This is a genomic window from Streptococcus gallinaceus (assembly GCF_040545695.1).
Taxonomy (GTDB): domain Bacteria; phylum Bacillota; class Bacilli; order Lactobacillales; family Streptococcaceae; genus Streptococcus; species Streptococcus gallinaceus.
Genome location: NZ_JBEPMK010000006.1, coordinates 57672 through 169210, shown reverse-complemented (window position 1 = coordinate 169210; position 111539 = coordinate 57672). Strand labels below are relative to the sequence as shown.

The following is a 111539-nucleotide window of genomic DNA, read 5'->3' as shown; positions in this document are numbered from 1 at the left end:
TTAGAAACTTTTTTCATGACCGCCGCCCCTCACGAGACAACTTAATTAGTATATCAGACTACCTCACTACTGTCAACACTGTTTTTGACTTTTTTCATTATTTTTTCATCTTTTTTTCTACAACTCTCGAAAATCCTCTAAATACTGTGATAAACGCCGCTCCATCTCCTTCCGTCCCTTAAACCGTTCCCCGCTTAATAGCTTTTGATAAAGCTCTTCTCCTTCTCTGCCTAAACTAGCTTTAAATTGTCTTAATTGACCACGTAGTGCAACTAAATCATCATTCATTAGCCCCTTACTGCTAATACGGTGGCTAATCTCACTCACTTCTTCATAGGGCATCCGGTCAAACTGACGCTTTTGGCTTTCTTGTTTACGAAGTTTATCTTTGATGTAATTTCCGAACCGTACTTTAAAGTAGACCAATAGACGTTCTTGGTGAGATGCTTTGCTTAGCTCTGGGTGGCGATGAAGAAGCTCATATAAGTTTAGCATCCCCTCTTGTTCCCAATCCGATAACTCCCAACCACGTAACACATATTGTTTCCGATATTTTAACACGATTCCTCTGACCTTCTTGTATAAAGCTTCAAATTCCATATCCTACGACTCCTTTATGTTCCTTGTTTACATAAAGTATATAATACATATGGAATAACGTACATGTCATACTTGTCATCCTGCTACAAAAAAGAACAGCAATAAGCTGTTCTTCTTAATCTAGTTTCGATTTGACTTCATCATAGGATAAAGGATGTGGTTCCTCGTTATCTGACTTTTCAGCAGGCATATGACCTGTTTCGTACAAGGACTTAATTTGCACGCTATCCAGCGTTTCATGCTCTAACAACGCCTCTGCTATCAATTTATGCACCTCGCGATGCTCTTGGATGATCGAGGATGCTTTGTTGCGAGCTTCATTGAGTAACTCACGTACTTCAACATCTAGTTCATATGCGGTCTGTTCAGAAATATGCTTTTGAGTAGTGTATTGTCCAAACATTGCATGACTTCCTTCATACTGCATCGGACCCATTTTTTCACTCATACCATATTCGGCAACCATAGCACGAGCCATTTGTGTAGCTTGTTCGAAGTCGTTAGATGCGCCTGTTGTCTGGGCATTGAAAATAATTTCCTCAGCAACACGGCCACCCATGAGGCCTGCCAATTGCTCTTTCATATCTTCTTTTGAAAGTAGCATTTGATCTTCTTTGGGTAAGGCAATCATGTAACCACCTGCACGACCACGTGGGACAATTGTAACCTTATGAACTTCACGTGCGTTTGAAAGAACAAGTCCAACAATTGTATGTCCTGCTTCGTGATAGGCCACCATTTCACGTTCTTTTTGTGAAATTGTACGATCTTTTTTAGATGGACCAGCAATGACACGATCTTCAGCTTCATCAATATCAGAAGCATCAATAACTGTTTTATTGCGACGAGCTGCAACGAGAGCCGCTTCATTCAATACATTTTCAAGATCGGCACCCACAAAACCTGGTGTTTGTTGAGCGACCAATTTCAAATCCACATCTTCAGCTAATGGTTTGTTTTTAGCATGAACTTTAAGAATCGCTTCACGGCCTTTCACATCTGGACGACCAACAAGGACTTTACGGTCAAAACGCCCTGGACGTAAGAGAGCTGGGTCTAACACATCACTACGGTTGGTAGCAGCAATAACAATAATTCCTTCATTCCCTTCAAATCCATCCATTTCAATAAGGAGTTGGTTAAGAGTTTGCTCGCGCTCATCATTTCCTCCGCCCATACCGACACCACGTTGGCGACCAACAGCATCAATCTCATCGATGAAAATAATGGCTGGAGCAGATTTTTTAGCATCTTCAAAAAGAGAACGAACACGGCTAGCACCGACACCAACAAACATCTCAACAAAGTCAGAACCTGAAATAGAAAAGAATGGTACTCCGGCTTCACCAGCTACTGCTTTTGCAAGGAGTGTTTTACCTGTTCCAGGAGGGCCTTCTAACAAGACACCTGCCGGAATACGTGCACCCAATTTAGTGAATCGTTTTGGATCTTTCAAGAACTCAACAACTTCTACTAGTTCTTGTTTTTCTTCTTCGGCACCTGCAACATCTGAGAAACGAACTTTAATGTTATTTTTCTCAAGAGCTTTGGCTTTGTTACGACCAAAGTTCATAGCTCCACGGGCACCTCCGCCACCGCCTTGATTCATCATCATGAAAAAGACTACCATGACAAGACCAAGAGGAAGCAGATTGATTAGAAGATTGAACCACAGACTATTTGAACTTTCTGGTTTAACCGTAACTTTGACATTGTGTTTTTCAGCTAAAGTTTGAAGATTTGAAATAGTCGAATCTGATGCTAATATAATAGAAGAAAACTTCTTGTAAGTTGCTTTTTCACTAACAGAAAATAGTCGAATTGTACTTGATAAATCACTTTTTTCTGTCACTGCTTTTTCATACGTACCAGTGATTTGAATAACACTACTATTTGGCTGATAAGTAATATCCTTAACATTCCCATCTTGCAATGCTTTGGCAACTTGTGAATAGCTGATTTCTTGTGTTGAAACTTGGCTACCCGCCTTCATGAATTGGTATCCAGTAATGACAGTTGCAATCAATAGAATAATGAGAAAAGGATTTCGAATAAATCCTTTATTGGGTTGTTTGTTCATAAACTCTAGTTACCTTTTTCTAGTTTGAGTAGACTTCCTCTTTTAGAACTCCTACATAGGGTAAGTTACGATAGTTTTCTTTGAAGTCTAGACCAAATCCAACTACAAATTCATTTGGAATTGTAAAACATGTGTAGTCTGCATCGATATCAACGACACGACCTTCTGGTTTATCCAACATCGTCACAATACGAAGTGATTTCGCACGGCGCAGTTCAAACAATTCTTTCAATTCTTTCAATGTACGGCCTGTATCAATAATATCTTCAACAAAGATAACATCACGTCCTGCCACATCAGCGTCAATGTCTTTGATAATTTTGATAGTCCCGCTACTTTCAGTACCCCCATGGTAACTAGACACAACCATGAACTCCATTTCTAAATGGGTATCAATGTGTTTCACTAGTTCCGCCATGAATGGGATTGATCCTTTCAAAATACCAATTAAGAGAGGATTTTTATCTTTATAATCTTCTGTTAGCTGCTTTCCTAAAATCGCACTCTGAGCTGCAATTTCCTCGTGAGTAATCAAAACTTTTTTGATGTCTTTTTCCAACATAATCGAATTTACACTTTCATTTTTATATATAATGTAACATTTATTGTATCATTTTTAGTAGATTTACTCAAATCACTAGCAACGATATTTGCAATTCCATAGATATTTTCACATTGTTCTACTATGGTTGCTTTTTGTCGCTTTTCTTGTGGGATTTTTTCGTCTATAAAATAGCGACGAAGCTTTTTACGAACACCATTTAACAAAATTTTATCCCCTGCTTGTCGTGAACGAAGGATAATAGGAAATTCCTTTTTTAAATAGAGAATTTGTTGCGTACCTTCTAATGGAACATCTACTCCTATCACCAAATCCTTATAATGATAAATTCCTTCTGATTTTATCACTAAATGATGGTAGTTTTCATCCGTCTCGGGTATGATTTTGGTGATTGAAAATTCTGTTTCTGTTTTCAATAAATAATAACCATTTTTCAAAAAGTGCTGATACGTTTTCTTACTTTGAAGAATAGCTAGTACTTCTCGAAATTGAGTTTTTGTTAACTGCAAGTCTGGAAATTGAGCTACGTACTCTTGCAACAAAAAATACTGAACAGCTGGTGTTTGGTTAAGAAATTCTTGACAGTTTGTAACGGTAATTTCATTTGTCAAATCGCGCAAGGCGGTGAACAGCTGCATGGTCTCGTCACCCAGCTCTATCAGAGCAGTAGAAAATCTAGGATTTTCCTTTTCTAAGAGTGGAAGATAGGTGTTTCGAACACGATTTCGAAAATAATGCTGACTGGCATTACTACTGTCTTCAAAATGGAAAATATCTGCTAAATCTGACTTTTTAAAAGACAGAAGGGGACGAATCAACTGTCCTGCACCAAATGGTTGAACGGCCTCTATGCCCTCTAGATTCCGTAAGATATTTCCTCGAAGAATCCGCATAAAAATAGTCTCTGCCTGATCATCTGCATGGTGCGCCGTCACCAGTGCCGTATAATCTTCCTGTATCATGATTTTTTTAAAAAATTCGTACCGAAATTCTCGAGCCTTGGCTTCGCTAAATTTTTCAGAAAAATAATCGACAAAAAACGGAATTCCAAACTCCCTAGCTAATGATGCTAGATACCTTTCCTCCTCTTGAGACTCAGGACGCTGCTGATGATTCACGTGAATCATTCCCAATTCAATATTCAAGTCATGGCGTAAATCAAAAAGCAGATGAAAAAGATTAAGAGAATCTTTTCCACCTGATACAGCTACTAAAACCTTTGCGTGTTGGTCAAAAAAATGGTTCTTTTCTACCACTTTTAAAAAATCTGTTTTTTTCATTTATTTCAAAATATCGTAAATGTCCTTGGCAATTTGTGAAATTGTATCATAATCAGATTTATCCGTAAAAATCGACAAGATAAATGGTGAATCTGTGTAGACAATTGCGACATCATGCTTCACATCATAAGCATCACCAATTTTATGAGAAATCTTTGTAGGAATATCCTTGGCAATTCGTTGGTCATCAAAATTTGTTCCTGTTAAACTTTGGAGAGCGTAACCATTTTGATAATAGATGGCTTCCATCATAAGTCCCGCCATCTTGCTACTTGCCAAACGAGTCTGCATATCCCACTTTTCTTTGGTAATATTTGTAATCTCTGAATAGAATGCTTCATCAAATTGATCTGTTAGGTAGTAGGCTAGCAAGTTACTCGCTGCATTATCAGAATACTTAGCGGTTAGGTCCATCAACTGATCAATTCGATAATGCTTATTATCCGCAATTTTAGATAGGGATCCGCTACCTTCTGGACTATAACTGCCTTTAAAACTTGTCACCTTGTCAATATATTGTAAACCTTGTTGTAAATTATATTGTCCTTTATCAACTTGTTTTTGACTATAGTAAAGGACAGGTAGTTTAGAAATACTGGCCGCATACATCTGCTTATCTGCGTTGATTGCGGCTTCCTTCTCTGTCGATAATTGTTTTACATAGATGGAGAATTTATCAGATTGATAACGTTGATCTAGCAGTTTTTGAACGGATTCTATGCGATTATCTTCTTCAGAAAGTTGCTTTAATTTTATCCACCCAACACCCGAAATCTTGGCAAATGTATCCCAATGACTGCTGATAATCTCTGTGGCTACAACTGATTGATAAGGGTTCAAGTTTGTCGCTAATTTTCGAGCTTGATTTTCTATTGGACTAGAGTAAACTGTAAAGTTATCTGTCAACCAATAATCTCGTTGTACAGTTTCTTGCTGAACAATCACATCATCATAAATTACCTCAGTATCTGCAAGTATATAATTTCCATTGCTCAATTGAAAAACCTGTTTATTCTGATTATTTACAAGAATAGATTGGATTTGAAAGGTTTGGTTTGGACGAATAGTTGCTTCTTCAACTGTCAACTCTTTGTCAACATAAGTTTGGATTTCTTTAGTGACATTAGGATTCGTTGGAATTTCAGTAAACTGGGGCTGGTAGGACATGCTGGTCAGTTGGTAGGCTTCTTCATTAGTCAATTCTACAGATAGTTCTGTGCTGACTACCTGGTTACTGATAAAAAAGATTGGCAATATCCAAAAAAGCAGTTCTTTTCGCAGCATATTTCCTCCTTTCCACTTACTCTTCTTCCAAATTTAGTGTTCGATTCTTCTCTGAAAGTTCTTCTAGCTTCTGATCTGAATGTGACAAGAACTTTTCAACGATTTCTAAAATATTGTCTGTCATTTTGGTAATAGTCCTGGGATGTTGTAAACAAACTCTCCCTCTTTTGAAAACTGGTATTTTGCACGGACATACTTAGCTGCAAAATCCTTGTCTTTCAGTTTAGTAACAAGTGAAGATTCTATTTTTTCATCCGCAGCCAATTTGTCGTATTGCTTTTGCAAGTCAACCAATTGTTGCTCCTTCTCTTTCAATGTATGATAGGTCTGCACCAAATTATAGGTTGGCAAAACAAACAGAAAGACAACCAGAATAAGGATAGATCCCATAAAACGATTTTTTTGACGATTTTCATCCTGTTTTTGCTGACTTTTACTTTTTTGTGACTGAATATAGTCATTATTGAGCTGTAAAACTTTAGATTTCTTCATTGTTTTCAATCCTTGTTTCATTGATGATTTCATACATTTTCTCAGCGTCTTCTTTTTTAGTACTGTCTTTCATTTCAAGTACTTTTACAATCAGCAATTTGTTACCGAAACGAATTTCAATCGTATCATTTAGTTTGACATCTGTTGATGATTTGGCCAAAACTCCGTTGATTTTAATTCTCCCTTTATCTGCCACTTCCTTCGCAATTGTGCGGCGTTTGATAATCCGGGAAACTTTCAGATATTTATCTAGTCTCATATTTTCACCTCATTTCTCTATTCTATCACTTTTAACCGTTTTTTACAGTTTATTCTCTTTGGAAAGCTTTATTTCAAGCATTTTTTCGGCAAATTTCATCAATTCTTCTAGAATTTCAAAATCTTTTTTCTTCCGAATATCAAAAATTAACTGCATCCGTCCACTATTTTCTGCTATTCTTGCTTTAAGATTGACAAGCGAGAGCGCTTGGAAATAGTCCTGGGTCAAGAATATCTGTCCTGCTCGTGCCTCAAAGTTGACAAGAATTTGGTTCTGTTTTCTGATCATTGTTTCTGTGAACATTTGGTCTGCAAAATACTTCAGCAGGCTTATTTCTAGCAGATAGGCCACTACATCTGGATACTCACCAAATCGATCTATCAACTCATCTTGAAGATACTGATAATTGACACGACTGTCAATCTCTTTGATTTTCTTGTAGATTTCAATTTTTTGACGTTGGTCTGAAATATAATCAGATGGTAGATAGGCATCAATCTGTAAATTCAATTCAGCATTCGATTTTTCACGTATTTTTTGTTTGCCTTGTTTGACTAAAATAGCTTCTTCCAGCAACTGAGAATACAATTCATATCCGACCGAATCAATAAATCCACTCTGGGCAGCACCGAGTATGTTACCAGCACCTCGAATTGATAAATCTTGCATGGCAATTTTAAAGCCCGAACCAAGTTCTGTAAAACCTTTTATGGCTTCCAGTCTTTTCTCAGAAATTTCCGTCAGGCTCTTATCTGGACGATACATGAGATAGGCATAGGCAATCCGATTGGACCTTCCAACCCTACCACGAAGTTGATACAAGGTTGACAGACCTATATGATCCGCATTTTCAATAAACAGCGTATTGGCATTTGGAATATCGACACCTGTCTCAATAATTGTTGTGGTAACTAAAATGTCATACTCGCCTTCTACAAAGGAAAATAAGGTATTCTCTAATTGGATTTCTGACATCTGACCATGAACAAATCCTATACTTGCTTCAGGAATCAGTTCTTTTAGCTCTGAAACTTTTTGCTCGATAGTGTCAACTTTGTTGTAAAGGTAGTAAATTTGTCCTCCGCGATCCATTTCCCTTAGTACCGCATCTCGTATAACAGTAGGATTTGTTTCTAAAACGTAAGTTTGGACAGGATAGCGATTGGTCGGTGGCGTTTCAATAACTGACAAATCTCGAATTCCTAGCATCGACATGTGCAGAGTACGAGGAATTGGAGTAGCAGTTAATGTCAATACGTCCACTCGTTTTTTCAACTCTTTCAAACTCTCTTTATGCTTGACACCAAATCGCTGTTCTTCGTCAATAATTAAGAGTCCTAAATCAGCAAACTCAACGTCTTTAGACAAGATTCTATGGGTTCCAATCAGAATATCTACGCGACCCTTTTTAAGATTTTCCAACGTTTTTGTCTGCTCTGCCTTAGTCCTAAATCGACTCAATACATCAACATTTACAGGGAATTCTGAAAAACGTTCTAAGAAGTTTGCATAGTGTTGTTGTGCCAAAACTGTTGTCGGTACCAAAATAGCAACTTGCTTTCCATCGTTGACTGCTTTGAAAGCTGCTCGCATGGCTACTTCTGTCTTACCAAATCCAACATCTCCGACTAAAAGACGATCCATAGGAGCAGGCTTTTCCATGTCTTTTTTGATTTCGTCAATCGAACGAAGCTGGTCCTCAGTCTCTGCATAAGCAAAATGATTATCGAACTCTTCTTGATTGGTATCATCTTCCGAAAAAGCAAAGCCCTTTAATTGGCTACGCTCTGCATACAATTGGATTAAATCATCTGCAATGTCCTCAACTTGTTTTTGAACTTTTTGCCGTGTCCGTTGGAATCGTCCATCATTTAATTTATTGACTTTAGGAGTTTTTCCGTCCGAAGAGGTGTATTTTGACAGCAAGTCAATCTGATCAATCGGCAAAGAAATACGATCTGAATTTTGATACTGAATCGTTAGATAATCACGATGAATTCCTGAAATTTCAATCGTTTCAATTCCTAAAAATTGACCGATTCCATGAACATGATGGACAACATAATCTCCTTTTTCGAGCTCATTGTAATCCTTTAATCGCTCAGCATTGGAAATATTTTTCCTTCGAATTTTTCTTTTAATCTTTTTATGAAAAATTTCATGTTCTGTAATAATCGCAATTTTTTCATCTAAAAAATGAAAACCTGAACTTAAATTCCCAAAACTAATCTGACTCTTACCTGGTTCTAGATGGTTAGGGTCTGTAAAGGGAATTGTGATTTGGTATTCTTGTAAAGTTTTTTGTAAATTTTGTAAACTAGCTTCATTCTCCGTTTGAAGAATCAAAGTATAACCCGATTTTTCAAATCGTCTAATTTCTTCCTGCAATAAAGGAATTTGATTAAAGAATTCCTGCATTGGATGCTGATTAAATTGATAAATTGCATCAAATTTAAGGTTTCCTAATCCCTTTTGAAAAGTTGAAAAGAAGGTAGCTGGCTTATAGGTCCGTAGTTCTTGATAGGGGGCTGCAAAGTATTCTAGACTAGAAATGGATTTACTGTTTTGTAAATCTTGTGTCAATAGTTCCATTGCTTCTTTTTCAAAAAAAGCGTAACTATCCATTGACTTATGAAAATCATCAAAAAAGATAGGTGTATGCGCTGGTAAATAGTCTAACAGGGTCCATTTTTGCTCATAGAAGAAAGAACGAAATTTCCTACTATCTGGATGACGATATTGAGTTTGAAAATCTGCTAAAACCTCCTTCAAATAAGAAATCTGTGTCTCATTATTAACATGTTGAATCGCACTTTCTACTTTTTGACTGGCACGCTCAAAATCTTCACTAGAAAAAATCAACTCTGATGCTGGACTGATGAGAATACTGTCAACATTTTGTAAAGATATCTGTTTTTCTACATCAAATATCCGTAGCCCATCAATTTCATCACCAAAAAATTCAATCCGATAAGGCTGCTCACTGTTGATTTCGTAGATGTCTAAAATATCTCCACGAATGCTAAATTCACCCTGACTTAGGACTCTGGATGTTTTTTTATAGCCTATTTGCAACAGTTTTTTTACAACGCTGTCAACTTCTTCTTCTTGATTTACTTCGAGAGAGAAGATTGATTCTTGGTAGGTTTCTTTTTGGGGCAATAAAATGCGAAATGCAGCAATATTGACAACCAATATCCCTGTTTTTCCTTTATCACATAAAAAATTCAAGGCTTCAACTCTGGCCTGTGTCCGGTCTTTTGAGGTAAAGACAAATTCAGCAATTGGACTATCATCTGTAAAGAAGTTGTAAATGTACTCCTGCTCTAATAAATTTGTCAACTCATTACTGAGCTTATCCGCCTCATTTTGAGTTGCAGTAACAACAACCAGCTTATAGTCAACCTGCTCAAAGGCTGATACAATCGCTAAGGCCTTACTACTTCCAGAAAGTCCAGTTATCAATTGACGACTTGACTTATTTAGGTTAGCCTGCCATGTCATCATTTGTTTATTTTGGCTAATTAAATCAATGATATTCATGCTTATCCATTAAACTTTCTCATGACAACATCAAAGTCATCTTCTTGTAAATAAAACTTGATAGCTTGGTCAACTTTTTCCAATGTTTGATCAATCGTAATGGCATCATCTCCATGAAACTTACTCATGACATGATCAATGACGGACATTTTTCCTTGAGGACGACCGATTCCAACCTTGACACGATCAAATTCTTGGCTACCAATATGGGCGATAATTGACTTGATACCATTATGACCACCAGCAGAGCCTTTTTGACGAAAACGAAGTTTGCCAACTTCCATATCAAGGTCATCATAAATGACCAACAAATCACTTGAATCTAATCCATAGTAGGACAGCAAGGCATGAACTGCTTCACCTGATTTATTCATAAAAGTGGTTGGCTTGATAAAATAGACCTTCTCACCATTGAGAAAAGCAGAGCCAATTTCAGCTTTGAAAATTTTATCTTCTGTAAATTTAATGTCAAGTTCCTTTGCAATTCTGTCAATTGCCATAAAACCAATATTGTGTTTTGTTTCCTTGTACTTTGATCCTGGATTTCCAAGACCTACAATCATTTTTACCATACTCTTCCTTTCTCAAATAAAGCCAAAAGGGCTGGAAATAACTTTCCAACCTCCTATGACTATTCTAGATTCTTATACGTTAAAGCGGAATTCCATGATGTCTCCATCTTGGACCACATACTCTTTTCCTTCTTCGCGAAGGCGTCCTGCTTCTTTTACAGCTTTTTCAGACCCGTACTGCATCAAGTCATCATAACTCATGGTGACCGCACGGATAAAGCCGCGTTCAAAGTCAGAGTGAATGATTCCTGCTGCTTGTGGTGCTTTGATGCCGCGTTTAAAGGTCCATGCACGCACTTCTTTTTCACCAGCTGTAAAGTAAGTACCAAGGCCAAGCAAGTGATAGGCAGCACGCGTCAATTTATCGACACCGGATTCTGTCAAACCAATCGCTTCCAAGAATTCTGCCTTATCTTCGTCATCCAACTCCGAAATTTCTTCCTCGGCACGCGCTGAGATAACAACAACTTCTGCATTTTCTGTCGCGGCAAAATCACGGATTTGCTGTACATAGTCAATACTATCTGGATCTGCTACCTTATCTTCATCGACATTGGCCACATAAAGAACGGGTTTTGTTGTTAGAAGGAACAGACCTTTCACAACTGTTTGCTCTTCTGGAGTGAATTCTAATATCCGAGCTGATTTACCATCTTCAAGAACTGGCTTGATTTTTTGAAGAACATTAAATTCAGCAAGCGAGTCTTTGTCTTTTTGAGTACGCGCCATTTTCTCAACACGCGCATACCGTTTATTCACCGACTCCAAGTCTGCTAAAATCAATTCTAAATTGATGGTATCAATATCTGCCAACGGGTCAACAAATGCGTCTTCACGTCCTTGTTCACGCATGACATTTTCATCGTCAAACGCACGAACCACATGGACAATCGCATCTACTTCACGAATGTTGGCCAAGAATTTATTTCCGAGTCCTTCACCTTTTGATGCTCCTTTGACGATACCTGCGATATCTGTAAACTCAAAAGTGGTTGGGACAGTTTTTTTAGGTGTGATTAGTTCGGTTAATTTTTGTAAACGTTCGTCAGGCACTTCGACGATACCAACGTTTGGTTCAATGGTTGCAAAGGGATAGTTAGCAGCCTCTGCACCTGCCTTTGTAATTGCGTTAAATAGGGTTGATTTACCAACGTTTGGCAAACCGACGATACCTGCTGTTAAGGCCATTCTTCTAGTCTCCGTTCAAAATATTCAATCATTACAATTATAGCAAAAAAATAGAAAAAAAGCTTGCTGAATAGCAAGCTAATTAAAATATGAACGATGAAAAATATTCCCAACTATTCATTGGCTGTTCAATATTTTTTCTACCTCACGTCTGATTTTTTCCCTAAAACTAACTCAGCTAGTTTGACCAAGTTACCCCAATAACCTGAGGTTGCGTCTTATTTCAGAGATAAATTTTCCGTTTTTGGGCTTTTAATGTTAGCTCACGGCTAGAGATAATTTCTCCATCAACCTCAACGATACTTTCTCTAGGTATCTTGATGTGAGCTGTTTCTAGCACCTCATGTTGGAGATAAGAAGACTGCTGATGTTGTTTAAAGACCAGTGTCAATAGGATAGCCAGTCGCTTCCAGAAGGTTTCTCCTTTTGCGTAAATCATGTGCAATTGAGAATCATAGACAGTCGCAGTCGGCCAAATCATAATCCCACCACCAAAATAAGTATTATTGGCAACTGAGAAAAAGTAAACATGATCCAACTCAAGTATTTCCTGATTATTTTTTTGAATCTTCACGCTAGCGACTGGATTTTTAAGCAAAGATAAAATAGCAATAAAAATATAAGTCAACTTGCCTAAATATAAGCGATTGAGGAGACGTTTTAATGTTGAATGAGCCGCTTCATTGACCACCCAGGCTGCAAATCCGAGGTCTAAGCTATTTAATAAAATTCCCTCTTCAGCTGCAAAAATCGTAATTTCTCGCGTATTTCCTGCTTCTATATTGGCAATAGTGGCTGCTAAATCTGGTAACTGCAAGGCACGCGCAAAATCATTTCCTGACCCAACTGGGTAATAGGAAAAAGGAATGTTCTGAGGAAGATGGTAGAGAACTTTTGAAAGAGTTCCATCACCACCAATCACCAGAAAAGTATCTCCTTCTTGCCAAGTCTGCAAAGCCAATTGAACTTGATTTTTTTCATCATTGGGACAAGTTGTAAAGAAAATTTTCTTTTCGAGATGAGGATAGTTGACTTGAATTTCTTCCACAATGTCAACAGCTAGCTGCGCTCCTGCATGTGGATTTGCAATAATATAGACTGTCATAATGGGGTTATTATAACAAAAAAAGACTTCCAACGGAAATCTTTCTAATTTATGTTTTATTTTGAATTAACATCATCCTTCAATACTTTTTTCAAGCGTTTTTCAAAATCATGCCGACTCATCATGACCAAGTGATCACAGTTGGTACAGCGAATCTTGATATCTGCTCCCAAGCGCTTCACTTCCCACTCATTGGCTTTTTTCCCAGTAGACTTTATCGTACAAGCATGAGGCTTTTTCATCTCTACAAGACTTCCTAGTTGATACATGATTTCTTCCTCCTACCTAACTGATTATAACAAAAAGAGAGTGGGACAAAAATTGTGATTTCATAGAAATCAATTTTGTCGTCCCACCTCCGCACAGTTGACTAGATTAGTCGAAACTCCTTGTGTAACAAGGGAGAAGAACCTTCAGTCAACCACTACGCTAAAATAATAAAATTTTGTCCTAAGTTCCTATTCTTAGTTCGTACGAACTGGTGTAATCAATTGCACTAAGTCATTTGTCTCATTATTTGGTACCAAAGTAAATGGACGTACAGGCGAGATAAAGCTGACTTTAACTTGGTCGCTATCAATAGCTTTCAATGCTTCAATCAGATAAGTTGGGTTAAAGCTAATGACCAAATCATCTCCTACAACTTCTAAGGTATCTAATTCTTCATTAACACGTCCCACTTCTGGTGAATTTACGTGAGCCGATACCAGCTGATTGACGATTTCTAATTTTACAGTTCCATTTTGTGTTGCATTTGACAAAAGACGAGCACGTTCCATCGCTTGTCGCAGGTTAGCTGTATCAAAAATAGCAATCGTATTAAATTCTTTTGGAATCAAGCGGTCTGTATCAGGATAGCTTCCTTCTAGCAAACGTGTGTAGAAGCTAATATGCTCGCTACGGAATAACATTTGGTTATTTGAGAAGAATACTTCTACGGTTTCAATATCGTCTGTAAAAACAGCTGCAAATTCGCGTAGAGAGCGACTTGGGATTACAACATCAAAATTGTCACCGGCTTTTTCCAAAGTTAGTTTACGTTGGCTCATACGGTGAGAATCTGTCGCTACTGTTTTAAGAGCTGTATTTTCTGTCAAGACAAAATGCACACCTGTTAAGATAGGACGACTTTCTTGCGTTGAGGCTGCAAAGGCTGTTTCATTGATTGTTTGTTTCAACACTTTTGTTTCCAATACCAATGGACTAGAAGTTGGAACTTCTTGCAAACGTGGATATTGCTCTGCTTCTTTTCCTTTTAGGGTAATCTCTGATTTACCACTTGTCAAAACGACTTGCTTTTGCTCAATTTCTTTAAAATCAAGAACGAGGTCTGGTAGGCTGGATACGACATTGATGAAGAAGCCAGCTTCTAACAGAATAGAACCTGTTGTCGAAATCAAGAGACCTGCATTTTCATCCTGAACAGAAATGAAGTTTTCAATCGAAATTTGACCATTAGAACCTGTCAATGTAATTCCTTCTTTATGAACATCAATTTTTACAGTTGATAAAACAGGAATAGCATTTTTATGACTGATAGCTCTTTTGGTAATATTTAAAGCCTGTAGAAAAATAGTTTTGTTAATTGAAAATTGAATCATGAATTCTCCTTTATTTATGGTTGTTAAGGTTAATAGTAATAGTAGTGTCTGTGAAATCTGTGGAAAAGTGTACTAAGCCCACTAATAGCAAGAAAAATGACTTGTTCACAATTTGTGGAAAAGTCGGTCTATTTTTCAAGAATTATCCACAACTACCGAATCTTGTTCCGAATGGTGCTAATTTCAATCTCTAGATTTTCATCATCAAGCAACATTGTTTTTATCTTATTGTAAGCATGCATCACCGTTGTATGGTCTCGATTACCAAATTCTTTCCCGATTTTTGGAAGCGAGTTATCGGTCATTTCACGCGCTAGATACATGGCGACCTGACGGGCATGAACGATGTTTGCAACACGTTTAGCACCTTTTAATTCCTTGACGCTAATTCCGTAGAAATTTCCGACCTCTGCCTGAATTTTGTCAATAGGGATGACCATATTTTGAGGGCTAGTTTGTTTTCGTGAACGAATGGCCTCTGCTGCTACATCAACTGTAATCGTTGTTAATTGTCGCAGCGTTGCGATGAGATGGATATCTTTTAGAGCTCCTTCAAGGTCACGGACATTGGAGTCAAATTGACCAGCTAGATAGGCTAAAGTATCGTCGGCAAAGGTGTAGGGATAATCTTCACATTTATTACGCAAGATAGCAATTCGAGTTTCAAAATCTGGCGGTGTAATCTCACTCGTTAAGCCCCACTTAAAGCGCGTGACAAGGCGTTCTTCCAGATTTTCTAGGTGATCAGGATTGCGGTCACTCGTCAGAACAATTTGCTTACTCTTATCGTGCAAGGCATTAAAGGTATTGAAAAATTCTTCCTGTGTCGTCGCCTTGTTACTGAGAGACTGAATATCATCAATCAGCAATAAATCTAGGTTACGATAGGTATTCTTGAAAGCCTCCATTTTATTGAGGCGAAGATGCTCCAAGAAATCATTGATAAATGTTTCAGAAGCCACATACTTAATGCGAGCATTCGGATTATTTTGTAAAACCTTATTTCCGATAGCATTGAGCAAGTGCGTTTTTCCAAGCCCGGGTCCTCCAAAGATAAAGAGAGGATTATAAAGTTCCCCAAGATTATCTGAAACAGCTAATGCTGCAGCTTTTGCCCATTGATTGTTATCACCTTGCACAAAATTTTCAAATTGATATTGTGGTTTGATATCAGAATGAACGGGTTGAACAATCGGCTGGTTATTTTGCTGCTCAGGGAGGATGACTTGGACGACAGGCGTTGCTACTGGTTGGCTTTCCAGCTGACTGTCGTTTGGTAGTTCAAAGACATACTGGACTTCTAGAGGTGCATTGTATACTTCAAAACCAGCTGTTAGGAGAATATCATTGAGATTTTTCTCCCAAAAATATTGCTTCACCGAGCTATCTAAAAAGATAGTTGCTGTTGAGCCACTAATTTGAACCAATCGTGCTTCTGAAATGTAAAAATCATATGCTGCTTGATTGAGATTCAAATGTTCTTTGGCTAATTGGATAATTCGATCCCAAAATAATTGTTCAGGATTCATACTTGCCCCCCTTTCTTTTCATTTTTGGTTCTTCTAGTTTATCACAAAATCAAAAAGTTTTCCACAAGATAAAAAGTTTTTCACACTGTTTATAAAAGTTTTCCACAGAATGTGAATAAACAAATAAAAAGCCAGTATGATTGGCTTTTTCGGGCTGATTTATTGTGTATAAAACTGTTTATACGGATTTTTTCTCCACAGGCTTATTTTAAGCTTTGGATAATTCTTTCCAATTCTTCACTAGTTGAAAAGGAAATAGTCAGACTTCCCTGTCCGTTTTTTTGCTGTTTGATTTTTACAGCTGTACCTAGTTTTTTTCTAAGTTCTTTTTCCTCTTCCTGAATGAAGAGATTTTGTTTTGCAACTTTTTTTTCTTTTTTTTCAGCCAAGAGCTGCTCTAATTTTCTAACACTGATATCGGAGGCAGTTAGCTTGTCTAGCCACTCAAGTTGGCTTTTTTCATCAAGAGGAATGAGCAAGCGAGCATGTCCTTGGGATAGCTTCCCATTCTCTACTGCATCAATCAATGCCTGAGAAAGATTAAGCAGGCGGAGTATATTTGTGATGTAAGGCCGTGATTTTCCCATGATTTGAGCAATTTCATCATGAGTGAGCCCTTTTTGGAGGAGTTTTTGATAAGAACGGGCTTCTTCAATGGGATTGAGATCAGCTCGCTGCAAGTTTTCGATAATGGACTGATAAAGCATATCCGTATCTGACAATTCTTTGACAACTGCTGGAATGGTTTCAATTCCTGCTAGTTTGCTAGCTCGCCATCGTCGTTCTCCAGCTAGAAGCTCATAGCCAAAAATAGCTGATTTTCGAACGATGATGGGTTGAATGAGTCCATTTTCTCGGATAGATTGAGCTAGTTCAGCTAGTTTTTCATCATCAAAATGCAATCTGGGCTGATAAGGATTTGGTGTAATATCAGTTAATGAGAGGTATTCAAGTGCTTCCATAAAGCTTATTCTAGCAAAAAAAATGTAACTTTACAATATTGTAAAGTTACATTGACAATATTGACAGCTAATTTGAAGAAAGTTCTTCAGTAGATTTTGTCAAGTTAATCTTGACAGTTGCTTCTTTTCCATTGCGTACATAGGTGATGGTGATAGTATCTCCAATTGCATGTTTGTAAAGAGCACTCTGAAGGTCACTAGTTGTCGAGATAGCAGTGTCATTGATTTTGGTAATGACGTCGTATTTTTCCAGTTTTCCATCAGCTGGAAGTCCTGATTGAGTTGAAATGACGAGAACACCTGATTTGACTTTGCTGTCTGACAAACCAGCAGTTTGCATCTGACTTGTAGATAGATCCGTTACATTTGCCATTTTAATTCCAAGTGCTGGGCGAGTAACTTTCCCGTTCTTTTCTAGTTGGTTGATGATTTGAACGGCATCATTTGCGGGGATTGCAAATCCCATTCCTTCGACAGAGACGCTAGAGCTAGATGTAGTAATTTTACTTGATGTGATACCGATGACTTGACCTTCAATATTGATCAGAGGGCCGCCAGAATTCCCTGGGTTGATAGCTGTATCGGTTTGGATAGCATTGGTTGAGATAGTTTGGCCATCTTCAGATTTTGAAGTGACGGTGCGGCTGAGACTGGAGACAATTCCTTGTGTAACAGAATTTGCATAAGTTGTACCAAGAGGGCTACCGATTGCAATAGCTGTTTCCCCTACATTGATAGAGTCGGAATCAGCAAATTTTGCTACAGTAGAAACCTTGTCGGCCGTAACTTTAATAACAGCGATATCAGAATATGTATCAGCTCCAACCAGTTCGCCACTAATTTTTTCACCAGAGGCAAGTTGGATATCAATTTTTTGTGCGTTTGCAATGACGTGATTATTGGTTACGATATAAGCGTATTTACCGTCTTTTTTATAAATCACACCGGATCCTTCACTAGCAACAGAAAGCTCATCAGAAGCTTCATTATTTGTCCCGAAAATCGACTCAGTATTGTTCTTATTAGCTTGGTAATTGATGACTGAGACAACTGCATCTTGTACTGTTTTTACAGCTTTTGTCACAGACGTCTGATTGTCATAGGTTACATTGCTAACTGAGGTAGATTTACTTGTGGTCGCAGTGCTAGTATTGGTAGTGGCTGGCTGCAAGAGAGGATAAACCAGCATTCCTGCAAGTCCTCCTAGAAAACCGACGACAAAAATAATAGCAAGTTTTATGTATTTTTTCATGGAAATCCTCCTTATTACTTACCTGTATCTTAATTCTATTTTCTTAATTATAACTTAAATCTTTCAAAAATCAATCCACAACCTGTGGATAACTTTTGTGGATATGTGAATAATCTGCTGATTTATCCCCTATTTATCAGAATCTATTTTAAAACTTCTTGTGGATATGTTACAATGTATTCATGAAAATAAAAGTCATCACCGTTGGAAAATTAAAAGAAAAATATCTCAAGGATGGTATTGCTGAATATAGCAAGCGGCTGTCTCGTTTTACCAAATTAGAATTGATTGAGCTAGTGGACGAAAAAACGCCGGATAAAGCTAGCCAAGCTGAAAACGAGCAAATTCTTGAGAAGGAAGCGCAACGTATCATGGGAAAAATTGCGGATCGTGATTATGTCATTGCCTTAGCAATTGAAGGAGAGCAGTTTCCGTCAGAAAAATTCAGCCAAATCTTGTCGGATATTACCGTCAGAGGTTTTTCAGACATTACATTTGTCATTGGAGGAAGTTTGGGATTAGCTCCGATTGTCAAAAAACGGGCTAATCTTTTGATGAGTTTTGGAAAGTTGACCCTGCCCCATCAGCTAATGAAATTAGTTTTAGTTGAGCAAATTTATCGAGCTTTCATGATTCAACAGGGAAGTCCTTATCATAAGTAGTTTCACGTGAAACGAGAAAAGTAGAGATGTCAAAAAAGAAAAATTATCGTATCTTTGAAGGATTGCGAATTGCCACTTGTTTGACCTTTGTGAGTGGTTTTCTCAATGCTTTTACATTTATTACACAAGGAGGCCGTTTTGCAGGCATTCAATCTGGGAATGTCGTTTATATGGCTTTTTATCTGGCCAAAGGGCAGATACATCAGGCTTTTCAATTTTTAGTCCCAATCGCATTTTTTGCTTTAGGTCAGTGTTTTACCTATTTGATGCGGAAGTATTTTGTAAAAAATAAGTGGCCGTGGCATTTGAGTAGCAGCCTTGTTATTTTAGGTTTAGTCTTACTAGCTTGTGTATTGAACCCTATTTTAGGTCCATCTATGACCATCGCTATACTTGCTTTTGTAGCCTCTATTCAGGTAGAAAGTTTCCGTAATATCCGAGGCCTTCCTTATGCAAATGTTATGATGACTGGTAATGTTAAGAATGCAGCTCATCTTTGTTTTAAGGGGGTGGTTGAACAAGATGCTCAATTAAGAAAAAAAGGCTATCACATCCTTTTAATCATTCTTACATTTATGCTGGGAGTGTATCTAGCTACGATTTTGGTTGATTGTTTTCAAGAAGATGCTCTTCTATTTTGCCTTCTTCCTTTATCCTATACCAGTTTTCAACTTTGGAAAGAAAAAAGGATAGGACAAAAATCGGTTGTTTCGTAGGAGTATATCTTGGCTATAGTTCCATAAAAAAAATGAAAAAGCTGAGAAATATTTTCCCAGCTTTTTTATAATGATTCCAGCAGGATTCGAACCTGCGACCGTTCGCTTAGAAGGCGAATGCTCTATCCAGCTGAGCTATGGAACCTACTCAACTCCACTATTCTACCTTAAAGAAAATAAAATGTCAAGATATCACAAAATTCTAGAAAAAAACGGTTGACAAAAAAAGAAGGCTATATTATACTAGATATTGTCTTGTTTATGGTCCGTTGGTCAAGGGGTTAAGACACCGCCTTTTCACGGCGGTAACACGGGTTCGAATCCCGTACGGACTATATCTTCCGCCATAGCTCAGTTGGTAGAGCGCATGACTGTTAATCATGATGTCACAGGTTCGAGCCCTGTTGGCGGAGTATTCAAACGTCGAATTTACGGCGTTTTTTTATTACCAAAAAAGTCTAGACTCAATTGAATCTAGACTTTTTCAATCATTGTTGCTTTTTTCTTAGTCTCTCATAAAGGAAGAAGAATAGTAGTCCACCTACACAACAAAGGCAACTAATATAGAATCCATTCGGAATAAATGTCAATATAATCGTGCCACTGCCTTTTTTAACATTTACTTTCATAAAGCCATTTTGTGCGCGTGAAATGGTCAATTTCTTTCCATTTTGCGTGGCTGTCCATCCCTTATCATATGGAATGGTATAGAAGATAGATGCATCCTCTGTGGTACTATAGGTTGTTTTAACCGTATTTTTGTCTAATGTTGTATGAATATTTTTTTCAGACAAGGTAGAGATGGCTTCTTGATAGGCTGCCTGATCTAATATATAGAATTGTGGGAGGTCATAAGAAATCGTTTGATTTTTTGGAAAACTAATTGTCAAAGTAACTTCTTCTTGATCCTTGAAATAGCCAACATTAAAGAATGCAAAGGTATTATCCATTGTAAACTCACTTGACTGATTGTTTACAGTAATGAGAATGTTTTTACTATTTTCATTCGAATAACGGATATTTGGCAAGCTAACGTACAGTTGTCCATTTTTAGGGATTGTAAGTGTATATTGAACAGAGGCAGTTTCTTGACCAGTTTTTGCTTGAAGAGAAACACGATTTTCAAACAATTTTGTCTGACTGGATGAGGCTGGTTCAAGACTTGTAAAGTAATGATGATTCAGTCCGGTTAGGGCGTTCAAAAAATTGGTCTGATTATCCAAAGTAAGATTTGTAAACTTTATATTTTTGTAAAGTCCAGTAGTTAGGATACCTATTTGTTGGGCATTGTGATTTTGGTATAAATTTAAGCTTGTTCCATTTTTGTAGAGAGAAAAACCAAGTTTATTAGGATTTGTCGAGGCAATGTTGTATTTGATTCCAAATAGACTATCCGCGATGAGAGTATTATTTTGGTAGCGTAAATTCAGATTTGTTCCATCAGAGCGGAAGCCGAGTTTATCTAGTGTCGAGCTGGAAGAGCGATTACGGACAGAAGAAAATTGGGAAATTCCATTGTAATTGAATTTCATACTATCATTTCCAGTTTGAGGGAGAAGTCGCTCTGTTCGATAATTATTGTCAACATCCTTTACAAGATTGTCAATATCTTTTATATCTCGAGCATAATTTTCCCTACTTGGGAAATTCCATTCGTCTGCCAGTCCCTGAATCTGGTAATGACTATGAAGACCAATCTCGAAGATAGAAAAGAGTAATAGGGAAATTGTAAAAAATTGTAGTGAAATTTTATTTGAAATATTCGCTAAAAATAGGAGTCCATACACAATTACAAATTCTGCTGTTAATAAAAATAGGCTATTATCTAAGAAACTATAGTGCTCTTTAAATAAATAGGTTGTAACAAATCCAGCAATGAGAAAAATACCCACTGCAAGGAAATTCCAGCGCTTGATTTCCTTCAGGCGGATGCAAGTTTCTGCTGCCATGTAAATAATTAAAAATGAAAATACCCAGGCATACCGATGTAGGAACATATTTGGAGCATGCATACCTTGCCAAAATAAATCGAGTGGTTGTAGGTAAAAACTAGCTACAATAAAAGCAAGAACAAGGCTGTAAGTCAATTTCGTTACGCGTTTGATGGTTGGTAGGAAAAAGAAAAGCAGGGCTAGTATGAGTGGAAGGAGTCCAACCGAGATCATCGGAATGGCACCGAATTTTGTAGTATCAAAATTTCCCACAATATTTTTTGCAAAAATATCTAGAAACCATGAATTTTCAGTTTTTAAACTAGATATAGCTGTAAAGCTCTCACCATGTGTTTTTAAATCTAGATAAGTTGGTAAGAGAACAATCATACTGGTCAAGGTTGACAACAGTGACACAACTGTAAAGTCTATAAATGTTGAAATTCGTCCTTTTATATCCCAAGAAATTTCTAAGAAAAAGTATAGTAATAAAAAAATAGCAGTCATATATCCAAAATAATAACTTTGAATAAAGAGACAGGTCAAGGAAATGTAATAAAGAGTTCGCCCTTGTTTAGTAGCCAACCTGTGCAAACCTAGCAAAATAAGTGGAACAAGGATAAAAATATCTAACCACGAATTAATCTCTAGCTGGCTAGTTGAAAAACTCATGAGAGATAGACCAGTTGACAGCAAGAGCCCCAGTGTAGGAGACAATTTTTTATGGATACGAGTGAGGGAATAATAACTTGACAGACCCGTCAATCCAAACTTGACAATTGTAAAAAGGTAGAATGCATCAGGCATGCTTGAAAGGCTAAAGAAGTAAACAAGTGGTGATAGGAATGAGCCTAAGTAATAAGCAGAAAGGGCGTAGAAGTTAAGACCTAGACCACTTGTAAACGTATAGAAAATAGAACCTTGGCCGTGTAAAGCATTTCGTAAAGTTTGATTAAAAATCACATATTGATGAAATCCATCACTTGCAAGGATAGTCGTTTTACTTCCCCACCAGATTCCGTGGGTAGCTAACAAAATACCCATGATAGTCAAAGGTAGTAGAAATGAGATTAGGTGATAGAGAACTGTTTTTTTCTTAGGATAATTCATAGGCATATTGTATCACGTTTACAAATAGAAAAAAAGCGACAGTGTCGCTTTTTATTTCCAGAGTTCTTGTACCTTAGCTTGTACTTCAGCATTTTCCAAAAATTCATCATAAGTTTCATCAATACGGTCAATTACACCATTTTTAGAAATAACAATGATATGATTTGCTAATGTTTGAATGAATTCATGGTCATGGCTGGCGAAGATGATGGATTCTCTGAAGGCTTTTAGGCCATCGTTCAAACTTGAGATTGATTCTAAGTCCAAGTGATTGGTTGGGTCATCGAGCACGAGAACATTTGACTTGAGGAGCATGAGTTTAGACAGCATCACACGTACTTTTTCTCCCCCTGACAAGACATTGACAGACTTGTTAACTTCATCACCAGAAAAGAGCATCCGTCCCAAGAAACCACGCAAGAATGTGTTGTCATCTTCTTCCTTGCTAGCAAATTGACGAAGCCAATCCAAAATTGATTCGCTAGAAGCAAAGTCGGCACTGTTATCTTTGGGTAAGTAAGATTGACTCGTTGTGACACCCCACTTGACAGTACCCTCATATTCGATTTCTCCCATGATGGCACGGATAAGGGCGGTTGTTTGGATGTCATTTTGTCCAATCAAGGCTGTCTTATCGCCTGGACGAAGGATGAAACTGATATTATCAAGAATCTTTTCACCATCGATTGTGACAGACAAGTTCTCAACGGTCAAAAGGTCATTACCAATTTCTCGTTCTGCTTTGAAGTTAACGAATGGATACTTACGGCTTGATGGCACGATTTCTTCCAATTCGATTTTATCCAGCATTTTTTTACGAGATGTAGCTTGTTTTGATTTTGATGCATTGGCAGAGAAGCGAGCAACGAATTCTTGCAATTGTTTGATTTTTTCTTCTGCTTTAGCATTGCGGTCTGCTTGTAAGCGTGCAGCCAACTCTGATGACTCTTTCCAGAAATCATAGTTACCAACGAAGAGTTTGATTTTACCGAAGTCAAGGTCAGCCATGTGTGTACATACTTTGTTCAAGAAATGACGGTCATGGGATACGACGATGACGGTATTTTCAAAGTCAATCAAGAAATCTTCCAACCAAGTAATAGACTGAATATCCAAACCATTGGTAGGCTCGTCAAGAAGAAGGACATCTGGCTTACCAAAGAGTGCTTTAGCGAGGAGGACTTTAACCTTGTCACCATTTGCCAATTCACTCATGTTGAGGTAGTGTAGGTCTTCAGAAATATTCAAGTTTTGGAGCAATTGAGATGCTTCACTTTCAGCTTCCCAACCACCAAGTTCAGCAAATTCTCCTTCGAGTTCAGCTGCACGAACGCCATCTTCTTCAGAGAAATCTTCTTTCATGTAAATAGCATCTTTTTCTTTCATGATGCTGTAAAGTGTTTCATTTCCCATGATGACAACGTCAATCACGCGCTCATCTTCGTAGTCAAAGTGATTTTGACGGAGTACGGACAAGCGTTCGTCAGGACCGAGTGAGATATGACCTGTAGATGGTTCAATATCTCCAGCCAAGATTTTTAAGAAAGTTGATTTACCAGCACCGTTGGCACCAATCAAACCATATGTGTTACCTGCTGTAAAGTTGATGTTGACATCATCGAAAAGTTTACGGTCGCTAAACCGGAGTGAAACGTCTGATACTGTAAGCAATATGTATACCTCTTGTTCTTTATCTATCTGATATTTTACTAGAAAAAAGCTGATTTATCAATGAAAACTACATTGGGAAGAGAATATCCTCTTTGCTACCATGATTTTTTTGAAGGCTAAAACCACGACCACGAACTTGGGTAGCCGGCATGATGATGATAAATGCTGTCTCATCAATGGAGAGAATTTCTTTTTCAATCGTTTGTAACTCTGGTCGAGAAATGGTAATCATGAGCATGTGTTTTTCTGTACCAGTGTATCCCCCTAGGACGGGAAGCTCAGTTACTCCACGATCGATAATGGTTGTAATATAATTTTTGATGTCTTCATATTTTTGTGAAATCACCATGACATTGCGATGAGAATCGGTTCCAGCCATCATGAGATTGATGACATAAGTAATGGTCATCAGAGATAGGATAGAATACATAACCGTGTCTACATCGAAAGCGACAAAACCGAGTCCAACGATAAATCCGTCAACTAGAAATACTAGAAGTCCAAACGGAATAGGAGTATATTTATTGAGAACCTGTACGACAATTCCCGTACCGCCAGTGGATGAATGTCCGAGAAAGACTAGTCCAATTCCAAACCCAAGAATGATGCCACCGAAGATAGCAGCTAGCAATGTATTGTGAGAAAGAGTTGGAAGACCATCTGTCAACTTAATAAAGATGGCATAAATCCAGGCTCCATAAATCGTTTTGATAAAGGTTGATTTTCCCAATAAGAACCAGCAAATCAAGAGTAGAGGGATATTTGAATAAAGGACAAAATTTGATGTATCCCAATCGAGCAAACTATGAAGACTGATTGCGAGTCCACCAACGCCCCCAGAAGCAATATTGTTCTCAACAAATAAGGTATTATAAGCAATAGCTGCAATAAACGAACCAACGGTTACTAGAGCAAAATCTTTTAATCTTTCCTTCATAATCTCATCTCTTTTCTAAAAAAGTCCACACATTATTATGACGAAAAGATAGACAACCGTCAAGTGAAAATATCTTGACTTTTATAGTGAAAAATCTTAAAATGAGAGGGATTCAGAAAGAGCAATCTTTCTCCAAATAATAGAGAGCTGACGGTGCTGGAAGTCAGTATTTGGATAGATGAAATGGGCTGATGTTTCATGTGAAACAAATACATAAGTTTCAGGTCGGCACCCCTTACCGTGCAGAAGAGATAGCATAACAGATGCTAATTGAGGTGGTACCGCGTAGACTCAAAGACGCCCTCACACGATTTTCGTGTGAGTTTTTTATTGATAAAGGAGAATTTATGACAAAACCAATTATTTTAACGGGTGATCGTCCAACAGGTAAGCTACATCTGGGGCACTATGTTGGTTCATTGAAGAACCGAGTGATGTTGCAAAACGAGGACAAGTATGAGATGTTCGTTTTCTTGGCGGACCAACAAGCCTTGACAGATCATGCAAAAGAATCAGAGATTATCAAGGAATCTATCGGTAATGTAGCTCTAGATTACTTATCAGTTGGTCTTGATCCAAGCAAATCAACGATTTTTATTCAGAGTCAGATTCCAGAGTTGGCTGAGTTGACCATGTACTATATGAACCTTGTTTCATTAGCACGTTTGGAGCGAAACCCAACGGTTAAGACTGAAATTGCTCAAAAAGGATTTGGTGAATCCATTCCGTCTGGATTTTTGGTGTACCCAGTTTCACAAGCAGCTGATATTACAGCCTTTAAAGCTAACTTGGTTCCCGTTGGGAATGACCAAAAACCGATGATTGAGCAAACGCGTGAGATTGCACGCAGCTTTAATCACACCTATAACTGTGACGTTTTAGTAGAGCCAGAAGGCATTTATCCAGAAAATGAAAAGGCAGGGCGATTGCCTGGCTTAGATGGAAATGCTAAAATGTCCAAATCCCTAGGAAATGGCATTTACTTATCAGATGATGCTGATACTGTACGTAAAAAGGTTATGAGCATGTATACTGATCCAAATCACATCCGTGTAGAAGATCAGGGGCAAATTGAAGGAAATATGGTTTTCCATTATTTGGATATCTTTGGAACAGCAGAAGATGCGGCGACAATCGCTGACATGAAGGAACACTACCAGCGTGGTGGTTTGGGAGATGTGAAGACTAAGCGTTATTTGCTAGAAGTATTAGAGCGTGAATTGGCACCAATCCGTGAACGTCGTTTGGAGTATGCTAAAGATATGGGAGAAGTTTTCCGTATGCTTGAAAAAGGAAGTGAAGCAGCGCGTGCAGTTGCCGGACAAACCTTATCAGAAGTTAAAGCTGCAATGGGGATCAATTACTTTTAAATAAACTAGAAAAAATGGAGGCGTTTGTTATAAATTGTCTCCTTTTATTTACTTTGTAAAGTTCTATTTTACAGAAATTGTCAGCTTTGTTGACAGTATACTTAGAAATAGGATGATTATTAATAAAAGAAATGCCTATTGAATGATATGAGGTGTAGAACTGATAATCATAAGAAAAAGGGATTCGAATGATAAACAAGTAGTAGTGCATAAATTAGGATGAAAATCGTACAAAAATCATATTTTTTGCAAATAGTATTCGTTTTTCGTGGATTGAATTTTGTTTTTATTTTTTTAATTATTTTTAAGTTCGGAAAAAGCCTTGTTTTTGTTGACAATTGGCTGTAAAATGATATGATAATAAGCACAACAAAAATGAAAAGAGGAATAGATACCATGTCAAATTGGGACACGAAATTTTTGAAAAAAGGCTATACATTCGACGATGTTTTGCTCATTCCAGCAGAAAGTCATGTTTTGCCAAATGATATTGATTTGAGAACACAACTCGCGCCTAATTTGATTTTAAATATTCCAATTATTTCTGCTGCTATGGACACTGTTACTGATAGCAAAATGGCCATTGCTATGGCGCGTGCTGGAGGTTTAGGTGTTGTTCATAAAAATATGTCTATTGCAGCTCAAGCAGAAGAGATTCGTAAGGTGAAACGTTCTGAAAATGGTGTTATTATTGATCCATTTTTCCTCACTCCAGAAGATGCTGTTGAAGAAGCTGAAAACTTGATGGCAACTTACCGTATTTCAGGTGTTCCAATTGTTGAAACGATTGAAAATCGGAAATTGGTTGGGATTATCACTAACCGCGATATGCGTTTTATTACAGACTATACGCAGCCAATTTCAGCTAATATGACAAGTGATAACTTGGTAACAGCACCAGTTGGAACAGATCTTGAAACTGCTGAAAAAATTCTTCACGAGCACCGCATCGAAAAACTTCCTTTGGTCGATGAAGAAGGGCGATTGGCAGGCTTGATTACGATTAAAGATATTGAAAAGGTTATTGAATTTCCAAATGCAGCTAAGGATGAATTTGGTCGTCTCTTAGTAGCTGGTGCGGTCGGCGTAACTTCTGATACATTCGAACGTGCAGAGGCTTTGTTTGAAGCGGGTGCTGATGCGATTGTTATCGATACTGCCCATGGTCACTCAGCTGGTGTTCTTCGCAAGATTGCTGAAATTCGTGAGCATTTCCCAAATCGTACCTTGATTGCAGGAAATATTGCGACTGCTGAGGGAGCACGTGCTCTTTATGAGGCTGGTGTAGATGTTGTCAAAGTTGGTATTGGACCAGGTTCTATCTGTACTACACGTGTTGTAGCAGGTGTGGGGGTGCCTCAAGTAACTGCGATTTACGATGCTGCTAGCGTTGCACGTGAGTATGGTAAAGCTATCATTGCTGACGGTGGGATCAAGTATTCAGGTGATATTGTCAAAGCATTAGCAGCAGGTGGACACGCAGTTATGCTTGGTTCTATGTTTGCTGGTACGGACGAAGCACCTGGCGAAACAGAGATTTTCCAAGGTCGGAAGTTCAAAACTTATCGTGGGATGGGCTCTATCGCAGCGATGAAACAAGGTTCCAAAGACCGTTACTTCCAATCTTCAGTGAACGAAGCAAATAAATTGGTTCCCGAAGGAATTGAAGGACGCGTGGCTTATAAAGGCTCCGTTGCAGATATGATTTTCCAAATGGTTGGTGGTCTTCGCTCAGGTATGGGCTATGTAGGGGCTGGTACCATGGAAGAACTACGTGAAAAGGCACAATTCATTGAAATGTCAGGTGCTGGCTTGAAAGAAAGTCACCCACATGATGTTCAAATTACAAATGAAGCGCCAAACTATTCAGTACATTAAACAATAAAAGAGGACTCTAGAGTCCTCTTTTATGTTGTTTCTTCTGTCAGTTGTCCTGATTCAATATGAAAAATTTTCAACTCCTCGGGAAGTTGGTGTAGATGTTCTAAAGAAGTAGTGGTGATAAATGTTTGGATTTTCTCAGAAATTGTATCTAGAAGCTGTTCTTGACGGTAGTTGTCAAGTTCACTCATAACATCGTCAAGCAGGAGGATTGGATATTCTCTAGTGACTTCTTTCATAAGTTCAATTTCGGCCAATTTTACGGACAATACTAAACTCCTATGTTGCCCTTGACTACCATAATGAGCGTTCATATTATTTATGAAAAATTCGATATCATCTCGGTGCGGACCGATTCCGGTATTTTTTTTGAACAAGTCACGTTTACGACTTCTTTGCAACTCTGTCAAAAAAATGTCAACTAGATTGACATTGTCTGTAAATCTAAAGCTAGAGACATATCGTAGTGAGAGCTCCTCTGTATCATTAGAAAGATTGAAATGCTTTTGTTTAGCGTAGTTTTCTAATCTCTCGAGAAACTTTAATCGATGCTGGATCACCTTACTGCCATAATCGGCGAGTTGCATATCTAGGACATCTAAAAAATTCTCATCAATCGCTTTTTCTTGTTTTAAGTAAGTATTTCGTTGCTTTAAAACGTGATTGTAACTCGAAAGATCAGAGAGATAGAGAGGTTTGATTTGTCCCAACTCCACATCAATAAATTTTCTACGGAGTGCAGGAGCACCCTTGATTAGTTGAAGATCTTCAGGCGCAAACAAGACAACGTTCATGTGGCCAATATAATCAGACAATTTAGTTTGCTTTAGATGGTTTACTTTTGTCGTCCGTCCTCTATCTGTCAACTCAATGTCAAGTGGAAGTTTACCACTTGTACGATGAATGAGCCCGCTAACAGTTAGATTCCCCCCATCAAAAGGCAACAAATCTTTGTCAGTACGAGTACGATGACTTCTTGTTAAGGCAAGGAAGTAGATACTTTCTAGAATATTTGTTTTTCCTTGTGCATTTTTCCCTAAAAATACATTCAAACCATTATGGAAGTTGACAGAAAGCTGATGATAATTGCGGAAGTTTTGTAAACTTAATTCTTCAATCCACATCATTAAGTACCTGGGAAACGGACAGGTTTTTTAGCTTCTTTTGGCTTGCTAGCCTGCTTAATAGGATTCGTCTTTTTTACTTTTTTATTCATTTCTTTAACGAGAGCTGCGACACGCGCCTTTTCTTCTAAATCTAATTGATGTTCTTTCATCTCCTCAGGAGTTGGGGCGATAACAGTAATTTTTAGATTTTGTGCGGGCAATGTGACCACGTCATTGACTCTAATTTTTTTACCACGTTTTTTCTCATCTTCACCATTGAAAAGAACGGTATTCTCAGTTAGAAATCCCTTGATTGCACCACCAGAAGATAAAATTCCCGTATTTTTCAGTAGTGCTTGCAGTGTAATGTATTCTTCAAATAATTTGTATTCCATAGTTCACCTCATTACAGATAATTATATCACAAAATGGTATAATAAGGCTTACTACGCTTGAAAGAGGTTCCTATGAAATTACAAGAGGGTGTGAATCTTCACTTTATTCCTTCAGAAAAATTTACGACTAATCAAATTAAAATCCGCTTCACGGCTCCTATGGATAAAAAATCGGTAGCCAATCGTGTGCTGGTAGCCAATTTACTTGAAATGGGTAATCAGGACTATCCATCCAATCAGGCATTACGACGAAAATTAGCCGAACTATATGGTGCGACTTTTTCTACAAGTGTTTCCAAAAGAGGATTGGTCCATATTGTTGATATTTCCGTTTCTTATATAAAAGAACGGCACTTGCTTTCGCAAGAGAATCTGACGGAAGAAATTGTGACCTTATTGTTGTCAACGTTGCAAAAACCGTTGGCGAAAAAAGGCGCTTTCCAGCAAGAAATTTTTGAAATCGAAAAAAGGAATCTTCTTTCTTATTTAGAATCGGAAGTTGAAGATAATTTTTATCATGCAGACTTGGAGTTAAACAAGCTGTATTTTCAAGATGAAAATTTACAAATTTCTCGGGTATCTAATCTTGAATTGGCAGAGAAAGTGACTGCGGAAACAGCTTATCAGGCATTACGTGACATGTTAAGTTTAGATTGGATTGATATTTTTGTGTTAGGGGAAGTTGACGAAGAGTTGACAGAAAAATTATTTAGAAAATTTCCGTTTACCTATCGAAATCCAAAATTATTTTTTGAGTATAGCCAAGAATTCTCACCTGTTTTACGCGAAAAATCAGAGAGAAAATATGCAAAACAGTCCATATTGCAGCTAGCTTATCATTTACAAATATTTTACAATGATGACAACTATTATCCTTTGTTGATTTTGAATGGCTTGTTTGGCTCTTTTTCACATTCAAGATTGTTTACTCAGCTGAGGGAAAAAGAAAGCTTAGCCTATACAATTGGTTCGCAATTGAACATCTTTGCAGGAACTTTAAAGGTATATGCGGGAATTGATAGAGAAAATCGATTGAAAACCTTAAAAGGGATTCATCGCGAATTGTTGAGATTAAAGCAAGGACACTTTTCTGAGGAAGAAATTAACTCGACAAAGAAAATGTATCTACATTCTGCTCAAATCGCTCAAGATAGAGGACAAAACTTGATTGAACAAGTTTACAATCAATTGGTGTTCCAGGAACGAAATATCTCGGTAGAAGAATTTATGGAAAAAATCCAAGAAGTGAAAAAAGAAGACATTGTAAGGGTTAGCCAAATGCTACGTTTACAAGCAGTTTACTTTATGGAAGGAGTAGAGTAAATTGACCAAACTTATCAAAACAGAATACCCTTATTTGATGGATCCAGTTTTTGAATATAAGATTGACAATGGATTGACAGTCGTATTGATGCCAAAAGAAAACTTTAATGAAGTGTATGGCATTGTAACTACTAGATTTGGAGCTATCAATACCAATATTAAAGTAGATGGAATATTAAAAAATTATCCATCCGGAATTGCCCATTTTTTAGAACATAAGATGTTTGAAGACGCTTCGGGGAATGATAGTTTACAAGACTTTACAAGAATTGGTGCGAGTGCCAACGCCTACACCAGTTTATACCAGACAAGTTACCTGTTTTCAACAACTGAAAAAGTAGTGGAGTCCCTAGAATTACTACAAAAGATTGTTTCGGAAGCCCACTTTACCCCTTATTCTATAGAGAAAGAAAAGGGAATTATTGAGCAGGAAATTGAGATGTATCTAGATGATCCAGATTATCGCTTGTATATGGAAATTTTAGCTAGCTTATATCCTAATACACCATTAGCCCAAGATATAGCTGGGACTGTTTTGTCTATTCAGGAGATAACTGTTGAAAATTTATATGAAAATTTCCAATTCTTTTATCAACCGAACCAGATGCATTTAGTTGTCATTGGAAATTTTATAGTGGATGAAGTGATTCATTCTATTGAGGTTTTTCAAAAAAATGTTGACAATAAGTTTACAGAGATAGAAAGGTTGCCCATTGAGCATCATCCAATATTGGAGCATCGAAATGTAACTTTACAGGTCGCTTCTCCCAAATTGGCAGTTGGTTTACGTGGAAATAGTCAATTGAAGGATGAGGAGATTCCAAAGTATCGCTTGTCATTATCCTTTCTATTTTCTATGCTTTTTGGTTGGACTTCGCAGACTTATCAAACGTTTTACGATGCTGGAAAGATTGACGGCTCCTTTACACTGCATTTAGAGGTACGACCTGAGTATCACTTCTTAGTTGTTACGGCAGATACGGAAGAACCAATTGCCTTGTCATCTTCCATCCGTAAAATATTGAAAAATTTTGAAACCAGCCCTGATTTGACAGAAGAACATTTTGAAGTATTGAAGAAAGAGGCTTATGGGGAATTTCTTCGTGGTCTAAATTCGCTAGAGGGAACAGCTAGTCAGTTTGCAGCTCAGTATTCTGAGTTTGAAACGATGCTGGATGTGCCAAGGTTGCTAAATGAGATAACTTTGGAAGATATCACTAAGGCTGGGCATTTATTTATTGATAGCTGTGATATGACAGATTTTACAATTTTTCCAAATAAATAAGGACTAAGCATCGAAATTTATATGAAAATCTGATAAAATAATGTATTGAAAATTAAAAGAGAGAGAGTGAAATCGTATGAGGCAAAAAAGTATCGGTGAGGTTCTGAAGACTGCACGTGAAAGTCGCGGTTGGAGTCTTGCTGAGATGCAGCGCCTAACACAGATTCAGGCTAAATATCTTCAAGCTTTGGAATATAATGATTTTGCTTTCATTCCTGATAAGGATTACGCGCGTAATTTCTTAGAGCGCTATGCACATGTCTTAGAGTTGGATAGTGAGATCCTTTTAGAAGCTTATGATACAGATAGTTTAGTGGTTTACTATGGTGTAGGTGAAGAAGAAGATTTTGATGAAAAATTAAGTAGAAGCCAGCGAGGGAAAAAAGGGGTATCGAATTACCTACCGATGATTTATTTACTCCTAGCAGCTTGTTCAATTTTGATTTTTATCACCTATATCGTGCACAGCCGCATTCAAAATCAAGCGACCTTGTCTGAAAATAGTTCCTACAAGGTTGTGAGTCAGTCAACAAGTAAAAGTAGTTCTAGTTCAAGTACAACAGCAAGCTCAACGACTAGTTCAAGTACAACACCTAAAGTAGGGCTAACGGTATCAGGTGGTGGAGATAGCTTGACTGTCAAAGTGACAAATGCAACAGAACCACTAGACATCAAACTTTCTGTTACAGATGTGACAAGTTGGATTAGTGTTAGTGATACGGATTTGGCTACTGGTTCTACCCTGTCTGCTGAAAACAAATCAGCTATGACAACCCTACCTACTGGTGTACAAACGACGACGATTACTCTTGGAGTGGTTCAGGGAGTTACGATTGAAATTGGTAGTCAAAAATTGGACACATCGCTATTAACCAATCAATCGGGAACAATCGTGCTCACAATTGAATAGAAGGAAGAGAAAATGAAAAAAGAAAATATACCTAATGCCCTTACTCTAGCAAGAATTTGTGTCATTCCAATTTTTATCTTGGTCTTGACCGTGTGGAATAGTGTAGGAATGCATGTTTTTGCTGCGGTGCTTTTTTCTCTTGCTAGTATCACAGATTATCTGGATGGGTATCTAGCTAGAAAATGGAAAGTTGTCAGCAATTTTGGTAAATTTGCAGATCCGATGGCCGATAAAATTTTGGTTATGACGGCCTTTATCATGTTGGTTGAACTTGGTTTTGTACCAGCTTGGGTGACGGCAGTGATTATTTGTCGAGAATTAGCTGTTACTGGTTTGCGTTTGCTATTGGTTGAAAATGGGGGAACAGTTCTAGCAGCAGCTATGCCGGGGAAAATTAAGACATTTTCACAAATGTTCTCTATTATCTTCCTTCTCCTTCACTGGACAGTTTTAGGCCAAATCACACTCTATATCGCTCTATTTTTCACTATCTATTCAGGTTATGATTATTTCAAGAGAGCGAGCTTCCTTTTCAAAGATACCTTTAAGTAATGACAAATATTATCGAAGTAAAAAATATCAAATACAAATATGATGAAGAGGATGAGCATTACACCTTAAATGATGTTTCGTTTCACGTGAAACAGGGAGAATGGTTGTCCATCATCGGTCATAATGGGTCAGGTAAGTCTACGACGGTTCGGTTGATAGATGGTCTTTTAGAAGCTGAATCCGGAGATATTTTTATTGCTGGAGATAAATTGACAGCAGAAAATGTCTGGGAAAAGCGGCAGCAGATTGGGATTGTATTTCAAAATCCAGATAATCAATTTGTCGGTGCAACGGTAGAAGATGACGTGGCTTTTGGCTTGGAAAATCAAGGATTGCCTTATGAAGAGATGGTGCAACGCGTACAAGAAGCCCTTGAACTGGTTGGTATGGCTGAGTTTAAAACACGTGAGCCAGCACGTCTCTCAGGTGGCCAGAAGCAACGGGTAGCCATTGCAGGTGTGGTAGCATTGCGTCCAAACATTATCATCCTGGATGAGGCGACTAGTATGCTGGATCCTGAAGGTCGTCTGGAGCTGATTCGAATTGTGAAGCAGATTAAAACTGCCTATGGAATGACGGTGATTTCTATCACACATGATTTGGACGAGGTGGCCTTGAGCGATCGTGTACTTGTTATGAAATCAGGTCGAATTGAGTCAACCAGCACACCGGCTCAGCTATTTATCCGAGAAGATTTGGAAGAGTTGGATATGGATAAGCCATTTACAATTGAACTGCTGGATCAGTTGAAGGTAAAGGGATTAACCTTACCACACCAGTATTTTACAGAAGAGGAACTAGAAAAAACGTTATGGGAATTACTCTCCAACAAGTAAGTTACACCTACCAAGCAGGCACGCCCTTCGAGGGTCGTGCGCTTTTTGGCGTGGATTTGGAGATTAAGGATGGATCCTATACGGCCTTAGTTGGGCATACGGGCTCAGGAAAATCAACTATTCTACAGCTATTGAATGGTCTTAATATGCCAACGTCTGGTCGTGTTCTGATTGATGAAACAATTATTTCTCCTGATTCTGTCAATAAAGATATTAAGCAGGTACGTAAAAAAGTTGGGCTAGTCTTTCAATTTGCGGAGAGCCAAATTTTTGATGAAACTGTCTTGAAAGATGTAGCTTTTGGTCCGCAAAATTTTGGTGTTTCAAAGGAAAAGGCAGAGGAAATTGCGCGTGAGAAACTTGCTCTAGTTGGTATTTCAGAAGAACTTTTTGAGCGTAGCCCATTTGAGCTTTCCGGTGGTCAAATGCGACGCGTTGCCATTGCGGGTATTTTAGCCATGGAACCAAGTGTGCTCGTATTAGACGAGCCGACAGCAGGCTTAGACCCTGCCCGTCGTAAGGAATTAATGGCTATTTTCAAGCAGTTGCATGCCCAAGGAATGACAATTGTCTTGGTAACTCATTTGATGGATGACGTGGCTAATTTTGCTGATTACGTCTATGTGATGGAAAAGGGAAAAGTAGTCCTATCGGGTCAACCGAGAGAAGTCTTTCAACAAGTTGATTTTATGGAAAATATTCAATTAGGAGTCCCGAAAATTACTAAATTTGCGGCTAATTTAGAGCGACGTGGCTTTGTGTTTGAGCAACTCCCTATCACAATGGATGAATTTGTGGAGGTGATTGGCCATGGATAAATTGATTTTGGGACGTTACATTCCAGGGGATTCCATTATTCATCGACTAGATCCTCGTAGCAAACTTTTAGCCATGTTTCTTTTTTTGCTCATTATTTTTTGGGCAAATAATCTAGTAACAAATCTACTATTACTATTTTTTGTACTGGGCTTGGTTTTGTTGTCTAAGATCAAAATTTCCTTTTTCGTTAGTGGATTAAAGCCCATGATTGGCATTATCTTATTTACAACCCTATTTCAAGTATTTTTCGCAGGTGGACAAGAAGTTCTAGTTAAATTCTGGTTTATCACGATTACCTTGGAAGGTTTGCAGCAGGCAGGGATAATTTTCATGCGCTTCGTCCTGATTGTCTTCTTTTCAACCTTGCTGACTTTGACAACTATGCCATTAAGCCTTGCAGACGGAGTAGAGGCAGGGTTGGCTCCATTAAAATACATCAAGGTTCCAGTTCATGAAATTGGCCTCATGCTTTCTATGAGTTTGCGTTTCGTACCGACTTTAATGGACGACACGACGCGTATTATGAATGCTCAGCGGGCGCGTGGTGTGGATTTTGGTGAGGGGAATATTATCCAAAAGGTAAAATCTGTTATTCCAATTCTCATTCCTTTATTTGCATCTAGTTTTAAGCGTGCAGATGCTCTAGCCACAGCCATGGAGGCACGTGGTTATCAAGGTGGTGAAGGGCGTAGTAAGTATCGCATGCTTCACTGGAAGTGGTCGGATACTTGTACAATTGCTATTATGATTGGACTAGGAATCCTACTTTATTTCTTAAAAACTTAAAGAAAAACGCCAGAAATGGCGTTTTTTCGTCTAATTCCAATAAGACTGTAACAATTGTAATCATATACCAATATGAAAGTAATATAAAGAGGGTATGATAAAGGACAGTTGTTAAGAAAGGAATTTATAGTATGAAAATCAATTATTTGAAAACAACATTTGCAGGAGTTATTGCTGCAGTCTCTCTTTTTATGGCAGGAGCCGTTAGTGCGGATTCCTACACTGTTCAATCAGGCGACACTCTATCAGAGTTAGCAGAAAAGTATTCAACAACCGTTGATGAAATTGTTGCTGCTAATAAGATTGTCAATGCGGATTTGATTCATGTTGGTCAAGTATTGGAAATCAATGCTACAACGGGACAAGAAACAAGCGCTCAAGCACAGACAACTGAGGCAGCTACTGCATTATCTGAAACAACAGCGGCTTCTACAACAAGCTATACTTCAACAGCAACTGGTAGCGAAGCAGCTGCAAAAGAAGAAATTGCTCGTCGTGAGTCAGGTGGTTCTTACACTGCACAAAATGGTCAATATTATGGCCGTTATCAGTTGACAAATACTTACTTGAATGGAGACTATTCTCCTGAAAACCAAGAACGTGTAGCTGATGCATATGTTGCAAGTCGTTACGGTTCATGGTCAGTAGCTCTTGCATTCTGGAATGCAAATGGTTGGTATTAGAAATTAGACAAAAAAAAACGAGTTTAGTGATTAAACTCGTTTTTTTTGATGTTAACAATGTTCTTGGATAGCAGTATCTGCAGCGATACGCCCAAAGGTAAAGATGTCTGTAAGCGAGTTACCTCCAAGACGATTTCCCGCGTGTAGTCCACCAGCAACTTCACCAGCAGCGTAGAGTCCATTGATGATGGCATCAGATTTATTCAAGACATGGGCCTTTGTATCAATCTTCAGACCGCCCATAGTATGATGGGCAGCAGGTTTACGAGGAATTGCATAAAATGGTGCTTTTTCATACTTCAAATCAAAGCCACCTTTATCAAATTCAGGATCAAAGCCGGCATCAACATAGGAATTATACTTGACAATAGTGTCAACTAACACAGTAGGATCTATATTGATCTGGTGAGCTAGATCCTCTAAAGTATCAGCAAGGAACAATGTTCCAGCAGCTACTTGAGCATCAATTTTTTCTTGATTGGTATTATAGGTTGTAGCCTTGATGTTATCATCGGCGATGAGGTAGAAAAGACCTCTGTTGTCAATTGCTGCCTGAGAAAGCTTGTCACGACTGCCATATTCATCTACAAAACGTTTTCCTTCAGTGTTGACCATAATGAAATTTGCAGGGGGAACTTGTAAACCTGAGAAGAGGGCGCCTGTTACAGGATCCGATACAGGCATTAGCTGACTAAATCCCATACCGACAAGTTCGGCTCCTACAGACTGTCCAAGAAGGATGCCATCGCCTGTCACAGCTGGTGTATTTGAAGTGGCAATATCATCTGCAATCTCTGTCCAATAAGTATTGTATTGCTGTAGCATTTTGGTGTTTGCTTGTAGTTAAAATGACTGCTTTGCCATGGATGGTAATATTTTGTCCGTTTCGACCTGTTCTTGCAACACCAGTCACCGTTCCATCAGTCACTAAAAGTTCTTTGACAGGTGTGTCGGTCAGGATGATGCCACCATGTTTTAAAACGAAGTCTTTTAGAACAGAAATGAAAGCAACTCCCATTGGCATTTTGGGTTTGTGACCTCGGCGCCATAGGGCACCAACAGGCATCGTAACTTCATCTCGAACAAATTCGACTCCAACATCTTCTAGCCAACGCACAGATTCTAGGGCGTGCTCTGTCAGCACTGAAACAAGGTCAGAATTTCCATGGATTTCTTGTCCATTTAAGTCTGTTCGTTTACCTCCCAAATAGGTTTGAAGACGGTAGAGGAGCTTGGAGTCAAATAGGTAGCTTGGGTCGTTTAGGTATTCTTCTAATTCACGTTTAAGAGAATGGAAGTCTTCTAGGTATTCAGCATCAATGCTTGATTCATCCATATTGTAAAGTTCGTGTAAATTATGAGTTTCACCAGGATTTGCTGAAAAAGTAGCCTGTCAAGCTGGATCAGGGGCATTCATTGGCCCGCCAGCACGTACGGTATTTCCTCCGACAGACGGAAATTTTTTAACAACAATGACACGTTTACCAGACTGTAAAGCTCGAGCTGCAGCTGCAAGACCCGCACCTCCACCACCAACAATGACAAGGTCTATTTCATACGTTTTATATTCTTTGTCGAGAGCAGAAGGTGCTTTAGGGCGTTTGCGGAGGGAGTCAGGATTGCCTCCTGCTAGACGAATTGCTCGCGCTACGCCATCTAGAACACCATTTGAGGTCACGGAAGCACCAGAAACGGCATCGACATTGAGAGTCTGTCCTTCGATAATCTCAGCAGGGATACGACTAAATACAATGTCTGCAATACCAGCTGATTCACCAGAGGAGTCGATATCAATCTTTTCAATTCGCTCTTCTGACAAGGTTACCTGCATAGGTAGATTTCCATTGTGGCCAACAGTCGTCACCGAGTAGGTCCCAGGTTCAAAAATCACCTCTTCAGGTTCGTTTAGTTGATTAGTAATTGTAGCAAATCGAACAAATTTATAAAAACAAGATTCAAGAAAGTCAATCGTTCCTTGGGAAATCAGATTTCCTTCTTCGTCAAATGCTTGGTGAGCACGGCCTAGTAAGAACTCGTTACCTGGCATGACAACAGCATTGACATCGGGTGCATCTAAGATTTGTCGGAGGTGAAGCTGAGCGCGTGAGGAGCCCTGGATATCATAAGAAGCCCCCACAATCATGACTGGTTTGCAAGTGAGTGGATGAATAGAGAAAGAAAGCCATTCTAAGAGGCTGTTGAGAGCCGAAGGAATGGGCTCAGGTGTTGCGATGATAACACCATCTGCCGTTAGTATTTTTTCTGAAAAATCTGCTACAGGAGTAAGCGCAATCCGATCTTCGGGCTCATTAAAAGCAGGAAGTTGGCTAATTTCAAGTAGCTCTATTTCTACCTGGTCTGAGAAATGTTTTTGCATAAACTGTAGCAATTTACGATTGGTAGATCGCTTGGAATTGGTTCCAACAATAGCAACTAACTTCATTGTGAAAAACCTCTCAATTCTTATTTGACCTAACTATACACCAAATATAAAAGCAATGCAAACCTTTTCAAAAACAAATGTTGATTTTTACAAAAAAGATACTCCTTTCTTAGATTAAAGGAGTATCTTTAATTTGTATTAGCGTGATTTAAAGATGAATGAGCAGAATTACGAAAACCTAATTCTCTTTACAGTATGTTGACAAAGTTGTAAAAAGGTAATGAAAATTATCTTAATTTCCAAAGATTTCTTGGGTCAGGCGCTTGCCTGTTGGAGTAGCTGCAAGTCCACCTTCAGCTGTTTCACGAAAGGCAGTCGGTAAGCTAGAGCCAACTTGGTACATGGCATCAATCACTTCATCAACTGGAATTTTAGACTCAATGCCAGCCAAGGCCATATCAGCTGCTACAAGTGCAAAGCTAGCTCCCATGGCGTTACGTTTCACGCAGGGAACCTCTACTAGCCCAGCTACAGGATCACAGATGAGGCCCAGCATATTTTTAATGACAAAACAGATAGCCTGGCTAGCTTGATAAGCAGAACCGCCTGCAGCAAGCGTTAGGGCAGCGGCCGACATAGCGCTGGCAGATCCTACTTCGGCTTGGCATCCGCCTTCAGCCCCCGAGATAGAAGCGTTGTTAGCAATCACAAGTCCAAATGCTCCAGCGCTGAAGAGGAAATTAAGTTGCTCTTCTTCTGTTAATTCGAGCTTTTCAATCGCAACGGAGATAACTGCAGGTAGACAACCTGCCGAACCAGCAGTTGGGGTTGCACAGACAAGTCCCATTTTTGCATTTAATTCATTGACAGCTATGGCGTTTCGGGCAGCAGATAAAATAGTAGAATCTGCTAATGTTTTTCCAGACTGGATATAACGATCAAGCTTAGCAGCATCTCCGCCAGTCAATCCAGAAACAGATTTGCTATCTGTTAGACCGTCTTTTACGGAGGATTTCATAACTGTCAAGTTCCTTGACATTAGTGTCACTATTTCTTCACGACTACGTCCAGTTAATTCAATTTCGGTTTCAATCATAAGCTCCGCTACGCTTCCGTTAAAACGGTCATTAGCTTGTTGAACGAGCTCTTCTACAGTATAAAACATAGGTGTCCTTTCTAGTTGAAGAAGTTGACATTGTGTAAATGAGGAATCGTTTCAATTTCTTTTACAGCCTCATCACATTGACGGGAATCCACTTCGATAATCATGATTGCTTTCTCACCCGCTTTTTCACGTGTAACGTTCATTTGAGCGATGTTGATATTGTAGGTAGACAGTATCTCTGTCACATGGGCAATCATACCAGGGACATCTTGGTGCACAATGATAATCGTCGGAGTATTCATGTTTAAGTTGACAGCAAAACCGTTTAGTTCTGTTACTTGAATATTTCCTCCACCGATTGAAACACCAGTTGCAGAGATTGATTTTGTATCATTTTTAATGACAATTCGCGTTGTATTTGGGTGCGGAGTATTGCTATCTTTGTTAATTTTCCAGTAAACTTTGATACCACGCTCGTGCGCAATATCGAGTGAATCAGGAATGCGTGGGTCATCTGTGTCCATGCCTAAGATACCGGCAACGAGGGCGACGTCAGTACCATGTCCACGGTAGGTTTTGGCAAAGGAATTGAAGAGTTGAAATTCTACTTCAGTCGGCTCTTCTCCAAAAATAGATGAGACAATTTTACCGATACGAACAGCACCAGCAGTATGGCTAGAAGAAGGACCAATCATGACTGGTCCGATAATGTCAAATACGGATTGAAATTTTAAATTTTTCATTGTTTTCCTCGAATTTTTTTCTACTGTTATTATAACAAAAATAGATAGGGAGTAGGGGGTTATAATCATTCAATAAAATGCATAAAAGTAGTGTGCTGAACTATCTTCTCCCTCATTCTATTTGTTTTTAATTAGAGGTAGATTATGTTATAATACTCTCTGCGCTTAGCGCTTCAAAATCGACCTTCAAATCGTTTTTTGAAATCAAATTTGAAATACGACCTTCAAATCGTTATTTCTACGAAAAGATGGGAGAAAATTATGACAGATAACTCGAAAACACGTGTTGTCGTTGGTATGTCAGGGGGAGTTGACTCTTCAGTGACTGCCTTACTATTGAAAGAACAAGGCTATGATGTCATTGGTGTCTTTATGAAAAACTGGGATGACACGGATGAATTTGGTCATTGTACAGCAACTGAGGACTACAAGGATGTAGCTACTGTTGCGGACCAAATTGGAATCCCTTACTACTCTGTCAACTTCGAAAAAGAGTACTGGGACTGTGTGTTTGAGTACTTTCTTGCAGAGTACCGCGCCGGCCGTACGCCGAATCCAGACGTTATGTGTAACAAGGAAATTAAGTTTAAAGCTTTTCTAGACTATGCTTTAACACTCGGTGCCGACTACGTGGCAACTGGTCACTACGCACAAGTTTCACGCGATGAGGATGGGATCGTACACATGCTTCGTGGTGCTGATAATAATAAGGATCAGACCTACTTCCTTAGCCAATTATCACAAGAACAATTACAGAAAACACTGTTTCCTCTAGGACATTTGGAAAAACCAGAAGTACGCCGTCTAGCTGAGGAAGCTGGTCTTGCTACTGCTAAGAAAAAAGACTCGACAGGAATTTGCTTCATCGGCGAAAAGAATTTTAAAGAATTCTTGGGTAATTATCTACCAGCTAAACCAGGACGTATGATGACTGTTGACGGTCGTGATATGGGAGAACATGCTGGTCTTATGTACTATACGATTGGGCAACGTGGTGGTCTTGGAATTGGTGGACAGCATGGAGGGGATAACCAGCCGTGGTTTGTTGTTGGTAAGGACTTGTCGCAAAATATTTTGTATGTTGGGCAAGGTTTCTACCATGAAAGCCTTATGTCAACTAGCTTGATAGCTTCTGAAATTCATTTTACCCGTGAAATGCCGCAAGAGTTTACCTTAGAATGTACAGCTAAATTCCGCTATCGTCAACCAGATAGTAAAGTAACAGTCCACGTTAAAGGAGACAAGGCAGAAGTTATTTTTGCAGAGACACAACGAGCTATTACGCCAGGACAAGCAGTTGTTTTCTATGATGAACAAGAATGCTTGGGCGGAGGAATCATTGATTTGGCTTTCCGTGATGGAGAACTTTGTCAGTACATATAAGTTGACAGAAAGTTGACAGTTTTGATTGGCAAAATTCTTGACTTTTAACCAACAAATGATAGAATATCAGTAACAATACCGATGATGGTCAAAGCTCATGGTCTTGCAGGTCTTTTTTGGCATGCAGTCCTTAGCTTTGTCCATTTTTTATGTAAAAAATAAAGGAAGAAAAAGATGACTCATCAATTTGCTGAAGAATACGACGTTATTGTCATCGGTGCAGGACATGCTGGTGTAGAAGCTAGCCTTGCTGCTAGCCGAATGGGTTGTAAGACCTTGCTTGCGACCATCAATCTGGAAATGCTGGCATTTATGCCTTGTAATCCTTCAATCGGAGGATCCGCCAAAGGAATCGTTGTCCGTGAGATCGATGCTTTGGGTGGTGAAATGGGTAAAAATATTGATAAAACCTATATTCAGATGAAGATGCTGAATACTGGTAAGGGGCCTGCTGTACGTGCTTTGCGTGCCCAAGCAGATAAGGCCCTTTATTCGCAAACAATGAAGCAAACAGTAGAAAATCAAGAAAACCTTACCCTTCGTCAGTCTATGATTGAAGAAATTTTAGTAGAAGACGGGAAAGTTGTCGGTGTCCGTACAGCTACAAATCAAAAATTTGCGGCAAAAGCTGTTGTGGTGACGACTGGAACGGCTCTTCGTGGGGAGATTATCCTAGGAGAACTCAAGTATTCTTCTGGTCCAAATAATAGCTTGGCTTCAATCGGGCTAGCTGATAACTTGAAAAATCTTGGCTTGGAGATTGGGCGTTTCAAAACTGGAACACCACCTCGTGTAAAGGCGTCGTCAATCAATTATGATGAGACTGAGATTCAACCTGGGGATGAAAAGCCAAACCACTTCTCCTTCATGTCTAAGGATGAAGATTATTTGAAAGATCAAATCCCTTGTTGGCTAACTTATACAAACCAATCAAGTCATGATATCATTAACCAGAATCTTCACCGAGCGCCTATGTTTTCCGGGATTGTAAAGGGAGTTGGACCACGTTATTGTCCATCTATTGAGGATAAAATCGTTCGTTTTGCAGACAAGGAGCGTCATCAATTATTCTTGGAACCAGAAGGCCGTACAACCAATGAAGTTTACATCCAAGGTCTGTCAACGAGTCTACCCGAAGATGTTCAAATTGGCTTGATTCATTCTATCAAAGGTCTTGAAAATGCAGAAATGATGCGGACTGGCTACGCTATTGAATACGATATTGTCTTGCCACATCAGTTGCGAGCAACCCTTGAAACTAAGAAAATTTCAGGTCTCTTTACAGCTGGGCAAACCAATGGTACTTCTGGTTACGAAGAAGCAGCCGGTCAAGGGATCGTTGCGGGAATCAATGCTGCGCTTAAAGTTCAAGGTAAGCCAGAACTGATTTTAAAACGTAGCGATGCCTATATCGGGGTAATGATTGATGACTTGGTTACCAAGGGAACCCTGGAGCCCTATCGTTTATTGACTAGTCGAGCAGAATACCGCCTGATTTTACGACATGACAATGCAGATATGCGCTTGACTGAGATCGGACGCGAGGTTGGCTTAGTGGATGATGAGCGCTACCACAAGTTTCAAGCCAAGAAGCAACAGTTTGACAGCGAGTTGACAAGGTTGTCAACTATTAAGTTAAAACCTGTAAAGGAAGTCAATGAAAAAGTTGTTTCATTGGGCTTTAAGCCACTAACGGATGCGTTAACAGCTAAAGAATTTATGCGTCGTCCAGATATCACATACGCCGTTGTAACGCAATTTATCGGACCAGCAGCGAAAGAGCTGGATAGCAAGGTTGTTGAGTTGCTTGAGACGGAAGTCAAATATGAGGGCTATATTGAAAAAGCTTTGGACCAAGTTGCTAAAATGAAACGCATGGAAGAAAAGCGGATTCCAGCTGATATTGATTGGGATGATATTGACTCGATTGCGACAGAAGCGAGACAAAAATTTAAGAAAATCAATCCAGAAACGATTGGTCAGGCTAGTCGGATTTCGGGTGTGAATCCGGCCGATATTTCAATTTTGATGGTCTATCTGGAAGGACGTAGTCGCTCAATTGCCAAAAATAAGGAAAAAGAGTAGGCTTAGCCTCTCTTTTTTGTGGTGTTTGAGGACTAAAAAGAATGGATTTTTCAGCCTTTTTATGGTAAAATGGCGACCAGAGGTTTATAATGAAAAAATTTCGATTTTCAACCCTTCATTTTGTAATGATTGGGCTTATCTTATTTGGTAGTTTAGCGGCCATTACGACCGTATTTCAAGGTTCAACAATCATTCATATTTCACTATTTTTAGTGTTAACATTGCTTGTGGCTTTGTTTTTGTTTCAAAAAAAATCCTATGAAATCAGCGAATTAGAGCAGATTGAACGCCTCAATGAAGAGGCGAATTCTGGCTTGATGCAGTTGCTGAATCAGATGCCAGTCGGTGTAATTAAGATTCGACAAGAGGATAATCAAGTTGAGTGGTTTAATCCGTATGCGGAGTTGATTTTTGCTAAGGAAAATGGCGAATTTGACCAGAAAAAGCTGCGTGAAATCGTTGACGTTGGTCTAGATAATGACCGCTCTTATGCAGTTTTAGGTGGACAGCGGTATGCGGTTCACGTAGACTACAATCAAGGATTGTTTTACTTTTTTGATGCGTCTAGTGAATACAATGCGACAGCTAATTTGATTGGTAGTCGGCCGGTTATTGGGATTATTTCCGTTGATAACTATGATGAGCTAGAAGATAGTTTGACAGACTCACAGATTAGTCAGGTCAATAGTTTTTTGGCCCAGTTTGTATCTGATTTTGCTCACGAAAACGGGATTTACTATCGTCGTGGAACGATGGACAGATTCTATTTTTTCACAGACTACACCATCCTAGAATTGCTAATTGACAATAAATTTGTGATTATTGACAAGTTTAGAGAAGAAGCAAAAAATCTAGAATTGCCACTGACGCTGAGTATGGGGATTGCTTATGGAAATGACAACCATCAGCAAATTGGTCAGGTCGCTCTTCAAAATCTCAATATGGCTGAGGTGCGCGGTGGAGACCAGGCTGTTGTGAAAGAAAACAACGAAACACAGCAACCTCTCTTCTTTGGAGGCGGTTCGGCGTCTGCAGTTAAACGTACTCGTACTCGTACTCGTGCCATGATGACAGCTGTTTCAGATAAACTGAAAACAGTTGATAAAGTGTTTGTAGTTGGGCATCGTAACCTAGACATGGATGCTCTTGGGTCTGCTGTTGGGATGCAGCATTTTGCTCAAAATGTCATGAATAATGCCTTTACAGTCTATAATCCTGATGAAATGGGACCGGACATTGAGCGGGCGATTAAGAAGTTGACAGAGGAAAATTGCTCTAACCTGATAACTGTTGAGGCGGCTTTGAAAGAGGTTAGTGATGAGTCCTTGTTAATCATGGTTGACCATTCAAAAATTGGCTTAACCTTGTCAAAAGAACTTTACGAGAAGTTTACACAGGTTGTCATCATTGACCACCATAGACGGGATGCGGATTTTCCAAACAATTCCATCTTGACCTATATTGAGAGTGGTGCTAGTTCGGCTAGTGAATTGGTGACAGAACTGATTCAGTTCCAAAATGACAAACACCATAAGTTAAATCGTCTACAGGCCAGTTTGTTGATGGCGGGAATCATGTTGGATACGAAAAACTTTACAGCTCGGGTAACGAGTCGTACCTTTGATGTGGCTAGTTATCTCAGAACGAGAGGTAGTGATAGTTTAGAAATTCAGCATATTGCGGCTACGGATTTTGCAGAATACCGGCAAGTCAATGAATTGATTCTAAAAGGTCAGAAGATGACAGAAGAGATTGTCATTGTCTGTGGCGAAGAAAATCAGTTTTATGACAATATTGTGCCAAGTAAGGCTGCAGATACAATTTTAGAGATGGCTGGTATAGAAGCGACCTTTGTCGTTACTCGTCGGACGAGTGACTATGTGGCCATATCAGCAAGAAGTCGTAGCAAGGTCAATGTTCAGCGGATTATGGAAGAAATGGGCGGCGGTGGTCACTTTAACTTGGCCGCGGCGCAGATTTCAGGGAAATCTATTGAGCAGGTACAGTTGCAATTACGTGAGAAAATTTTGTCAGAAATAGAAGGAGAATAAGATGAAAGTTATCTTTTTAGCAGATGTTAAAGGTCAAGGGAAAAAAGGTGAAATCAAAGAAGTACCAACTGGTTACGCACAAAATTTTTTGATTAAAAAGAACTTGGCAAAAGAAGCTACAAATCAAGCCGTTAGTGCTTTGCGTGGACAAGAAAAATCAAAAGAAAAAGCACATGCAGAGATGATTGCAGAAGCCGAGGCCTTGAAAGCAAAATTGGCTGAGGAAGCTACTGTTGTAAAATTTATTGAAAAAGTTGGCCCAGATGGTCGTACTTTTGGTTCAATTACTAGCAAGAAAATTGCTGAAGGGTTGGAAAAACAATTTGGGATCAAAGTGGACAAACGCCATATCCAGATGGATCATCCCTTGCGTGCCATTGGTTTGATGGAAGTTACTGTGAAATTGTATCAGGATGTGGTTGGTAAGATTCAATTGAGCGTACAAGAAGCTTAAACTAGAAAAGAAGAAGGAATGGAGGTGAGATTTTGGCAGAAATTGATGAGTTGCGTGTACAACCCCAAGACATCTTAGCAGAACAGTCGGTTTTGGGGGCAATTTTTATCGACGAAGGGAAACTGGTCTTTGTACGAGAGTACATAGAGGCAGATGACTTTTTCAAGTATGCCCATAAGATCATTTTCCGAGCTATGATCGCCTTGGCGGATCGAAACGAGGCCATCGATGCGACCACCATGCGGAACTACTTGGCTAGCCATGGGGACTTAGAAAATGTCGGTGGTTTGGGCTATTTAGCTGAAATCATCAACTCTGTTCCAACGTCAGCCAATGCTGAGTACTATGCCAAGATTGTGTCTGAAAAGGCTAATCTACGCAAGTTGATTGACCGTTTGACAGAGTCTGTCAATGCAGCCTATGAAGGTGCGGATGGTTCTGACGACATTATTGCTCAGGCTGAGAAGGCCTTGATTGATGTCAGTGAAGGTTCGAGTCGTAGTGGTTTTAAGCGTATCGATGATGTCCTCAATCTTAACTTTGAGAATTTGGAAATCCGTTCCCAGCAGACGTCTTCTATTACGGGGATTGCGACTGGTTATCCAGCCTTGGATGCCATGACAACTGGTCTTCATGAGGAAGAATTGATTATTCTTGCTGCCCGTCCTGCGGTTGGTAAGACGGCCTTTGCTCTTAATATTGCCCAAAATATTGGGACCAAATTGGGCAAGACCGTAGCTATCTTTTCTTTGGAGATGGGTGCAGAAAGTCTTGTGGACCGGATGTTGGCCTCAGAAGGGGTCATCAATTCTCGTGCCATTCGTACGGGTCAATTGAACGATGAAGAATGGCAAAAACTTATGATTGCTCAGGCTAATCTAGCGCGTGCTAGCATCTATATTGATGACACGCCAGGTATTAAGATTACGGAAATTCGTTCTCGTTCTCGTAAATTAGCGCAGGAAACGGGTAATTTGGGACTGATTCTCATTGACTACCTGCAGCTGATTACAGGGACGGGTCGTGAAAACCGTCAACAAGAGGTTTCTGAGATTTCTCGTCAGTTGAAAATCTTAGCTAAAGAGTTAAAAGTTCCGGTTATTGCCTTAAGTCAGTTGTCTCGTGGAGTGGAACAGCGTCAGGATAAACGTCCTGTATTGTCTGATATTCGTGAGTCGGGTTCTATCGAGCAAGATGCGGATATCGTAGCCTTCCTTTACCGCGATGATTACTATGAGCGTGGGGAGCAAGAAGATGGCGGTATTCCTAATAACACAGTTGAGGTTATTATCGAAAAAAACCGTTCTGGTGCGCGTGGCACCGTGGAACTCATGTTCCAAAAAGAGTTTAATAAATTTGCAAGTATTTCCAAAATGGAGGAAGGATAAATTATGAGTGACGCATTTACAGATGTTGCCAAAATGAAACAAATTAAACAAGAAATCAAAGAGCACGAAGGTCAAGTTGTTGAGTTAACGCTTGAAAACGGCCGTAAACGTGAGAAAAATAAGCAAGGCCGCATTATTGAGGTTTATCAATCTCTCTTTATCGTGGAATACGAAGATCCAAATAACACTTTTGTAGAATCTTACACTTACTCTGATATCCTAACAGAGAAGATTTTGATTCACTATTTAGACTAAAAGGCTTTACAATACCTTTTTCTTATGTTATACTGAATTTTGTGTGAAATAACAGCATGAAAACATGAAACTCGTCAACAGAGGCCTTGAAAAACAAGTAACCTTGGCTGTTTAGGCGAAGGGTTTCTGCACGAATCAGGGTTTTCTAATCCGTTATTTCCTACAAATATATTTTATTTATAGGAGGACATGAAAATGTCACGTTATACAGGTCCATCATGGAAACAATCACGTCGTCTTGGCTTGTCACTTACAGGTTCAGGTAAAGAATTGGCACGTCGTAACTACGTACCAGGTCAACACGGTCCAAACAACCGTAGCAAACTTTCTGAATACGGTTTGCCATTGGCTGAGAAACAAAAATTGCGTTTCTCATACGGTTTGGGTGAAAAACAATTCCGTAACTTGTTCTTGCAAGCAACTAAAATCAAAGAAGGAACACTCGGTTTCAACTTCATGCTTTTGTTGGAACGTCGTTTGGATAACGTTGTTTACCGTCTTGGTTTGGCAACTACTCGTCGTCAAGCTCGTCAATTCGTAAACCACGGTCACATCCTTGTTGACGGAAAACGTGTTGATATCCCTTCATACCGCGTAACTCCAGGTCAAGTGATCTCAGTTCGTGAAAAATCACTTAAAGTTCCAGCTATCCTTGAAGCTGTTGAAGCAATCGTTGGACGTCCAGCTTTCGTATCATTTGATGCTGAAAAATTGGAAGGTTCATTGACTCGTTTGCCAGAACGTGATGAAATCAACGCTGAAATCAACGAAGCACTTGTCGTTGAATTCTACAACAAAATGTTGTAATAGTTTATTGCATTTTGTAAGTACCTGTCTCGGCAGGTATTTTTTTATATATAAAAAAGAGCCAGCGGCTCTTTTAATTTGCTTGTGGTAAGAGAATTTTGAGCTGGACCCAGTTGTTTTCTTTGTTGAGCAGCAGATTTCCGTTGTATTTTTTCACGACAAATTCCATACTTTTTAGGCCGAATCCATGGTAGTCTTTGTCGGATTTGGATGTTCTTGGGAAGTCGGTGCTGTATAGGTCAAGGTCTGACGTGTCATAATTATCCAAGCGAATCATGATGAATTGGCTGTGTTGAGAAACTTTGAGGGTAATCAGTCGTTTTTCTGGATCGGTAATTTTTTCGACGGCTTCGATGGCGTTATCGATGGCATTTCCAAAAAGGGCGGAAATATCCATGACATCCATAAAATTTAGTAACTCCCCTTGAACGATGCAGGTCAGGTTGATACCATTTTGTAGGCAGTAGTGGTTTTTTTGTGTCAAAATGGTGTCTAGGATAGGATTTCCAGTCTCAATCTTTGCTTCAAAGTTGTGAATTGCCAGAGTCATCTCGTCTAGATACTGCTTTTGCTTCTCTTTATCTGCTTCCTGGCGGATGATATAAAGTTGATGTTTGAGGTCGTGTACCTTGCGGCTAATTAGCTCGCTATTTTCACGATAGGCTTGGTATTGCTTGTATTGTAGCTGAAAAATACTATTGATAGAGGACAGTTCGTCCCGTAAATAGCGGTCGTACTGCTGAGACTCCTGTGCGTAGAGGAGAAAAATACCAGAGAGATTAACCGTTGTTCGAAGGATGAAGATACTGGTCGAGTCTTGAAAGGGCTGGGTTCCTGTGAAGATAAAACCAATATTGCTGAGCACAAAAATCGTTAGAGAGGTGAATGCAGCCACCCAGACATCGCGGTTTTCAATACTTTTTTCTCTGTCTGCTAGATCGAGTTTGCTTTCCTGAGAGTAGAGAACGAGGAAAACAAGGCTGGAAATAAAGACCATAGTCGCCACCTGACTAACCATGGAGTCCGCTTTTGTCCCCAGAATGAACAGGCAGTAGAGGTGCCAGGAAATGGAGGCCGCTAGTTCAGCTGAGATAAAGGCTTTGGCAGTTAGGTAGGGAGCTGTTTTCTTATGTGTTACGCCCAAGATGCGGATAGAACAAAACATCCAGGCTACATTGATGGCCATGCCGATTGTCCAGAAAAAGAGAGGGAGTTGTCCTGCTAGTAATTGTAGGAGGAGCTGTCCAAGGATTACAGTAGGAATTCGTTTGAGACGCTGAAGCCAGTCCATTTCTCGGATGAGTGGGAGACAGACTAAGAGACAGGCTAGGGATTCTGCAAGAGCTGTATAAATCCGAGGGATGTCTGGAAACTGTGTTACGATCATAGTAGAGTATCTCCCACATAGTTGGTCAGAGCGGTCATGAATTCTTTTTTACGAGGGCGGCTGATTTGGAGAGGAACTCCGTTGACGTAGGAGATGCTGCCTTCAATTCGCTCGACATAAGTGAGATTGACAATATAGCCAGAATTTGATCGGAAGAAATTTTTCTTATCAAGCAAGCTTTCCATGTTTTTCAAGCTATTGCTAGTCGTGATGGTTTCTTCTTTGGTATGGATATGTAGGTGGTGGCCTTCGCTTTCAATGTAAAAAATATCTTTTTGTGCAACTTTAAAGGTGGAAGCCTTGTTTTTGATATAAAGGTAGGACTCTTCCTCTTCGGGACTTGGTAATTTTCGCAGAATTTTCTTGAAATGCTCTTCAAATACGAAATGACTCAATGGTTTGAGGAGGAAGTCGATGGCTTCAACAGAATAGCCTTGGATGGCTACTTGTGAATGATTGGTGACAAAAACGATGAGGACGTCGCGGTCCACTTGGCGAATTTTTTTAGCCGTCGTCATGCCGTCCATGATTTCCATTTCCACGTCTAGATAAATCACGTCGAACATCTTTTGGTAGTCGCTTGTGATGTCAATCCCATCGTTGAAACAGGTAATATCGACAGATAAACCGTGCTCCTGACAATAGGACTGGATATAGGATGTTAGACGTTCTTGTTCAACCTTCTGGTCTTCTACGATTGCAATTTTCATATAGATAGTATAGCAGAATTGCAGAAAAAATTGAAGTTTAAGAAAAGGCTTGCAGATTATGTGTCCAAAATGACAAATTATGAAGAAAGTGTTTTCATAAAAAATTTCTTTTGCTAAAGTAAGTGTATGATTAAGAAAAGGCTTACAAAGTCTTGTTCGGAAAATTTAGGAGGGGTCTTATGAAGACTTGGAAACAATCAGGTCTAGCATTGGCTTCTGCAGCAGTAGCATCCACAGGGATTACCGCTTTCGCAGATGATTATGCTAGTTCGTATCAATCTTGGGATGCAGCAAGTATTGTCAAAAATACGCTCATCATCGCAAGTGTACTCGTCGTAGCCTTGTTTGCGTATTTTATTTACCGCGGTGTGAAAAACAAAGCTTTTGCAGGCAAGAAAAGTAAGATTTTGACAGGCTTGCTCGCCTTGCTCGGTGTGATTATCATCGGGGCTAATTATGCGGTTAATATGTTTGTCGGAGTAATCGATACTTACTTTGCACCAAGCTATGCAGATGATGCAAAAATTGCTAAAGCTGAAAAAAACTCAAAAGAGTTGGTATCAGAAATTCAACGTGAAGGTTCTGTTTTGCTTGAAAATAAGGAAAAGACACTTCCTTTGAAAGACACCAAAAAATTGAATGTCTTTGGCATTTCATCTGTATCCATCACTTATGGTGGTTCAGGTTCAGGTGCGGCAGACGAGTCTAAAAACGTCACTTTACAACAAGGTTTAGAAGATGCAGGCTTTGAGTTGAACTCTGACTTGACAGATTTCTACAAGAAAAATCTTCCTAAAAAAGAAGGTGGAAATGTCTTCTCACTTAATGGTGGTGACTACAACATCTATGAGCCAACACAAGATAAATATTCAGATGATTTGATCAAAGAAGCAAAAGACTTCTCAGATACCGCGGTCGTTGTCATCTCACGTAATGGTGGTGAAGGGGCAGATCTCCCACAAAATATGGCGGATTATAAAAAAGGGGATAAAGACAAACATTACCTCGAATTACAAAACGTCGAAAAAGAAATGTTGGCAATGGTTGAAAAGAATTTCAGCAAAGTCATCGTTGTCGTTAACTCATCAAATGCCATGGAACTTGGCTTCTTGAAAGACCAAGGTGTGGATGCAGCCCTTTGGATTGGTGGACCTGGCTTGTCAGGTTTGACAGCTATCGGTGAAATCTTGAAAGGAGATGTTAACCCATCAGGTCGCTTGGTAGACACCTATGCCTATGATTTAGAATCAAATCCAACGTACTGGAATACAGGTGACTTCTCTTATCTTGATTCAGAATTTGAACGTCAAGGTTGGGCAGGAAAAGAAACTCGTCTCCAAAAATTTGTGAATTACCAAGAAGGTATTTACGTTGGTTACCGTTACTACGAAACTCGTTTTGTAAACAATGAGACTGGTGCAACTGATGAAGCTGCATATGATAAGACAGTTCAATACCCGTTTGGATATGGTCTCAGCTACACGAACTTCAGCCAAGAAATCGAGTCTGTTAAGGAAAATGGCGACAAGATTGATGTGAAGGTTAAAGTGACAAATACAGGTGATGTAGCTGGTAAAGAGGTTGCTCAAGTTTACTACACTGCGCCATATACTGTTGGTGGTGTTGAAAAATCACATGTTGTCCTTGCAGGATTTGATAAGACAGATAAACTAGAACCTGGTCAAAGCCAAGAATTGACAATTTCTTATGACCGTGATGACATGGCTTCATACGACTATAAGACTGAAAAAGCCTACGTTCTTGATGCTGGTAAATACCAAATCAAACTCATGAACAATGCGCATGACGTACTTGATTCAGAAGACTATACAGTTGCTAAGAAAGAAGTTCTTCATCAACGTTCTTCTGATAAAGCTGAAGTAACCAACAAATTTGACTATGCAATCGGTGATGTGGGTTACGTGACACGTACGGATTGGGAAGGTACACTTCCAAAAGAACGTACAGCAGACAAGAAGACATCTAAGGAAATCCTTAATGAAATGTCTGACACAAACTTCCGCTTGGATACAAAATCAGAAGCAGCTTCAAAAGCTCAAAAAGCAGTTGATAACGGCCTTCGTTTAGTAGACCTTGTCGGAGCAGAATACGATGATGAACGTTGGGAAAAATTGATTGACCAAATGACATCAGAAGAAATGGCTAACTTGATTGGATTTGGTGGCTATGCAACTGGTGCTGTCAAATCAATTGACAAACCAGCGACCCTAGATATTGATGGCCCTGCAGGTATCAATGGTATCTTCCAAGGTATTAAAGGGATTCAGTACAATTCAGAAGTAGTTGTTGCCTCAACTTGGAACACAGACCTTGCAGCTAAAATGGGTGATGCATTTGCTAAAGAAGCTCTTGCTCATGGTGTGGTTGGTCTTTATGGACCAGCGGTCAATATCCACCGTTCTCCATTTTCAGGACGTAACTTTGAGTACTACTCAGAAGACCCATACATTTCAGGGAAAATGGCTTCAGCATTGGCTCAAGCAACATTGAAAAATGGTGTTTACACTTATACAAAACACTTTGCTCTTAACGACCAAGAAGACAACCGCGAAGGGGTAGCTACATGGTCAAACGAACAAGCTATCCGTGAAGTATACTTGAAGGCGTTTGAACTTCCTGTAAAAGATGGAAACTCTACTGCTCTTATGTCATCCTTTAACCGTATTGGAACACTTTGGGCAGGTGGAAATAGTGACCTTCTCAACGATGTTCTTCGTGGCGAATGGGGCTTCAAGGGTATGGTTGTAACAGACTATGACGGTCAAGTATACATGAATCCTGATCAATCAATTCGCAACGGTGGTGACTTGATGTTGTCAACATTGGGTGACGTGCCACAAGTTTCTTCAACGACTAAAGAAGGAAACGAGTCACTCCGTCGTGCGACTAAGAATATCCTCTACACAGTTGCTCATTCTGCAGCCTTCGATCTTTACAAACCTAAGACAAAATGGTGGCTTGTAGTCTACCTTGTAGCCAATGTGGTACTGATTGCCCTTGCTGGTCTTGGACTTGCTAAGTTAACAGGTAAAAAGAAAGATGAAGCTGAAGTAGCTTAATCAACCAATAGTATCGATCTCCTAGATATAAAGCTACCTCCGTTGAGGTAGCTTCTTTTGATGAAAAGATTGATCTGTCAAATTATGCAAGGAAAGAGACAAATTGTGTAAAAACGCTTTCTTTGGCTGGTATTCTTGTTAAAATAAGACCAAAGAAAAGAATTTTTTGGAGGAAATCATGAAAGAATGGATCAAAGAACACCCTGATTTATGGGAATTTATCAAATTTAATGTCTTGTCAAACATTGCAACGATTACTAATTTTTGTGTCTTGTGGTTGGGAAGTAGTTTTTTATTTACCGCTTTTTCAAAACAAGCCTTTGACTGGTTTATTTTTCACTATCCTGTAAAAAATGGTGGATTGAATGGCTTTTTGTCATTCCTATTAGCCTATGTAGCTGCTCAAGTTGTAAATTATATTGTGCAGCGGAAGCTAGTTTTTGGGGCGGAAAATGATATCTCAAAAACCTTGCACTGGTATGTGCTGACGGTAGTTGTGGCAGGGATTTTATCCACTGTCCTGCCTCCCTATACGACGGCTCTTTTCCAATCTTTGGGAATGGGGCTGGGCTGGGCGCAGACGTGTGCCAATTGGGTCAATATCTTTGTCCAAGTAGCGGTCAACTACCCAATGATGAAATTTGTGATTATGAAGTGAGAATGGCTGGGCGGATGTCCAGCTTTTTCGAGTTGACATGGGGTGTAAATGTCCTTATAATTTTATCTAGAAAGGACGGTTTCACGTGAAACAAATTATTCAAACATATAAAAAAGAGGTAAAAGCAGGATTATTGGTCTTACTAGCGGTAATTTCTTTCTTTGTCATTGCGGACTCTACTTTTATAAGAGAGCTGAATGCAGGGCTAGTTAGCTCTTTGGATGGCAAGAAAAACACGGTTGCAGCTTTGGCAGCAACTTCCGTTGCGACATCGACTTCTATTACACTCCTACCGAACGATATCGGCTCGCCAGTAGCAGAAAACATTGCCGATTTGACCAACTATATTGTGGTGATTTTTGGTGCAATCTGGCTACAAAAGTACTTGGTAGGGATTGCCGCACAATTTTTCTTTAAACTATGTCTCCCTTTGTCGGCTATTTTATTTGCCGGAAATCTGTATTTTCCACGAGATAAGGTCAAAGAGTTGGCAATCAAATTAGCCTTGTTTGGCTTCTTGACCTTTGCTTTGATTCCAACGAGCGTGTCTATGTCCAACCATATCGAAAAAACGCATGAAATCTCAGTTGAGCAGACGGTGAAGCAGGCTACCAAGGAAAATAAATCACTTCAAAAAGAAGCAGAAAAGAATGAAGATTGGTGGTCAAAGGCAACGAGTTTTGTCACAGATGCCTATGAAAATACGATGGATAAGGTGCAAGTGACCATGAGCAATTTGTTGGATGCGGTCGCAGTGCTGATTGTAACGACCTGTGTCATTCCAATCCTAGTTTTCGTCTTTTTCTTTTGGATGTTGCGGATGGTATTTGGGTTAGACCTACATCCGAGACTGCCAAAACTTATCGGTAGAAAGTCTGGGAAACATTCTCATAGTTAATAGACTGACGTGTCGTCAGTCTTTTTTCTACAAATTATGTCAAGAATAGAGCAGGTTATGAAGAAAGCGTTTTATTTATCGAGTTCCTTTGGTATGATTAGCTTATCAGAATCGGATAAATGGAGATTTTTTATGAAACATCAAGCGATTATTCAACAATTAAGTCTAGAAGAAAAGGCGGCTTTAATGACTGGTAAGTCCGTCTGGGAGACCAAGGATTACCTTGAAAAAGGTGTGCCTTCTATCTTTATGGCTGACGGACCGCATGGTATTCGCAAGCAAGAGGGAGAAGGGGACCATCTAGGGCTCAACGCCTCTGTTCCCGCTACTTGCTTTCCAACCGCTGCAACTCTAGCCAATAGCTGGGATCCTGATTTGGTCGAAGAGGTAGGAAGCGCTCTTGGAGCGGAAGCCAGCAGTTTGGGAGTGAACATGGTCTTAGGCCCTGGACTTAATATTAAGCGGAATCCACTTTGTGGGCGAAATTTTGAGTATTACTCAGAAGACCCTTATCAGGCTGGGAAAATGGCTGCTGCTATGATTCGTGGGCTCCAGTCGCAAGGTGTGGTTGCTACACCAAAACATTTTGCGGTCAATAGCCAAGAATTGCGTCGAATGGCGTCGGATTCGATTGTGGATGAGCGGACATTGCGTGAAATCTACCTGACAGGATTTGAAATTGCTGTCAAAGAGGGCAATCCCAAGGCAATCATGAGCGCCTACAATAAAATCAATGGCATTTATGCCAACGAAGACAAGCGATTGCTACGAGATATTTTGCGAGATGAATGGGGCTTTACCGGATTTGTCGTCTCTGACTGGGGTGGCTCTAATGACCACGTTCTCGGTGTACAAAATGGAAGTCATCTAGAAATGCCAGGGACTACGACAGTTGGGCAGAAAGAGATTATTGACGCAGTAAAAAATGGTCAGCTGTCAGAAGCCGTTTTGGATGAGCGGGTGGATGAATTGCTCAATGTTGTCTTGGACCTGGCCGCACAAGAAAAACGAAGTGTAGACTATGATTACCAGCATGCCATTGCACGCAAGGCAGCAGCAGACAGCATTGTTCTCTTGAAAAATCAAGACCACATTCTGCCACTTTCTCCAGAAAAATCAATCGCCGTCATCGGTGAATTTGCTCAAAATCCACGTTACCAAGGTGCAGGTTCTTCGCTCATCAACGCTAAAAAGCTAGAAAATACGGTTGACTGCATGAAAGATTATCCCTTGACGCTTGCAGGCTATGCCCAAGGTTACCAGCGAGTTGATAAAGCAGATGCCAACTTGGCTGATGAGGCTGTTTCTTTGGCGAAAAAAGCGGACACAGTTCTACTTTACATGGGCTTAGATGAAATCAGCGAAAGCGAGGGCTTGGACCGTCACCATCTATCTCTGCCGAACAATCAATTATCTCTGTTAGAAAAATTGCAGGCGGTTAATCCCAATATCGTCGTTGTTTTATCGGCAGGGTCAGTTGTGGATATGGCATGGACCAGTGGTGTAAAGGCGGTCATTCACGGCTATCTATCAGGTCAAGCAGGTGCACCAGCCATGCTGGATGCCTTGACAGGCAAGGTCAATCCAAGCGGAAAATTAAGTGAAACTTATCCGATTGACTTGGCTGATTTGCCATCGTCCCGCGAATTTCCTGCGACGGGGGACTACTCACTCTACCGCGAAGGTTTCTACGTCGGCTACCGTTACGTTGATAAGGTGAATGCAGCAGTTCACTATCCATTTGGTTATGGTCTTTCCTATACAGATTTTGCCTATTCTGACCTCACTGTTGAGGAAAATGGTCTGCGCTTGACGGTGACGAATACAGGTTCAGTGGCAGGTAGTGAAATCGTACAGCTCTATATTGGTAAGGCGGACAGTGCCCTTTATCGTCCTGCAAAAGAGTTGAAAGGTTTTACAAAAATTTACCTTGAGGCTGGAAAATCACAAGAAATTTTCATGGCCTTTGATGAATATAGCTTCCGTTATTTCAATGTTGATACCATGCAATTTGAAGTTGAAGGTGGCGATTATCAAATCTATGTGGGCGCTAGCAGTGCAGACATTCGCTTGACTGCTCAGCTGAAAAAAGAGGCTACGACGGATCAATTACCAGATCAAAGTCACCTTCCACACTACTTGAGTGGACAAGTCGCGGCTGTTTCTGATACAGAATTTGCCCAATTACTTGGTCATCCCGTTCCAGTAGAATCTTGGGAAGTTGGTCAAGAACTTCGTCTCAATGATCCGCTGATGAAAATGCAGTATGCTAAGAGTGGTCTTGCACGCTTGGTTTATAAAATCTTACACCGTCTCCTAAAAAAAGCCGAGGAAAAGGGAACACCAGATCTGAATCTCCTCTTCCTCTACAATATGCCTTTCCGAGCGATTGCTAAGATGACAGGTGACCAGATTGACCAAGCAATGGTTGCGGCCATACTTGTTATGGTCAACGGTCATTTCTTCAAGGGATTGGGTCAACTTTGGAAAGCTTTCCGAGCAAAAAATGTTTACCAAAAACAACTTTCATAAAATGTGTTATAATAAATAAAAAATATCTGCCAGCTAGTTGTAGTTGGCAGAAACTTTGTTAAACGGAGAGAAAGATGACATTATTAACCATTGCCATCCCTAGTTATAATGCTCAAGATTACTTGCACTACTGTGTATCGTCCTTAGTTGTAGGTGGGGATCAAGTAGAGATTTTGATTATCAATGACGGTTCAAGTGACCGAACTCAAGAAATTGCAGAAGAATTGGCAGTTAAATATCCAAATGTGCGTGCCATTTATCAGGAAAATAAGGGTCACGGTGGAGCAGTTAATACAGGTCTTCGAGAAGCGCGTGGACTGTACTATAAGGTTGTTGACAGCGATGACTGGGTGGATGCGCGTGCTTATATCAAGATTTTAGAAACCTTGACTAGACTAGAATCCGAAGGCAATCTCGTAGACGCGTTTATCTCGAATTTTGTCTATGAAAAAGAAGGCCAAAATCGTAAAAAATCGATGAGCTACAAGGATGTTATGCCTGTAGAAAAAGTCTTTACTTGGGATGAAATGGGTGCTTTTTCAAAAGGTCAATACATGATGATGCACTCGCTCATTTATCGGACAGAGCTCTTGCGTCAGATTGGATTAGAGTTGCCTGAGCATACCTTCTACGTGGACAATATCTTTGTCTTTACACCTTCCAAGCATATCAAGACCATGTACTATTTGCCGGTGGATTTTTACCGCTACTTTATCGGTCGTGACGACCAATCGGTCAATGAATCTGTTATGATTAAACGGATTGACCAGCAGTTAAAAGTCAATAAAATTTTGGTTGATGAGTTAAAACTAGATGAAATTACTTCTAGCGATCAGCGGAGCTATCTTCTCAATCACGTGGAGATTGTTACAACTGTTTCCTGTGCCCTTCTCAATCGTGCAGGAACAGCAGAACACATGACCAAAAAACAAGAGTTGTGGGAATATATTGAAAACAATAACCCAGAATTATTTAAAGTCATTCGTAACGGTCTTTTGGGCCAGTTGACCAATTTGTACGGCTATCCAGGCCGAAAATTATCCAATGCCCTTTACAAAGTTGCCAAGAAAATTTATGGATTCAACTAATATTTAAGAAAAGGTTAAGCAAGTTTGACTATACTTAATGTATTCTTTTTCATATATCTCCTGAAGAGTAGTCCGAGGGCTGCTTTTCTTTTTCTTTGTGCTATAATAGAAAGGAAAAGAAAGGGATTACAACATGCAAGTATTAGGACAAACTGGACTAGAGGTATCAAGGATTGCCTTAGGTTGTATGCGGATGGATGCTCTATCGGTAGCGGACGCAAGTCGGGTGCTGGATACAGCCTTGGAAAACGGAATTACTTTTTTTGACCATGCAGATATTTATGGCGGAGGACAATCTGAACGAAATTTTGCTGCTGCTGTCAAGGAGGTTGGTCTAAAGAGAGAGGACATCGTTCTACAGTCCAAATGTGGGATTCATGATGGCTATTTTGACTTTTCAAAAGAGCATATTTTACAGTCAGTAGACGGTATTTTATCACGGTTAGAGACAGATTATCTCGATGTATTGGCCTTGCATCGTCCAGATGCCTTGATGGAAGCAGAAGAAGTAACCGAGGCTTTTCATCTCTTAAAAGCGTCTGGGAAAGTTCGTCATTTCGGTGTTAGCAACCAGAATATTTACCAGATGGAGTTGCTTCAATCCTATATGGAGACGCCGATAGCAGTTAATCAATTGCAGCTATCTCCTGCTCATACACCGATGATTGATGCAGGATTTCATGTCAATATGAAAGATGATGCAGCCACCATGCGCGACGGAGGGCTGATTGATTATTGTCAGCTCAAGAAGATTACGATTCAAGCCTGGTCACCATTTTTAGTCAGCTTGTCAGAAGGTATTTTCGCGACAAATCCAGCTTATGCCCAATTGAATGAAACGATTTCCAAGTACGCTCGCCGATATGGTGTCTCTGATGAGGCGATTGTAGTGGCTTGGATTCTACGTCACCCAGCTAAGATACAAACCATTGTTGGCTCGATGAACCCTGAGCGAATTGCTCATATTGCGCAGGCAGAGAAGGTGACATTGACGCGCGCAGAGTGGTACGATATTTATATGAGTGCGGGCAATATCTTGCCTTAGAAGGAGTCAGTATGGACTGGACTGTTAAGTCTTTTTCAGAATTAAGTCTGGAAGAATTGTATCAGCTATTGGAATTGCGTTCGGAAGTCTTCGTTGTCGAGCAAGAGTGTGCTTATCAGGATGTAGATGGTGTGGATCTGGAGTGCCACCATTTGTTTGGTAAAGCCGATGGAAAGATTGTCAGCTATCTGCGAATCTTACCCCCAGGTTTAACATTTCCAGAAGCTTCTATTGGCCGAGTGGTGATTCAGTCAGAATACCGTGGACAGAAGCTTGCGGGCCCAATGCTAGAAACTGCCATTCAGTATCTAACTGAGGAAATGGGACAAGAGACAATTAAAATTTCTGCCCAAACCTATCTCAAAAAATTCTATCAGGCTCATGGATTTGTAGTCGTGTCGGACATGTATTTGGAAGCCGGCATTCCGCATATGGATATGGTTTATAAAAAGTGAAAGGCTGGATAAAAAATTCCAGCTTTTATGATTTCTTGTCAGGAAAATCCGCCAAATAGTCCAAATTAAGGCTGTTTTATGTTAGAATAATAAGGAATGAATAAAGCAAAAAGAGGATAAATATGGAACGTTCTATGTATGCTGGGCGTGTTCGTAGTGAGCACATCGGAAATAAAATTACCTTGAAAGGTTGGGTTGGTCGTCGTCGTGACCTTGGAGGTCTTATCTTTATCGACCTTCGTGACCGTGAAGGAATCATGCAGTTGGTCATCAATCCTGAGGAAGTATCACCAGAAGTGATGGCAACCGCAGAAACTCTTCGTAGCGAGTATGTCATTGAAGTGACAGGTACTGTTGCTGCGCGTGAACAAGCTAATGATCAGTTGGCAACAGGTGCGGTCGAGTTGAAAGTCGACACTCTTGAAGTTCTAAACAGCGCCAAGACAACCCCATTTGAAATCAAAGATGGTATTGAAGCTAATGACGACACGCGTATGCGTTACCGCTACCTTGACTTGCGTCGTCCAGAGATGCTTGAAAACTTCAAATTACGTGCAAAAGTGACACATTCTATCCGTAACTACCTGGATGAATTGGAGTTCATCGATGTGGAAACACCAATGTTGACAAAATCAACTCCAGAAGGCGCGCGTGACTACTTGGTACCAAGTCGTGTGAATCAAGGTCATTTCTATGCTTTGCCACAAAGTCCACAGATTACAAAGCAACTGCTGATGAATGCTGGCTTTGACCGTTATTACCAAATCGTAAAATGTTTCCGCGATGAAGACCTCCGTGGTGACCGTCAACCTGAGTTTACACAAGTTGACTTGGAGACTTCTTTCTTATCAGACCAAGAAATTCAAGACATCGTTGAAGGTATGATTGCCCGTGTCATGAAAGAAACAAAAGGAATGGACGTCACTCTTCCTTTCCCACGTATGGCCTACGATGATGCCATGAACAACTACGGTTCAGATAAACCGGATACTCGTTTTGAGATGCTCTTGCAAGACTTGACAGATGTTGTCAAGGAAGTTGACTTCAAAGTCTTTTCAGAAGCACCTGTTGTGAAAGCAATCGTTGTAAAAAATAATGCAGACAAGTATTCACGTAAAGACATTGATAAGCTGACAGAAGTCGCAAAACAGTTCGGCGCCAAAGGTCTTGCCTGGGTTAAGGTAGCAGAGGGTGCTCTTGCAGGACCAGTTGCCAAATTCTTGACAAGTGTGGAAAGTAAGTTGACAGAAACTTTACAGCTTGAAGATAATGACCTTGTTTTGTTTGTAGCAGATACATTGGAAGTTGCCAACAATACACTTGGTGCGCTTCGCACACGCATTGCCAAAGAGTTGGATTTGATTGACCAAGCTAAATTTAACTTCTTGTGGGTTGTGGATTGGCCAATGTTTGAATGGTCTGAAGAAGAGGGCCGTTACATGTCAGCTCACCATCCCTTCACTTTGCCGACAAACGAGTCTGCTCATGAGTTAGAGGGTGATTTGGCTAAGGTAAAAGCAGTAGCCTACGATATCGTTTTGAATGGCTATGAGCTTGGTGGCGGAAGCCTTCGTATTAACCAAAAAGACATGCAAGAACGGATGTTCAAAGCGCTTGGCTTTACAGCTGAGTCAGCTAAGGAACAATTTGGATTCTTGTTAGAAGCCATGGACTATGGATTCCCACCACATGGTGGAGTGGCGATTGGACTTGACCGCTTTGTCATGATTTTGGCAGGTAAGGACAATATTCGCGAAGTCATTGCCTTCCCTAAAAATAATAAAGCAAGCGACCCGATGACTCAGGCCCCAAGTACGGTTTCAGGTGCTCAATTGGATGAATTGGCCTTGCACATTCACTTACCGGAATAAGAAAGAAACGAGCCCTAGGCTCGTTTTGCATGGAGAAACATGGTGAGAAAAACCACATTTATCAAGAAATTACGCTATTTCCTACGCAGAGGTGCGCGTAGGGTTGGACTTTTAAAAACCTTACGTAGTATTTCACGTGAAAAATACGCGGAAAAAATATCCGCTTCCATCGTCTATGGTCTCTTGTCTAGTATTGCTGTCAACTTTTTCTACCAGTCAGGTCAGGTCTACTCGACAGGTGTGACGGGTCTGGCGCAGATTATCCACACCGTAACGGAACGGACGCTTGGCGCAGGGATTCCTATTTCAATTTCTTTTTATGCCATCAATCTGCCCTTGTTGATTATGGCTTGGTATACGATTGGACATAAATTTACCATATTTACCTTTATCACGGTAACGATGAGTTCCCTTTTTATTCAGTTTATTCCTGTTGTTCCCCTGACGCACGATCCTTTGATCAATGCGATTTTCGGTGGCCTCTTTCTCGGGACAGGGATTGGATTTGCCCTGAAAAATAACATTTCAAGCGGCGGAACGGATATTGTCAGTCTAACGATTCGTCGGAAAAATGGGCGTACAGTTGGAAAGATTTCTCTTTTTGTCAATGCATTCATTATTGCAGGGGCAGGTATCCTTTTTGGATGGCAATCTGCTCTCTACTCTATGGTGGCTCTGTTTGTCATGACACAAGTGACAGATGCCATTTACACCAAGCAAAAGAAAATGCAGGCTATGATTATCACCAGTCATCCTGATGCGGTGATTAAGATGGTGCATAAGAAACTTCACCGCGGCGTAACCTGTATCAATGAAGCCGAAGGGACCTACAACCACGAGAAAAAATCAGTGTTACTGGCGGTTATTACTCGTGCAGAATTCAATGATTTTAAGTTTTATATGAAAAAAACGGACCCAGCAGCATTTGTATCCGTGTCTGAAAACGTGCAAATCATCGGCCGTTTTGTAGACTTGGAATAAGGTAAGGGGCATTTATAAAAAATAAAATGAAAGGAGCCCAATGAAGAAAAAAATTTATCTAGTTTATATTAGCCTTAGTGGCAATACACAGAGTTTTGTAAATCGCCTTACCAGTTTTTTTCAATTCCAGACGGATTTGGAGATAGAGTCTGTTCACGTCAAGGATTTGGTTAAGGAAGAAATACCATTTTACGCCTTAGACGCCCCCTTTGTGGCTTTTCTACCTACCTATCTCGAAGGTGGAAATGGCGTAGACAATGGTGATACCGAGATTTTGACAAATCCTTTGGGTGATTTTATCGCCTATGAGGATAATCACGAGCGCTGCTTAGGAATTGTCGGTTCGGGCAATCGAAACTTTAATCATCAGTATTGTCTGACTGCCAAGCAATATGCAGAGCGCTTCGGATTTCCAGTCATTGATAATTTTGAACTACGCGGTCTGCAAAATGATGTTGAGCGGATTGGTAGAAAAATTATAGATTTGGTTGATGAAATAAATTAAAAAACCACCACTGGTGGTTTTTTAATTACTTAAGATACAGATGCTTTGCCCCGCGATGGTGAATGGTTCTTCCGTTTGAGCTTCTAGCGGAGGATAGTTGAATAGCACGGTTTGATCTGCTTCTTTTGCAAATTCAAAATCTGTCGATGCAAAATTGATGATAAATTGCAATTCTTCATCGCCTTGGCGAAGTGTGTAGCGGAGTACAAACTCTGTCAACCAGTAGAAATCGCTGACCGTGTGTATGCTATCGTAATCTGCCTGCGTCATCATAGGATGTTCCTTGCGGAATTGGATGAGCTGACTAATAAATTGAACATGCTCTTGGTAAGTAAGCGCACGTGTCCAATCGAGGCGGTTAACGCTATCAGGAATGTTATAAGTGTTATCAATTTCATCCTTGGTACGGAAAAATTCTTGACCGCTATGCAGGAAGGCTGTTCCTTGAGCAATCAATGTCAGCTGCAGACCAAAGCTAGCTGCCCGTTTTTGCTGATGAACGGTCCAACTTGGATCCTCAATGTGGAAATAGTCAAAAGCAGTTGCATTGTCATGGCACTCGATGTAGTTGAGTGATTGCTCTGGACTGATATAATGTCCATTTCGGCTAGCAGCTAGTAGATTTTGTATTTTTTCGTGCTCTTGCTTTTCAACCAATCGTTGTGGATTGAGGATGAGTTTTTTGAAGCTGTCACGGTAGTCATCGTTGAAAAATGCGATATCAGGAAGTTTTTTTGCATTATATTGATGAGCGAGTTGATCAAAGTCAAGTCCGGTAGCCATTTTCCAGCCTTCGCCATAGAGATAAAGAGCCGGATTGATAGCACGCAATTCCTGAGCCGCTGTATTGATTGTATCCGAGTCAAGGATTCCCATAAGGTCAAAGCGGAAACCGTCAAATCCATAGAGTTCAACCCACTGCTTGAGAGATTGACGAATGTAACGTCCAACCATGGCGCGTTCACTGGCCACATCATTGCCGCAGAAGGTACCGGATACGCGCTGACGCTTGTCGTCATAGCGGAAGAAATAACCTGGAACGATGCGCTCAAAAGCGAAGGTATCTGCGTTGTAAACGTGGTTGTAGACAACATCCATGGTTACTCCAATACCAGCCTTGTGGTAGTGGTTGATAGCTTCTTGCAGTTCGATGATTCGTGCATAGGGATCGTTTGGATTTGATGAGAAAGATCCTTCAGGAACATTGTACTGAACGGGGTCGTAGCCCCAGTTGTAAACTGTCTGAGGCTGCGTTTCGTCGACACTTCCAAAGTCATACAAAGGCATGAGCTGAACGTGTGTAATGCCAAGATTTTTCACGTAGTCAAAACCAATACTTTGTCCGTCGAGTGTTGGAGATTCGGTAAGGCCCATAAATTGACTGGCATGTTGGAAGCCTGCTTCTTTTTGTTGTGAAAAATCACGGACGCTCATTTCATAGATAATAGCTTGCGAAATCGGGAGCGTCTTTTCAAGAGGGAGTGGTTTTACGAATTTGTCTGGATTGACGATGTAGCTATGGCCAGAATTGGCTTGCGAAGAAAGTGCATAAGGGTCATGTACTTCAAGCCATTCTCCATTGACACGGTGAAGGTAGCAGTAAGTTTTCCCCTCTAAGTCGCCAGAAACTGTAGCCATCCAGCTGCCTTGTTTTCCTTTTTCCATGGCATGAGGAGTCCCCTCAATGACCACAAAAGCCTGTCTTGAAATTGGGGCCCAAAAACGGAAAGTTGTGCTCTTAGAGCTGTAAGTTGCACCTAGGTCTGTGCCTTTGTAGGCAAAAGTTTTATCGAAGACTTTGCTGCGGACGATGTCTCCAAAAGCCAACTCTGTGTGGTTACGGTCTTGGTCAAGAGTCGTGTAAAAAGACTTCAAATCAACTTTATGAGGGCTTTTCAGTTGGAAGGTAATCATATCTTGTTCTTCAACTGTGGAGAGGAGTTTTAGTTGGAGGTTGGTTGTTTCGTTTTCCAGACGGAAAACCATGTTTTCGTGTGGGAGGCTGGCATCCATTTGGACACGGATGAGCTGTTCTGTATCTAAAAAAGCTTTGAATTGACGTAAGGCCATGAGCCGAGAAATTCCTTTCTAAAGTTCAATGATAGTATGTGGAATCAGTTGACGGTAGCAGACTTGACGATTTTCCTTGCTGTCACCGATGATTTGTAGGAGTGTTTTGAGTGCTTCTTGTCCTAGTTTTACAGCGTTGATATCGACATAGGCATCGACTTTTACCTTTGGACGAACTGAGTCAAAGGAGATGATCGGCAATTTGAGTCCGATTTCATCTAGATACGCCATGACCCCTTCAGCTACGATGGTGTCGGTTGTAACGATGGCGTCAAGAGGTTGTTTGACCAATTTCTGAATAATCTTGTACGAATTATCTTCCAGAAGGAAACCGGCAGAAAATTTGACCTTGGATTCTTTAAGTGGAATATCGTAGGCTTTAAGTGCTTGTTTATAGCCTTCGTAACGGTCTTGTGAAACGACCAATTCCTTGTTCCCACCGACAAAACCAATGTTTTTGTATCCTTTTTTGATAAAATATTCGGTTGCTTCATAGCATGCTTGAATATTGTCATTGTCCACCAGAGAGACAAAAGGAGAAATAGCCTTCCCTAAAACGAGAAACGGGAAGTTATGCTGCAGTGCTAACTTGACAAGCGGATCATCTGGTTGTGAATAGAGGAAAATCAGCCCATCCACCCGACGACCGTAAACCATCTGAGAAACAGCTTCTAATCGCTGATTATCATCTTTTCCTGTACTAATCTGGATGGCGTAACCGTTGTCTGCAGCAACCTGAGAAATCCCCCGCAAAGCCTGAGGGAAGAAGGGATTTTGGTAGAAGGTGTCCGACTCTACAGGGAGAATGAGCCCGATCACTTGGCTGTAGCTGCTGACAAGGCTTCTAGCATTGAGATTTGGATGGTAATTTAACTCTTGCATAGCCTTGCGAACAGTGTCTTTTGTTTGTTGGCTGATAGAAGAGCTATTTTGGATAACGCGAGTGACAGTAGATGGCGAGACACCAGCCAATTTTGCCACGTCTTTGATAGTAGTACGCATAATTGCCTCCCTATGCTTGATCTTTGAATTTTGTTTTGAAAAATACCCAGATTAAGAGTAGCACAAAAAGTACATTTTGTATTGTGATAAGGTTAGCAATCTGAACACCAAATAGTCCAGTTAAGCAGGCAACTAGGGTTGGAATGCCCAAGCAGTTTAGAGTAAAGGTCACACATTGACCAAAGCTCGTAAAATCAAACAATTTAGACCGCTTAGTTAGGTAGAGAATACCACTTGCTCCCAAGAGCAAAATGAGGAAATTCACCCCTAAAAGAAGACTGGATACGGTGATTAGAAGAAGAGTGATACTGGCACGGTTTGTCTTGAACCAAGCCTTAGATAGAGCCTGTGTCAGCTCTTTTCTAGATTGGAAATCACTAGTTTTCAGATCTTTGTATGAAATTTCAGCCAGTGTCTTGTCGTCATTTCGAAGGATAATCTGCTTGGTGGCCAATTGGTAGGAAAATCCGCTTAGCTGGTGAGCAGTTTCATCAAAATAGACTTGCCCATGATCTTTTCCAGTGTAGCTGAGTTTACCATCAGTAATCGTAATCTGCTTCAAATCGTCCATCACTTGAGGAGTCAGAGGGCTATAGATGCCAGGAATCATCGTATCTAAGGGATAGGAATCCATACGAGCGATGTGCAGACTATTTGGAAACACCAAAAGTGCAATTAGAAAAAGACTAGTGAGCAGACCTTGCCAAAAGTTTAATCTCTTCCGACCAGCAAAAATGCGCTGAGCTGAGAATGTATTTGCAAAGTAAGAAAATGGATAAGGTAGCATAGAAATGCCTTTCTAAGGTCCATATGACCAGAAAAAGAAAATGGGACAAGTACTCTTGCACCACTTTCTTTTGTGTAATAAGCTTTCTACATTACTATAAAGTTTGTAGGGAAACTTGTCAACTATCCTTTCGTACCACCATCTGTCAAACCAGAAACAAAGTTCTTTTGTAGGAAGAAGAAGAGGATAGAGATTGGAACAGCAATGAGGATAGCACCAGCTGCAAAGAGAGTTACTTTTTGATTTTTCACATCAGAGATGAAAGTTTGAAGACCAACTGCGACTGTGTAGTACTCTTGCGAACGAAGCAAGAATTTAGAAAGCATGTAGTCTCCAAAAGGTCCCATAAACGCCCAGAGAGCTTGTACGGCAATCATTGGTTTAACCAGTGGCAAGACAATTTGCCAAAGGATACGCAAGTGTCCAGCACCGTCCAATTTTGCTGACTCATCCAAGTCATAAGGTACGGTATCGAAGTAGCCCTTCATGAGCCAAGCATTCATTGGGATACCACCGCCGACATAGATGAGAATGAGGAACCAGTATTGGTTCAAAGCATTAAAGAGCCAAGCCATAACGAAGTAGGCAGTGAGGGCAGCCATTGTAGGTACCATTTGAATGATGAGGAAGAAGAGCAAGCTCTTTTTCTTGCCGACAAAGTTGTAGCGACTGTAGGCATAACCAATCATGGTAATGACGGTCACCTGGATCAGCATGGTAAAGACGGCTACGATAATCGTATTCCAGTACCAGCGTCCGTAGAGAGTTTCGGTAAAGAGACGTTGGAAGTTCGCCAAGGTCCATTCACCACCAAGAGTAAAGGTGAAGGCAGTCACGTTACCTGGACGGAAGGCAGAGCTAATCGTTACCAAAATCGGGAAGAGAATGACTACTGCAAGGATGAGCAGATAGGCATAGGTGAAAAATTGTGTCAAAAAGCGTTTTCTTTTTAGAGAACTATTGATTTTTTTAGTTGCCATTTATCTGTCCTCCATGTTGAATGCGTTGAATTTCTTAAAGGTTACCAATGATACTGAGATGACAATCAATGAGATAATCAAGGTCACAGCAGATGCCATTGAGTATTGAGGGGATGTTTGTGTTGTCAATTTGTAAATCCAAGAAATCAGGATATCTGTCGAACCAGCACCACCACCGACGCTACCAGGTCCACCGTTGTTGAAGAGGTAGATGATAGAGAAGTTGTTGAAGTTAAATGTGTATTGAGAGATAAAGGTTGGAGCAGCCACTGCCAAGATCATTGGAAGTGTAATTTTCCAGAATTTTTGCCAAGCAGTTGCACCGTCGATAACGGCTGCTTCATAGAGGTCAGATGGGATAGATTGGAGGATACCAGATACCAAGATGTAGATGTATGGGAAACCAAGCCAACCTTGCACCATGACGAGGGCAATTTTTGTAAAGGTAGGGTCTGTTTTCCAAGGAACGATACCAAAGTCAAGGAATGGCAAGATTTTCTCGATAAATGGAAGAACTTGCACGTTCATCGCACCGATTGAGTCGTTGAAGAAGTTACCAAAACTCATGATGGAAATGAAGGCAGGTACAGCCCATGGAAGCAAGAAGATAACACCAAATACACGTTTAAATTTGATAAATGGTTGGTTTGCGATGATAGCAGTTGCGACCCCGATGATGATTTGTAGAGTAGATGCGCAGAGCGTCCAGATGAATGTCCAAGAAAGGACAGAACCAAATGCTGTACGGAAAGTACTCAATTGTACGATGTTGAGGAAGTTCCTTACTCCGACCCAGTCCAAGAGTTTTTGTGGTGGCACATGGCGGAAATCGTAGTTTGTAAAGGCGATAAAGAGTGTTACCAATACAGGGAAGACGATGGCGAAGGCCATAGCCAAGTAAGCTGGGATGGTTAAAAGATAAGGGAATCCATTTTCGTAGATACCTTGGAAAGTTTCTTTGGCTGTCATTGGAACAGAGAAACCTTGGTTGATAAGATTTGCAGTATCCTTGGCATCTTTCATGCAGACGATATGGATAATGGCCATCACAACGAAGATGATTATCTGCATAGAACCTTTAATCAAAAGGAAGAGCGAGTGGTCCACAACGGGTGTATCACCTAGTGTGATGAGTCCTGCAATAGCAGGGATACCAAAAGTAATAATTTCAATTACTTCAAGGAGGAAGACGGCCAGTAGGATGAAGCCTTTGGCGCGCTGTTTGTTATAGAGTTGACCCAGTCCGAGAACTAGAGAGAGCCACATAGCAAGACGTGGGTTTTGTTTTTGGGAATGCTCGTGTGTCATGGGGACATCCTTTCTATAAGTTGTTTTTTGTTATCAGGTTTTCCTGTTCAATCTTTTACCTCCCTACCAGGCCTGATAAGGAGATAAAAAGCTGAACAGAAATTTTCTGAATCAGCTTTTTGACATTCTATTATTCAGAATATTTTTGTTCAATAGCGTCTTTAATCAATTTGCTTGCTTCTTTACTTGCATCAGCAGCAGATTTTTTACCAGATGCTACATCGAAGAACATAGTTCCGGCAGGTCCCCAAACTTCAGCCATTTCTGGGATGTTTGGCATTGGTTGAGCATCAGCAAATTGTGAGATAACCGCTGTAGTCAACTCGTTACCTTTTTCTGAAGCGTAAGTGCGAGCTGCTGTGTTAGCAGGAATTTCTTGAGTTGCATCGTAGAATGATTTTTGGTTTTCTTCATTTGTAACGTAGTCAAGGAATTTTTGTGCAACTTTCATGTTTTTGCTGTAGTTAGAAACAACCCAAGCTTTACCACCACCGAAGGCTTCATATTTACCGTTGTTTGGAAGTGTAGGAATTGTTGCAACACCGTAGTTTACACCAGCTTCTTTAAGAGCTGCAGCTGACCAAGGGCCGTCGATGATTGCAGCAGTTTTACCTGATGTGAATTGTTCAGTGATGAAGTCACCAGCTTTAGTAGTGTCTTGCATACCTTGTGGCCACATGCTGTACCAAGTTTTAGCGTACTCAAGTCCTTTGATAGCGCCTTCGTTGCCAAGTCCGAGGTCTTTAGCTTTTGTACCATTGTCGCCAAATACATAACCACCGTTACCAGCTAACAAACCGTATGCAAAGTAGAAGTTTGTCCAGTTAGCAAGGAAGGCAACTGATTTACCATCTTCACCTTTGAAGGCGTATTTAGGATCTTTTTGAAGAGCTTCTAACTCAGCAAATGTTTTTGGTGCTTCTTTGATAAGGTCTTTATTGTAGTAAAGAACAAGTGTTTCGATAACAGCTGGTGCTCCGTAGACTTTACCTTTCAACGTTACCAAGCTTGTAGCTGTGTTATCGTATTGTTTTTTATTGCCAAGTGATACTTCAGCGATTTGACCTTCTGAACCAAGTCCACCAACACGGTCGTATGGAGCCATCATGACATCAGCAGCAGCACCAGTTGGTCCGTCTGTTGGCAATTTATCCAAAGTGTCAGTCATAGCTTCTTCTTTGACTTTAATCTTCACACCGTTTTCTTTTTCAAATTTTTCCTTGATACTGTCGATGTATTTTGTGTAACCAGTATCTACAGAGATAGTCAGAGTTTTTGAGTCTGAACCGCTCTCTTTTGATGAAGAAGAGCTACCACATGCAGCAAGTGTAGCAACAGAAGCAAGGGACAAAGTACCTACAGCTAATTTTTTCCAATTCATGATTGGACCTCCTAAAATTTTTGTCGAAAGGTTGCTTGCGCAAACGTTTTCTTAACTTGAGTTTAGTATACCACATTCAGAAAACGCTTGCAAGCCCTTTTATCAAAAAAGTTGCAAAAAAAATTTTTTGATAAAAGGTATTTAGTAGTAGTAAAGGGATAATTTTTGTCGAAAATACAGAAAAAATCAATTTCCTCTTGATTTGTTAGCGCTAACACTGTATAATCAAATCAAGGCAAACGTTTGCGCGCCTCAGGAAACATTACTCTTTGTGAGGTAACAGAATATGAAAGAACGTCAAAGTGGTGTGCTCATGCACATTTCATCTCTACCAGGTCAGTATGGCATCGGTTCTATGGGGAAAGCTGCCTACGACTTTGTTGATTTTCTAGTACGAACAAAACAACGGTACTGGCAAATTTTACCGCTGGGTCCAACAAGTTATGGAGATTCTCCATACCAATCATTTTCAGCCTTCGCAGGAAATACCAACTTTATTGATTTGGATTTCTTGGTGGAGCAGGGCTTGCTTACTGCAGAAGACTTGGATGGAGTTTTCTTTGGAGACAATCCTAGTCAGGTAGACTATGCTCAGTTGTTCCAAGTACGCCGTCCTATCTTGGAGAAAGCAGTTGTTCGTTTCAAAGAACAAGATGTACCAGCAGGCTACCAAGTTTTCTTAGAAGAACAAAAAGATTGGTTGGATACATTTGCTGAGTACATGGCTATCAAAGAGCATTTTGATTTGAAGGCTTGGACAGAATGGGAAGACGATGCGATTCGTTTGCGTCAACCGCAAGCCTTGGAAGACTATCGTGCTCGTTTGGCGGATGCCATTGACTACCACCGTGTGACACAGTACTTCTTCTTTAGCCAATGGCATGCTTTGAAAACTTATGCAAATGAACACGGCATTGAATTTGTCGGAGATATGCCGATTTATATCGCTGCAGACTCTTCTGATATGTGGGCAAATCCACAATTCTTCAAGACAGACGAAGAAGGTCGTCCGAGTGTTGTTGCCGGCTGTCCACCAGATGGATTTTCTGCAGTTGGTCAACTTTGGGGCAATCCAATCTATGACTGGGATGCGATGAAAGCAGATGGCTTTACTTGGTGGGTTGCTCGTCTTCGTGAAAGCTTCAAAATTTACGATATGGTTCGTATCGATCACTTCATCGGCTTTGCTTCTTTCTGGGAAATCCCTGCGGGAGAAGAAACAGCTGTTAACGGCTATCGTGTTGAGGCACCAGGTTTTGAACTCTTTGAAACCATCAAGGCTGAACTCGGCGATTTGAATATCATCGCAGAAGATCTTGGTTCTGTAACGGATAAGGTGATTGAATTGCGTGAAACAACAGGCTTCCCTGGTATGAAAGTCTTGCAATTTGCCTTTAATCCAAATGGAGACAGCATCGAAATGCCACATAACCATTGCAACAATGTGGTGGCCTACACAGGAACACACGATAACCACACGCTAAAAGGTTGGTATGAAGCTGAAATGGGACAAGAAGGACGTGACTTCCTTGACAAATACAGCAATCGTCGCCCAGACGAAACTGTTCGTCAAGCCATGTTCCGTATGCTCTTCTCATCTGTGGCCTTTATGGCAGTTGTCACTATGCAGGACTTGCTAGACTTGGATGCATCCACACGTATGAACTTGCCAAATACTCTAGGCGGCAACTGGGTATGGCGCATGACCGCAGACCAATTGACCCCAGCTATTGAAGCAGAATTGCTAGACTATACAGAAACTTATCGTCGCGTCAATACAGAGGCGAAATTTCACTAAAGATCAAGAAAAATGGAGAAAAAAATGACACTTAATTTACAAGGATTTATTTCGGAAAAATACAATAAAACCATTCAAGAATGCGATAACCAAGAACTTTACTATGCTTTGTTGGAACTCAGCAAACAAACAAGTTCTGCAAAACCAACCAATCAAGGCAAGAAAAAAGTTTATTACATTTCAGCTGAGTTTTTGATTGGTAAATTGTTGTCAAATAACTTAATTAACCTTGGACTTTACGATGAAGTGAAAGCTCAATTGACAGAAGCAGGTAAAGACCTGATTGAGATTGAAAGCATGGAATTAGAGCCATCTTTGGGAAATGGTGGTTTGGGTCGTTTGGCAGCTTGTTTCCTTGACTCAATTGCGACACTTGGCTTGAACGGTGACGGTGTTGGTCTCAACTACCACTTCGGTCTCTTCAAACAAGTTTTCCAAGACAACCAACAATTTACAGAACCAAACGAATGGATTACGGACCACAGCTGGTTGACCAAATCAGCAGTTTCTTACCAAGTACCTTTCGCACATTTTAACTTGACTTCTACTCTTTATGACATTGATGTACCAGGTTACAAAACAGCAACGAAAAACCGCCTACGTCTCTTTGATTTGGACTCTGTAGATAGCAGCATTATTGGTCAAGGTATTGACTTTGATAAGACAGATATCTTGAAGAACTTGACACTCTTCCTCTATCCAGATGACTCAGACCGTCAAGGAGAATTGCTCCGTATCTTCCAACAATACTTCATGGTGTCAAATGCAGCTCAGCTCTTGATTGACGAAGCGATTGAAAAAGGCAGTAACCTTCATGATTTGGCAGACTACGCTGTCGTACAAATCAACGATACTCACCCATCAATGGTGATTCCAGAACTTATCCGTCTCTTGACAGACCGTGGTATCGACTTTGATGAAGCTGTTTCAATCGTAAAATCAATGACTGCCTACACAAACCACACAATCTTGGCAGAAGCATTGGAAAAATGGCCATTGGACTTCTTGCAAGAAGTTGTACCACACTTGGTACCAATCATTGAAGAATTGGACCGTCGTGTGAAAGAAGAAGTATCAGATAGCTCAACTTATATCATTGACGAATCTGGTCGTGTGCACATGGCACATATGGATATTCACTATGGCTATTCAGTCAACGGTGTAGCAGCCCTCCATACAGAAATTCTTAAGTCTTCTGAGCTCAAGTCATTCTACGACCTTTATCCAGAAAAATTCAACAACAAAACAAACGGTATTACTTTCCGTCGTTGGCTCATGCACTGTAACCCAAGCTTGTCTCACTACTTGGATAGCTTACTCGGTACAGCTTACCATCGTGACGCAGCTCAATTGGAAGAATTCCTCAACTACAAAGAAGATGCTGCTGTTAAAGAAAAATTGGAATCAATCAAAACACACAACAAACGCAAATTGCAACGTTTCTTGAACCAACATCAAGGTGTGAACATCAATCCAAATTCTATCTTCGACATCCAAATCAAACGTCTTCATGAGTACAAACGCCAACAGATGAATGCCCTTTATGTGATTCACAAGTATTTGGATATCAAGGCTGGCAACATCCCAGCTCGTCCATTGACCGTATTCTTTGGAGGAAAAGCAGCACCAGCTTACACCATTGCCCAAGACATCATTCACTTGATTCTTTGCTTGTCTGAGTTGATTGCCAATGACCCACAAGTGGCACCACACTTGCAAGTCGTTATGGTTGAAAACTACAACGTAACCGCAGCAAGCTTCCTCATTCCAGCAGCAGATATTTCAGAGCAAATTTCACTTGCATCAAAAGAAGCATCTGGTACTGGTAACATGAAATTTATGCTTAATGGTGCCCTTACTTTGGGAACAGAAGACGGCGCTAACGTTGAAATCCATGAATTGGTTGGCGATGAAAACATCTATGTCTTCGGTCAAGATAGCCAAACAGTCATCGACTTGTATGATAACCAAGGTTATGTATCTCGTGATTTCTACGAAAAAGATGCGATCAAACCATTGGTAGACTTTATCGTGAGTGACGAAGTATTGGCCCTTGGAAATGCAGAACGTTTGGAACGCCTCCACAATGAGCTCATTGTCAAAGACTGGTTTATGACCCTCTTAGACTTGGAAGACTACATCGCTGTGAAAGAGCAAATGTTGGCAAACTACGAAGACCGTGATAGCTGGCTTGAAAAAGTTATTGTTAATATCGCGAAAGCAGGCTTCTTCTCATCTGACCGTACAATCGCTCAGTACAACGAAGACATCTGGAAACTTTCATAAATAGTATAGAACCTAGGATTGAGTCCCAGGTTCTTTTTAGTGTTGACAATTTTCAGAGAAACGCTTACAATGTTTTATAAAAAGGAGGTGTCTTATGAAAAAGAGTTGGACACATTTAATTGTTTTTGCAGTATTGTCAGGCCTATCAAGCCTTTCGCGTATTTGGTCGGTATTTTTTACATCTTTTGATGAGGAAAAACTTCGTCATTCTTATGAAAAAGCAGGTATTCCAAATGTTGATGAGGTGATTTCTACGACGCGTGCGTCAGTGGAATTGCAGTCTAATATGGTTATGAAGATTTTTGCCGTACTCCTCTTGTTAGCAATGGTCGCGGTAGTTGTTTATTTGGTTCGTAAACAGGGGGAAACAGCTTCTTATATTTATATTGGTTACTTATTTGGCACTCTGATTTTAAGTACCTATAGCTTTGTCGCAGGTCGAGCAGTAATTCAAACGATGACAGATGAGACATTTCGAAGTGTGACTAATGCGACTATTTTAGGTGGTTATATCGCTAAAATTGCCCTCTTTGCACTTTTCTTTGGTTTAACGGTTTTCTTCCATCTTCGCAAACCAAAAGTTCTTCCAGATACAGCGCAAAACGCGACAGATATCTAAGCTCACTCCTAGCTCTGCTACTTAGTTAGCAGGGCTTTTTTTGCAAAAGAAATCCCCTAGAGATTGGTCTCTGGGGGATTGTTGTTTACATTTTTTCTGGAGCAGCAACGCCGAGGAGGCGGAGGGCTTCTTTTAGAACGATACCTGTTGCGTAAGCAAGAGCCAAGCGGCTGTCACGCTCAGGATTTTCATCTAGGATACGTGTATGCGCGTAGTACTTGTTGAAAGCTTGTGCCAAGTTGATCGCGTATTTGGCGATGATAGATGGGTCGTATTTGTCAGCTGCGCGTTGGATGCTGGCAGAGAAGTTTTGCAAGAGTTTGATAATTTCCCAACTTTCAGCATCGTTGAGGGAGTAAGCAGCCTCTTCAATTGCAGAGAAGTTTGCCTTGCGCAAGATAGATTGGATACGCGCGTAAGCATATTGGACGTATGGTCCAGTTTCTCCTTCAAAAGATACCATGGCCTCAAGATCGAAGTCATAACCATTGTCGCGGTCGGTCTTGAGGTCGTAGAATTTCACAGCTCCAACCCCAACTTGGTGCGCCACTTCGTCCTTGTTTTCAAGGTCAGGATTTTTGGCTTCGATTTGTGTCAAGGCGCGTGAAACAGCTTCATCAAGAGTAGGTTCTAGGCGGATAATATTTCCTTTACGAGTAGACAATTTTTTCTTGTTTTTTGTGACCAAACCAAATGAGACGTGAACCATGTCATCAGACCAGTCAAAGCCCATTTCCTTCAAAACAGCTTTTAATTGTTTGAAGTGATGAGATTGTTCTTGACCAACAACGTAGATATTTTTCACAAAGTCGAAAGTCTTTTTACGGTACATAGCTGTCGCGATGTCACGTGTGATGTAAAGGGTAGCACCGTCTGATTTTTTGATAAGGGCAGGTGGGAGGTTGTATTTTTCAAGGTCAACAATCATGGCACCTTTGGACTCTTTCAGAAGACCTTTTTCTTCTAAAATCTGGATACCTTCATCCATCTTATCGTTGTAGAAAGCCTCACCGTGGTAGTGGTCGAAAGTGACACCGAGTTTTTTATAGATACGGTCAAATTCTACCAGACTTTCATCACGGAACCATTTCCATAAGTCCCAAGCTTCTTGGTCGCCATCTTCCAATTTCTTGAACCATTGACGTCCTTGTTCGTCCAATTCAGGATTTTCATCGGCTTCAGCATTGATACGGACGTACAATTTGAGGAGTTCGTCGATTGGATTTGCTTTAACAGCAGCCTTGTCACCCCACAGTTTGTAGGCTACGATCAAAAGACCAAATTGCTTGCCCCAGTCACCGAGGTGGTTAATACGGTAGCTGCGGTAGCCCATTTTTGTATAAAGATTAGCCAAAGCATCAGCGATAACGGTAGAGCGCAAATGTCCTACTGAGAAAGGTTTTGCGATATTTGGACTAGACATGTCAAATGTCACGCTTTTACCAGTTCCGACAGTTTGTTGACCATAGTTTGCTTGCTCAGAGATAACTGTATGGAGAACTTTTGCTGAGATTGCTGACTTGTCCAAGAAGAAGTTTAAGTAAGGTCCCATAGCGACAACTTTTTCAAAGCCTTCAGTCTCGACTTTTTCAGCTATATCTGCTGCGATGGCTTGAGGCGCCTTGCGTTCGACTTTAGCTAAAGAAAAGGCTGGGAAGGCGATATCGCCCATATCAGATGATTTTGGTTTTTCGAGTAGGGCAAAAATTTGGTCCACATCCAAGCTAGGGATGACGGCTGCCAAACGCTCTGCCACTAATTGTTTGTCATTCATAATGATTCCTCCAATATTCTTGATTCTATTTTAACATAATTTTCAGTTGGTATTAGGTAAAAAGCGGTAAATTTGTTATAATATGCATATAATTATACATTTTAGAGGTAAATAATGAATAAATCAGAACGTCATGAGCTCATCAAACAGATGATCCGTGAAGAAAAAATTAGCCGTCAGGTGGATATTCAAGAAAATCTAGAAAAAGCAGGCGTTTCTGTGACGCAAACAACCTTGTCACGTGACTTGCGGGAGATTGGCTTGGTCAAGATTTATGAAAATGGCCATTCTTACTACTCCCTAGCGATCAAAGAAGAGCAAGAAAAGTTCAGTAAACTCTTGGCGCAATATGCTTATAAAGTTGAACGTGCGAGCTTTGTTTTGGTGCTCCATTCTGACCTTGGAGAGGCAGCCTTGATGGCCAACATCATTGACGCAGAAAAGCCGTCGAGCATTCTGGGGACGATTGCAGGAGCAGACACTCTCTTGGTCATCTGCCGAAATGAAGAAGCTGCCAAGCAGGTTGAAGACGAAATCAACCAATTTTTAGCGGAGTAAGGGCATGGCAGTAGAAAAAATTTCTCCAGGAATGCAGCAGTATCTGGATATCAAAGCTAATCATCCAGATGCTTTTTTGCTTTTCCGAATGGGTGACTTTTACGAGCTTTTTTATGACGATGCGGTGGAAGCAGCACAGATTTTGGAGTTGACACTCACAAGTCGTAATAAAAATGCAGAAAATCCAATTCCTATGGCGGGGGTTCCCTACCATGCTGCCCAGCAGTATATTGATACCTTGGTCGAGCTGGGTCACAAGGTGGCCATCGCCGAGCAGATGGAAGATCCCAAGACAGCTATCGGTGTCGTTAAGCGCGAGGTGGTACAGATTGTCACACCTGGTACGGTTGTAGATTCTCTCAAGCCCGATGCGGAAAGTAATTTTTTGGTGGCGATTGATAAGCAGGGTGTGAGCTATGCCTTGGCTTATATGGATGTGGCTACGGGTCAATTTTACGTGACGAGTTTGACGGATTTTGCCAGCGTATGCAGTGAGATTCGCAATCTTCGTGCTAGAGAAGTGGTCCTTGGCTATGCTTTATCAGAGAGCGAAGAAGACGTTCTATCGCGTCAGATGAATCTTCTCTTGTCGGTCGAGTTGGAGGCTCTGGAAGATGATCAGCTTCTAGTTCAATCCTTGATTGCTTTGGAAAAAGCTGTCGCGGGTAAATTGTTGAGCTATGTACATCGGACTCAGTTGCGGGACTTGATTCACCTACAGAAGGTGGCCCGCTATGAAATCAAAGACTTTGTGCAAATGGATTTTGCTACAAAGTCGAGTCTGGATCTGCTGGAAAATGCCCGAACAGGAAAAAAACACGGCAGTCTTTATTGGTTTTTAGATGAAACCAAGACAGCGATGGGCTTACGTCTCTTGCGTGCTTGGATTGACAGACCCCTGATTGATCAGGAGAAAATCCAGCAGAGACAAGATATTGTTCAGGTATTTTTAGACCACTTTTTTGAGAGAAGCGATTTGACGGAAAGCCTCAAAGGAGTCTACGATATCGAGCGGTTAGCCAGCCGTGTGTCGTTTGGAAAGACGACTCCGAAAGACTTGTTGCAGTTGGCGCAGACTTTGGGCAATGTACCTGCTATCCGTGGAATTTTAGAACAGATTGGTCATGAAGCCTTGGGAAGCTTGGTTCTAGGATTGGACAATATTCCTGAGTTGCATGCCTTGATTAGCTCGGCTATTGACCCAGATGCACCTATGGTCATCACCGAGGGCAATATCATTCGGACAGGATTTGATGAAACTCTGGACCAGTATCGCCTTGTACTCCGTGAAGGGACGAGTTGGATTGCAGAGATTGAAGCCAAGGAACGTGAGAATTCAGGTATTCATAACCTGAAAATTGATTACAATAAAAAAGATGGCTACTACTTCCACGTGACCAATTCAAATCTAGGCAGTGTGCCAGACCACTTTTTCCGAAAAGCAACCCTGAAAAATTCTGAGCGCTATGGTACGGAGGAGTTAGCCAAGGTCGAGGGTCAGATGCTAGAGGCACGTGAGAAATCTGCCAGCTTGGAATACGATATTTTCATGCGTATTCGACAAGAGGTGGAAAAATACATCGGCCGCTTGCAAGCACTAGCGCAGACCATTGCGACTGTCGATGTTCTGCAAGCTTTTGCGGTTGTTGCGGAGCGCCAACACCTCATTCGACCAAGATTTACAGCTGAGCGTAAGATTGCCATTCGTGATGGACGTCATGCGGTTGTGGAAAAAGTGATGGGAGCTCAGTCTTACATTCCTAATTCCATTTTCTTGGACAAGACGACTCACATGCAGCTAATTACAGGGCCAAATATGTCAGGGAAATCAACCTACATGCGGCAGTTGGCAGTTATAGTTGTATTGGCCCAGATTGGAGCCTATGTCCCAGCCCAGGAAGCAGTCTTGCCGGTATTTGATGCGATTTTCACACGGATTGGAGCAGCAGATGACTTGGTGAGCGGTCAATCGACCTTTATGGTGGAGATGATGGAGGCCAACAAGGCCATTCGCCTAGCAACGGACAAATCATTGATTTTGTTTGATGAGTTGGGACGTGGGACCGCGACTTATGACGGGATGGCTCTCGCCCAGTCAATTATCGAGTATATCCATGACCGGATTGGGGCAAAGACATTATTTGCGACCCATTACCATGAGTTGACAGCCTTGAGTGATAGCCTACCTCAGCTGGAAAATGTACATGTGTCGACCTTGGAGCAAGATGGTCAGGTGACCTTCCTCCATAAGATTGCCCCAGGACCTGCGGATAAGTCCTACGGGATTCATGTCGCGAAAATTGCCGGTATGCCGGAAGATTTGCTGATGCGTGCAGGAACCATTCTTGAAACCTTGGAAAGTCAAGGACAAGAAGCTCCTGTCCAAACTCAGTCGTTTCCAGTTCAGCAGCTGGACCTTTTTGACAATCCAGAACATCCCGTTTTGGATAGATTGCGTCAGCTGGATGTCTTTAACATGACCCCACTTGAAGCTATGAATGCTTTGGCAGAATTGAAAAAAGAAATTTAGAACCCCGCTTAGTCGGGGTTTTTGCCATATAGAAGGCAAAATAGACCACATGGCTGAGAGCTATTGCAATGGCTCTAGGAATAGTAGTGTTTAATAGTGTCAGAAGGGAGATGAAGGAATGAAAGTAGATCTACAAATAGACCAAGGATTAACAGAAGATAGGGTACGGATTGAGGCGAGAGAACTGAGCGATGATGTGACCAAGCTAGTAGACTACATCAAGCAACTTGGCGAGACTCCTCAGCTAACTGTTCGTCGAGGAGAGGACATTCATCTTCTGCCGATTACGGATATCTATCAACTCTATCTTGCAGACAAAGTTCTCTATGCCAAGACAGAGAAGGAAGAATTCACATCTCACCTACGACTTTATTAGGCATCGGAGCTGTTACCGAGAGATTTTTTACAAATTTCTCAATCAGAAATTATCAATTTAAGGTATTTGGACCATCTGAGCCTAACGGGGAATGGCTTGGTAAAAATCGTCTTAAAAAACGGCGCAGTAACCTATTCCTCTCGCCGTTATCTCAAACAAATTAAGGAGGCCATCGGACTATGAAAAAATATCTTTTAGCTGCTTCAGCAGGTGCAAGTATTGGCACCATCTTTTCACTGGTAAATTCATTTGCTTCTGCAGATAGTAACTACATGCCCGTCAATCCATTTTCAACCTTCGGAGCCTACTACACGACTCATTTTAGCCCAGCCTTGACCATGCTGATTGCGGTTAGTCTTTGGGCTTTGATTGGTGTCTTGTTCCAAGCAGCCAGTATTGTTTTTGAACAAGATTGGAGCTTACTCCAGATGAATGTGGTGCACTTTATTGTCACTTCATTGGGGATGCTGGCGTGTGCCATCTTAGGAGGTTGGTTTCAAGTTTACTGGCTCAATATTTTCTGGTTCTTCATTGAATTTAGCCTGATTTACGCTCTGGTTTATGTCATTAACTACTGGCAAATGAATCGGAGTGTCTCAGAGATCAACCAGACCTTGGAAAAGTAAGGGATTTCTGTTATAATGAGAAAAAAAGGAGGTTTTCATGAAGATTATTCGAGCAGTATTTTACGGATTTTTCTTGCTATTCAATCTCCTCTATCTCTGCTACAATATCAGCCAAGGATTTGATTGGTCGAGTGCCCTAGTTCCATTTCTCATCACCATTTTTTGTGGGGTAAATCTCTATTTTCTATGGAAAAATTGGGGACAGTCTAAGTAAAGACTGTTCTCTTTCTTTTTGCTATAATAGTCCTAATTAGAAATGAGAGTTTTATGTCAACAATTATTGAATTACCAGAAATTTTAGCCAACCAAATTGCAGCAGGAGAAGTGATAGAACGCCCTGCTAGCGTAGTCAAGGAACTGATGGAAAATGCCATTGATGCGGGAGCTAATCAGATTACAGTATCCATCAAAGAAGCAGGTCTTCAGCTGATTGAGATTATCGACAACGGCGAAGGGATTGCTCCAGATGAGGTAAATCTAGCCTTGCGTCGCCATGCCACCAGTAAAATAAAAAGTCAAGCCGACCTCTTTCGTATTCGGACTTTGGGTTTTCGTGGGGAGGCTCTGCCGTCTATCGCCTCAGTGAGTCGTCTCAGCATTGAGACAGCAACAGCCCAGCATCAGCACGGTGTTAAGCTGGAGTCGGCGGCCGGCCGCGTTGAGCACGAAGCACCTATTAGTCGCGCAGTTGGGACTCAGATTCGCGTAGAAGATTTGTTTTTCAACACTCCGGCGCGTCTCAAGTATATCAAGAGCCAGCAAGCGGAGTTGGCGCATATTGTCGATGTGGTCAATCGTCTCGGTTTGGCGCATCCAGAGGTTGCCTTCACTTTGATCAATGACGGTCGTGAACTGTTGAAAACAGCTGGTACAGGTGACTTACGACAAGCCATTGCAGGGGTGTACGGCATTTCATCTGCTAAAAAAATGGTTGAAATTAGTGGAGAAGACCTAGATTTTCAAGTATCGGGCTATGTGTCTCTGCCAGAATTGACACGTGCGAATCGAAATTACATCAGTATTTTTATCAATGGTCGCTACATTAAAAATTTCTTGCTCAATCGTGCGATTTTAGATGGGTACGGTTCGAAGTTGATGGTTGGTCGTTTTCCACTTGCTATCATTGACATTCAAATTGACCCATATCTAGCGGATGTCAATGTCCATCCGACCAAGCAGGAAGTCCGGATCTCAAAAGAAAAAGAACTGATGCAGGTCATTCGTGAAGCGATTGCTGCTGCTTTGAAAGAGCAGGAGTTGATTCCAGATGCTTTGGAAAATCTAGCTAAATCTAGCACTCGTTGTGCTGAAAAACCAGTCCAAACTAGCCTTCCCTTGCAACAAACTAACCTTTATTATGACTCTCAGAGACAAGACTTCTTTGTAAAAGAGCCAGTGGTTGAGGAGAGCCGAGCAAGTTTTCAAGTGCTTGACAACTCTGTCAACTCCATTGACAGTACGGTTGACAAGTCAAGTGCGGTCAAGCAAGCCCAACGCCCAGAGACGGTGGTAGATGATGAACACGAAAACTTGGATTTTGCAAACAAGGCCAAACTACAAAAAATGCTCGATAGCCTAGAAAATGAGGAAACATCTACTTTCCCAGAATTGGACTACTTCGGTCAGATGCATGGGACCTATTTATTCGCCCAAGGAAAGGGTGGTCTCTACATCATTGACCAGCATGCGGCTCAAGAGCGGGTCAAGTATGAATATTATCGTGAAAAAATTGGAGAAGTTGACAGCTCTTTACAGCAACTTTTAGTGCCCTATTTATTTGAATTTTCACCATCAGATGCCATCCAATTACAGGAAAAAATGACTCTACTAGAGGAAGTAGGTATCTTCTTACAACCTTACGGAAATCATACGTTTATCCTACGTGAACATCCTATCTGGATGAAAGAGGAAGAGATTGAGTCAGGCATTTACGAGATGTGTGATATGCTCCTCTTGACCAATGAAGTTTCTGTCAAAAAGTATCGTGCAGAGTTGGCCATTATGATGAGTTGTAAACGGTCGATTAAAGCCAATCATACTTTAGATGACTACTCAGCCCGAGATTTGCTAGTGCAGTTGGCTCAATGTAAAAACCCCTACAATTGCCCGCACGGACGGCCTGTCTTGGTTCATTTTACAAGTGGAGATATGGAAAAAATGTTCCGTCGAATCCAAGAAAACCACACTAGCCTAAGGGAGTTGGGGAAATATTAAGTTGACAATGTTGTCAACCGACATTACAAGTAACTGCTAAGGCATTTTGTAGTAGATTTTTAAGAGAAAGAGATATCATGAAAGAGTTTTTTGCCCTACCAAGGCAATTACAGTTGCGAGAGCTACTGCGATTTATTTCAATTACGGTTAGTTCAGCTATTTTTTCATTTATGGCCATGTATTATGTTAGCTATTTTGGTAATTTGATGACAGGCTTTCTTATTATCTTGACACAATTATCCGGATTTTTTGCGACCTTATACGGTGGACACTTGTCCGATGCATGGGGACGTAAAAAAGTGGTTGACCTAGGCTCACTTTTGGCAGTTTGGGGTTGGGCGGTTACAGTTGTTGCCAATCTACCCCATCACGTCTTGCCACAGCTGACTTTTGCTGGGATATTGATGATTGAGATTGCTCACCAATTTTATTCTCCCGCCTATGAGGCCATGACCATTGACTTGACAGATGAGCACAATCGGCGCTTCGTCTATACCATTGGCTACTGGCTGATCAATATTGCGGTTATGTTGGGAGCGGGAATCGCAGGGCTATTTTATGACCGTTATTTCTTTCAACTTTTGCTTGTGCTATTGATGATTTCGGTCATCTGCCTTTTGGTAGCTCATTTTTGTTTTGATGAGACAAGACCATACGGTATGACCTTCGAGCATGGGCACGGCTTATTTTCAACCTTTAAAAATTACCGTCAAGTATTGGTAGATAAACCATTTGTTATCTATACCTTAGGGAGCATTGGGACTAGCGTTGTTTGGCTTCAGGTAGACAATTTTTTCTCGGTTAATCTTAAGCTAAATTTTCAAGAAATCGTTCTCTTCGGTCAGACCATTACAGGTGCCAAGATGCTGAGTATTGCAGTGTTTACCAATACATTTTTGATTGTCTTTTTGATGACAACAGTCAATCGTTGGACTAAAAAGTGGCCACTACTTCATCAGCTGACCATCGGAAGTGTCATTTGTGCTGTTGGAATGTTTTTGAATATCTCTTTCAACAGTTTCTGGCTTTTATTGTTTTCTATGATTGGATTTACCTTTGGGGAGATGATCAACGTTCCAGCCAGTCAAGTTTTGCGAGCTGACATGATGAATCAAGATAAGATAGGCTCCTACTCAGGTTTTCTATCGATTACTCAGCCGATTGCCAGTATTATCGCAGGTAGTATGGTTTCGCTCAGCCATTTTACAGGAAAAATCGGTGTTCAGATTAGTTTACTACTCTTAGCAAGTACGGGTCTGTGGCTTATTTTAAAAGCAGCGCACATGCGCCATATTCAAGATTAAGGAGAGAAGATGTACGATTATATCAAAGGGAAATTAAGTAAAATTACTGCCAAGTATATCGTGGTAGAAACGGGTGGTTTGGGCTATATTATCAATGTTGCCAACCCCTATTCGTTTTCAGACCAGATGCAGCAGGAGGTTCAGATTTACCTGCACCAAGTGATCCGTGAGGATGCTCACCTGCTTTTTGGATTTCATACAGAAGAGGAAAAAGACGTCTTTCTCAAACTGATATCCGTTTCAGGGATTGGTCCGACAACAGCGCTTGCGATTGTAGCAGTAGATGACAATGCAGGGCTTGTGGCTGCCATCGACAACAGCGACATCAAGTACCTCATGAAATTCCCTAAAATCGGCAAGAAGACAGCTCAGCAGATGATTCTAGACTTGGCTGGTAAGTTTGTCGAAGCACCGGTGGAAAATGGCAAAGCTACGAAAGCACTGGCGGCAGGCAACCAGGAGCTGGACGACGCCATGGAGGCCCTACTGGCTCTGGGTTACAAAGCAGCCGAGCTCAAGAAAATCCGCACCTTCTTTGAAGGCACCAACGAGACAGCTGACAAGTATATCAGCTCTAGCTTGAAAATGCTGATGAAGGGATAGCTATGACTAGATGTTCGTGGGTAAAAATTGACAATCTCCTTTATGTTGCCTACCATGATAAGGAATGGGGAAAACCTCTCCATGAGGAGCAAGCACTGTTTGAACTTCTTTGTTTGGAAACCTATCAGGCTGGTCTATCTTGGGAAACGGTGCTCAATAAACGTGCCGCCTTTCGTCAAGCTTTTCACAATTACGATATTAAAAAAGTCGCTCAAATGACGAACCAAGACTTGGATGCCTTACTAGACAATCCGTCGATCATCCGCCACCGAGCCAAACTATATGCTACCCGAGCCAATGCGCAGGCATTTTTGAAAGTACAGGCAGAGTTTGGAACTTTTGACCGTTTCATCTGGTCCTATGTTAATGGTCAGCCGCGGGTAAATACCGTAGTAGATTATCATCAAGTACCAGCCCAAACAGCCCTCTCCCAACAAATCTCAAAAGACCTGAAAAAACGAGGCTTTAAGTTTGTCGGTCCCGTCTGCATTTATTCCTTTATGCAGGCAACGGGCTTGATTAATGACCATGAAGATGAGTGTGAGTGGAAGTGAAATTTACTCAAGAAAGAGTGGTGAAAATAGCTATTTTGCTATTTTTTTTGTTACAATGAAATCAATTTACGAATAGTTTGTGTGAGGAGGTCAAGATGAAAGCAGAAATCATTGCGGTTGGGACGGAGATTCTGACAGGTCAGATTGTCAATACAAACACCCAATTTTTATCTGAAAAATTTGCAGAATTGGGGATTGATGTTTATTTCCAAACGGCTGTCGGAGACAATGAAGAACGACTCTTGTCCATATTAGGGATTGCCAGTAAGCGGAGTGATTTAGTCGTGCTCTGTGGAGGGCTAGGTCCGACGGCTGACGATTTGACTAAGCAGACTTTGGCCAAGTTTTTGGAGAAAGAATTGGTATTTGACAATCAAGCTATGGAAAAGCTCGATCAATTTTTTGTCAGTCGTTCAGGTCGTTTTCGTACACCAAATAATGATAGGCAAGCTCAGTTGGTTGAGGGAAGTATTCCATTGCAAAATCCAACTGGATTAGCAGTTGGTGGCATCATTGAGCAAGAAGGTGTTCGTTATATCCTCTTGCCAGGCCCACCTAGTGAATTAAAGCCTATGTTTACACAAAGTTTACAGCCCATCTTGGCTGAAAAAGGGAGTCAGCTTTATTCAAGGGTATTGCGTTTCTTTGGGATTGGTGAGAGTCAGCTGGTGACTGTTTTGGAAGATATGATTGAGAATCAGACAGACCCAACGCTTGCCCCTTATGCAAAAATCGGCGAAGTCACCCTGCGTATCTCTACCAAAGCTAGTAGCTTTGAGGAAGCTACGGTCAAGCTAGATGCTTACGAGGCAGAGATTTTGAGTCAGGATAAGTTGACAGATTACCTCTATGGTTACGGCGAAGAAAATAGTTTAGCCAAAGTGATAGTGGCTGAATTAGCCTCTGCTGGGCAGACCCTTGCAGTTGCAGAAAACTTGACAGCAGGTTTACTACAGTATCAACTTGCCAGTGTAGAGACAGATACGACTGTATTTGAGGGCGGTCGAGTCCTTTCTGTAGCCCTTTATGGCAAAGATGCCGCTCAATCTCATGCAGACTTGATTCGCCAGCAAACAGGAGCTAGTCTAGGTTTAGCGCTCCTTGGAGAGTTTTTACCCTCAGCGCAGGAAAATCTTCAACGAGTTCGTCTTTCTTTGGCGATTTCTAGTGAAAAAGGCAGCCAAGCTCAGTCTGTTGATATAGGAGGATATGCCTTGCCACAACTAAGAGAAATTGCCTGCCTACATGCTTTGGACTATATGCGTAAGAGTTTCTAAACGAGTAAAAAAATGCTATAATAATTAAATTGAATAGAAATAGGAGACATGATTTTGGCTAAAAAACCTAGCAAAAAATTAGAAGATATTACAAAAAAATTCGGCGATGAGCGTAAGAAGGCTCTGGATGACGCCCTAAAATCAATTGAAAAAGATTTTGGTAAGGGTTCTATCATGCGTCTTGGTGAACGTGCGGAGCAAAAAGTTCAAGTTATGAGCTCAGGTAGCTTGTCAATTGATATCGCTCTTGGTGCAGGTGGTTATCCTAAAGGGCGTATCGTCGAGATTTATGGACCTGAAAGCTCAGGTAAGACAACTGTCGCTCTTCACGCAGTAGCACAATGTCAAAAAGAGGGCGGAATTGCAGCCTTTATCGATGCGGAGCATGCACTTGATCCAGCTTATGCAGCTGCTTTGGGGGTTAACATTGATGAGTTGCTCTTGTCACAGCCAGATTCAGGAGAACAAGGCCTTGAAATCGCTGGTAAGTTGATTGACTCTGGAGCGGTTGACTTAGTAGTTGTTGACTCTGTAGCAGCACTTGTACCACGTGCAGAGATTGATGGTGACATCGGTGATAGCCACGTTGGTTTGCAAGCGCGTATGATGAGCCAAGCTATGCGTAAATTGGGTGCGTCTATCAACAAAACAAAAACGATTGCGATCTTTATTAACCAATTGCGTGAAAAAGTTGGCGTTATGTTTGGTAATCCAGAAACAACACCTGGTGGACGTGCTTTGAAATTCTACGCCTCTGTTCGTATTGATGTTCGTGGAAATACGCAAATCAAGGGTACTGGTGATCAAAGGGATACCAATGTTGGTAAGGAAACCAAAGTCAAAATCGTGAAGAACAAGGTGGCGCCTCCATTTAAGGAAGCCGTTGTGGAAATCATGTACGGTGAAGGAATCTCACGTACGGGTGAATTGATTGAGATCGGAAGTAATCTCGGTATTATCAATAAGGCTGGTGCCTGGTATTCTTACAATGGTGAGAAGATTGGTCAAGGTTCTGAAAATGCTAAGAAATTCTTGGCAGATAATCCAGCTATCTTTGATGAAATTGATCGTAAAATCCGTATTCACTATGGTTTGATTGAAGAAGATGCATCACCTAGTGTTGAAGTAGCAGAAGAAGTTGTGGCAGAACAAGACTTGGTCTTAGACCTTGATGGTGGTATCGAATTAGAAGATTAACCAACTGACCAGAGATTTTTCGGGAATCTCTGGTTTTTGCTTGACAAAACGCTAAAAAAGTTATAAATAGGTCTCCAGACCGAGTTCATTTGTGATATAATGGTCTATAATGTATTTAGTATAGGTAGCAAAGGAGATACTACATTGATTAAAATTTATACTGTATCTAGTTGCACGAGTTGTAAAAAAGCTAAAAATTGGTTAAATGCTCACCAATTATCTTATAACGAGCATAATCTTGGCAAAGAATCCATCACAAAAGAAGAAATTCTACGAATTTTGGCCAAAACAGAAAACGGCATTGCCAGCATCGTATCGTCTAAAAACCGCTATGCCAAGAGTTTGAACTGTGATATCGAAGAATTAAGTGTCAATGAGGTGATTGACCTCATCACGGAAAATCCTCGTATTCTAAAAAGTCCGATTCTGATTGACGAAAAACGTCTGCAAGTGGGCTACAAAGAAGACGATATTCGAGCATTTTTGCCTCGTTCTGTACGGAATGTTGAAAATGCTCAAGCGCGTATGCGAGCAGCTTTGTAATGAAGTGAGCAGTCTGAAACAATCAGACTGTTTTCTTTTCCAAATGATGCCCTATCATTGAAAGCGCTGATAAAATGTGCTATAATAGACTGTAAAATAGATTGAAGGAAGGTGTAAGTATGGGATTCACTGAAGAAACAGTTCGTTTCCGTTTGGATGATGGTAATAAGCAAGAGATTAGTCAAACATTGACAAATGTTTACAGCTCTCTAAATGAAAAAGGTTACAACCCTATAAATCAAATCGTTGGTTATGTATTGAGTGGAGATCCAGCTTATATCCCTCGTTACAACGATGCTCGGAATCAAATCCGTAAATATGAACGTGATGAGATTGTTGAAGAGTTGGTTCGTTTCTACCTGAAAGAAAACGGGATTGATTTATAATGAGAATCATGGGATTAGACGTTGGTTCTAAGACGGTTGGGGTAGCCATTTCCGATCCATTAGGCTTTACAGCCCAAGGGTTAGAGATTATTCCAATTAATGAAGACCAAGGTGAGTTTGGGTTTGAGCGTTTAGCGGATCTTGTGAAAAACTATAAGGTCGATAAGTTCGTGGTCGGTTTACCTAAGAATATGAACAATACGAGCGGTCCTCGTGTCGAAGCCAGTCAGGCTTACGGCGATAAACTCATCGAATTGTTTGGTTTGTCAGTAGATTACCAAGACGAGCGTCTGACGACGGTTGCTGCGGAGCGGATGTTGATTGAACAAGCAGATATCAGCCGCGGAAAGCGTAAAAAGGTTATTGATAAATTAGCTGCTCAGTTGATTTTACAAAATTATTTAGATAGAACATTTTAAGGAGGCCACCATGGCACACAATCATGAACACGACCACAATCACGACGAACGTGAGTTGATTACATTGGTTGACGACCAAGGTAATGAGACATTATTTGAAATTCTTTTGACAATTGATGGTCAAGAAGAATTTGGTAAAAACTACGTTCTCTTGATTCCTGCAAGTGCGGAAGAAGATGAAAACGGTGAAGTTGAAATTCAAGCCTACTCATTTATCGAAAATGAAAACGGTACTGAAGGCGACCTGCAACCAATCCCAGAAGATGCAACAGCAGAATGGGACATGATCGAAGAAGTATTCAACAGCTTCTTAGACGAAGAAGAATAAAAGAAAGAGCGGTTATACCGCCTTTTTTGTTTTGTAGACCTAGGCGTCAAAATTGACACTCTTTTACGTCCTATACTACAATAATAATTGTACAAATAGAAATGGAGGCTTGTAAATGAAACGAAGAGGTTTAATTTTATTGCTCGCTGCAACAGCGATATTCTTGGGAGCTTGTGATGACCGTGAGGTAGGTCACTCAGCAGCTAGTAGCCAAGTCAGAAGTTCCCAGTCATCCAGCACTACTGCGACAGACATTGATGGAACTTATATTTTGGAAGAGATGGACGAAACCAAGACTTTGACAATTTCCAAAGGGCAAGGTAGTTTAGAAACGCTTGAAAAAGATGGAGAAAAAGAAGTTGAGCAAGTGACGGTTGATACGGCTAAGAACCAACTCCGTATCGGCGAGGACCATCATACTTATCGGTTGGAAGGGGACAAATTAACCTTGACAGAAGACGATGGAGAGGCTTCTATTTATCAGAAAAAATAAGGGCTGCCTTCGGGCAGTTTTTTTCGAATAAATAGGTATGAAGAGTGAACAAAAGACAAATAAAGAAGAGTATCCTGGGAAGAAATGGCTAACTTTCCGTGAATTGGAGCGCTATGCTAAATTGCATCTCAAATCAGAGAGAAAATGACAGACATCAGACTTTTTGGTATAATGAATTCATTACACCAAGGAGAGTAACATGACAGAAATCGATACAGTAGGAACAGAAAATCTGTCCAGACGTTCACAGAAAAGAGGACGACGTCGTCGTGAGACAGTTGAATCTGAATCTTTTAATCATGAATTTAAGAAAAATCTAGTACCGGGTCGCTTTTTTCCGGCTCTACTATGGAGTCTCATCCTTAGTTTTTTGAGTGTGGGCAATCCTTTATTTACAGGATTGGCTAATAATCTTCAGACTCATACCCTGTATGCGGGAATGGCTATGAAAGCCGGTCAGAGTCCCTACGGAGACTTCTTCAGTAACAATGGTCTTCTGTACCATCTGTTGACTTTCTTAGGCACGTTTCTAGGAAATCCACTGGTGTTCGTCGGATTACAGTTTATCGCCTTGGTGATCGCGGGTGTCTACTTCTACAAATTAATGGCCTATTTTAGCCAAAGCCGTGAAACGGCCACTCAGTTGAGTATGTGGTTTTACCTGTTTGTACTGGCCTTGGGCTTTGGTGGTCTCTATGCAACCATTTTTGCCTTGCCATTTGTGTTGACCAGCCTTTGGTTTTTGGTTCGTTATTTTGAAAATGCGGTGCGGGACGAGGCTTTCATCCTGTACGGAATTGATGCAGCCTTGGTCTTCATGATTTATCCAAAGAGTGTGATCTTGTGGATTGTGGCGAGCTTAGTTTTATTCGTTTACAATATTCGCTATGGTCGTAAAGCGCGCGCTGTCTACCAATTTTTGGCAAGTTTATTTGGCTTCTTATTTATAATATACTCTGTTGGTTACTATACCTTCGTGAAGCAGATATTGGGTGTGGCCATCTCTCAGACATTCTTTTACAATCTGCAGTTGAATTTCATGTCTGCAACGATATTGTGGGTTGCAGGGATTGTCTTGTTGATCTTGTTCCTGACTGGCTTCCTGAAGAATTTTATCATGGCCTTGGCTTCTATGGCGTCTGGTAAGCATTTGGCTATCAAGATGGTTGTTATTTTAACCTTCTTGGTGCAAATTGTCTTTATTTTAGGCAATCCAGTGATTGATTTGAGTCAATTTATTTTATTGTTGCCTTGTGGTTTTGTCATGGCCCTTTCCTCTGTGGAGGAGAAAAAGGAAAGTCTTGATCTGGAAGAGTTGATGATTGAGGAGGAAGAAAAGCCTGCTCCCTACAGCTATCTTCGCTCACAATTTTTCCTTCCGATACTCGTGTGCTTGTTTATCCCAATGCAGCCAGTTTTGGCATTTGTCTTGGACGGTCAAGTGGCGAAGGAACGTACAGAGGTGGCCAGCTACATTAAGACTCATGCGGACAAAGATGCGGAGATTTACAGCTGGGATAACAGTGCGGAGGTCTACCTTAATTCAGGTCATCTTTCATCCTCTCGGTTTATTGCTGCCCAGCCATATTTGACAAATGAGGCTAAAACTGCTTTTGATTATGATTTGAACAATGGCAAGGCACAATATGTGGTGGTCAATAAAGGGATTTCCTTGCCGGAAAAACTCAAATCTGTCTTGCAGGATAACTACGAAAAAGAGGACTTAAGCACCTCACATCTTACGCTTTATAAAAAGAAATAAGTGAAAAAGGCTGTGAAAACAGTCTTTTCTTTTATATTTGCAATTCCTATATATTGTATAAAATATTTATTTTTTATTTTTTTTACACAATATATTGATTTATTTTTTTAAAGTGGTAGACTAGATATCAGTAAGTTAAAGGAGAAATGATATGGAAAATGTAGTAGTTGCAGTACAAGATTTACCATCAGTTGTCATCAAGCGGGATGGCCGTCGGGTGGCTTTTGACGAGGATAAGATTTACGAGGCTTTGCTGAAAGCGACTGCGGAAGTGGTTCCCATGTCTCCGTTAATGGAAGTGAAATTAAAGGGTATCTGTGACCGCGTTATCGCAGAGATTTCGGATCGCTTCCCACAAAATATCAAGATTTACGAGATTCAAAATATCGTGGAACACGAGCTCTTGCAGGCAAATGAATACGCCATTGCCAACGAGTATATCCATTATCGTACCAAGCGTGATTTTGAACGGGCAAAGGCGACCGATATCAATTTTACGATTGATAAATTGCTCAACAAAGACCAGACTGTCGTCAACGAAAATGCTAACAAAGATAGCGACGTCTTTAACACGCAACGTGACTTGACCGCAGGCATTGTCGGTAAATCGATCGGTCTAAAAATGTTGCCTGCCCATGTGGCTAATGCACATCAAAAGGGCGATATTCACTATCATGACTTGGATTATAGTCCGTATACGCCTATGACCAACTGCTGTCTCATAGATTTCAAAGGCATGTTGGCCAACGGTTTTAAGATTGGGAATGCTGAGGTCGAGAGTCCCAAGTCTATCCAAACTGCGACAGCGCAAATCTCACAAATTATCGCAAATGTTGCCTCTAGTCAGTATGGTGGTTGTACTGCTGACCGAATTGATGAATTTTTAGCACCTTATGCGGAGCTGAATTATCAGAAGCACCTCAAGGATGCGGAAGTTTGGGTGGCTGAGGATAAGCGGGAAGAGTATGCGCGTGCTAAGACGCGTAAAGATATCTATGATGCTATGCAGTCCTTAGAATATGAGATCAACACTCTCTTTACTTCCAATGGTCAAACGCCCTTCACCTCGCTCGGTTTTGGTCTTGGTACCAACTGGTTTGAGCGCGAGATTCAAAAAGCCATCTTGGAAATTCGGATTAAGGGATTGGGGTCAGAACACCGTACGGCTATCTTTCCGAAGTTGATTTTCACGGTTAAACGTGGACTCAATCTTGAGCCGGATTCGCCCAACTATGACATCAAACAATTAGCTTTGGAGTGCGCGACCAAGCGCATGTACCCAGACATGTTGTCCTATGATAAGATTATTGACTTGACAGGTTCCTTTAAGGCACCCATGGGTTGTCGTTCATTTTTACAAGGCTGGAAGGATGAAAACGGCCTAGAAGTCAACTCTGGTCGAATGAATCTTGGGGTTGTGACGGTCAATCTTCCACGAATCGCCTTGGAATCCAAAGGGGACATGGATAAGTTTTGGGATATTTTCAAGGAACGGATGGCAATTGCAAAAGATGCTCTGGTCTACCGTGTAGAACGTGTTAAAGAAGCGACACCAGCCAACGCACCAATTTTGTATCAATACGGCGCATTTGGCAATCGCCTTGGGAAATACGACAACGTAGACGACCTCTTTAGACATCGTCGCGCAACGGTTTCGCTGGGCTATATCGGCCTTTACGAGGTGGCAACAGTCTTTTATGGTGGTGATTGGGAGAAAAATGAGGTTGCAAAAGACTTCACCGTTGACATCGTTCGTCAGATGAAGGAACTCTGTGCGGATTGGTCTGATGAATACGATTATCACTTCTCGGTCTACTCAACGCCATCTGAAAGTTTGACAGACCGCTTCTGTCGCTTGGATGCGGAGAAATTTGGGCCAGTTGCAGACATCACGGACAAGGAATATTACACCAACTCTTTCCACTACGACGTGCGCAAGAATCCGACGCCATTTGAAAAATTGGACTTTGAAAAGGTGTATCCAGAAGCGGGTGCCAGTGGCGGCTTTATCCACTATTGCGAGTATCCTGTCTTGCAGCAAAATCCCAAAGCTTTGGAAGCCGTTTGGGACTATGCCTATGACCGTGTCGGTTATTTGGGAACCAATACACCGATTGATCGCTGTTACAAGTGCGATTTTGAAGGCGATTTTGAGCCAACAGAGCGTGGTTTTAAGTGCCCAAATTGTGGCAACACCGATCCTAAAACCGTCGATGTGGTCAAACGTACCTGTGGCTATCTGGGCAATCCTCAGGCTCGTCCAATGGTAAACGGACGCCACAAGGAAATCTCAGCCCGTGTTAAACACATGAATGGGTCAACGATTAAAACACCAGGAAATTAGAGAAAATAGAAAGTAGAGAAAATGGGAAAATTTCAATTAGATTATAAAGGAATGCAGCGTGTGGAGAAGTTTCACGAGAAACACTCAACCGTCAAATCAGACAAAAAATCGCGCGTGCAAGAATTGCTGAAAAAAGCTGGAAAGAAAAAGTAATGGAACTACGTAGACCAACCTTGGCCGATAAAGAAGCCATTTTAGCCTTGATGCGGGCTTTTGAAGAAGCGGGATCCGCTCACGATGGTGGTTTCTGGGATGCGGACAACTTCGACTACGAAGCTTGGATTGCTGGCAATGCTGACGCGGAGATGGGGCTAAACATCCCTGAGGGCTGGGTGCCTGCTATCCAGTTTGTAGGATTTGTAGGCGAGGAAGCCATTGGTTTTCTCAGCCTCCGCTTGCGTTTGAATGACCATTTGCTCAACCATGGTGGGCATATTGGTTACTCAGTCAAGCCAGAAGCGCGTGGTAAAGGTTACGCCAAAGCTATGCTAGAACAAGGTATCAGCGCAGCTATGTCCAAAAACATCCAAAAGGTGCTGGTCACTTGTAGCGTGGACAATCCAGCCAGTCGAGCGGTGATTATCGCTAATAGCGGTGTTTTTGAGGATGTCCGCGAGGGGACAGAAAGGTACTGGATAGGGTAATCTAGAGCAAAGGAGGAGTCACATGAATAATCCACAGCCTCAGGAATGGAAGTCGTCTGAACTGAGTCAGGGGCGCATCATCGACTATAAGGCTTTTAACTTTGTGGATGGTGAAGGTGTGCGGAATTCGCTCTATGTGGCGGGCTGTATGTTTCATTGTGAGGGTTGCTACAATGTAGCGACCTGGTCTTTCAAGGCGGGGATTCCTTACACCAAAGAACTGGAAGAGCAGATTATGGCGGACTTGGCACAGCCTTATGTGCAGGGATTGACCTTGCTGGGTGGTGAGCCTTTTCTCAATACAGGTATTCTCTTGCCCTTGGTCAAGCGGATTCGCCGGGAATTGCCTGAAAAAGACATCTGGTCTTGGACAGGCTATATGTGGGAGGAGATGATGCTGGAGACCGATGACAAGCTAGAATTGTTGAATTTGATTGATATTTTGGTAGATGGGCGCTTTGACCGCACCAAGAAAAATCTCATGTTGCAGTTCAGAGGGTCGTCCAATCAGCGCATTATTGATGTACAAAAATCGTTGGCACAGGGAGAAGTTGTCATCTGGGACAAACTCAATGATGGCAAGGCGAATTTTGAGCAAATCAAACGAGAAGAATGAGCGTGGGACTCAATCGTGATTTCACAGAAATCGATTTTGTTGACACTTGCTTTGCAAGCTCCATTTCCAGATTAAAAAGATCTCCCAGACCTTTTTAACCCATCACCGCACAGTTCAGTTGACTAGCTTTAAAGGTCCAAGGAGGCTGGAGATAAGGTTAACAAAGTTAGCCTCAACTATTCGAAATTGCTTGCATAGCAAGGAATGAGAACATGTCAACCTCTGCGTCAAACTGCTAAAATTATAAAAAATCAAGAACCCAGGACTGAGTCCCAGGTTCTTTTTTCTATTTAAAATATGGTATAATGGCATGGCGATAGAAGAAAGAGAGAAGAAAATGTACGATTATTTGATTGTTGGTGCGGGTTTGTCGGGAGCAATTTTTGCCTATGAGGCGACTAAGCGCGGGAAAAAGGTTAAGGTGATTGACAAGCGCAACCATATCGGTGGCAATATCTACTGTGAAAATGTTGAAGGAATTAACGTTCACAAGTACGGAGCACATATCTTCCATACGTCCAATCAGGCAATCTGGGATTACGTTAATCAATTTGCGGAATTTAATCACTATATCAACTCTCCAGTGGCTAATTATCAAGGAAAACTCTACAATCTTCCTTTCAATATGAATACATTTTATGCTATGTGGGGAACCAAGACGCCGCAAGAGGTCAAGGATAAAATTGCAGAACAGACAGCGCATTTACAGGATACGGAGCCCAAAAACTTGGAGGAACAAGCCATCAAGTTGATTGGTCAAGATGTCTATCAGACCTTGATTAAAGGCTATACAGAAAAGCAATGGGGCCGCTCTGCGCTAGATTTGCCGCCATTTATCATCAAGCGTCTGCCTGTTCGATTCACATTTGACAATAACTACTTCAACGACCGCTACCAAGGGATCCCAATCGGTGGCTACAATGTCATCATCGAAAAGATGCTGGAAGGCATTGACTTAGAGCTGGAGGTGGATTTTTTTGCTCACCGTGCTGACTTGGAAGCCAGCGCTGAAAAAGTTGTTTTTACAGGTATGATTGACCAGTATTTTGACTATGAGTTTGGGCAGTTGGAGTACCGTGGTTTGCATTTTGAGCACGAAGTATTGGATATGGAAAATTTCCAAGGAAATGCAGTTGTCAACTATACAGAAGGTGAAGTGCCCTATACACGGATTATCGAGCACAAGCATTTTGAGTTTGGGACGCAGCCAAAGACGGTCATCACTCGCGAATACCCTGCTGATTGGAAACGTGGGGACGAGCCCTATTATCCAATCAATGATGCGACAAACAACGCCATCTATGCTTGCTATCAAGAAAAAGCGACAGCCATGAGGGACAAGGTCATCTTCTGTGGCCGCTTGGCGGATTACAAATACTACGACATGCACGCAGTCATCGAACGCGCGCTGAATGTTGTAAAAGAAGAATTCGGAGAATAAAAGGCATTGAATATAAAAATGAAGCTAGTGCAGAACTTAGCTTCATTTTTTAGTTACACAAAGTTTGTGTCATCAAGTTACTTGAACAAATTTACTTCAGATAAGCAAAAAAGCCCGTCAAATCAGGCTTTTCCTCATGTTCAACCATGCCCCCTGCAGGGCTCGAACCTGCGACCCATAGATTAAGAGTCTACTGCTCTACCAACTGAGCTAAGGAGGCTAAAAAAGCTGTATTGGTACCGGTGACCCGTGATTTGTATTGATCCCGCACGCTTATAAGCAGGTGGGCAACGCGTTTCTGACTTAGTCGCTTCCGTGTGAGACGGCCTGCATACTGCCAGAAAACCTTAGTTTCCCTAGTAATACAAAAATAGTCGGTCAACACTTAGATACGGATTCGTATACCACAGCATTTATTCTGTACATTTATCTTATCACAATTTTTAAAAAATTCAAGAGGAAAAATGAAAAATTGGAAACGGTCTCAATCAAAATCTGTCTCATCCCTTGGCAGAACTAGATTTTCCAGCTTTCAAATTTTTAATTTTTTCTTGTGTCAAACCAAGTGCACGCTCGTATTTTCCAGTTTCATTGGCAGAGAAGTAGTGAGCAGTTTTTAGCTTATCAGGCAGGTATTGCTGGTCAACCCATTTTTCCGGATAGGAGTGCGGGTAGAGGTAGGTTTGGGCATTGCCCAACTCCTTGCTGCCAGCATAATGTCCGTCGCGTAAGTGACGTGGAATAGGGAGATTTCCAGATTTTCGTAGGTCGGCTAGTGCGGCATCCATGGCTAGATAGGCTGAGTTGGACTTGGGCGAAAGCGCCAGATCAATGACAACATTGGCAATGAGGATACGTGCTTCTGGGAAGCCGATTTTTTGTGCCGCATCAAGGGCGGTCACGGTGTGTATCTGTGCTTCGGGATTGGCCAGGCCAATATCCTCATAGGCGATGACCGTTAGCCTGCGGGCCAAGCTCGGTAAATCTCCTGCCTCCACCAAACGTGCAGCATAGTGCAGACTGGCATCCACATCGGAGCCGCGAATGGATTTTTGCAGGGCAGAGAGGACGTCGTAGTGCCCATCGCCATCTTTGTCCATGGTAATGTAGCTGCGCTGCAGGGAATTTTCCATGATATCCAGCGTGATGTGTCGCCTTCCGTCGGCATCTTCAGGAGTTGAGAGAACGGCTAGGTCTAGCGAGTTATAGGCAGACCGCAGGTCACCGTTGGTAGCTGTCGCGATAAAATCAAGTGCTTCTTCGTCCAAGATAACCTCAAATGTAAAGCCACGTTCCTTGTCGTCAAGCACGTTCCGAACTGCTTTTTTGACGTCTTCGTTGGAGAGGGGCTCTAGCTCGAAAATCTGTACTCGCGAGCGGATGGCAGGCGTGACGGAGAAAAATGGATTTTCAGTGGTAGCACCAATCATGATGATGTTGCCATTCTCCAAGAGAGGAAGCAGAAAGTCTTGTTTGGTCTTGTCTAGGCGGTGAATTTCATCGAGGAGAAGGACGAGGACGCCTGAAAATTTAGCTTCTTCTGCGATTTCTTGTAGGCGTTTTTTGGTGTCAGTAGTGGCATTGAAGGTCCGAAAGGCATACTGAGTGGTGCCTGCGATAGCTGATGCAATGGACGTTTTTCCGATACCAGGAGGCCCATAGAGAATCATGGAAGACAGACGATTGGCCTCCACCATACGGCGGATAATTTTTCCAGCACCTACCAGATGAGTCTGTCCAATGACTTCATCAATAGTCCGAGGGCGCATCCGAAGAGCGAGATTATCGAGCATGGTCTTCTCCTATCCATTTTCCAAAAATCAAGCCGTCGACATACTGCCCTTCTAGGTAGAAATGGTCGGTGAGACAGGCTTCAACTTGAAAACCATAGTTTTCATAAAAAGCGACAGCTTCGGGACTTGTCCCCATGACATGCATGGCAATTTTTTTGTAGCCAAGTTCTGTGGCACGAGTCAAAAAACTCTCCATCAATGCTCTACCAATGCCCTGAACACGGGATGGTTCTGCCACGAGGATGCCAAATGTCAGAACGTGTTTTCCTGATTCAAAAGGGTAAAAAGGAGAGTAGTCTAAGGCTCCGACCATGTGATTATCGATTTCTGCGACTAGGGTATTTCCCTGATTCTTCAGCGATTTGCTTACTTGTTCGACGGTGAATATCCGCTGATAGACGGGAGAAGTCTGCACTGTCCAGCCAGTATTTTGCAGGTGGACATAAGCCTCTAGGTCACTGTCCGTGATTTCTCTTATCCTCATGTTTTTCTCCCTCAATCATGTTATAATAAAATTATACTATAAATTAGAAAAGAGAGTTGAGAAATGGCTAAATTTGGATTTTTATCAGTATTAGAAGAGGAGTTGGAGAAGCACTTAGACTTTGACTTCGCCATGAATTGGGACAAGAAAAACCATGCGGTAGAGGTGACGTTTGTCCTCGAAGCGCAAAATCAATCAGAAGTGGAAACCGTTGATGAAGCGGGGGAAGTCTCAGCAGAAGACATCATTTTTGAAGATTATGTGCTCTTTTACAACCCTGAAAAGACAAAATTTGATGCGGAAGATTATTTAGTAGCCGTACCTTATGAGCCAAAAAAAGGTTTATCGCGTGAATTTTTAGCCTACTTTTCCCAAATATTAAACGACGTCGCAACAGAAGGACTCAGCGACCTTATGGACTTCTTGAGTGACGACACCATCCCAGAATTTGGTCTCAACTGGGATGCAGAATCTTTTGAAAAAGGCAGAGCTGAGTTGACGGAGACGGAGTTTTACGGGTATCCGAGGTATTGAGATGAGGTACTATTCATTAGTTCCAGAATTATCTATTTCAAATTGGGAAAAGTCCCGATATTTTTACTGTGAATTGTTGCATTTATCAGAACTATATGAAAATAGAGAAAGCGGTTTACACGTTCTCTCGAATGCATGGGAAGATTCTCAAATTGGAATAGTCAGGTTGGTGGAAAAAATTAGTGTTGAGCCGGTACAACAAAATGTCAAGTTAACCATCTGTTTGGGACGCACTTATCAATATTTACCTGCAACTCTTGATAAGGAAAAGTATCCATATCACTATGACGATGATAGGAGGCTTTGTGTCTATGATCCAGATGGTTATTATTGGGGAATATGTGATTGATTTTATAGAAATTAGAGAGGTATTTTATGAACGCATGGAAAGAACTAACCATCACGGTCAATCGTGAGGCGGAGGAAGCGGCTTCCAATATTTTAATTGAGTCTGGGAGTGCTGGTGTGGCGATTGATGATAGCGCCGACTACATTGGGCAGGAGGACCGTTTTGGGGAATTGTACCCTGAGATTGAGCAATCCGATATGGTAACTATCACGGCTTACTATCCAGAAACGGCAGATATTGAGGCAGTTAAGGCGCAGGTCAATGAACGCTTGGCAGAGTTGACTGGTTTCGGTGTGGAAACAGGGGAAATCGCACTCAATACACAGGAACTGGCCGAGGAAGATTGGGCTGAAAACTGGAAAAAATATTACGAGCCTGCTCGGATTACCCATGATTTGACCATCGTCCCAAGTTGGACAGAAGACTATGTGGCGTCAAGCGGTGAAAAGCTCATCAAACTTGACCCAGGCATGGCTTTTGGTACAGGAACGCACCCAACTACAAAAATGAGCCTTTTTGCGCTTGAGCAAATCTTACGCGGTGGCGAAACGGTTATTGACGTGGGAACTGGTTCTGGTGTGCTTTCAATCGCAAGTTCCCTTCTCGGTGCCGAAGATATTTATGCCTACGACCTAGATGACGTGGCGGTGCGCGTGGCACAGGAAAATATTGACCTAAACGACGGGACAGAAAACATTCACGTGGCGGCTGGTGACTTGCTCAAGGGTGTTGCTATCGAGGCTGAGGTCATCGTGGCTAATATCCTTGCGGACATCCTCATCCACTTGACGGACGACGCTTATCGATTGGTTAAGGACGAGGGCTATCTCATCATGTCTGGCATTATCGCTGAGAAGTGTCAAATGGTCATTGATGCGGCAGAAAAGGCAGGCTTTTTCCTTGAGACTCACATGAAGCAGGGCGAGTGGAACTGTGTCATCTTCAAGAAAACGGACGACATTTCAGGCGTCATCGGAGGCTAGGATGCAGCAGTATTTTGTAAATAGCAGAGCGGAAAATCCAGTCACTATCACAGACAAAGACACGGTGAAGCACATGTTTAACGTTATGCGGCTGACCGAGGGAGATGAGGTAGTGTTGGTCTTCAACGATCATATAAAGCGCTTGGCAAAAGTGTTGGACAGCGCAGCCCATTCCTTTGAAATCATAGAAGCACTATCGGATAATGTAGAATTACCAGTCCAAGTGACAATTGCTTCAGGCTTTCCAAAAGGGGACAAGCTAGAATTTGTCGCACAAAAGGTAACCGAGCTAGGCGCAGCAGCCCTCTGGGCCTTCCCAGCCGACTGGTCAGTCGTTAAATGGGACGGGAAAAAATTGGCCAAACGCCAAGAAAAATTAGACAAAATCGTGTTGGGAGCAGCGGAGCAATCCAAACGCAACTTGGTCCCAGAAGTGACTTTGATTGAGAAGAAAGCTGATTTTCTGAAAAAGCTGGCAGACTTTGATAAGATTTTCATCGCTTATGAAGAATCAGCCAAGGAAGGGGAACAAGCTGTACTGGTACGTGAATTAGCGCAGGCAGAGGCAGGACAAAACCTCCTCTTCATCTTCGGACCAGAAGGTGGCATTTCACCTGAGGAAGTTGAGGTCTTTGAAGCGGCTGGAGCCCTCAAAGTCGGCTTGGGACCACGCATCATGCGGACAGAGACTGCACCGCTCTATGCCCTGTCAGCTGTCAGTTATGCATTTGAATTAGCCAAATAAAGACAAAGAAAAAGTCTGGGAAATCCAGACTTTTTAATATTCTTTTCCGTTGAAGGTGAAGCGGATATGAGCATAATCGTGCGCCGTATCTTTATCTGCCAGGAAGAGTTGGGCGTCTTTTTTGATCTGAACCAAGTCAATCCCTTGAGCCTGCGCAGCAAACACGCATCCACAGTAGCATTGGCGGTAGATGTCGTATTCGTTGCACATTTCAACTGAGCGCTTGTAACCTTGATTTTTCTTGAAATCACTTGGCAAATACTGCGTATTGTAGACCTGCTGGACTTCGATACCGACGGCGTTGATGGTCTGTGAATTTTTGTGTGGACTGATGGTAAGGGCACTGCCAAAGTAGTCAAATCCCAGCTCCACCGCCTGTTGTGCGGTCTTATCTAAGCGGTAATCGTAGCAAACCCGGCAGCGGTCGCCGCCTTCTGGCTCTTTTTCCAATCCATGCACCGTTTTAAAAAATTCATTTGGCACATAGTCGGCAGCAAGGAATTGAACACGTTGTCCTGTTTGCTGATTGAAATCATGGACGAATTTTTGTGTAACATAGGAGCGACGCTTATATTCAGCCTTGGGATGAATGTTAGAATTTGCAAAATAGATCGTTACGTCGGCCCACTGAGTCAGGTATTCGAGTGTGTAGGTGCTACAAGGGGCGCAGCACACGTGCATGAGAATTCGTGGCCGCTCATTTTTGCTTTGCCAGACCTTGACCATTTCTTGCATAACGCGATCATAGTTGACCTTTTGGTTGGGCTGCATGGTGGCTAAAATTTCTTCTACATCAATCATGTTAAAACTCCTTAAAATCGTCACATTCAGTGTACCATAAAAGTGGATAAATAATCAGCTAGTTTTGAATCCTTGCCTTTTTCTTTTTACTTTAAAATGGTAAAATAGTAGAAATAAATGAGGAGAGAACTGAAATGAAGGAAGTCAATCTTACGGGGGAGGAAGTTGTAGAACTGACTCGCGCCTACATGCCAGAAGAAGATGTGAAGTTTGTAGAAAAGGCATTGTATTATGCGGTTGAGGCTCACAAGGAGCAATTCCGTCAGTCAGGCGAACCTTATATTGTCCATCCTATCCAGGTGGCAGGTATTTTAGCGGGACTCAAGCTAGACGCAGTCACAGTTGCCTGCGGTTTTTTGCATGATGTGGTAGAAGATACGGATACGACTTTAGAAGACATGGAAAATGAATTTGGTCCAGAGGTTCGTTTAATCGTAGATGGAGTGACCAAGTTAGGGAAAGTCGAGTACAAGAGCCACGAAGAGCAATTGGCAGAAAACCACCGCAAGATGCTCATCGCCATGTCCAAAGACATGCGTGTGATTTTGGTCAAATTAGCAGACCGCTTGCATAATATGCGTACTCTTAAGCACTTACGCAAGGACAAGCAAGAGCGGATTTCACGAGAAACCATGGAAATATATGCTCCACTTGCGCACCGCTTGGGGATTTCTTCTATCAAGTGGGAATTGGAAGATATGTCTTTCCGCTATCTCAACGAGATTGAATTTTACAAGATTACCCGCATGATGACAGAGAAGCGCCGTGAGCGGGAGGCCTTGGTGACAGAGGTTGTGGATAAGATTGAGAGTTATGCGCGTGATCGCCACTTGGAAGGTCATATTTACGGTCGACCAAAGCACATTTACTCCATTTACCGTAAAATGCACGACAAGAAGAAGCGGTTTGATGAGCTCTATGACTTGATTGCTATTCGCTGTGTCATGGAAACGCCGAGCGATGTCTATGCTATGCTGGGCTATATTCATGAGTTGTGGCGTCCAATGCCAGGACGTTTCAAGGATTATATTGCCAATCCAAAGGCCAATGGCTATCAGTCTATTCATACGACGGTTTACGGACCTAAAGGTCCCATTGAGTTTCAAATCAGAACCCGTGAAATGCACCAAGTAGCCGAATACGGGGTTGCGGCTCACTGGGCTTACAAACGCGGAGGCGATGCAGTTGCCAAACAAAGCGAGCTCAAATGGATCAACAATCTGATTGAACTTCAAGCTGATGCAGGAGATGCCAAGACCTTTGTCGACTCTGTCAAGGACGATATTTTCACCGAGCGAATCTACGTCTTCACACCGGATGGAACGGTTCGTGAATTGCCTAAGGACTCTGTTCCCATTGACTTTGCCTATGAAATCCATACCAAGGTCGGGGAGCGGGCAACGGGTGCCAAGGTCAATGGTCGAATGGTGCCTTTGACGACGAAACTCCACACAGGGGACCAGGTCGAGATTGTAACCAATGCGAATTCATTTGGGCCAAGTCGTGACTGGGTCAATATCGTTAAAACCCACAAGGCTCGGAATAAAATCAAGCAATTTTTCAAAAATCAAGACAAGGAACTGTCTGTCTCTAAAGGACGTGAAATGTTGCAGACGCTCTTGCAGGAGCATGGTTATGTGGCCAACCAATACTTTGACCGCAAGCACATGGATGAAGTCTTGCGGAAGACCAGCTACAAGACGGATGAGTCCTTGTTTGCAGCAGTTGGTTTTGGTGAAATTTCTGCCATGTCTGTCTTTAATCGCTTAACGGAAAAAGAGCGGAGAGAGGCTGAGCGGGCAAAAGCTAAGGCAGAAGCGGATGAATTGGTCAATGGTGGTGAGGTCAAACAAGCCAGCAAGGACAGCATGAAAATCCGCCATGAAGGCGGGGTTGTTATCGAAGGAGCTTCAGGTCTCTTGATTCGGATTGCCAAATGCTGTAATCCCGTACCAGGTGACGAGATCGTCGGCTACATTACCAAGGGGCGTGGTGTCGCTGTTCACCGCGCAGACTGTATGAATCTCAAGGCTCAGGATAATTACGAAGCCCGTTTGATTGATGTTGATTGGGAAGATGAGCATTCTGTCAAGGAATACGTGGCCCACATTGATATCTACGGGCTCAATCGTTCAGGTCTCTTGAATGATGTCTTGAAAGTATTGACAAATTCAAGCAAGAATATTTCGACAGTCAGCGCTCAACCAACTAAGGATATGAAGTACGCAACGATTCATGTTTCCTTTGGTATTCCAAACCTAGCTAGTCTGACAAGTTTGGTAGACAAGATTAAGTCTGTGCCAGAAGTTTATTCTGTCAAACGGACCAATGGGTAAGATTTCAAACAAATAAGGCGAGAAAGATGAAAATTATCATACAACGTGTCTCTCAAGCAGCGGTGACAATCGATGAGAAAAAAGTTGGAGAGATTGGTCAGGGCTTGCTGCTCTTGGTGGGAGTTGGTCCTGAGGACACCCAGGAAGATATGGATTATGCCGTTCGGAAAATTGTCAATATGCGCATTTTCTCCGATGAAGCTGGCAAGATGAACCTGTCTGTGCAAGATATTCAAGGTTCTATCTTATCCATATCCCAATTTACACTGTTTGCGGACACTAAAAAAGGCAACCGTCCTGCTTTTACAGGAGCGGCCAAACCAGACATGGCTAGCGAATTTTACAATCGCTTCAATCAAGCCCTAGCAACTCTTGTTCCTGTCGAAACCGGGGTATTTGGCGCCGACATGCAGGTCTCCCTAGTCAACGATGGTCCTGTGACCATTGTGCTGGACACGAAAAACTAAAAAAAGCTGAGAATTTTCTCAGCTTTTTTCTTTTTCTACATATAAAACTTCTGCAATGCTCAAAGGGATGGTGAGTTGCTTCCCTTTGTAGGCTATGGTGATGGTCTGGCTAAATGTAAGGTCAATTTCGAGCACGTCCAATTGGTCTCCAACCGCTAGCTGATGCTGTTCCAGATACTGCAAGAGTTGGTAAAAGTCCTTGACGCGCAAGAGTCGGTAAGGGCCGATATCTGTCACATGGGCTAGTTTGGTTGAGTACCGTTCAACTAAGGGCTGGTCTTTTCTTGGAATGGTACCACCGTGTGGACAGATTTGTGGAAAACCGAGTACAGCATCTAGTCGTTCAACGAAAAGGTCTGAAATGGTATGTTCTAGTACCTCGGCTTCTTCGTGGACTTCTTCGGCTGAGTAGCCCAGTTGATTGACCAAGAATACTTCAATCAGCCGATGCTTCCGATAAAGGTCGGCAACCATTTTTTGCCCTTGAACTTCCAAGCGGTAACCAAGTTGATCATCTTTTTGGACCAATCCTTCGGCTAGGAGTTTCTTCATCATTTCAGAGACAGCTGGCGCAGAAAATTGCATGGTTTCAGCAATTTTTTTGTTGGTAATCTTTTGTCCGTCTAGCCCCAATTCGTAAATACATTTTAAATAATCTTCTTTATTTGGTGTCATCTTTGCTCACTTTCATTGTTATTATATCAAAAAATAATAGAAAAGGTTGACAAATCATCTTTTTTAATATATATTAAACAATGAATTAGGTATACCTAATAATATAATACACATAACATAAAAAGGAGTTTCTATGTTAAAGAAAATCATTGCAAGTTTGCTTGCCGTAATGTCGTGTTGTGTTTTGTTTGCTTGTCAATCCACAACAACTCAAAAAAAATCAAGCGAAAAACCAACTGTAACGGTAACCACATCGTTCCTTTACGATATGGTTTACCAGTTGGCGGGTGACGATGTCAAGCGCGAATTAATCATTCCAGCTGGCGAAGATCCACACCTTTATGTCGCAAAATCAAGCGACCTCAATAAGTTGAAAAATGCAGACTTGGTACTTTACCACGGCTTGCACTTTGAAGGAAAAATGGTTGATGCCTTGGAACAAACAGGTGTTGCAGTAACCAAAAACTTCCCTAAAGATAAAATCAACACAATGGAAGAGGATGGGAAAAAAATCGTCGATCCACATTTTTGGTTTGATATTAGCCTCTACCAATCAGCGGTTAAAGTCGCGTCAGCTCAACTGCAAGAATTGCTTCCTGCTAAAGCAGAAAAAATCAAAGAAAATGAAAAATCATATCTTGCTCAACTGGATGACTTGGACGCTTGGGTACGCAAAGAATTGAGCGTTATCCCAGAAAACAGCCGTTACTTGGTAACACCACATGATGCCTTTAACTACTTCGCTGCGCGTTACGGTTTCACACTGTATGCACCTCAAGGTGTCAGCACAGACTCAGAAGTTGCGAATAGCGATATGATTGATACAGTGAATTTGATCATTGACCACAAAGTGAAAGCAATCTTTACAGAGTCTACAACTAACCCTGAGCGTATGAAAAAACTACAAGAAGCAGTTGCCGCTAAAGGTGGTAAGGTAGATGTTGTGACTGGCGAAGGAAAAGAATTGTTCTCAGATTCCTTGGCACCAGAAGGTGAAGACGGGGATACATACATTGATATGTACAAACACAATATCAACCTCATCGTATCATCATTGAAATAAAATAATAATTGCATAAAAAGTCAGGGAGCGGGATGAAAGTTCTAAACTCTCCGACTTTTTCAGGTTGAACAGTTTGACGCAGGAGTTGACTGAATGCTCTCATTCCTTGCTGCGCAAGCAATTTCGAATCTTGTAACTAACTTCGTCAGTTTTATCTCCAGCCTTCAAAGCTCATCTTGGACCTTTGAAGCTAGTCAACTGTGCGGAGGTGGGAGTGAAACAGTCTGGGAATAGACTGTTTCAGCCCAAACCTAAAAATAAAAAGTGAGGGGATCGATTTCTACGAAATCACGATTTTTATCCCACTCTCTTTTAGTAGAAAGTAGGATTATCATGGAAGCAGCCCTTGAAATGCAGGGAGTGAACTTGACCTATGGTTCGGTTTCCGCTTTGGAAAATGTGAATTTGGTCATTCCTGATGGGAGTAGAACCGCTATTGTCGGGCCAAATGGAGCAGGTAAATCTAGTTTGATGAAAGCTATATTAGGATTAGAAGGACAAGTGACAGGACAGGTGTCGCTCTTGGGACAGTCCGATCAGCTTGGTCAGTTGATTCAGAAAAAGTTAGCCTATATCCCTCAAGCCAGTCAGGTCAATTGGCAATTCCCTGCAACGGTTTTTGAGATTGTTCTCATGGGGCGCTATGCTCATATAGCTAACTGGCTCAAACGTCCTGGAAAGAAAGACAAGGAAATCGTAGAGGCTGCGCTTGAGCGTATGAACCTGCAAGATTTGCGTTACCGTCAGGTTGACCAATTATCAGGTGGTCAGCGCCAGCGGGTCTTTATAGCTCGTGCCTTGGCACAGGAAGCGCAAGTCTATCTCATGGATGAGCCTCTGGCTGGGATTGACCAGATTACAGAGGCAATCATCATGGATACGCTAAAAGAATTTCAGGCTGAGGGAAAAACATCGATTGTGATTCATCATGATTTGACAACCGTTGCGGATTATTTTGACTATCTTGTCTGGTTGAATCGTACGGTTGTAGCCAGCGGTTCAGTGGACCAAGTCTTGACGACAAGTCATTATCAGGCTACTTATGGCGCTATGGGTGATTTCTTTCTGACCAAAGGAGGAGAGTGATACCATGTTTTCTCTTTTGACAGAATATTCCTTTTGGACAGTCGCCTTGGGAACCTGTTTGCTAGCGTTTGCCTCTAGCATGGTTGGTACTATTAGCGTGTTGACCAAGCAAAGTATGATTGGGGATAGCTTGGGACATGCGGCCTACCCAGGAGTTGTCTTTTCCTTTATCCTCTTTCAATCGCGCAATCCACTCTTGCTCATGCTGGGGTCTGTCTTGTCTGGCTATCTTTCTTATGCCTTGGTTCAATGGGTCAATAAAAATAGCCGACATAGTCTCATCAATATTTTAGCCCTCGTATCGGCCTCCTTTTTCGGTCTTGGAATGGTCTTGAAAAATTACATTCAGGGGAATGCGCATTATTCTCGGGCTTCTCAAGCAGGGCTTGCGACCTATTTATTCGGGCAGGCGGCCTTTATCCAAAAAGATGATATTCTCTTGATTTGTGTGGTAGCGGTGATTTGCTTAGGTCTCTTCTTTGTCTGCTATCAAGGATTTAAGCTCTATCTCTTTGATGCACAATTTGCGGAATTGGTCGGGGTTCGTGTGACCTTTCTCAAACGACTAACCATGTTCTTGATGATTTGCTTAATTTCTGTTGGTTTGAAGGTGGTCGGGGCAGTCTTGATGAGTAGTTTTTTAATTGCTCCAGCAGTTTTTGGTCTACTCCTTGGTCGAAATTATCGTCGTGTCTTACTCTTGTCTTCCGTGTCAGCAGTTATTTCTGCCTTTTTGGGAACCTGGGTTAGCTCGGCTGTGTCGGGGTTGTCGACGGGGCCAAGTATTATTGTGTGTATGACGTTTGTCACCCTACTTGCCTTTTTCTATGTGACCTATGTAAGGAAGGAGAATACTC

101 protein-coding genes, 4 tRNA genes, 1 other RNA gene and 1 pseudogene (1 of these 107 only partly in view) are annotated in these 111539 nt (G+C 41.2%); 66 read left to right on the top strand and 41 right to left on the bottom strand.

Features of this window, described 5'->3' with window-relative positions; all coding sequences use genetic code 11:
- Window positions 1-117 precede the first annotated feature (117 nt).
- The 17 genes from ABID27_RS08810 to ABID27_RS08730 all read right to left on the bottom strand — a co-directional run bounded on the left by ABID27_RS08810 (window position 118) and on the right by ABID27_RS08730 (window position 18309).
- Entirely contained in the window at window positions 118-600 is a 483-nt protein-coding gene (locus tag ABID27_RS08810) for a sigma-70 RNA polymerase sigma factor region 4 domain-containing protein (RefSeq protein ID WP_354281624.1), read from the bottom strand.
- A gap of 115 nt (window positions 601-715) precedes the next feature.
- On the bottom strand, window positions 716-2680 hold the full coding sequence (gene ftsH / locus ABID27_RS08805) for an ATP-dependent zinc metalloprotease FtsH (RefSeq protein ID WP_354281622.1): 1965 nt from the start codon (window positions 2678-2680) through the stop codon (window positions 716-718).
- Window positions 2681-2699: 19 nt separating this feature from the next.
- On the bottom strand, window positions 2700-3242 hold the full coding sequence (gene hpt, locus ABID27_RS08800) for a hypoxanthine phosphoribosyltransferase (protein ID WP_253364532.1): 543 nt from the start codon (window positions 3240-3242) through the stop codon (window positions 2700-2702).
- An 8-nt stretch (window positions 3243-3250) separates the two neighbouring features.
- Entirely contained in the window at window positions 3251-4522 is a 1272-nt protein-coding gene (tilS, locus tag ABID27_RS08795) for a tRNA lysidine(34) synthetase TilS (protein ID WP_354281620.1), read from the bottom strand.
- Complete coding sequence (locus ABID27_RS08790; protein ID WP_253364536.1) at window positions 4523-5806, bottom strand: serine hydrolase; 1284 nt, start codon at window positions 5804-5806, stop codon at window positions 4523-4525.
- Window positions 5807-5822: 16 nt separating this feature from the next.
- Window positions 5823-5930, bottom strand: a complete 108-nt coding sequence (locus ABID27_RS08785; RefSeq protein ID WP_253364538.1) for an SP_0009 family protein — start codon at window positions 5928-5930, stop codon at window positions 5823-5825.
- On the bottom strand, window positions 5927-6298 hold the full coding sequence (locus ABID27_RS08780) for an FtsB family cell division protein (RefSeq protein WP_253364540.1): 372 nt from the start codon (window positions 6296-6298) through the stop codon (window positions 5927-5929). Before ABID27_RS08780 ends, ABID27_RS08785 begins: the two co-directional genes overlap by 4 nt.
- The gene (locus tag ABID27_RS08775) at window positions 6285-6557 is read right to left on the bottom strand and encodes an RNA-binding S4 domain-containing protein (RefSeq protein WP_253364542.1); all 273 of its coding nucleotides are present in this window, start codon (window positions 6555-6557) and stop codon (window positions 6285-6287) included. Before ABID27_RS08775 ends, ABID27_RS08780 begins: the two co-directional genes overlap by 14 nt.
- Before the next feature lie 42 nt (window positions 6558-6599).
- Window positions 6600-10100 (bottom strand): transcription-repair coupling factor, encoded by a 3501-nt coding sequence (mfd, locus tag ABID27_RS08770; protein WP_354281617.1) that lies wholly within the window; start codon window positions 10098-10100, stop codon window positions 6600-6602.
- A gap of 2 nt (window positions 10101-10102) precedes the next feature.
- The gene (gene pth / locus ABID27_RS08765; RefSeq protein ID WP_354281615.1) at window positions 10103-10672 is read right to left on the bottom strand and encodes an aminoacyl-tRNA hydrolase; all 570 of its coding nucleotides are present in this window, start codon (window positions 10670-10672) and stop codon (window positions 10103-10105) included.
- 72 nt (window positions 10673-10744) lie between these two features.
- The gene (gene ychF, locus ABID27_RS08760) at window positions 10745-11860 is read right to left on the bottom strand and encodes a redox-regulated ATPase YchF (protein WP_253364548.1); all 1116 of its coding nucleotides are present in this window, start codon (window positions 11858-11860) and stop codon (window positions 10745-10747) included.
- 223 nt (window positions 11861-12083) lie between these two features.
- Window positions 12084-12965: a diacylglycerol/lipid kinase family protein gene (locus tag ABID27_RS08755; protein ID WP_354281612.1), complete on the bottom strand. Its 882-nt coding sequence runs from the start codon at window positions 12963-12965 to the stop codon at window positions 12084-12086.
- A gap of 56 nt (window positions 12966-13021) precedes the next feature.
- Complete coding sequence (locus tag ABID27_RS08750; protein ID WP_253364565.1) at window positions 13022-13234, bottom strand: DUF951 domain-containing protein; 213 nt, start codon at window positions 13232-13234, stop codon at window positions 13022-13024.
- 195 nt (window positions 13235-13429) lie between these two features.
- Entirely contained in the window at window positions 13430-14566 is a 1137-nt protein-coding gene (gene dnaN / locus ABID27_RS08745; protein WP_253364567.1) for a DNA polymerase III subunit beta, read from the bottom strand.
- 152 nt (window positions 14567-14718) lie between these two features.
- Window positions 14719-16095: a chromosomal replication initiator protein DnaA gene (gene dnaA, locus ABID27_RS08740; RefSeq protein ID WP_354281610.1), complete on the bottom strand. Its 1377-nt coding sequence runs from the start codon at window positions 16093-16095 to the stop codon at window positions 14719-14721.
- 203 nt (window positions 16096-16298) lie between these two features.
- Window positions 16299-17057, bottom strand: a complete 759-nt coding sequence (locus tag ABID27_RS08735) for a ParB/RepB/Spo0J family partition protein (RefSeq protein WP_354281608.1) — start codon at window positions 17055-17057, stop codon at window positions 16299-16301.
- A gap of 67 nt (window positions 17058-17124) precedes the next feature.
- Window positions 17125-18309: a S1C family serine protease gene (locus ABID27_RS08730; protein WP_354281606.1), complete on the bottom strand. Its 1185-nt coding sequence runs from the start codon at window positions 18307-18309 to the stop codon at window positions 17125-17127.
- Window positions 18310-18491: 182 nt separating this feature from the next.
- On the opposite strand from ABID27_RS08730, the gene rlmH reads away from it, so the two are divergent.
- Both rlmH and ABID27_RS08720 read left to right on the top strand, forming a co-directional pair.
- Window positions 18492-18971 (top strand): 23S rRNA (pseudouridine(1915)-N(3))-methyltransferase RlmH, encoded by a 480-nt coding sequence (rlmH, locus tag ABID27_RS08725; RefSeq protein ID WP_253364573.1) that lies wholly within the window; start codon window positions 18492-18494, stop codon window positions 18969-18971.
- 26 nt (window positions 18972-18997) lie between these two features.
- Complete coding sequence (locus ABID27_RS08720; RefSeq protein ID WP_253364575.1) at window positions 18998-19687, top strand: YoaK family protein; 690 nt, start codon at window positions 18998-19000, stop codon at window positions 19685-19687.
- Window positions 19688-19758: 71 nt separating this feature from the next.
- Here ABID27_RS08720 and ABID27_RS08715 read toward each other — a convergent pair.
- A tRNA-Arg gene (locus ABID27_RS08715) sits at window positions 19759-19832 on the bottom strand.
- 118 nt (window positions 19833-19950) lie between these two features.
- Here ABID27_RS08715 and ABID27_RS08710 point away from each other — a divergent pair.
- Together ABID27_RS08710 and ABID27_RS08705 are read left to right on the top strand one after the other, a co-directional pair.
- Window positions 19951-20022, top strand: a tRNA-Glu gene (locus tag ABID27_RS08710).
- Window positions 20023-20027: 5 nt separating this feature from the next.
- Window positions 20028-20100 (top strand) — tRNA-Asn (locus tag ABID27_RS08705).
- Window positions 20101-20175: 75 nt separating this feature from the next.
- On the opposite strand, the gene ABID27_RS08700 is transcribed toward ABID27_RS08705, so the two are convergent.
- The 3 genes from ABID27_RS08700 to ABID27_RS08690 form a co-directional block, all read right to left on the bottom strand.
- Entirely contained in the window at window positions 20176-22728 is a 2553-nt protein-coding gene (locus tag ABID27_RS08700; RefSeq protein WP_354281603.1) for a YfhO family protein, read from the bottom strand.
- A gap of 51 nt (window positions 22729-22779) precedes the next feature.
- Window positions 22780-24399, bottom strand: coding sequence for an ABC-F family ATP-binding cassette domain-containing protein (locus tag ABID27_RS08695; RefSeq protein WP_253364579.1), 1620 nt, complete (start codon window positions 24397-24399; stop codon window positions 22780-22782).
- A 67-nt stretch (window positions 24400-24466) separates the two neighbouring features.
- Entirely contained in the window at window positions 24467-25336 is an 870-nt protein-coding gene (locus tag ABID27_RS08690; protein WP_354281601.1) for a YitT family protein, read from the bottom strand.
- Window positions 25337-25683: 347 nt separating this feature from the next.
- Here ABID27_RS08690 and trpS point away from each other — a divergent pair, with 347 nt between their 5' ends.
- Both trpS and guaB read left to right on the top strand, forming a co-directional pair.
- The gene (gene trpS / locus ABID27_RS08685) at window positions 25684-26706 is read left to right on the top strand and encodes a tryptophan--tRNA ligase (RefSeq protein WP_253364583.1); all 1023 of its coding nucleotides are present in this window, start codon (window positions 25684-25686) and stop codon (window positions 26704-26706) included.
- Window positions 26707-27102: 396 nt separating this feature from the next.
- The gene (gene guaB / locus ABID27_RS08680; RefSeq protein ID WP_253364986.1) at window positions 27103-28584 is read left to right on the top strand and encodes an IMP dehydrogenase; all 1482 of its coding nucleotides are present in this window, start codon (window positions 27103-27105) and stop codon (window positions 28582-28584) included.
- Between the two features lie 29 nt (window positions 28585-28613).
- On the opposite strand, the gene recF is transcribed toward guaB, so the two are convergent.
- The gene (gene recF, locus ABID27_RS08675) at window positions 28614-29711 is read right to left on the bottom strand and encodes a DNA replication/repair protein RecF (RefSeq protein ID WP_354281634.1); all 1098 of its coding nucleotides are present in this window, start codon (window positions 29709-29711) and stop codon (window positions 28614-28616) included.
- Between the two features lie 2 nt (window positions 29712-29713).
- On the bottom strand, window positions 29714-30088 hold the full coding sequence (gene yaaA, locus ABID27_RS08670; RefSeq protein WP_253364585.1) for a S4 domain-containing protein YaaA: 375 nt from the start codon (window positions 30086-30088) through the stop codon (window positions 29714-29716).
- A gap of 72 nt (window positions 30089-30160) precedes the next feature.
- Between yaaA and yfmF the strand changes: the two genes are divergently transcribed.
- From yfmF to apf, 8 genes are all read left to right on the top strand, one after another.
- On the top strand, window positions 30161-31411 hold the full coding sequence (yfmF, locus tag ABID27_RS08665; RefSeq protein ID WP_253364587.1) for an EF-P 5-aminopentanol modification-associated protein YfmF: 1251 nt from the start codon (window positions 30161-30163) through the stop codon (window positions 31409-31411).
- Between the two features lies 1 nt (window position 31412).
- Window positions 31413-32696 (top strand): EF-P 5-aminopentanol modification-associated protein YfmH, encoded by a 1284-nt coding sequence (gene yfmH, locus ABID27_RS08660; protein ID WP_435533076.1) that lies wholly within the window; start codon window positions 31413-31415, stop codon window positions 32694-32696.
- 76 nt (window positions 32697-32772) lie between these two features.
- A complete protein-coding gene (rodZ, locus tag ABID27_RS08655) occupies window positions 32773-33606 on the top strand; it encodes a cytoskeleton protein RodZ (RefSeq protein WP_354281598.1) in 834 nt (277 codons plus the stop codon).
- Window positions 33607-33618: 12 nt separating this feature from the next.
- Window positions 33619-34158: a CDP-diacylglycerol--glycerol-3-phosphate 3-phosphatidyltransferase gene (gene pgsA / locus ABID27_RS08650; protein WP_253364593.1), complete on the top strand. Its 540-nt coding sequence runs from the start codon at window positions 33619-33621 to the stop codon at window positions 34156-34158.
- A complete protein-coding gene (locus tag ABID27_RS08645; protein WP_253364595.1) occupies window positions 34158-34994 on the top strand; it encodes an energy-coupling factor ABC transporter ATP-binding protein in 837 nt (278 codons plus the stop codon). Before pgsA ends, ABID27_RS08645 begins: the two co-directional genes overlap by 1 nt.
- Complete coding sequence (locus ABID27_RS08640) at window positions 34970-35812, top strand: energy-coupling factor transporter ATPase (protein ID WP_354281595.1); 843 nt, start codon at window positions 34970-34972, stop codon at window positions 35810-35812. Before ABID27_RS08645 ends, ABID27_RS08640 begins: the two co-directional genes overlap by 25 nt.
- Window positions 35805-36599, top strand: coding sequence for an energy-coupling factor transporter transmembrane component T family protein (locus ABID27_RS08635; protein WP_354281593.1), 795 nt, complete (start codon window positions 35805-35807; stop codon window positions 36597-36599). Before ABID27_RS08640 ends, ABID27_RS08635 begins: the two co-directional genes overlap by 8 nt.
- Before the next feature lie 131 nt (window positions 36600-36730).
- Entirely contained in the window at window positions 36731-37282 is a 552-nt protein-coding gene (gene apf / locus ABID27_RS08630; RefSeq protein WP_435533075.1) for an aggregation-promoting factor, read from the top strand.
- A gap of 51 nt (window positions 37283-37333) precedes the next feature.
- Here the strand turns inward: apf and ABID27_RS08625 are convergent.
- From ABID27_RS08625 to sdaAB, 3 genes and pseudogenes are all read right to left on the bottom strand, one after another.
- Window positions 37334-39725, bottom strand: a pseudogene (locus ABID27_RS08625) (FAD-dependent oxidoreductase).
- Between the two features lie 232 nt (window positions 39726-39957).
- Window positions 39958-40830, bottom strand: coding sequence for an L-serine ammonia-lyase, iron-sulfur-dependent, subunit alpha (gene sdaAA, locus ABID27_RS08620; RefSeq protein WP_354281591.1), 873 nt, complete (start codon window positions 40828-40830; stop codon window positions 39958-39960).
- An 11-nt stretch (window positions 40831-40841) separates the two neighbouring features.
- Window positions 40842-41513 (bottom strand): L-serine ammonia-lyase, iron-sulfur-dependent subunit beta, encoded by a 672-nt coding sequence (gene sdaAB / locus ABID27_RS08615; RefSeq protein WP_253364604.1) that lies wholly within the window; start codon window positions 41511-41513, stop codon window positions 40842-40844.
- 261 nt (window positions 41514-41774) lie between these two features.
- On the opposite strand from sdaAB, the gene mnmA reads away from it, so the two are divergent.
- The 7 genes from mnmA (at window position 41775) to rpsD (ending at window position 49936) form a co-directional block, all read left to right on the top strand.
- Window positions 41775-42896: a tRNA 2-thiouridine(34) synthase MnmA gene (mnmA, locus tag ABID27_RS08610; RefSeq protein ID WP_354281589.1), complete on the top strand. Its 1122-nt coding sequence runs from the start codon at window positions 41775-41777 to the stop codon at window positions 42894-42896.
- Window positions 42897-43070: 174 nt separating this feature from the next.
- Window positions 43071-44981 carry a tRNA uridine-5-carboxymethylaminomethyl(34) synthesis enzyme MnmG gene (mnmG, locus tag ABID27_RS08605; RefSeq protein ID WP_354281587.1) on the top strand — a complete coding sequence of 637 codons (1911 nt, stop codon included), beginning with the start codon at window positions 43071-43073 and terminating at the stop codon, window positions 44979-44981.
- Between the two features lie 89 nt (window positions 44982-45070).
- Window positions 45071-47032, top strand: a complete 1962-nt coding sequence (locus tag ABID27_RS08600; protein ID WP_354281585.1) for a GGDEF domain-containing protein — start codon at window positions 45071-45073, stop codon at window positions 47030-47032.
- Between the two features lies 1 nt (window position 47033).
- Window positions 47034-47486, top strand: a complete 453-nt coding sequence (rplI, locus tag ABID27_RS08595; protein ID WP_253364612.1) for a 50S ribosomal protein L9 — start codon at window positions 47034-47036, stop codon at window positions 47484-47486.
- Window positions 47487-47518: 32 nt separating this feature from the next.
- Entirely contained in the window at window positions 47519-48874 is a 1356-nt protein-coding gene (dnaB, locus tag ABID27_RS08590) for a replicative DNA helicase (RefSeq protein ID WP_354281583.1), read from the top strand.
- 3 nt (window positions 48875-48877) lie between these two features.
- Window positions 48878-49129 carry a Veg family protein gene (locus ABID27_RS08585; protein WP_253364616.1) on the top strand — a complete coding sequence of 84 codons (252 nt, stop codon included), beginning with the start codon at window positions 48878-48880 and terminating at the stop codon, window positions 49127-49129.
- Window positions 49130-49324: 195 nt separating this feature from the next.
- Entirely contained in the window at window positions 49325-49936 is a 612-nt protein-coding gene (gene rpsD, locus ABID27_RS08580) for a 30S ribosomal protein S4 (protein ID WP_354281581.1), read from the top strand.
- A 73-nt stretch (window positions 49937-50009) separates the two neighbouring features.
- Here the strand turns inward: rpsD and ABID27_RS08575 are convergent, their stop codons facing one another.
- Both ABID27_RS08575 and ABID27_RS08570 read right to left on the bottom strand, forming a co-directional pair.
- The gene (locus ABID27_RS08575; protein ID WP_354281579.1) at window positions 50010-51323 is read right to left on the bottom strand and encodes a sensor histidine kinase; all 1314 of its coding nucleotides are present in this window, start codon (window positions 51321-51323) and stop codon (window positions 50010-50012) included.
- Window positions 51320-52033 carry a LytR/AlgR family response regulator transcription factor gene (locus ABID27_RS08570; protein WP_354281577.1) on the bottom strand — a complete coding sequence of 238 codons (714 nt, stop codon included), beginning with the start codon at window positions 52031-52033 and terminating at the stop codon, window positions 51320-51322. Before ABID27_RS08570 ends, ABID27_RS08575 begins: the two co-directional genes overlap by 4 nt.
- A gap of 179 nt (window positions 52034-52212) precedes the next feature.
- On the opposite strand from ABID27_RS08570, the gene ABID27_RS08565 reads away from it, so the two are divergent.
- From ABID27_RS08565 to nrdI, 10 genes are all read left to right on the top strand, one after another.
- The gene (locus ABID27_RS08565; RefSeq protein WP_354281575.1) at window positions 52213-55113 is read left to right on the top strand and encodes a glycoside hydrolase family 3 protein; all 2901 of its coding nucleotides are present in this window, start codon (window positions 52213-52215) and stop codon (window positions 55111-55113) included.
- 178 nt (window positions 55114-55291) lie between these two features.
- The gene (locus tag ABID27_RS08560; protein ID WP_354281573.1) at window positions 55292-55771 is read left to right on the top strand and encodes a GtrA family protein; all 480 of its coding nucleotides are present in this window, start codon (window positions 55292-55294) and stop codon (window positions 55769-55771) included.
- A gap of 85 nt (window positions 55772-55856) precedes the next feature.
- On the top strand, window positions 55857-56669 hold the full coding sequence (locus tag ABID27_RS08555) for a hypothetical protein (protein ID WP_354281571.1): 813 nt from the start codon (window positions 55857-55859) through the stop codon (window positions 56667-56669).
- Window positions 56670-56801: 132 nt separating this feature from the next.
- Window positions 56802-59201, top strand: coding sequence for a glycoside hydrolase family 3 C-terminal domain-containing protein (locus tag ABID27_RS08550; RefSeq protein ID WP_354281569.1), 2400 nt, complete (start codon window positions 56802-56804; stop codon window positions 59199-59201).
- 74 nt (window positions 59202-59275) lie between these two features.
- Window positions 59276-60289, top strand: a complete 1014-nt coding sequence (locus ABID27_RS08545; RefSeq protein ID WP_253364632.1) for a glycosyltransferase family 2 protein — start codon at window positions 59276-59278, stop codon at window positions 60287-60289.
- Window positions 60290-60422: 133 nt separating this feature from the next.
- Window positions 60423-61334, top strand: a complete 912-nt coding sequence (locus ABID27_RS08540) for an aldo/keto reductase (protein ID WP_354281567.1) — start codon at window positions 60423-60425, stop codon at window positions 61332-61334.
- 11 nt (window positions 61335-61345) lie between these two features.
- Window positions 61346-61789, top strand: coding sequence for a GNAT family N-acetyltransferase (locus ABID27_RS08535; RefSeq protein ID WP_354281565.1), 444 nt, complete (start codon window positions 61346-61348; stop codon window positions 61787-61789).
- A gap of 122 nt (window positions 61790-61911) precedes the next feature.
- Complete coding sequence (gene aspS, locus ABID27_RS08530; RefSeq protein ID WP_354281563.1) at window positions 61912-63660, top strand: aspartate--tRNA ligase; 1749 nt, start codon at window positions 61912-61914, stop codon at window positions 63658-63660.
- Window positions 63661-63699: 39 nt separating this feature from the next.
- A complete protein-coding gene (locus ABID27_RS08525) occupies window positions 63700-64641 on the top strand; it encodes a YitT family protein (protein WP_354281561.1) in 942 nt (313 codons plus the stop codon).
- A 40-nt stretch (window positions 64642-64681) separates the two neighbouring features.
- Window positions 64682-65146 carry a class Ib ribonucleoside-diphosphate reductase assembly flavoprotein NrdI gene (gene nrdI, locus ABID27_RS08520; protein WP_253364643.1) on the top strand — a complete coding sequence of 155 codons (465 nt, stop codon included), beginning with the start codon at window positions 64682-64684 and terminating at the stop codon, window positions 65144-65146.
- 21 nt (window positions 65147-65167) lie between these two features.
- On the opposite strand, the gene pulA is transcribed toward nrdI, so the two are convergent.
- The 6 genes from pulA to ABID27_RS08490 all read right to left on the bottom strand — a co-directional run bounded on the left by pulA (window position 65168) and on the right by ABID27_RS08490 (window position 72674).
- Window positions 65168-67216 carry a type I pullulanase gene (pulA, locus tag ABID27_RS08515; protein WP_354281560.1) on the bottom strand — a complete coding sequence of 683 codons (2049 nt, stop codon included), beginning with the start codon at window positions 67214-67216 and terminating at the stop codon, window positions 65168-65170.
- 18 nt (window positions 67217-67234) lie between these two features.
- Complete coding sequence (locus ABID27_RS08510) at window positions 67235-68218, bottom strand: LacI family DNA-binding transcriptional regulator (RefSeq protein WP_354281558.1); 984 nt, start codon at window positions 68216-68218, stop codon at window positions 67235-67237.
- A gap of 10 nt (window positions 68219-68228) precedes the next feature.
- The gene (locus tag ABID27_RS08505; protein ID WP_354281556.1) at window positions 68229-69005 is read right to left on the bottom strand and encodes a DUF1189 family protein; all 777 of its coding nucleotides are present in this window, start codon (window positions 69003-69005) and stop codon (window positions 68229-68231) included.
- A gap of 122 nt (window positions 69006-69127) precedes the next feature.
- Window positions 69128-69985, bottom strand: coding sequence for a sugar ABC transporter permease (locus tag ABID27_RS08500; RefSeq protein ID WP_354281554.1), 858 nt, complete (start codon window positions 69983-69985; stop codon window positions 69128-69130).
- Window positions 69986-71293 carry a carbohydrate ABC transporter permease gene (locus tag ABID27_RS08495; RefSeq protein WP_354281552.1) on the bottom strand — a complete coding sequence of 436 codons (1308 nt, stop codon included), beginning with the start codon at window positions 71291-71293 and terminating at the stop codon, window positions 69986-69988.
- Window positions 71294-71423: 130 nt separating this feature from the next.
- Entirely contained in the window at window positions 71424-72674 is a 1251-nt protein-coding gene (locus ABID27_RS08490) for an extracellular solute-binding protein (RefSeq protein ID WP_354281550.1), read from the bottom strand.
- A gap of 286 nt (window positions 72675-72960) precedes the next feature.
- On the opposite strand from ABID27_RS08490, the gene malQ reads away from it, so the two are divergent.
- The 3 genes from malQ (at window position 72961) to ABID27_RS08475 (ending at window position 77377) form a co-directional block, all read left to right on the top strand.
- Window positions 72961-74472, top strand: coding sequence for a 4-alpha-glucanotransferase (gene malQ / locus ABID27_RS08485; protein ID WP_354281548.1), 1512 nt, complete (start codon window positions 72961-72963; stop codon window positions 74470-74472).
- Between the two features lie 24 nt (window positions 74473-74496).
- Window positions 74497-76758, top strand: coding sequence for a glycogen/starch/alpha-glucan phosphorylase (locus ABID27_RS08480; protein WP_354281546.1), 2262 nt, complete (start codon window positions 74497-74499; stop codon window positions 76756-76758).
- A gap of 94 nt (window positions 76759-76852) precedes the next feature.
- Window positions 76853-77377: an ABC transporter permease gene (locus tag ABID27_RS08475; RefSeq protein ID WP_253364663.1), complete on the top strand. Its 525-nt coding sequence runs from the start codon at window positions 76853-76855 to the stop codon at window positions 77375-77377.
- 85 nt (window positions 77378-77462) lie between these two features.
- Here the strand turns inward: ABID27_RS08475 and argS are convergent, their stop codons facing one another.
- Window positions 77463-79151, bottom strand: coding sequence for an arginine--tRNA ligase (argS, locus tag ABID27_RS08470; protein WP_354281544.1), 1689 nt, complete (start codon window positions 79149-79151; stop codon window positions 77463-77465).
- Window positions 79152-79265: 114 nt separating this feature from the next.
- Between argS and argR the strand changes: the two genes are divergently transcribed.
- From argR to glf, 23 genes are all read left to right on the top strand, one after another.
- Window positions 79266-79709 (top strand): arginine repressor, encoded by a 444-nt coding sequence (argR, locus tag ABID27_RS08465; RefSeq protein ID WP_253364667.1) that lies wholly within the window; start codon window positions 79266-79268, stop codon window positions 79707-79709.
- 4 nt (window positions 79710-79713) lie between these two features.
- Window positions 79714-82239: a DNA mismatch repair protein MutS gene (gene mutS, locus ABID27_RS08460; protein ID WP_354281542.1), complete on the top strand. Its 2526-nt coding sequence runs from the start codon at window positions 79714-79716 to the stop codon at window positions 82237-82239.
- Window positions 82240-82357: 118 nt separating this feature from the next.
- A complete protein-coding gene (locus ABID27_RS08455) occupies window positions 82358-82615 on the top strand; it encodes a hypothetical protein (RefSeq protein WP_354281540.1) in 258 nt (85 codons plus the stop codon).
- A gap of 9 nt (window positions 82616-82624) precedes the next feature.
- The gene (locus tag ABID27_RS08450) at window positions 82625-82798 is read left to right on the top strand and encodes a LytTR family DNA-binding domain-containing protein (protein WP_354281628.1); all 174 of its coding nucleotides are present in this window, start codon (window positions 82625-82627) and stop codon (window positions 82796-82798) included.
- Complete coding sequence (locus tag ABID27_RS08445) at window positions 82795-83241, top strand: DUF3021 domain-containing protein (RefSeq protein WP_354281538.1); 447 nt, start codon at window positions 82795-82797, stop codon at window positions 83239-83241. The genes ABID27_RS08450 and ABID27_RS08445 overlap by 4 nt, the downstream gene beginning before the upstream one ends.
- 37 nt (window positions 83242-83278) lie before the next feature.
- Window positions 83279-83455, top strand: coding sequence for a hypothetical protein (locus ABID27_RS08440; protein ID WP_354281536.1), 177 nt, complete (start codon window positions 83279-83281; stop codon window positions 83453-83455).
- A 53-nt stretch (window positions 83456-83508) separates the two neighbouring features.
- Window positions 83509-85455, top strand: a complete 1947-nt coding sequence (mutL, locus tag ABID27_RS08435) for a DNA mismatch repair endonuclease MutL (protein ID WP_354281534.1) — start codon at window positions 83509-83511, stop codon at window positions 85453-85455.
- A 77-nt stretch (window positions 85456-85532) separates the two neighbouring features.
- Window positions 85533-86759 carry an MFS transporter gene (locus tag ABID27_RS08430; RefSeq protein WP_354281532.1) on the top strand — a complete coding sequence of 409 codons (1227 nt, stop codon included), beginning with the start codon at window positions 85533-85535 and terminating at the stop codon, window positions 86757-86759.
- A gap of 9 nt (window positions 86760-86768) precedes the next feature.
- On the top strand, window positions 86769-87362 hold the full coding sequence (ruvA, locus tag ABID27_RS08425) for a Holliday junction branch migration protein RuvA (protein WP_253364685.1): 594 nt from the start codon (window positions 86769-86771) through the stop codon (window positions 87360-87362).
- A gap of 2 nt (window positions 87363-87364) precedes the next feature.
- Window positions 87365-87916 carry a DNA-3-methyladenine glycosylase I gene (locus ABID27_RS08420; RefSeq protein WP_354281530.1) on the top strand — a complete coding sequence of 184 codons (552 nt, stop codon included), beginning with the start codon at window positions 87365-87367 and terminating at the stop codon, window positions 87914-87916.
- A 95-nt stretch (window positions 87917-88011) separates the two neighbouring features.
- The gene (locus ABID27_RS08415; RefSeq protein WP_354281528.1) at window positions 88012-89193 is read left to right on the top strand and encodes a competence/damage-inducible protein A; all 1182 of its coding nucleotides are present in this window, start codon (window positions 88012-88014) and stop codon (window positions 89191-89193) included.
- 54 nt (window positions 89194-89247) lie between these two features.
- On the top strand, window positions 89248-90390 hold the full coding sequence (gene recA / locus ABID27_RS08410) for a recombinase RecA (protein WP_253364691.1): 1143 nt from the start codon (window positions 89248-89250) through the stop codon (window positions 90388-90390).
- Window positions 90391-90534: 144 nt separating this feature from the next.
- Window positions 90535-90933: a transcriptional regulator Spx gene (gene spx / locus ABID27_RS08405; protein WP_222347529.1), complete on the top strand. Its 399-nt coding sequence runs from the start codon at window positions 90535-90537 to the stop codon at window positions 90931-90933.
- 119 nt (window positions 90934-91052) lie between these two features.
- Window positions 91053-91319, top strand: a complete 267-nt coding sequence (locus ABID27_RS08400; RefSeq protein ID WP_253364699.1) for an IreB family regulatory phosphoprotein — start codon at window positions 91053-91055, stop codon at window positions 91317-91319.
- A complete protein-coding gene (gene ruvX, locus ABID27_RS08395; protein WP_253364701.1) occupies window positions 91319-91738 on the top strand; it encodes a Holliday junction resolvase RuvX in 420 nt (139 codons plus the stop codon). The genes ABID27_RS08400 and ruvX overlap by 1 nt, the downstream gene beginning before the upstream one ends.
- A 10-nt stretch (window positions 91739-91748) precedes the next feature.
- A complete protein-coding gene (locus ABID27_RS08390) occupies window positions 91749-92066 on the top strand; it encodes a DUF1292 domain-containing protein (RefSeq protein ID WP_222347526.1) in 318 nt (105 codons plus the stop codon).
- Between the two features lie 115 nt (window positions 92067-92181).
- Window positions 92182-92559, top strand: coding sequence for a hypothetical protein (locus ABID27_RS08385; RefSeq protein WP_354281525.1), 378 nt, complete (start codon window positions 92182-92184; stop codon window positions 92557-92559).
- 199 nt (window positions 92560-92758) lie between these two features.
- Window positions 92759-94321: a putative glycosyltransferase family protein gene (locus tag ABID27_RS08380; RefSeq protein ID WP_354281523.1), complete on the top strand. Its 1563-nt coding sequence runs from the start codon at window positions 92759-92761 to the stop codon at window positions 94319-94321.
- A gap of 151 nt (window positions 94322-94472) precedes the next feature.
- Window positions 94473-96665, top strand: a complete 2193-nt coding sequence (nrdD, locus tag ABID27_RS08375) for an anaerobic ribonucleoside-triphosphate reductase (protein WP_253364707.1) — start codon at window positions 94473-94475, stop codon at window positions 96663-96665.
- 21 nt (window positions 96666-96686) lie between these two features.
- The gene (locus ABID27_RS08370; protein WP_301282816.1) at window positions 96687-96818 is read left to right on the top strand and encodes a hypothetical protein; all 132 of its coding nucleotides are present in this window, start codon (window positions 96687-96689) and stop codon (window positions 96816-96818) included.
- The gene (locus tag ABID27_RS08365; protein WP_253364709.1) at window positions 96818-97309 is read left to right on the top strand and encodes a GNAT family N-acetyltransferase; all 492 of its coding nucleotides are present in this window, start codon (window positions 96818-96820) and stop codon (window positions 97307-97309) included. The genes ABID27_RS08370 and ABID27_RS08365 overlap by 1 nt, the downstream gene beginning before the upstream one ends.
- A 22-nt stretch (window positions 97310-97331) precedes the next feature.
- Window positions 97332-97925, top strand: coding sequence for an anaerobic ribonucleoside-triphosphate reductase activating protein (gene nrdG / locus ABID27_RS08360; protein WP_253364711.1), 594 nt, complete (start codon window positions 97332-97334; stop codon window positions 97923-97925).
- Between the two features lie 337 nt (window positions 97926-98262).
- Window positions 98263-99366 carry a UDP-galactopyranose mutase gene (gene glf, locus ABID27_RS08355; protein ID WP_354281626.1) on the top strand — a complete coding sequence of 368 codons (1104 nt, stop codon included), beginning with the start codon at window positions 98263-98265 and terminating at the stop codon, window positions 99364-99366.
- Between the two features lie 147 nt (window positions 99367-99513).
- On the opposite strand, the gene ABID27_RS08350 is transcribed toward glf, so the two are convergent.
- The 4 genes from ABID27_RS08350 to ABID27_RS08335 all read right to left on the bottom strand — a co-directional run bounded on the left by ABID27_RS08350 (window position 99514) and on the right by ABID27_RS08335 (window position 101643).
- Window positions 99514-99586, bottom strand: a tRNA-Lys gene (locus ABID27_RS08350).
- A 1-nt stretch (window position 99587) separates the two neighbouring features.
- Window positions 99588-99782, bottom strand: a non-coding RNA gene (ssrS, locus tag ABID27_RS08345) — 6S RNA.
- Between the two features lie 84 nt (window positions 99783-99866).
- Window positions 99867-101159: a replication-associated recombination protein A gene (locus ABID27_RS08340; RefSeq protein ID WP_354281520.1), complete on the bottom strand. Its 1293-nt coding sequence runs from the start codon at window positions 101157-101159 to the stop codon at window positions 99867-99869.
- Window positions 101149-101643 (bottom strand): GNAT family N-acetyltransferase, encoded by a 495-nt coding sequence (locus ABID27_RS08335; protein ID WP_354281518.1) that lies wholly within the window; start codon window positions 101641-101643, stop codon window positions 101149-101151. Before ABID27_RS08335 ends, ABID27_RS08340 begins: the two co-directional genes overlap by 11 nt.
- A gap of 63 nt (window positions 101644-101706) precedes the next feature.
- Between ABID27_RS08335 and ABID27_RS08330 the strand changes: the two genes are divergently transcribed.
- From ABID27_RS08330 to ABID27_RS08315, 4 genes are read left to right on the top strand one after another with little or no spacing between them, the layout of a single operon-like run.
- Window positions 101707-102177, top strand: coding sequence for a DUF3013 family protein (locus ABID27_RS08330; protein ID WP_354281516.1), 471 nt, complete (start codon window positions 101707-101709; stop codon window positions 102175-102177).
- 1 nt (window position 102178) lies between these two features.
- Window positions 102179-102526 (top strand): hypothetical protein, encoded by a 348-nt coding sequence (locus ABID27_RS08325; protein WP_354281514.1) that lies wholly within the window; start codon window positions 102179-102181, stop codon window positions 102524-102526.
- Between the two features lie 26 nt (window positions 102527-102552).
- Window positions 102553-103509 (top strand): 50S ribosomal protein L11 methyltransferase, encoded by a 957-nt coding sequence (prmA, locus tag ABID27_RS08320; RefSeq protein ID WP_354281512.1) that lies wholly within the window; start codon window positions 102553-102555, stop codon window positions 103507-103509.
- A 1-nt stretch (window position 103510) separates the two neighbouring features.
- Entirely contained in the window at window positions 103511-104254 is a 744-nt protein-coding gene (locus tag ABID27_RS08315) for a 16S rRNA (uracil(1498)-N(3))-methyltransferase (protein WP_253364719.1), read from the top strand.
- Window positions 104255-104287: 33 nt separating this feature from the next.
- Here the strand turns inward: ABID27_RS08315 and ABID27_RS08310 are convergent, their stop codons facing one another.
- On the bottom strand, window positions 104288-105055 hold the full coding sequence (locus ABID27_RS08310) for an epoxyqueuosine reductase QueH (protein WP_354281510.1): 768 nt from the start codon (window positions 105053-105055) through the stop codon (window positions 104288-104290).
- Between the two features lie 134 nt (window positions 105056-105189).
- On the opposite strand from ABID27_RS08310, the gene ABID27_RS08305 reads away from it, so the two are divergent.
- The gene (locus ABID27_RS08305) at window positions 105190-107391 is read left to right on the top strand and encodes a RelA/SpoT family protein (protein WP_354281508.1); all 2202 of its coding nucleotides are present in this window, start codon (window positions 105190-105192) and stop codon (window positions 107389-107391) included.
- Window positions 107392-107417: 26 nt separating this feature from the next.
- A complete protein-coding gene (gene dtd, locus ABID27_RS08300; protein WP_253364722.1) occupies window positions 107418-107858 on the top strand; it encodes a D-aminoacyl-tRNA deacylase in 441 nt (146 codons plus the stop codon).
- A gap of 18 nt (window positions 107859-107876) precedes the next feature.
- Here the strand turns inward: dtd and ABID27_RS08295 are convergent, their stop codons facing one another.
- Entirely contained in the window at window positions 107877-108533 is a 657-nt protein-coding gene (locus tag ABID27_RS08295; protein ID WP_253364724.1) for a metal-dependent transcriptional regulator, read from the bottom strand.
- Between the two features lie 133 nt (window positions 108534-108666).
- On the opposite strand from ABID27_RS08295, the gene ABID27_RS08290 reads away from it, so the two are divergent.
- The 3 genes from ABID27_RS08290 to ABID27_RS08280 all read left to right on the top strand — a co-directional run.
- Entirely contained in the window at window positions 108667-109596 is a 930-nt protein-coding gene (locus ABID27_RS08290; RefSeq protein ID WP_354281505.1) for a metal ABC transporter solute-binding protein, Zn/Mn family, read from the top strand.
- Window positions 109597-109929: 333 nt separating this feature from the next.
- The gene (locus ABID27_RS08285; RefSeq protein WP_253364728.1) at window positions 109930-110682 is read left to right on the top strand and encodes a metal ABC transporter ATP-binding protein; all 753 of its coding nucleotides are present in this window, start codon (window positions 109930-109932) and stop codon (window positions 110680-110682) included.
- 4 nt (window positions 110683-110686) lie between these two features.
- Window positions 110687-111539, top strand: partial view of a metal ABC transporter permease gene (locus ABID27_RS08280; protein ID WP_354281503.1) — the 5' portion only. It continues 8 nt past the right edge of the window; the window shows 853 of its 861 coding nt (coding positions 1-853); it begins with the start codon at window positions 110687-110689; the stop codon falls past the right edge of the window.

Excerpts from the sequence above, each read along its gene's own strand:
- ABID27_RS08810 (WP_354281624.1), bottom strand. The coding sequence starts at position 600 with ATGGAATTTGAAGCTTTATACAAGAAGGTCAGAGGAATCGTGTTAAAA.
- ftsH (WP_354281622.1), bottom strand. The coding sequence starts at position 2,680 with ATGAACAAACAACCCAATAAAGGATTTATTCGAAATCCTTTTCTCATT.
- hpt (WP_253364532.1), bottom strand. The coding sequence starts at position 3,242 with ATGTTGGAAAAAGACATCAAAAAAGTTTTGATTACTCACGAGGAAATT.
- tilS (WP_354281620.1), bottom strand. The coding sequence starts at position 4,522 with ATGAAAAAAACAGATTTTTTAAAAGTGGTAGAAAAGAACCATTTTTTT.
- ABID27_RS08790 (WP_253364536.1), bottom strand. The coding sequence starts at position 5,806 with ATGCTGCGAAAAGAACTGCTTTTTTGGATATTGCCAATCTTTTTTATC.
- ABID27_RS08785 (WP_253364538.1), bottom strand. The coding sequence starts at position 5,930 with ATGACAGACAATATTTTAGAAATCGTTGAAAAGTTCTTGTCACATTCA.
- ABID27_RS08780 (WP_253364540.1), bottom strand. The coding sequence starts at position 6,298 with ATGAAGAAATCTAAAGTTTTACAGCTCAATAATGACTATATTCAGTCA.
- ABID27_RS08775 (WP_253364542.1), bottom strand. The coding sequence starts at position 6,557 with ATGAGACTAGATAAATATCTGAAAGTTTCCCGGATTATCAAACGCCGC.
- mfd (WP_354281617.1), bottom strand. The coding sequence starts at position 10,100 with ATGAATATCATTGATTTAATTAGCCAAAATAAACAAATGATGACATGG.
- pth (WP_354281615.1), bottom strand. The coding sequence starts at position 10,672 with ATGGTAAAAATGATTGTAGGTCTTGGAAATCCAGGATCAAAGTACAAG.
- ychF (WP_253364548.1), bottom strand. The coding sequence starts at position 11,860 with ATGGCCTTAACAGCAGGTATCGTCGGTTTGCCAAACGTTGGTAAATCA.
- ABID27_RS08755 (WP_354281612.1), bottom strand. The coding sequence starts at position 12,965 with ATGACAGTCTATATTATTGCAAATCCACATGCAGGAGCGCAGCTAGCT.
- ABID27_RS08750 (WP_253364565.1), bottom strand. The coding sequence starts at position 13,234 with ATGTATCAACTAGGAAGTCTTGTAGAGATGAAAAAGCCTCATGCTTGT.
- dnaN (WP_253364567.1), bottom strand. The coding sequence starts at position 14,566 with ATGATTCAATTTTCAATTAACAAAACTATTTTTCTACAGGCTTTAAAT.
- dnaA (WP_354281610.1), bottom strand. The coding sequence starts at position 16,095 with ATGAATCCTGAACAATTATTTTGGGATCGAATTATCCAATTAGCCAAA.
- ABID27_RS08735 (WP_354281608.1), bottom strand. The coding sequence starts at position 17,057 with ATGGAAGCACTTGAATACCTCTCATTAACTGATATTACACCAAATCCT.
- ABID27_RS08730 (WP_354281606.1), bottom strand. The coding sequence starts at position 18,309 with ATGAAAAAATACATAAAACTTGCTATTATTTTTGTCGTCGGTTTTCTA.
- rlmH (WP_253364573.1), top strand. The coding sequence starts at position 18,492 with ATGAAAATAAAAGTCATCACCGTTGGAAAATTAAAAGAAAAATATCTC.
- ABID27_RS08720 (WP_253364575.1), top strand. The coding sequence starts at position 18,998 with ATGTCAAAAAAGAAAAATTATCGTATCTTTGAAGGATTGCGAATTGCC.
- ABID27_RS08700 (WP_354281603.1), bottom strand. The coding sequence starts at position 22,728 with ATGAATTATCCTAAGAAAAAAACAGTTCTCTATCACCTAATCTCATTT.
- ABID27_RS08690 (WP_354281601.1), bottom strand. The coding sequence starts at position 25,336 with ATGAAGGAAAGATTAAAAGATTTTGCTCTAGTAACCGTTGGTTCGTTT.
- trpS (WP_253364583.1), top strand. The coding sequence starts at position 25,684 with ATGACAAAACCAATTATTTTAACGGGTGATCGTCCAACAGGTAAGCTA.
- guaB (WP_253364986.1), top strand. The coding sequence starts at position 27,103 with ATGTCAAATTGGGACACGAAATTTTTGAAAAAAGGCTATACATTCGAC.
- recF (WP_354281634.1), bottom strand. The coding sequence starts at position 29,711 with ATGTGGATTGAAGAATTAAGTTTACAAAACTTCCGCAATTATCATCAG.
- yaaA (WP_253364585.1), bottom strand. The coding sequence starts at position 30,088 with ATGGAATACAAATTATTTGAAGAATACATTACACTGCAAGCACTACTG.
- yfmF (WP_253364587.1), top strand. The coding sequence starts at position 30,161 with ATGAAATTACAAGAGGGTGTGAATCTTCACTTTATTCCTTCAGAAAAA.
- rodZ (WP_354281598.1), top strand. The coding sequence starts at position 32,773 with ATGAGGCAAAAAAGTATCGGTGAGGTTCTGAAGACTGCACGTGAAAGT.
- pgsA (WP_253364593.1), top strand. The coding sequence starts at position 33,619 with ATGAAAAAAGAAAATATACCTAATGCCCTTACTCTAGCAAGAATTTGT.
- ABID27_RS08645 (WP_253364595.1), top strand. The coding sequence starts at position 34,158 with ATGACAAATATTATCGAAGTAAAAAATATCAAATACAAATATGATGAA.
- ABID27_RS08640 (WP_354281595.1), top strand. The coding sequence starts at position 34,970 with ATGGGAATTACTCTCCAACAAGTAAGTTACACCTACCAAGCAGGCACG.
- ABID27_RS08635 (WP_354281593.1), top strand. The coding sequence starts at position 35,805 with ATGGATAAATTGATTTTGGGACGTTACATTCCAGGGGATTCCATTATT.
- apf (WP_435533075.1), top strand. The coding sequence starts at position 36,731 with ATGAAAATCAATTATTTGAAAACAACATTTGCAGGAGTTATTGCTGCA.
- sdaAA (WP_354281591.1), bottom strand. The coding sequence starts at position 40,830 with ATGTTTTATACTGTAGAAGAGCTCGTTCAACAAGCTAATGACCGTTTT.
- sdaAB (WP_253364604.1), bottom strand. The coding sequence starts at position 41,513 with ATGAAAAATTTAAAATTTCAATCCGTATTTGACATTATCGGACCAGTC.
- mnmA (WP_354281589.1), top strand. The coding sequence starts at position 41,775 with ATGACAGATAACTCGAAAACACGTGTTGTCGTTGGTATGTCAGGGGGA.
- mnmG (WP_354281587.1), top strand. The coding sequence starts at position 43,071 with ATGACTCATCAATTTGCTGAAGAATACGACGTTATTGTCATCGGTGCA.
- ABID27_RS08600 (WP_354281585.1), top strand. The coding sequence starts at position 45,071 with ATGAAAAAATTTCGATTTTCAACCCTTCATTTTGTAATGATTGGGCTT.
- rplI (WP_253364612.1), top strand. The coding sequence starts at position 47,034 with ATGAAAGTTATCTTTTTAGCAGATGTTAAAGGTCAAGGGAAAAAAGGT.
- ABID27_RS08585 (WP_253364616.1), top strand. The coding sequence starts at position 48,878 with ATGAGTGACGCATTTACAGATGTTGCCAAAATGAAACAAATTAAACAA.
- rpsD (WP_354281581.1), top strand. The coding sequence starts at position 49,325 with ATGTCACGTTATACAGGTCCATCATGGAAACAATCACGTCGTCTTGGC.
- ABID27_RS08575 (WP_354281579.1), bottom strand. The coding sequence starts at position 51,323 with ATGATCGTAACACAGTTTCCAGACATCCCTCGGATTTATACAGCTCTT.
- ABID27_RS08570 (WP_354281577.1), bottom strand. The coding sequence starts at position 52,033 with ATGAAAATTGCAATCGTAGAAGACCAGAAGGTTGAACAAGAACGTCTA.
- ABID27_RS08565 (WP_354281575.1), top strand. The coding sequence starts at position 52,213 with ATGAAGACTTGGAAACAATCAGGTCTAGCATTGGCTTCTGCAGCAGTA.
- ABID27_RS08560 (WP_354281573.1), top strand. The coding sequence starts at position 55,292 with ATGAAAGAATGGATCAAAGAACACCCTGATTTATGGGAATTTATCAAA.
- ABID27_RS08550 (WP_354281569.1), top strand. The coding sequence starts at position 56,802 with ATGAAACATCAAGCGATTATTCAACAATTAAGTCTAGAAGAAAAGGCG.
- ABID27_RS08545 (WP_253364632.1), top strand. The coding sequence starts at position 59,276 with ATGACATTATTAACCATTGCCATCCCTAGTTATAATGCTCAAGATTAC.
- ABID27_RS08540 (WP_354281567.1), top strand. The coding sequence starts at position 60,423 with ATGCAAGTATTAGGACAAACTGGACTAGAGGTATCAAGGATTGCCTTA.
- ABID27_RS08535 (WP_354281565.1), top strand. The coding sequence starts at position 61,346 with ATGGACTGGACTGTTAAGTCTTTTTCAGAATTAAGTCTGGAAGAATTG.
- aspS (WP_354281563.1), top strand. The coding sequence starts at position 61,912 with ATGGAACGTTCTATGTATGCTGGGCGTGTTCGTAGTGAGCACATCGGA.
- ABID27_RS08525 (WP_354281561.1), top strand. The coding sequence starts at position 63,700 with ATGGTGAGAAAAACCACATTTATCAAGAAATTACGCTATTTCCTACGC.
- nrdI (WP_253364643.1), top strand. The coding sequence starts at position 64,682 with ATGAAGAAAAAAATTTATCTAGTTTATATTAGCCTTAGTGGCAATACA.
- pulA (WP_354281560.1), bottom strand. The coding sequence starts at position 67,216 with ATGGCCTTACGTCAATTCAAAGCTTTTTTAGATACAGAACAGCTCATC.
- ABID27_RS08510 (WP_354281558.1), bottom strand. The coding sequence starts at position 68,218 with ATGCGTACTACTATCAAAGACGTGGCAAAATTGGCTGGTGTCTCGCCA.
- ABID27_RS08505 (WP_354281556.1), bottom strand. The coding sequence starts at position 69,005 with ATGCTACCTTATCCATTTTCTTACTTTGCAAATACATTCTCAGCTCAG.
- ABID27_RS08500 (WP_354281554.1), bottom strand. The coding sequence starts at position 69,985 with ATGGCAACTAAAAAAATCAATAGTTCTCTAAAAAGAAAACGCTTTTTG.
- ABID27_RS08495 (WP_354281552.1), bottom strand. The coding sequence starts at position 71,293 with ATGACACACGAGCATTCCCAAAAACAAAACCCACGTCTTGCTATGTGG.
- ABID27_RS08490 (WP_354281550.1), bottom strand. The coding sequence starts at position 72,674 with ATGAATTGGAAAAAATTAGCTGTAGGTACTTTGTCCCTTGCTTCTGTT.
- malQ (WP_354281548.1), top strand. The coding sequence starts at position 72,961 with ATGAAAGAACGTCAAAGTGGTGTGCTCATGCACATTTCATCTCTACCA.
- ABID27_RS08480 (WP_354281546.1), top strand. The coding sequence starts at position 74,497 with ATGACACTTAATTTACAAGGATTTATTTCGGAAAAATACAATAAAACC.
- ABID27_RS08475 (WP_253364663.1), top strand. The coding sequence starts at position 76,853 with ATGAAAAAGAGTTGGACACATTTAATTGTTTTTGCAGTATTGTCAGGC.
- argS (WP_354281544.1), bottom strand. The coding sequence starts at position 79,151 with ATGAATGACAAACAATTAGTGGCAGAGCGTTTGGCAGCCGTCATCCCT.
- argR (WP_253364667.1), top strand. The coding sequence starts at position 79,266 with ATGAATAAATCAGAACGTCATGAGCTCATCAAACAGATGATCCGTGAA.
- mutS (WP_354281542.1), top strand. The coding sequence starts at position 79,714 with ATGGCAGTAGAAAAAATTTCTCCAGGAATGCAGCAGTATCTGGATATC.
- ABID27_RS08455 (WP_354281540.1), top strand. The coding sequence starts at position 82,358 with ATGAAAGTAGATCTACAAATAGACCAAGGATTAACAGAAGATAGGGTA.
- ABID27_RS08445 (WP_354281538.1), top strand. The coding sequence starts at position 82,795 with ATGAAAAAATATCTTTTAGCTGCTTCAGCAGGTGCAAGTATTGGCACC.
- ABID27_RS08440 (WP_354281536.1), top strand. The coding sequence starts at position 83,279 with ATGAAGATTATTCGAGCAGTATTTTACGGATTTTTCTTGCTATTCAAT.
- mutL (WP_354281534.1), top strand. The coding sequence starts at position 83,509 with ATGTCAACAATTATTGAATTACCAGAAATTTTAGCCAACCAAATTGCA.
- ABID27_RS08430 (WP_354281532.1), top strand. The coding sequence starts at position 85,533 with ATGAAAGAGTTTTTTGCCCTACCAAGGCAATTACAGTTGCGAGAGCTA.
- ruvA (WP_253364685.1), top strand. The coding sequence starts at position 86,769 with ATGTACGATTATATCAAAGGGAAATTAAGTAAAATTACTGCCAAGTAT.
- ABID27_RS08420 (WP_354281530.1), top strand. The coding sequence starts at position 87,365 with ATGACTAGATGTTCGTGGGTAAAAATTGACAATCTCCTTTATGTTGCC.
- ABID27_RS08415 (WP_354281528.1), top strand. The coding sequence starts at position 88,012 with ATGAAAGCAGAAATCATTGCGGTTGGGACGGAGATTCTGACAGGTCAG.
- ABID27_RS08400 (WP_253364699.1), top strand. The coding sequence starts at position 91,053 with ATGGGATTCACTGAAGAAACAGTTCGTTTCCGTTTGGATGATGGTAAT.
- ruvX (WP_253364701.1), top strand. The coding sequence starts at position 91,319 with ATGAGAATCATGGGATTAGACGTTGGTTCTAAGACGGTTGGGGTAGCC.
- ABID27_RS08390 (WP_222347526.1), top strand. The coding sequence starts at position 91,749 with ATGGCACACAATCATGAACACGACCACAATCACGACGAACGTGAGTTG.
- ABID27_RS08385 (WP_354281525.1), top strand. The coding sequence starts at position 92,182 with ATGAAACGAAGAGGTTTAATTTTATTGCTCGCTGCAACAGCGATATTC.
- ABID27_RS08380 (WP_354281523.1), top strand. The coding sequence starts at position 92,759 with ATGACAGAAATCGATACAGTAGGAACAGAAAATCTGTCCAGACGTTCA.
- nrdD (WP_253364707.1), top strand. The coding sequence starts at position 94,473 with ATGGAAAATGTAGTAGTTGCAGTACAAGATTTACCATCAGTTGTCATC.
- ABID27_RS08370 (WP_301282816.1), top strand. The coding sequence starts at position 96,687 with ATGGGAAAATTTCAATTAGATTATAAAGGAATGCAGCGTGTGGAGAAG.
- ABID27_RS08365 (WP_253364709.1), top strand. The coding sequence starts at position 96,818 with ATGGAACTACGTAGACCAACCTTGGCCGATAAAGAAGCCATTTTAGCC.
- nrdG (WP_253364711.1), top strand. The coding sequence starts at position 97,332 with ATGAATAATCCACAGCCTCAGGAATGGAAGTCGTCTGAACTGAGTCAG.
- glf (WP_354281626.1), top strand. The coding sequence starts at position 98,263 with ATGTACGATTATTTGATTGTTGGTGCGGGTTTGTCGGGAGCAATTTTT.
- ABID27_RS08340 (WP_354281520.1), bottom strand. The coding sequence starts at position 101,159 with ATGCTCGATAATCTCGCTCTTCGGATGCGCCCTCGGACTATTGATGAA.
- ABID27_RS08335 (WP_354281518.1), bottom strand. The coding sequence starts at position 101,643 with ATGAGGATAAGAGAAATCACGGACAGTGACCTAGAGGCTTATGTCCAC.
- ABID27_RS08330 (WP_354281516.1), top strand. The coding sequence starts at position 101,707 with ATGGCTAAATTTGGATTTTTATCAGTATTAGAAGAGGAGTTGGAGAAG.
- ABID27_RS08325 (WP_354281514.1), top strand. The coding sequence starts at position 102,179 with ATGAGGTACTATTCATTAGTTCCAGAATTATCTATTTCAAATTGGGAA.
- prmA (WP_354281512.1), top strand. The coding sequence starts at position 102,553 with ATGAACGCATGGAAAGAACTAACCATCACGGTCAATCGTGAGGCGGAG.
- ABID27_RS08315 (WP_253364719.1), top strand. The coding sequence starts at position 103,511 with ATGCAGCAGTATTTTGTAAATAGCAGAGCGGAAAATCCAGTCACTATC.
- ABID27_RS08310 (WP_354281510.1), bottom strand. The coding sequence starts at position 105,055 with ATGATTGATGTAGAAGAAATTTTAGCCACCATGCAGCCCAACCAAAAG.
- ABID27_RS08305 (WP_354281508.1), top strand. The coding sequence starts at position 105,190 with ATGAAGGAAGTCAATCTTACGGGGGAGGAAGTTGTAGAACTGACTCGC.
- dtd (WP_253364722.1), top strand. The coding sequence starts at position 107,418 with ATGAAAATTATCATACAACGTGTCTCTCAAGCAGCGGTGACAATCGAT.
- ABID27_RS08295 (WP_253364724.1), bottom strand. The coding sequence starts at position 108,533 with ATGACACCAAATAAAGAAGATTATTTAAAATGTATTTACGAATTGGGG.
- ABID27_RS08290 (WP_354281505.1), top strand. The coding sequence starts at position 108,667 with ATGTTAAAGAAAATCATTGCAAGTTTGCTTGCCGTAATGTCGTGTTGT.
- ABID27_RS08285 (WP_253364728.1), top strand. The coding sequence starts at position 109,930 with ATGGAAGCAGCCCTTGAAATGCAGGGAGTGAACTTGACCTATGGTTCG.